The organism is Geobacter sp. AOG1 (assembly GCF_019972315.1).
GTDB lineage: Bacteria > Desulfobacterota > Desulfuromonadia > Geobacterales > Geobacteraceae > Geomobilimonas.
Genome location: NZ_BLIZ01000001.1, coordinates 2,300,558 through 2,415,900, shown reverse-complemented (window position 1 = coordinate 2,415,900; position 115,343 = coordinate 2,300,558). Strand labels below are relative to the sequence as shown.

108 protein-coding genes and 2 riboswitches (1 of these 110 cut by a window edge) are annotated in these 115,343 nt (G+C 55.9%); of the genes, 27 read left to right on the top strand and 81 right to left on the bottom strand.

Features of this window, described 5'->3' with window-relative positions; all coding sequences use genetic code 11:
* The 6 genes from LDN04_RS11050 to LDN04_RS11025 form a co-directional block, all read left to right on the top strand.
* Positions 1-568: the 3' portion of a branched-chain amino acid ABC transporter permease gene (locus LDN04_RS11050; RefSeq protein WP_223910187.1), read on the top strand. The gene continues 299 nt to the left of window position 1, outside the view; the window shows 568 of its 867 coding nt (coding positions 300-867); its start codon lies beyond the left edge, outside the window; its stop codon occupies positions 566-568.
* A 14-nt stretch (positions 569-582) separates the two neighbouring features.
* Complete coding sequence (locus LDN04_RS11045; protein WP_223910184.1) at positions 583-1,659, top strand: branched-chain amino acid ABC transporter permease; 1,077 nt, start codon at positions 583-585, stop codon at positions 1,657-1,659.
* A 6-nt stretch (positions 1,660-1,665) separates the two neighbouring features.
* Positions 1,666-2,391 carry an ABC transporter ATP-binding protein gene (locus tag LDN04_RS11040; RefSeq protein ID WP_223910182.1) on the top strand — a complete coding sequence of 242 codons (726 nt, stop codon included), beginning with the start codon at positions 1,666-1,668 and terminating at the stop codon, positions 2,389-2,391.
* Positions 2,384-2,533 (top strand): hypothetical protein, encoded by a 150-nt coding sequence (locus LDN04_RS11035; RefSeq protein ID WP_223910180.1) that lies wholly within the window; start codon positions 2,384-2,386, stop codon positions 2,531-2,533. The genes LDN04_RS11040 and LDN04_RS11035 overlap by 8 nt, the downstream gene beginning before the upstream one ends.
* 7 nt (positions 2,534-2,540) lie before the next feature.
* The gene (locus LDN04_RS11030; RefSeq protein ID WP_223910178.1) at positions 2,541-3,245 is read left to right on the top strand and encodes an ABC transporter ATP-binding protein; all 705 of its coding nucleotides are present in this window, start codon (positions 2,541-2,543) and stop codon (positions 3,243-3,245) included.
* 73 nt (positions 3,246-3,318) lie between these two features.
* Complete coding sequence (locus tag LDN04_RS11025; protein ID WP_223910176.1) at positions 3,319-3,753, top strand: CBS domain-containing protein; 435 nt, start codon at positions 3,319-3,321, stop codon at positions 3,751-3,753.
* Positions 3,754-3,825: 72 nt separating this feature from the next.
* Here the strand turns inward: LDN04_RS11025 and nifS are convergent, their stop codons facing one another.
* The 3 genes from nifS to LDN04_RS11010 all read right to left on the bottom strand — a co-directional run bounded on the left by nifS (position 3,826) and on the right by LDN04_RS11010 (position 7,447).
* Complete coding sequence (gene nifS, locus LDN04_RS11020; RefSeq protein WP_223910174.1) at positions 3,826-4,995, bottom strand: cysteine desulfurase NifS; 1,170 nt, start codon at positions 4,993-4,995, stop codon at positions 3,826-3,828.
* Entirely contained in the window at positions 4,992-5,849 is an 858-nt protein-coding gene (nifU, locus tag LDN04_RS11015; RefSeq protein WP_223910172.1) for a Fe-S cluster assembly protein NifU, read from the bottom strand. Before nifU ends, nifS begins: the two co-directional genes overlap by 4 nt.
* Positions 5,850-6,028: 179 nt before the next feature.
* Entirely contained in the window at positions 6,029-7,447 is a 1,419-nt protein-coding gene (locus LDN04_RS11010) for a phosphoglucomutase/phosphomannomutase family protein (RefSeq protein ID WP_223910169.1), read from the bottom strand.
* 330 nt (positions 7,448-7,777) lie between these two features.
* Between LDN04_RS11010 and LDN04_RS11005 the strand changes: the two genes are divergently transcribed.
* Positions 7,778-8,071 carry a PxxKW family cysteine-rich protein gene (locus LDN04_RS11005; RefSeq protein WP_223910166.1) on the top strand — a complete coding sequence of 98 codons (294 nt, stop codon included), beginning with the start codon at positions 7,778-7,780 and terminating at the stop codon, positions 8,069-8,071.
* 75 nt (positions 8,072-8,146) lie between these two features.
* Positions 8,147-8,599 (top strand): NUDIX hydrolase, encoded by a 453-nt coding sequence (locus LDN04_RS11000; RefSeq protein WP_223910163.1) that lies wholly within the window; start codon positions 8,147-8,149, stop codon positions 8,597-8,599.
* On the opposite strand, the gene LDN04_RS10995 is transcribed toward LDN04_RS11000, so the two are convergent.
* The 35 genes from LDN04_RS10995 to secA all read right to left on the bottom strand — a co-directional run bounded on the left by LDN04_RS10995 (position 8,591) and on the right by secA (position 50,942).
* On the bottom strand, positions 8,591-10,963 hold the full coding sequence (locus tag LDN04_RS10995; RefSeq protein WP_223910160.1) for a bifunctional diguanylate cyclase/phosphodiesterase: 2,373 nt from the start codon (positions 10,961-10,963) through the stop codon (positions 8,591-8,593). The two genes, LDN04_RS11000 and LDN04_RS10995, sit on opposite strands and share 9 nt — an antisense overlap.
* A gap of 68 nt (positions 10,964-11,031) precedes the next feature.
* Positions 11,032-11,859 (bottom strand): menaquinone biosynthetic enzyme MqnA/MqnD family protein, encoded by an 828-nt coding sequence (locus tag LDN04_RS10990; protein ID WP_223910157.1) that lies wholly within the window; start codon positions 11,857-11,859, stop codon positions 11,032-11,034.
* A 179-nt stretch (positions 11,860-12,038) separates the two neighbouring features.
* Positions 12,039-12,428, bottom strand: a complete 390-nt coding sequence (gene gcvH, locus LDN04_RS10985) for a glycine cleavage system protein GcvH (protein WP_223910154.1) — start codon at positions 12,426-12,428, stop codon at positions 12,039-12,041.
* A gap of 3 nt (positions 12,429-12,431) precedes the next feature.
* On the bottom strand, positions 12,432-13,772 hold the full coding sequence (gene accC / locus LDN04_RS10980; RefSeq protein WP_223910151.1) for an acetyl-CoA carboxylase biotin carboxylase subunit: 1,341 nt from the start codon (positions 13,770-13,772) through the stop codon (positions 12,432-12,434).
* Positions 13,773-13,826: 54 nt separating this feature from the next.
* Positions 13,827-14,315 (bottom strand): acetyl-CoA carboxylase biotin carboxyl carrier protein, encoded by a 489-nt coding sequence (gene accB, locus LDN04_RS10975; protein ID WP_223910148.1) that lies wholly within the window; start codon positions 14,313-14,315, stop codon positions 13,827-13,829.
* Between the two features lie 91 nt (positions 14,316-14,406).
* Positions 14,407-15,474, bottom strand: coding sequence for a Xaa-Pro peptidase family protein (locus tag LDN04_RS10970; protein ID WP_223910145.1), 1,068 nt, complete (start codon positions 15,472-15,474; stop codon positions 14,407-14,409).
* Between the two features lie 14 nt (positions 15,475-15,488).
* Complete coding sequence (gene aroQ / locus LDN04_RS10965) at positions 15,489-15,929, bottom strand: type II 3-dehydroquinate dehydratase (RefSeq protein ID WP_223910142.1); 441 nt, start codon at positions 15,927-15,929, stop codon at positions 15,489-15,491.
* Between the two features lie 16 nt (positions 15,930-15,945).
* On the bottom strand, positions 15,946-16,308 hold the full coding sequence (locus LDN04_RS10960; RefSeq protein ID WP_223910139.1) for a roadblock/LC7 domain-containing protein: 363 nt from the start codon (positions 16,306-16,308) through the stop codon (positions 15,946-15,948).
* Positions 16,308-16,808: a lipopolysaccharide assembly protein LapB gene (locus LDN04_RS10955; RefSeq protein WP_223910136.1), complete on the bottom strand. Its 501-nt coding sequence runs from the start codon at positions 16,806-16,808 to the stop codon at positions 16,308-16,310. Before LDN04_RS10955 ends, LDN04_RS10960 begins: the two co-directional genes overlap by 1 nt.
* Before the next feature lie 77 nt (positions 16,809-16,885).
* Positions 16,886-17,968 (bottom strand): 3-dehydroquinate synthase, encoded by a 1,083-nt coding sequence (aroB, locus tag LDN04_RS10950; protein ID WP_223910133.1) that lies wholly within the window; start codon positions 17,966-17,968, stop codon positions 16,886-16,888.
* Positions 17,955-18,479, bottom strand: coding sequence for a shikimate kinase (locus tag LDN04_RS10945; RefSeq protein WP_223910130.1), 525 nt, complete (start codon positions 18,477-18,479; stop codon positions 17,955-17,957). The genes aroB and LDN04_RS10945 overlap by 14 nt, the downstream gene beginning before the upstream one ends.
* A 1-nt stretch (position 18,480) precedes the next feature.
* A complete protein-coding gene (aroC, locus tag LDN04_RS10940; protein ID WP_223910127.1) occupies positions 18,481-19,662 on the bottom strand; it encodes a chorismate synthase in 1,182 nt (393 codons plus the stop codon).
* 85 nt (positions 19,663-19,747) lie between these two features.
* Positions 19,748-20,521 carry a hypothetical protein gene (locus LDN04_RS10935; RefSeq protein ID WP_223910124.1) on the bottom strand — a complete coding sequence of 258 codons (774 nt, stop codon included), beginning with the start codon at positions 20,519-20,521 and terminating at the stop codon, positions 19,748-19,750.
* Between the two features lie 24 nt (positions 20,522-20,545).
* Positions 20,546-23,182 (bottom strand): type IV pilus secretin family protein, encoded by a 2,637-nt coding sequence (pilQ, locus tag LDN04_RS10930; protein WP_223910121.1) that lies wholly within the window; start codon positions 23,180-23,182, stop codon positions 20,546-20,548.
* A gap of 12 nt (positions 23,183-23,194) precedes the next feature.
* The gene (locus LDN04_RS10925; RefSeq protein ID WP_223910117.1) at positions 23,195-23,740 is read right to left on the bottom strand and encodes a pilus assembly protein PilP; all 546 of its coding nucleotides are present in this window, start codon (positions 23,738-23,740) and stop codon (positions 23,195-23,197) included.
* Complete coding sequence (locus tag LDN04_RS10920) at positions 23,718-24,320, bottom strand: type 4a pilus biogenesis protein PilO (RefSeq protein WP_223910114.1); 603 nt, start codon at positions 24,318-24,320, stop codon at positions 23,718-23,720. Before LDN04_RS10920 ends, LDN04_RS10925 begins: the two co-directional genes overlap by 23 nt.
* Before the next feature lie 65 nt (positions 24,321-24,385).
* Positions 24,386-24,961: a PilN domain-containing protein gene (locus tag LDN04_RS10915; protein WP_223910111.1), complete on the bottom strand. Its 576-nt coding sequence runs from the start codon at positions 24,959-24,961 to the stop codon at positions 24,386-24,388.
* Positions 24,958-26,013 (bottom strand): type IV pilus biogenesis protein PilM, encoded by a 1,056-nt coding sequence (pilM, locus tag LDN04_RS10910; protein WP_223910108.1) that lies wholly within the window; start codon positions 26,011-26,013, stop codon positions 24,958-24,960. Before pilM ends, LDN04_RS10915 begins: the two co-directional genes overlap by 4 nt.
* A gap of 20 nt (positions 26,014-26,033) precedes the next feature.
* Positions 26,034-26,234, bottom strand: a complete 201-nt coding sequence (locus LDN04_RS10905; RefSeq protein ID WP_223910104.1) for a helix-turn-helix transcriptional regulator — start codon at positions 26,232-26,234, stop codon at positions 26,034-26,036.
* A 183-nt stretch (positions 26,235-26,417) separates the two neighbouring features.
* A riboswitch (cyclic di-GMP riboswitch) is annotated at positions 26,418-26,494 on the bottom strand.
* Between the two features lie 313 nt (positions 26,495-26,807).
* Entirely contained in the window at positions 26,808-27,368 is a 561-nt protein-coding gene (locus tag LDN04_RS10900; protein ID WP_223910101.1) for a pilus assembly protein PilX, read from the bottom strand.
* Between the two features lie 64 nt (positions 27,369-27,432).
* Positions 27,433-28,626: a prepilin-type N-terminal cleavage/methylation domain-containing protein gene (locus LDN04_RS10895; protein ID WP_223910099.1), complete on the bottom strand. Its 1,194-nt coding sequence runs from the start codon at positions 28,624-28,626 to the stop codon at positions 27,433-27,435.
* Between the two features lie 51 nt (positions 28,627-28,677).
* Entirely contained in the window at positions 28,678-29,064 is a 387-nt protein-coding gene (locus LDN04_RS10890; RefSeq protein WP_223910096.1) for a prepilin-type N-terminal cleavage/methylation domain-containing protein, read from the bottom strand.
* Complete coding sequence (locus LDN04_RS10885; protein WP_223910093.1) at positions 29,036-29,506, bottom strand: Tfp pilus assembly protein FimT/FimU; 471 nt, start codon at positions 29,504-29,506, stop codon at positions 29,036-29,038. Before LDN04_RS10885 ends, LDN04_RS10890 begins: the two co-directional genes overlap by 29 nt.
* A 1-nt stretch (position 29,507) precedes the next feature.
* A complete protein-coding gene (locus tag LDN04_RS10880; RefSeq protein WP_223910091.1) occupies positions 29,508-35,366 on the bottom strand; it encodes a pilus assembly protein in 5,859 nt (1,952 codons plus the stop codon).
* Entirely contained in the window at positions 35,363-36,157 is a 795-nt protein-coding gene (locus LDN04_RS10875) for a DsbC family protein (RefSeq protein WP_223910088.1), read from the bottom strand. The genes LDN04_RS10880 and LDN04_RS10875 overlap by 4 nt, the downstream gene beginning before the upstream one ends.
* Positions 36,158-36,361: 204 nt before the next feature.
* Positions 36,362-36,952 (bottom strand): prepilin-type N-terminal cleavage/methylation domain-containing protein, encoded by a 591-nt coding sequence (locus tag LDN04_RS10870; protein ID WP_223910086.1) that lies wholly within the window; start codon positions 36,950-36,952, stop codon positions 36,362-36,364.
* Between the two features lie 111 nt (positions 36,953-37,063).
* Entirely contained in the window at positions 37,064-38,371 is a 1,308-nt protein-coding gene (locus LDN04_RS10865) for a sigma-54 dependent transcriptional regulator (protein WP_238482241.1), read from the bottom strand.
* A gap of 59 nt (positions 38,372-38,430) precedes the next feature.
* Complete coding sequence (locus LDN04_RS10860) at positions 38,431-40,023, bottom strand: sensor histidine kinase (RefSeq protein ID WP_223910083.1); 1,593 nt, start codon at positions 40,021-40,023, stop codon at positions 38,431-38,433.
* A gap of 5 nt (positions 40,024-40,028) precedes the next feature.
* The gene (locus LDN04_RS10855; RefSeq protein ID WP_223910080.1) at positions 40,029-40,817 is read right to left on the bottom strand and encodes an A24 family peptidase; all 789 of its coding nucleotides are present in this window, start codon (positions 40,815-40,817) and stop codon (positions 40,029-40,031) included.
* A 61-nt stretch (positions 40,818-40,878) separates the two neighbouring features.
* A complete protein-coding gene (locus LDN04_RS10850) occupies positions 40,879-43,539 on the bottom strand; it encodes a valine--tRNA ligase (RefSeq protein WP_223910077.1) in 2,661 nt (886 codons plus the stop codon).
* Positions 43,540-43,706: 167 nt separating this feature from the next.
* Positions 43,707-45,116 (bottom strand): PleD family two-component system response regulator, encoded by a 1,410-nt coding sequence (locus LDN04_RS16890; RefSeq protein ID WP_276572185.1) that lies wholly within the window; start codon positions 45,114-45,116, stop codon positions 43,707-43,709.
* Positions 45,117-45,228: 112 nt separating this feature from the next.
* Positions 45,229-46,404, bottom strand: coding sequence for a serine hydrolase (locus tag LDN04_RS10840; protein ID WP_223910073.1), 1,176 nt, complete (start codon positions 46,402-46,404; stop codon positions 45,229-45,231).
* 45 nt (positions 46,405-46,449) lie between these two features.
* Entirely contained in the window at positions 46,450-46,851 is a 402-nt protein-coding gene (locus LDN04_RS10835) for a DUF2914 domain-containing protein (protein WP_223910070.1), read from the bottom strand.
* Between the two features lie 69 nt (positions 46,852-46,920).
* A complete protein-coding gene (gene argJ, locus LDN04_RS10830; protein ID WP_223910066.1) occupies positions 46,921-48,102 on the bottom strand; it encodes a bifunctional glutamate N-acetyltransferase/amino-acid acetyltransferase ArgJ in 1,182 nt (393 codons plus the stop codon).
* A 152-nt stretch (positions 48,103-48,254) separates the two neighbouring features.
* On the bottom strand, positions 48,255-50,942 hold the full coding sequence (gene secA / locus LDN04_RS10825; RefSeq protein ID WP_223910063.1) for a preprotein translocase subunit SecA: 2,688 nt from the start codon (positions 50,940-50,942) through the stop codon (positions 48,255-48,257).
* A 473-nt stretch (positions 50,943-51,415) separates the two neighbouring features.
* Here secA and LDN04_RS10820 point away from each other — a divergent pair, with 473 nt between their 5' ends.
* Positions 51,416-53,323 (top strand): hybrid sensor histidine kinase/response regulator, encoded by a 1,908-nt coding sequence (locus LDN04_RS10820; RefSeq protein WP_223910061.1) that lies wholly within the window; start codon positions 51,416-51,418, stop codon positions 53,321-53,323.
* Positions 53,324-53,353: 30 nt separating this feature from the next.
* Here the strand turns inward: LDN04_RS10820 and LDN04_RS10815 are convergent, their stop codons facing one another.
* The 4 genes from LDN04_RS10815 to LDN04_RS10800 form a co-directional block, all read right to left on the bottom strand.
* Positions 53,354-54,691, bottom strand: a complete 1,338-nt coding sequence (locus LDN04_RS10815; RefSeq protein ID WP_223910058.1) for a TldD/PmbA family protein — start codon at positions 54,689-54,691, stop codon at positions 53,354-53,356.
* Between the two features lie 165 nt (positions 54,692-54,856).
* Complete coding sequence (locus tag LDN04_RS10810) at positions 54,857-55,306, bottom strand: N-acetyltransferase (RefSeq protein WP_223910054.1); 450 nt, start codon at positions 55,304-55,306, stop codon at positions 54,857-54,859.
* A 76-nt stretch (positions 55,307-55,382) separates the two neighbouring features.
* Positions 55,383-57,044: a DNA repair protein RecN gene (gene recN / locus LDN04_RS10805; RefSeq protein WP_223910051.1), complete on the bottom strand. Its 1,662-nt coding sequence runs from the start codon at positions 57,042-57,044 to the stop codon at positions 55,383-55,385.
* Between the two features lie 150 nt (positions 57,045-57,194).
* Positions 57,195-58,049: an NAD(+)/NADH kinase gene (locus tag LDN04_RS10800; protein ID WP_223910048.1), complete on the bottom strand. Its 855-nt coding sequence runs from the start codon at positions 58,047-58,049 to the stop codon at positions 57,195-57,197.
* Between the two features lie 149 nt (positions 58,050-58,198).
* On the opposite strand from LDN04_RS10800, the gene LDN04_RS10795 reads away from it, so the two are divergent.
* Genes LDN04_RS10795 through LDN04_RS10785 form a run of 3 tightly spaced genes read left to right on the top strand, consistent with a single transcriptional unit; the run spans position 58,199 to position 63,036 of the window.
* A complete protein-coding gene (locus LDN04_RS10795; protein WP_223910045.1) occupies positions 58,199-60,760 on the top strand; it encodes a glycogen/starch/alpha-glucan phosphorylase in 2,562 nt (853 codons plus the stop codon).
* Positions 60,761-60,773: 13 nt separating this feature from the next.
* Positions 60,774-62,126: a replication-associated recombination protein A gene (locus LDN04_RS10790; protein ID WP_223910042.1), complete on the top strand. Its 1,353-nt coding sequence runs from the start codon at positions 60,774-60,776 to the stop codon at positions 62,124-62,126.
* Positions 62,127-62,145: 19 nt separating this feature from the next.
* Positions 62,146-63,036, top strand: coding sequence for a polyphosphate kinase 2 family protein (locus tag LDN04_RS10785; protein WP_223910039.1), 891 nt, complete (start codon positions 62,146-62,148; stop codon positions 63,034-63,036).
* A gap of 66 nt (positions 63,037-63,102) precedes the next feature.
* Here LDN04_RS10785 and LDN04_RS10780 read toward each other — a convergent pair whose 3' ends face one another.
* The 10 genes from LDN04_RS10780 to pyrR form a co-directional block, all read right to left on the bottom strand.
* On the bottom strand, positions 63,103-63,303 hold the full coding sequence (locus LDN04_RS10780) for a DUF1858 domain-containing protein (RefSeq protein WP_223910036.1): 201 nt from the start codon (positions 63,301-63,303) through the stop codon (positions 63,103-63,105).
* An 85-nt stretch (positions 63,304-63,388) separates the two neighbouring features.
* Positions 63,389-63,865 (bottom strand): transcription elongation factor GreA, encoded by a 477-nt coding sequence (greA, locus tag LDN04_RS10775; protein ID WP_223910034.1) that lies wholly within the window; start codon positions 63,863-63,865, stop codon positions 63,389-63,391.
* Positions 63,866-63,983: 118 nt separating this feature from the next.
* Positions 63,984-67,232: a carbamoyl-phosphate synthase large subunit gene (gene carB / locus LDN04_RS10770; protein WP_223910031.1), complete on the bottom strand. Its 3,249-nt coding sequence runs from the start codon at positions 67,230-67,232 to the stop codon at positions 63,984-63,986.
* 37 nt (positions 67,233-67,269) lie between these two features.
* Positions 67,270-67,599 carry a DMT family protein gene (locus LDN04_RS10765; RefSeq protein WP_223910027.1) on the bottom strand — a complete coding sequence of 110 codons (330 nt, stop codon included), beginning with the start codon at positions 67,597-67,599 and terminating at the stop codon, positions 67,270-67,272.
* Positions 67,600-67,628: 29 nt separating this feature from the next.
* Positions 67,629-68,123: a hypothetical protein gene (locus tag LDN04_RS10760; protein WP_223910024.1), complete on the bottom strand. Its 495-nt coding sequence runs from the start codon at positions 68,121-68,123 to the stop codon at positions 67,629-67,631.
* A gap of 29 nt (positions 68,124-68,152) precedes the next feature.
* Positions 68,153-69,058 carry a radical SAM protein gene (locus LDN04_RS10755; protein ID WP_223910021.1) on the bottom strand — a complete coding sequence of 302 codons (906 nt, stop codon included), beginning with the start codon at positions 69,056-69,058 and terminating at the stop codon, positions 68,153-68,155.
* A 79-nt stretch (positions 69,059-69,137) separates the two neighbouring features.
* Entirely contained in the window at positions 69,138-70,259 is a 1,122-nt protein-coding gene (gene carA / locus LDN04_RS10750) for a glutamine-hydrolyzing carbamoyl-phosphate synthase small subunit (protein WP_223910018.1), read from the bottom strand.
* Between the two features lie 103 nt (positions 70,260-70,362).
* Complete coding sequence (locus LDN04_RS10745) at positions 70,363-71,637, bottom strand: dihydroorotase (protein WP_223910015.1); 1,275 nt, start codon at positions 71,635-71,637, stop codon at positions 70,363-70,365.
* A gap of 179 nt (positions 71,638-71,816) precedes the next feature.
* Positions 71,817-72,749, bottom strand: a complete 933-nt coding sequence (locus LDN04_RS10740) for an aspartate carbamoyltransferase catalytic subunit (RefSeq protein WP_223910012.1) — start codon at positions 72,747-72,749, stop codon at positions 71,817-71,819.
* A gap of 13 nt (positions 72,750-72,762) precedes the next feature.
* Positions 72,763-73,299 (bottom strand): bifunctional pyr operon transcriptional regulator/uracil phosphoribosyltransferase PyrR, encoded by a 537-nt coding sequence (pyrR, locus tag LDN04_RS10735; RefSeq protein WP_223910000.1) that lies wholly within the window; start codon positions 73,297-73,299, stop codon positions 72,763-72,765.
* Positions 73,300-73,721: 422 nt separating this feature from the next.
* Here pyrR and LDN04_RS10730 point away from each other — a divergent pair, with 422 nt between their 5' ends.
* Both LDN04_RS10730 and LDN04_RS10725 read left to right on the top strand, forming a co-directional pair.
* A complete protein-coding gene (locus LDN04_RS10730; protein ID WP_223909998.1) occupies positions 73,722-74,168 on the top strand; it encodes a FecR domain-containing protein in 447 nt (148 codons plus the stop codon).
* Between the two features lie 23 nt (positions 74,169-74,191).
* Positions 74,192-74,785 carry an OmpA family protein gene (locus LDN04_RS10725; protein ID WP_223909996.1) on the top strand — a complete coding sequence of 198 codons (594 nt, stop codon included), beginning with the start codon at positions 74,192-74,194 and terminating at the stop codon, positions 74,783-74,785.
* A 131-nt stretch (positions 74,786-74,916) separates the two neighbouring features.
* Here the strand turns inward: LDN04_RS10725 and lepB are convergent, their stop codons facing one another.
* Entirely contained in the window at positions 74,917-75,582 is a 666-nt protein-coding gene (lepB, locus tag LDN04_RS10720; protein WP_223909993.1) for a signal peptidase I, read from the bottom strand.
* Between the two features lie 32 nt (positions 75,583-75,614).
* Entirely contained in the window at positions 75,615-77,417 is a 1,803-nt protein-coding gene (gene lepA, locus LDN04_RS10715; protein WP_223909990.1) for a translation elongation factor 4, read from the bottom strand.
* A gap of 255 nt (positions 77,418-77,672) precedes the next feature.
* On the opposite strand from lepA, the gene phnD reads away from it, so the two are divergent.
* The 3 genes from phnD to LDN04_RS10700 are packed head-to-tail and all read left to right on the top strand — an operon-like array spanning position 77,673 to position 81,752.
* Positions 77,673-78,608, top strand: coding sequence for a phosphate/phosphite/phosphonate ABC transporter substrate-binding protein (gene phnD / locus LDN04_RS10710; RefSeq protein ID WP_223909987.1), 936 nt, complete (start codon positions 77,673-77,675; stop codon positions 78,606-78,608).
* A gap of 7 nt (positions 78,609-78,615) precedes the next feature.
* Positions 78,616-81,438 (top strand): response regulator, encoded by a 2,823-nt coding sequence (locus LDN04_RS10705; protein ID WP_223909984.1) that lies wholly within the window; start codon positions 78,616-78,618, stop codon positions 81,436-81,438.
* Positions 81,435-81,752, top strand: coding sequence for an Hpt domain-containing protein (locus LDN04_RS10700; RefSeq protein ID WP_223909982.1), 318 nt, complete (start codon positions 81,435-81,437; stop codon positions 81,750-81,752). Before LDN04_RS10705 ends, LDN04_RS10700 begins: the two co-directional genes overlap by 4 nt.
* A 107-nt stretch (positions 81,753-81,859) precedes the next feature.
* Here LDN04_RS10700 and LDN04_RS10695 read toward each other — a convergent pair whose 3' ends face one another.
* The 10 genes from LDN04_RS10695 to LDN04_RS10650 all read right to left on the bottom strand — a co-directional run bounded on the left by LDN04_RS10695 (position 81,860) and on the right by LDN04_RS10650 (position 91,461).
* A complete protein-coding gene (locus LDN04_RS10695) occupies positions 81,860-82,606 on the bottom strand; it encodes a hypothetical protein (RefSeq protein ID WP_223909979.1) in 747 nt (248 codons plus the stop codon).
* Positions 82,607-82,697: 91 nt separating this feature from the next.
* Positions 82,698-83,819 (bottom strand): glutamine amidotransferase family protein, encoded by a 1,122-nt coding sequence (locus LDN04_RS10690; RefSeq protein WP_223909976.1) that lies wholly within the window; start codon positions 83,817-83,819, stop codon positions 82,698-82,700.
* A 69-nt stretch (positions 83,820-83,888) separates the two neighbouring features.
* Positions 83,889-85,166 (bottom strand): NAD(P)/FAD-dependent oxidoreductase, encoded by a 1,278-nt coding sequence (locus tag LDN04_RS10685; protein WP_223909973.1) that lies wholly within the window; start codon positions 85,164-85,166, stop codon positions 83,889-83,891.
* Positions 85,163-85,612, bottom strand: coding sequence for a 4Fe-4S dicluster domain-containing protein (locus LDN04_RS10680; protein WP_223909969.1), 450 nt, complete (start codon positions 85,610-85,612; stop codon positions 85,163-85,165). Before LDN04_RS10680 ends, LDN04_RS10685 begins: the two co-directional genes overlap by 4 nt.
* A gap of 59 nt (positions 85,613-85,671) precedes the next feature.
* Complete coding sequence (locus LDN04_RS10675; RefSeq protein WP_223909966.1) at positions 85,672-87,201, bottom strand: glutamate synthase-related protein; 1,530 nt, start codon at positions 87,199-87,201, stop codon at positions 85,672-85,674.
* Positions 87,202-87,668: 467 nt separating this feature from the next.
* The gene (locus tag LDN04_RS16910; RefSeq protein ID WP_308464660.1) at positions 87,669-87,974 is read right to left on the bottom strand and encodes a DUF1858 domain-containing protein; all 306 of its coding nucleotides are present in this window, start codon (positions 87,972-87,974) and stop codon (positions 87,669-87,671) included.
* Between the two features lie 5 nt (positions 87,975-87,979).
* A complete protein-coding gene (locus tag LDN04_RS10665) occupies positions 87,980-89,284 on the bottom strand; it encodes an aminotransferase class I/II-fold pyridoxal phosphate-dependent enzyme (protein ID WP_223909964.1) in 1,305 nt (434 codons plus the stop codon).
* A 23-nt stretch (positions 89,285-89,307) separates the two neighbouring features.
* Positions 89,308-89,793, bottom strand: a complete 486-nt coding sequence (coaD, locus tag LDN04_RS10660) for a pantetheine-phosphate adenylyltransferase (protein WP_223909961.1) — start codon at positions 89,791-89,793, stop codon at positions 89,308-89,310.
* A gap of 25 nt (positions 89,794-89,818) precedes the next feature.
* On the bottom strand, positions 89,819-90,379 hold the full coding sequence (rsmD, locus tag LDN04_RS10655; protein WP_223909958.1) for a 16S rRNA (guanine(966)-N(2))-methyltransferase RsmD: 561 nt from the start codon (positions 90,377-90,379) through the stop codon (positions 89,819-89,821).
* On the bottom strand, positions 90,367-91,461 hold the full coding sequence (locus tag LDN04_RS10650) for a class II fructose-bisphosphate aldolase (protein WP_223909954.1): 1,095 nt from the start codon (positions 91,459-91,461) through the stop codon (positions 90,367-90,369). The genes rsmD and LDN04_RS10650 overlap by 13 nt, the downstream gene beginning before the upstream one ends.
* A 196-nt stretch (positions 91,462-91,657) precedes the next feature.
* On the opposite strand from LDN04_RS10650, the gene LDN04_RS10645 reads away from it, so the two are divergent.
* Entirely contained in the window at positions 91,658-92,806 is a 1,149-nt protein-coding gene (locus LDN04_RS10645) for a deoxyguanosinetriphosphate triphosphohydrolase (protein ID WP_223909951.1), read from the top strand.
* A gap of 39 nt (positions 92,807-92,845) precedes the next feature.
* Here LDN04_RS10645 and LDN04_RS10640 read toward each other — a convergent pair whose 3' ends face one another.
* Entirely contained in the window at positions 92,846-93,034 is a 189-nt protein-coding gene (locus LDN04_RS10640) for a ferredoxin (RefSeq protein WP_223909946.1), read from the bottom strand.
* A gap of 162 nt (positions 93,035-93,196) precedes the next feature.
* Positions 93,197-93,273: riboswitch (cyclic di-GMP riboswitch) on the top strand.
* 104 nt (positions 93,274-93,377) lie between these two features.
* On the opposite strand from LDN04_RS10640, the gene LDN04_RS10635 reads away from it, so the two are divergent.
* Entirely contained in the window at positions 93,378-93,941 is a 564-nt protein-coding gene (locus LDN04_RS10635) for a hypothetical protein (protein WP_223909944.1), read from the top strand.
* Positions 93,942-93,988: 47 nt separating this feature from the next.
* Here the strand turns inward: LDN04_RS10635 and yhbY are convergent, their stop codons facing one another.
* Together yhbY and sppA are read right to left on the bottom strand one after the other, a co-directional pair.
* A complete protein-coding gene (gene yhbY, locus LDN04_RS10630) occupies positions 93,989-94,291 on the bottom strand; it encodes a ribosome assembly RNA-binding protein YhbY (RefSeq protein ID WP_223913379.1) in 303 nt (100 codons plus the stop codon).
* 63 nt (positions 94,292-94,354) lie between these two features.
* The gene (gene sppA / locus LDN04_RS10625) at positions 94,355-95,248 is read right to left on the bottom strand and encodes a signal peptide peptidase SppA (RefSeq protein ID WP_223909941.1); all 894 of its coding nucleotides are present in this window, start codon (positions 95,246-95,248) and stop codon (positions 94,355-94,357) included.
* A 125-nt stretch (positions 95,249-95,373) separates the two neighbouring features.
* On the opposite strand from sppA, the gene LDN04_RS10620 reads away from it, so the two are divergent.
* The gene (locus tag LDN04_RS10620; protein ID WP_223909939.1) at positions 95,374-95,844 is read left to right on the top strand and encodes a YfcE family phosphodiesterase; all 471 of its coding nucleotides are present in this window, start codon (positions 95,374-95,376) and stop codon (positions 95,842-95,844) included.
* An 11-nt stretch (positions 95,845-95,855) separates the two neighbouring features.
* Here the strand turns inward: LDN04_RS10620 and LDN04_RS10615 are convergent, their stop codons facing one another.
* The 10 genes from LDN04_RS10615 to LDN04_RS10570 form a co-directional block, all read right to left on the bottom strand.
* Positions 95,856-96,248, bottom strand: a complete 393-nt coding sequence (locus LDN04_RS10615) for a hypothetical protein (protein ID WP_223909938.1) — start codon at positions 96,246-96,248, stop codon at positions 95,856-95,858.
* Between the two features lie 27 nt (positions 96,249-96,275).
* Entirely contained in the window at positions 96,276-96,659 is a 384-nt protein-coding gene (locus LDN04_RS10610; RefSeq protein ID WP_223913378.1) for a response regulator, read from the bottom strand.
* A gap of 61 nt (positions 96,660-96,720) precedes the next feature.
* The gene (locus LDN04_RS10605; protein WP_223909936.1) at positions 96,721-97,680 is read right to left on the bottom strand and encodes an ABC transporter substrate-binding protein; all 960 of its coding nucleotides are present in this window, start codon (positions 97,678-97,680) and stop codon (positions 96,721-96,723) included.
* Positions 97,681-97,706: 26 nt separating this feature from the next.
* The gene (locus LDN04_RS10600) at positions 97,707-99,842 is read right to left on the bottom strand and encodes an MtrB/PioB family outer membrane beta-barrel protein (protein ID WP_223909935.1); all 2,136 of its coding nucleotides are present in this window, start codon (positions 99,840-99,842) and stop codon (positions 97,707-97,709) included.
* A 35-nt stretch (positions 99,843-99,877) separates the two neighbouring features.
* Positions 99,878-100,822 carry a DmsE family decaheme c-type cytochrome gene (locus LDN04_RS10595; RefSeq protein WP_223913377.1) on the bottom strand — a complete coding sequence of 315 codons (945 nt, stop codon included), beginning with the start codon at positions 100,820-100,822 and terminating at the stop codon, positions 99,878-99,880.
* Between the two features lie 144 nt (positions 100,823-100,966).
* The gene (locus LDN04_RS10590; protein WP_223909933.1) at positions 100,967-101,842 is read right to left on the bottom strand and encodes an ABC transporter ATP-binding protein; all 876 of its coding nucleotides are present in this window, start codon (positions 101,840-101,842) and stop codon (positions 100,967-100,969) included.
* Between the two features lie 85 nt (positions 101,843-101,927).
* On the bottom strand, positions 101,928-102,377 hold the full coding sequence (locus LDN04_RS10585; protein WP_223909931.1) for a hypothetical protein: 450 nt from the start codon (positions 102,375-102,377) through the stop codon (positions 101,928-101,930).
* A gap of 284 nt (positions 102,378-102,661) precedes the next feature.
* Entirely contained in the window at positions 102,662-103,618 is a 957-nt protein-coding gene (locus LDN04_RS10580) for a lipopolysaccharide assembly protein LapB (RefSeq protein WP_223909930.1), read from the bottom strand.
* 1 nt (position 103,619) lies between these two features.
* A complete protein-coding gene (locus LDN04_RS10575; protein ID WP_223909928.1) occupies positions 103,620-104,468 on the bottom strand; it encodes a hypothetical protein in 849 nt (282 codons plus the stop codon).
* Complete coding sequence (locus tag LDN04_RS10570; RefSeq protein WP_223909925.1) at positions 104,461-105,597, bottom strand: acetoin utilization protein AcuC; 1,137 nt, start codon at positions 105,595-105,597, stop codon at positions 104,461-104,463. Before LDN04_RS10570 ends, LDN04_RS10575 begins: the two co-directional genes overlap by 8 nt.
* Positions 105,598-105,866: 269 nt before the next feature.
* On the opposite strand from LDN04_RS10570, the gene LDN04_RS10565 reads away from it, so the two are divergent.
* Positions 105,867-107,084, top strand: coding sequence for an ammonium transporter (locus LDN04_RS10565; RefSeq protein ID WP_223909922.1), 1,218 nt, complete (start codon positions 105,867-105,869; stop codon positions 107,082-107,084).
* A 134-nt stretch (positions 107,085-107,218) separates the two neighbouring features.
* Positions 107,219-108,052: a response regulator gene (locus tag LDN04_RS10560; protein WP_223909920.1), complete on the top strand. Its 834-nt coding sequence runs from the start codon at positions 107,219-107,221 to the stop codon at positions 108,050-108,052.
* 61 nt (positions 108,053-108,113) lie between these two features.
* Here the strand turns inward: LDN04_RS10560 and gltX are convergent, their stop codons facing one another.
* The 4 genes from gltX to LDN04_RS10540 form a co-directional block, all read right to left on the bottom strand.
* The gene (gltX, locus tag LDN04_RS10555; RefSeq protein ID WP_223909917.1) at positions 108,114-109,514 is read right to left on the bottom strand and encodes a glutamate--tRNA ligase; all 1,401 of its coding nucleotides are present in this window, start codon (positions 109,512-109,514) and stop codon (positions 108,114-108,116) included.
* Positions 109,515-109,585: 71 nt separating this feature from the next.
* Complete coding sequence (locus LDN04_RS10550) at positions 109,586-109,771, bottom strand: DNA gyrase inhibitor YacG (RefSeq protein ID WP_223913376.1); 186 nt, start codon at positions 109,769-109,771, stop codon at positions 109,586-109,588.
* Positions 109,772-109,943: 172 nt separating this feature from the next.
* Positions 109,944-110,414, bottom strand: coding sequence for a DUF2889 domain-containing protein (locus tag LDN04_RS10545; protein WP_223909913.1), 471 nt, complete (start codon positions 110,412-110,414; stop codon positions 109,944-109,946).
* Positions 110,415-110,525: 111 nt separating this feature from the next.
* Complete coding sequence (locus tag LDN04_RS10540) at positions 110,526-111,056, bottom strand: YaeQ family protein (RefSeq protein ID WP_223909910.1); 531 nt, start codon at positions 111,054-111,056, stop codon at positions 110,526-110,528.
* Positions 111,057-111,546: 490 nt separating this feature from the next.
* On the opposite strand from LDN04_RS10540, the gene LDN04_RS10535 reads away from it, so the two are divergent.
* The 5 genes from LDN04_RS10535 (at position 111,547) to LDN04_RS10515 (ending at position 115,336) form a co-directional block, all read left to right on the top strand.
* Positions 111,547-112,044: a hypothetical protein gene (locus LDN04_RS10535; RefSeq protein WP_223909907.1), complete on the top strand. Its 498-nt coding sequence runs from the start codon at positions 111,547-111,549 to the stop codon at positions 112,042-112,044.
* Positions 112,045-112,111: 67 nt separating this feature from the next.
* Positions 112,112-112,651, top strand: coding sequence for a hypothetical protein (locus tag LDN04_RS10530; RefSeq protein ID WP_223909904.1), 540 nt, complete (start codon positions 112,112-112,114; stop codon positions 112,649-112,651).
* 77 nt (positions 112,652-112,728) lie between these two features.
* Positions 112,729-113,688 carry a hypothetical protein gene (locus LDN04_RS10525; protein WP_223909901.1) on the top strand — a complete coding sequence of 320 codons (960 nt, stop codon included), beginning with the start codon at positions 112,729-112,731 and terminating at the stop codon, positions 113,686-113,688.
* A 497-nt stretch (positions 113,689-114,185) separates the two neighbouring features.
* Positions 114,186-114,896, top strand: a complete 711-nt coding sequence (locus LDN04_RS10520; RefSeq protein WP_223909899.1) for a hypothetical protein — start codon at positions 114,186-114,188, stop codon at positions 114,894-114,896.
* Positions 114,897-115,063: 167 nt separating this feature from the next.
* Entirely contained in the window at positions 115,064-115,336 is a 273-nt protein-coding gene (locus LDN04_RS10515) for a helix-turn-helix domain-containing protein (protein WP_223909897.1), read from the top strand.
* Positions 115,337-115,343 lie beyond the last annotated feature (7 nt).

Below are 115,343 nucleotides of genomic sequence, written 5' to 3'. Positions count from 1 at the left end.
CGGCCTGGGGTTGATCATGAGCAATACCATGATGCTGATCTTTACTTCGGACTATAAAATTCTCTCCACCTCCTATTCGTCGGAGAGCTTCAACGTGGCCGGCATCTCGATCTCCTCGCCGCTCGCCATCTCCTTCCTCATCACAGCCGCCATCACCCTACTTCTCTACTGGTTCCTGCTGAAAACCGACACCGGCCAGGCGATTCGCGCCACGGCACAGGACCGCGAAGCTGCACAGCTCATGGGGATCAACGTCCGCTGGATGTCGATCCTCGCCTTCGGCATCGGATCAGCGCTGGCCGGCACCGCCGGCGCACTCATATCACCGACCTACTACATCTTTCCCCAGATCGGCGGGATCTTCACCTTGAAGGCCTTCGTCATCACCGTCCTCGGGGGAATGGGCAGCATCGTCGGCGCGACTCTCGGAGGGGTCATCATCGGCGTCGCCGAGTCCGTAAGCGCCGTCTACATCTCTTCCGGATGGAAAGACGTGGTAGTCTTCGTCCTCTTCCTCCTCGTCCTGCTCTTCAAGCCCGCCGGCTTGATGGGCAAGTCCAGAATGTAGGGGGACAGACAACCATGAAACCGACATTCGCACTCATCCGTACATCAGCCGGCACCTCTCCGGTGGCAATAGCTCTGGGAGTGGCAATCCTCGCTGGCCTCTTCCTCTTCCCCAACTTCGTCCAGAGTCCCTACGCACTGCACATCATGATCCTCTTCTTCCTCTCCACCATTCAGGGGGAAGCCTGGAACATCATCGGAGGCTATACCGGCCAGTACTCGGTCGGCCACGCAGCCTATTTTGGTGCCGGGGCCTACACCACTATGATACTCATGCAGTACAAGCAGATCCCCCCCTGGTATGGCATGTTGGCAGGTATCGGCGTCGCCCTTGTGGTATCGCTCATCATCGGCTCGATCTGTTTCCGGTTGCGAGGCCCCTACTTCGTTCTCGCCTCCATCGCCGTAGCGGAAATCATGCGGCTCTCCGCCATGAATCTGAAAGACATAACCAACGGCGCAGAAGGTATTCTCATCACGGAGATTCCGGTTTTCAAGATCGGTGAGACCATCGTGACCGACTTCCTCTCCAAGGTCCCCTTCTACTACATCGGCCTGGTGATCGCCCTTATTACCATCCTGGTCACCTGGATGGTCCAGAATTCGAAACTCGGGTACTACTTCCAGGCAATCCGCGAGGATCAGGACGCCGCCCATTCGCTGGGTATCAGTCTGCCGATCTATAAAAATATCGCCCTGGCCCTATCAGCAATCTTCACCTCGCTGTCCGGCAGCTTTTACGCCGTCTACATCGGATTCATTGACCCGCCGACAGTCCTCGCTCTGGACATCTCGGTCCAGATCGTGCTCATCTGCATTATCGGCGGCATCGGTACCATCTGGGGGCCAGTAATCGGCGCAATGGTGCTGGTTCCGCTCTCCGAGGCGCTCCGGAGCAACCTGATTGCCCAGATGATCTTCAAGACCGGCCTCACGTCCGAAGAATCGGGCATTGGGACATTCCTCAAGGAAAACCTGGCACATGCACATGCCCTGATCTACGGCATCCTTGTGGTAGTTGTCATCCTCTTCATGCCCGATGGCATCCTCGGATGGGTAAAGAAGCTGACGGCGAAGAAAGGACGGGGATAGACGACCATGGCAACCATTCTTGAAATAAAGCACGTAAGCAAGTTCTTCGGCGGCCTGGCAGCCAACTCGGATGTATCCTTCTCCCTGGATGAGGGGATGATCATGGGGTTGATCGGCCCCAACGGCGCCGGGAAAACCACCCTCTTCAACTGCATCACCGGCTACTATCCGCCATCTCGGGGAGAGGTAATCTTCAAGGAACAAAAAATAAGCGGCCTGGAGCCCGACCGGGTATGCCGTCTTGGCATGGTACGGACATGGCAGAAAGTCCGCCCCCTGGCAAAACTGTCGGTCATTGACAATGTGATGGTCGGCGCCCTTTGTCGGACCAATTCACTCAAGACCGCTCGTGAACTGGCCATGGAACAGTTGAAAGTGGTCCGCATGGATAACAAGCCCAACTTCCTGGCCGGCGGACTCCCCATCGGCGAACGAAAAAAACTGGAGGTGGCCCGCGCCCTTGCCACCCAACCCCAACTCCTTCTCCTCGATGAGGTGATGGGAGGGCTCAATCCAGCCGAAAGCGACGAAATCATCCAACTGATCCTGGAGATTAAGAAGAGTGGCGGCATCACCCAGATGGTCATCGAGCACGACATGAAGGCGATCATGCGGATATCGGACCGGATCGTGGTCATCAATTCGGGCGAAAAGCTTGCCGAAGGGACGCCACAGGAGATTGTCAATAATCCGGAAGTAATACGGGCCTACCTGGGGGATTTCCATGCTTGACGACACCGAAAAAAGTCCATCTCCGGCGTTGCTCTGGGTCTTCGTCACTGCGGCGTACACCACGGTACGCCTCATTCCTCAGCCCCATCGCGCCTTGGATCTGGAGCTTTTTTCAGCGCCTATACGTTACAATAAACATTGAGGTAATCATGCTCGCAATCGATAAACTGAATTTCAGCTACGGAGACATGCAGGTCCTCTGGGACGTGGATCTGACGGTGAACGAAGGGGAAATCGTGACAGTAGTCGGCGCCAACGGTGCGGGCAAGTCAACGACCCTGAAGAACGTGTCGCGTCTCGTGAAGTGGGAATCCGGCTCCATTACCTTCAACGGGACCGATCTCGCAAGACACGAACCCCACGAAGTGGTGGAGATGGGGATCGTTCAGGTGCCGGAAGGAAGGAAGATATTCCCCGAAATGACCGTCGTGGAAAACCTCCGGATGGGCTCGTTTATCAAGAGCGCCCGCCCCGATCGGGACGCCAATATCGACCGGGTATTCCAGCTTTTCCCCCGTCTCAAGGAGCGGGAGAAGCAACTGGGTGGCACAATGTCCGGCGGTGAGCAGCAGATGCTCGCCATAGCGCGCGGACTCATGGCAAACCCGAAACTGATTCTGCTGGACGAACCGTCACTCGGGCTTGCGCCCCTCCTGGTAAAGTTCATCTTCGATATCATTCTGGAGATCAACAAGCAGGGGGTCACGGTCCTGCTGGTCGAGCAGAACGTTTACCAGTCGCTGCGGATCGCCCACAGGGCCTACGTCCTGGAAACCGGTCGGGTTGTCCTGACCGGCAAAGGTGAAGAGCTTCTCAACGATGAACATGTGAAAAAGGCATTCTTGGGGATGTAGAGCGTTAAGGCGCCCCTCTGTGGGCGTCCATTTCCGGGCAGGCACGGGTTTTACCCCACAGGAGGAAACCATCATGACCAAAGTCGAAAAATGGATGACCAGGAACCCCATCACCATCGACGCCGACGCCAGCATCATAGAGACCATCCATCTCATGAAGGAAAAGAACGTACGCCGACTGCCGGTGATGAAAAAAGGGAAGTTCGTCGGGCTCATTACCGACCGGATGATCAAGGAATACACCCCAAGCAAGGCGACCGCCCTCGACACGTGGGAAGTCCACTATATTCTCTCCAAAACCTCGGTCAAAGATGCCATGAACGCTAAACCCTACACCGTCACTCCCGACACTGATCTCACTGACGCAGCGCAACTGATTCACGATAAAAAACTCTATGGCCTCTGTGTGGTGGATTATAAAGGGGACCTGGTCGGCATCATGACCACTACCAACATTCTCGAAGCGCTCATCGCCATCTGCAAGAACCCCCAGACCTGTCAACAGTAGCATCACCCCATATGAAAAAAGGGGTACGCGGAATCCGCGTACCCCTTTTTGTTGTGCCTGGGTCAGGCTCAATTATTTTGCCAGCAACTCACGCCCAAAAGGGGACATTTCCCGGCCCCGTCGAATAATGGCGGGGAGTTCCCTAATGACCGTATCGATCTCCTCGTCTGTCGTGAACCGGGACAGTGAAAAACGGATAGAGCCGTGGGCACAGGTGAAGGGCACCCCCATTGCACGCAGAACGTGGGAGGGTTCCAGAGATCCGGAAGTGCAGGCGCTCCCCGAGGAAGCACAGATCCCCAGCTCGGAAAGATACAGGAGAATCAACTCACCTTCGACGAATTCGAAGGCAATGGAAACGGTATTGGGAAGCCGGTCGGCACCGCCGCCGTTGATGCGGGCTGCCGGGATAAGGCGCAGCAGTTCATTCTCCAGGCGATCACGCATCGCCCTGACGCGGGTATTTTCATCGCCCATATGCTGCCCGGCGAGTTCGCATGCCTTCCCCAGGGCAATGATGGATGCAGTATTTTCCGTACCGGCACGGCGACTCTTCTCTTGATGCCCTCCGACAAGGAGTGGCCGGAAGGGTACCCCCTTACGAACATACAGAATACCGACCCCCTTCGGCGCATGGAGCTTGTGGCCAGAGAGCGAAAGCATATCAATGGTAGATTCAGCCATGTTGAGGGGAATTTTGCCAACAGCTTGCACCGCATCAGTATGGAACAGCGCTCCCTTTTCCTTGACGAGCCGGCCAACCTCCTCGATGGGAAAAATGACACCAGTTTCGTTGTTCGCATACATGATGGAAACAATGGCGGTGTTATCGTCAATGGCGCTGCGCAGTTCATCCATATCCAGCCGGCCGGCGCTGTCCACATTCAGCTCGGTAACACGGTAACCATGTTTCGAAAGACCGCGGCAGAGTGTTAGCACTGCCGGATGTTCCACTCGCGTCGTAATAACATGACGCTTATTCGGAAAAACCTCCAGGGCCGACCTGATTGCCGCATTGTCGCTCTCCGTCCCGCATGCCGTAAAGATTATCTCCTCCGGATGTGCACCGATGAGATCGGCAACCCGCTGCCGTGCCTCATCCACCTTTTTTTGTACCTGGCCACCGAAATAGTGCATGGAACTAGGATTGCCGTAAAGTTCGCAGAAATAGGGGCGCATCTCCTCGAAGACCACCTCGTCCACTTTGGTAGTGGCGTTATTGTCCAGGTAGATTTCCCTCATCCCTGCACCTCCTCGACAGTGATGTCATCGGCCACCAATTCCCGCAGCTTCTGCTCCACAAACCGTGAGGTATAACCGGAAGAGGCACAGCCGGCACATGCCTTGCGGAACGCTATCTGGACAGCATTCCCCGCAATGTCTATCAGTTCAAGATCGCCACCATCTGCCCAGAGAAGTGGCCTTACCTCGTTTTCCAGCACCTCCTGAATCAGCTGCATTTTCCGCAGATTGGTAAGCCGCTCCGGTTTCTTGGACTCCTGCTTCTGCTGTTCCCCAAGCACTTCGGCAATGAGTTCCTTGATTTTGGGTATACAACCGCCGCAGGCCCCCCCTGCTTTGGTAAAATGTGTGACCTGCTCGGCGGTATGCAGACGGTTCTGGCTGATGACCTTCTTGAGGAAGCCATCAGTAAGACCAAAGCACTTGCAAACGATCTCTCCCTCCTGCTCATGCTCATGGCCGTGATCATGGGTCGGTACCGGACCACCCCGATACTTGGCGATCGCCACCTCCAGAGCCTCCTGCCCCATGACGGAGCAGTGCATTTTTTCCTCCGGCAGTCCTCCGAGAAAGTCGGCGATCTCCTTGTTGGTCACGCCGAGGGCCTCGTCTAGGGTCTTCCCCTTGATCATTTCGGTCAGTGCCGACGATGAGGCGATGGCGCTGCCACAACCAAAGGTCTGGAACTTCGCATCCACGATCCGCTCTTTGGTATCGTCCAGCTTTATGAACAGCTTAAGGGCATCGCCACAGGCCAGGCTCCCCACTTCACCCACCGCGTCCGCATTCTCTATCTCACCCACATTTCTCGGATTCAGGAAATGTTCCTTTACCTTGTCAGTGTAATCCCACATCTACAGCCTCCCGGAAGTGTTTTTGGACATCTGGATACGCAATCAGTATCCCAGTTTCATGCGTCGTGATTACGATACATTGCCTGAGTAATTTAGTCAAGTATAGACCTGTAACAAAAGACGCGTGGGTATGGCTTATGTGCCCACGCGTCTTTGCCTATCTGTTGAAACACCTTTTTTCAGCTCAAGATGTACTGTTTTCCTGCAACCATGACCTCTTTGAGCCTCTCCGGTGACGCAGCCTCGCCATAGAGGCGCACCACCGGTTCGGTGCCAGATTTGCGGAAGAGAAGCCAGCTGCCATCATCGAGAAGGAACTTGTTGCCATCGATGGTGACCACATCCTTGACTCGGGTTCCGGCAATCTCGGAGGGGGAAGCCCCCATCTTGTCCGGGAACCGGTCTTCAAGCTCCGGCGAGAGGGTGATATTTTCCCGTTTTGTGACAACGCGCCCGACTTGGCTGTAGAGCCGCTCAAGAAGCGCGCGTACCGACATCCCCTCATGGGAGACCATCTCGGCAACCAGAAAGCAGGCAAGGATGCCGTCCTTCTCCGGCACATGCCCACGGATGGTGAGACCGGCACTCTCTTCGCCACCAATGATGATCTTGTCCTGGGTCACCAGTTCGCCGATATACTTGAAGCCTACCGGCGTTTCGTACACCTCTACTCCGTGCTTCCGCGCCACCGCGTCAATCAGGTGGGACGTTGCGACGCTCCGTGCCACGCCACCCTTCATGCCCCTTACGCGAACGAGGTAATCGAGGAGCAGCGCGATAACGTAATTCGGTTCGATGTAGGTTCCGTCCTCGTCCACTATGCCGAAGCGATCGGCGTCACCGTCGGTGGCAATGCCGAGTTTTATTGCCGGGTCCCCCTTGACCAGAGTAATGAAATCCTGGATGTTCTTCTCGGCGGGTTCGGGAGCAAAACCGCCGAAGTAGGGGTCACGATGGGCATTGATGAGCCGGATCGGAATATTCCGATCAGTGAGCGGCGTATCCAGATAGCCCCGGGCGGTGCCATAGAGCGGATTGACTGCCAGGACACCAAGCCGGGCGATGGCCGCAAAATCGACTTTCTGCTCCAGATCGGCCAGATAAGCAGGGCGGGGGTCTATCTCCTCCAGCAGCCCCCGCCGCTGGGCATCGTCAAGCTCAAGTTCCTTGTAGCAAAACTCGCCGAGCATCTCGTTTGCCCGCCGTTCAATATCCCGGGTAGCTTCCGGCAGTGCAGGCCCTCCCGATGCAGGTGAGAATTTCAGGCCATTGTACTCAGGAGGGTTGTGGCTGGCAGTAAAATTGATCGCCCCCGCCGTTTTGCGGCGCAGTATCTCGAAAGCCACCACCGGCGTCGGCGTGTCGCGATTGCAGAGAAACGTCTTGATCCCGGATCCGGTCAGCACCCTTGCAGCTTCCTTGGCAAACCGGTCCCCCATGAAACGGGAATCATAGGCAACGATAATCCCCTTGTCCCTGTCCCCCTGATCGGTTATGTGGTCGGCAATGGCCTGGGTTACAACTTTAACATTATCGAAGATGAAGTCCTCGCACAGAATACCGCGCCAGCCCGAAGTTCCAAAGGTTATACGTGACATTACGCCCTCCCGGGTATGAAATGGATACCTGCGACATATCAACGGAATAAACCGGCCAAAAGATGAGTAAAACAAGGATTCCAGGAGGAGAAATGAATCATCACATGCGTGCACAAAGGCCCGACACGACAGACATCGCATGGATACGCGCCTGCAATGCCGCCTTGGTGCTCAATTATTGAGTAAAAGGGTAATACATAGGGGACGGTGAGTCAATGGGAAAGGGCTTGTTTGAAAGGATTTTTCCTGTTGACATTTTTCCAGCAAAATTGCTACATTGGCTGATAGACAGTTACGCGGCAAGCGAATAGAAGACGAGGAGGAGAGTTTATGCAATGCCAGACCGTACTTCCTGGTACCGAGTGTACCTTCTGGGGTAAGCAGGGGTGTGTTTTTTCCGATGGCTCCTGTCAGGTGGTAGTGGAAAATTGTGAAGGGTGCGAGCGCATCGTCGATGGCTCCATCGGCCGGGTCTGCAGCGCCTATCCGGCGCCGGAAAAGAAATGGCTGGCCGGAATCTGCAACTTCGCCACTCACGTTAAGGTCGAGATCAAGAGCGAAGACACCAAGACCAACCCCCTCAAGGCTTCCAAAAAGGCCTCGGGCGGCAGCAAGAAGAAGTAAACCCGCACCACAAGGCACGAAAAAGGGAGGATTCTATCCTCCCTTTTTTTATTCCCGAAACATTCAGGAGGAGACATGCCCCGTGACTATCTGGCCTGCCCTGCCTGTGGCGCGCAGGTCAAAGCCTACCGCAACCCCTTTCCCACGGTCGATATCATTATAGAAATGGCAGAAGGAATCGTGCTGATCGAAAGGCGAAACGAGCCCTTCGGCTGGGCACTGCCGGGGGGATTCGTGGATTACGGTGAAACCCTCGAAGATGCAGCCATCAGGGAAGCCCGGGAAGAAACCTCCCTCGAAATCGGTTCGCTGCGGCTGGTAGGGTGCTATTCCGACCCAATCCGGGATGCGCGCATGCATACCATCTCCACGGTATACGCGGCCAAGGGGTCGGGCGTCCCCCATGCTGCAGACGATGCCGTCAGTCTTGACGTCTTTCCCCTTTCAGCTCTCCCCGCTAGGCTCTGTTTCGACCACGAAAAAATTCTTCAGGACTACGTCCGGCTCAAGAAGAAAGGGCTACTCTGAGAGAGTTCCTTTGTCAGCATCGGCAATCCGAGAAAGCTCCACTCCCCTGTCCCGCATGAAGGCGGCAACATCCTCCGCCGGCATCGGCCTGCTAAAGAAATAGCCTTGCATCTCGTCACACAGGTTTTCCTTCAGAAACGTAACCTGCCCTTCCGTCTCGACCCCTTCGGCAATTACCCGCAAATTGAGGCTGTTCCCCATGGCAATGATGGCGGTTGCAATGGCGGCATCCTTTGAATTGATCTCCACATCCCTGACAAACGATTTGTCGATCTTTAGCGTGTTAACCGAGAACCGTTTCAGATGGGCAAGAGACGAGTAGCCGGTACCGAAATCGTCTATGGAAATCTCCACCCCGAGTTCCTGTAATTCGCTGAGGATGGTAATGGCAAAATCCGGGTTCTGCATGATGACCGTTTCGGTAATCTCCAATTCCAGATAACAGGGCTCCATCCCGCTCTGGGCAAGGGCGCGCGTAACGACGTCCACAAGGTTTTTCTGTTGCAACTGGTAACCGGACAGATTAACTGCAACACGGACCGGGGGGAGTCCCTCCAGTTGCCAAGCCTTGTTTTGCTGGCACGCTCGAGTAAGTACCCATTCACCAATCGGAACAATGAGGCCGGTCTCTTCCGCAAGGGGAATGAACTCCGATGGCGGAAGCAGGCCCAGGTCGGGGTGTACCCAACGGAGCAAGGCTTCCATGGCAGTTATTGCGCCGCTCGTCGCATCGATCTTGGGCTGATAGTGAAGATGGAATTCTTCCCCGTCGAGCGCCTTGCGCAGACCGTTTTCAAGCACAAGCCGCTTATGGGCATTCTCATCCATTGCGCTTTCGTAGTATTGGTGGGTGTTTCTCCCCAGTCCCTTGGCGTTGTACATGGCAATGTCGGCCTTCTTGACCAGATTGTCGAGGTCCTCTCCATCCTCGGGGTAGAGGCTGATACCGATGCTGGTCGTGGCGAAGAGTTCATGACCCTCGATGTTAAAAGATGCCGATAGGGTCGTGGATATCTTCTGCGCAACCTTCTCCGCGTCAGCAGCCTCTTTCAGATTGACCAACACGATAATGAATTCATCTCCTCCTATGCGGGCCACCGTATCAACTTCCCGCACACAGCAGTTGAGCCGCTGGGCTACAGACTGGAGCAGCTTGTCGCCAATGGAGTGCCCCAACGTGTCGTTGATGATTTTAAAGCGATCGAGATCGAGAAAAAGTATCGCCATATGGAGTTTCTGCCGGTGGGCCAGTGCCCGTGCCTGTTTCAGGCGGTCGAGGAACAGGATACGGTTTGGCAGGCCGGTAAGGGTGTCATGGTGGGCAAGGCGGTACAATTGTTCCTGGGTCTGCTTGCGATCACTGATGTCGCGGCATATCCCCCAGATAGCTGCCGACTTGTCATCCTTAATGATACCGGTCAGATTGCCTTCAACCGTTATGAGTCGGCCGTCTCGTGCCCTGAAGACCGCCTCGAGGGGGTCAGTCTTCCCCCCGGCGAGGACATCGCGGAATTCCCGCAGACACTGAGTTCTACTTTCATCATGAAGAATATCGAGCATCTTGAGCGTCGACACCTCCTCCGGCCGATAACCGAGAATCCGTAGCCAGGCGTGGTTCACATACAGAAATCTTCCGTCGGGGGCTATGCTGAAAATTAGATCGTTCGCGGTATCGAGAAAATTGACAAGTCGCTCCTCACTTTTGCGAAGGGCCTCGTTATCGTTCCGGATCACCGTCATGAGAAAGGTGCCGATGAAGGCTACGGTAGCATTGAGAATCACAACCCAGAACCACATGAGGGCCAGATAGAGTGGGTCATGATGAAGGCCATGCTCAACAAACGGCATCGTAATATAGGGAATCAGTTCATAATAATGACCTGTAAGCAACGTCCCGTACAACAGGGATCCAACTGCACCGATCATCCAGACTTCCCTGCGTTTTTCCAGAAGATAGGAAGCCTCGATGGTAATAATCAGATAGACCGGCCAGAACCAGCTGGACGCACCTCCGCTGAACTGGATGAGTATGGTAACAAACAGCATATCCAGCAATATCTGCAGAATGCTGAGTACATGGGCCATATCTGCATGGCGGGAACTGCTCTCGAGAAACAGATTGTATGAAACAACTCCCACTAATGTGACAAAAAGAAACGTAAGCTGTGAAGGGGTCAGGAAAAATCCGTATTTGCTGAAATAGAAGAACCCACCCGCGTAACAGCAGTAGAGTCCAATGAGCAATAACAGTACCCATCTTGTTTTGGCCACAATAGCAATCCGCTCCACGATTTCTACGGATGGAGGTCGATCTGCTTCACGATTGAGGTTGTATCGCTTGGAGAGGGCATCAAGCCAGGTCATGTTTTGCATATAAGTCTTCCCTTTGCGCAAGTTCAGCAAAACTCCAAACTAAAAGGCCAAAAAAGGCTTCATATTTCAGGAAAGATTCGAATTACAGGTTCTCGCGGCAGGATTCCCATCTCCGTTGCATACCGAAAAAATTCCTTCACGCCTTGCAGGTGGAAGGGCGTCAAGTCATAGGAAATGCACCGCCAGTAATCAACAAGCCTTTCCCGTCCCATCCATTGTTCCTCCTCGCATGTGGCGGCAATAGCCTCATACGATTCATAGGCAATGCGCTTGGCTTCCCGCAACTGGGAAAGCAACGCAGCAACCTCACCATGGTTTCCCTCGACGGCCTCCCGGCGCACAATCCACAGGGCGAACACGAACGGAAGGCCGGTAAACCGGAACCACTCCTCGCCAAGATCATATACATGCTCCACGCGCCCGTCCATGCTCCCCCTCAGGGCCGCATCGCCTATCAGGAGGATTGCGGGAAAGGTTTCGAGAGCCTGTGCAAGGGGAAGAGACGTACGCTCGAAACTGTTCGACAGGCCGTGGCTCCGGGACAGCAGTATCCGGAGTAGGTTCACCGACGTGTCGGAATCGGTGGTCAGCCCTACCGTGGATCCCTCAAGCTCGTTGAGGGGAACCCGGGAAAAGAGGAGCACGCTCTTGACGGGTCCAATGGAACTTATGGAAAGGTCTGGCAAAAGGTAGTACAGTTCGGGTGATTTGGCGTAGGCGATGGAAGAAGAAGGGCACAGATCAATGCCACCATTGGCAAGAAGCGCATTCAGGTGTGATGGGACCCCCCGTACAAACTGGTAGGTGAACGTGGGAAAATTCCGTGTCAAGGCAGTGAATATGGGGGTAACGTTGGCGTAACCTATCTGACCGATACGCAGGGTCATAAGCGTAGCTCGCAACTATATTCCATGGAAACATTCCTTTAAGATGGTGATCAAATCTATATCATGATTCATCTCAATACCCAAGGCAAAACGGCTGCCCAGCGCGGGTCAGGAGCCAACAAAAAAAGAAGGCGAGATGTCTCTCGCCTTCTTTTCGCTTAGCAAATTTCGTGTCGCGGTTATTCTTCATGTTCTTCCACATAGTCCATGTAATCTTCCACCGACATGAGGGAATTCAACTCTTCGGGATCGTTGATGCCGACCGTCACGAGCCAGCCGCCATCGTAAGGATCGTCATTGACAAGTTCCGGTGTCACCTGCAACTCCTCGTTCACCTCGAGCACCGGCCCACTGAAGGGGGCATAAAGGTCTGCCACGGTCTTGCGCGCCTCAATGGAACCGAAGGAGTCGTCTTGCTCAAGATCATCGCCGGTCCCCGGCAATTCAACCGCCGTGATCATCCCCAGTTCCTGCTGGGCAAAATCGGTGATGCCGATTACCGCCCTGTTACCTTCCAGTCTGACCCAGATATGTTCTTTGCTGTACTTCAATTCTTCGGGAAAATCCATGGGCTACTCCAGCACAATCCTTTCGAGGAAACTGGTGTCGATGTTTCCTTCGATAAAATCCTTATTGGCCATGATCCGTTTGTGGAACGGGATCGTCGTCTTTATCCCCTCTATAATGTACTCATCCAGAGCCCTGGCCATCCGCCTGATAGCATCCTGCCTGTTGTCGGCATGGACAATCAGCTTGGCAATAAGCGAGTCATAGTGAGGAAGAACAGTATACTGGTCATACACGAAGGAGTCAACCCGCACCCCAAGCCCACCGGGGGGATGATATCCGACGATCTTGCCGGGAGACGGCGTAAACTTCACCGGATCCTCAGCGTTGATGCGGCATTCGATGGCATGGCCGTGGATCTTGATATCGGTCTGCTTGTAGCGTAGCTTGAGTCCAGCCGCAGAGCGAATCTGCTCCCTGACGACATCCACGCCGGTCACCATCTCTGTCACGGGATGCTCCACCTGAACACGGGTGTTCATCTCCATGAAGTAGAAGTTATTATTCTTATCAACCAGGAATTCCATGGTACCAACGCTGTTGTACCCTACAGCCTTGGCGGCCCGAACGGCAGCTTCACCCATCTGCTTGCGCAATTCCGGAGTGCTGACGGTTGAAGGAGCTTCTTCGATTATTTTCTGGTGCCGCCGCTGGATCGAACAGTCCCGCTCTCCAAGATGGATCACGTTACCATGCTTGTCGGCGAGAATCTGAATCTCAACGTGGCGGGGTTGTTCGCAGTATTTTTCGATGTAGACTTCCGGGTTGCCGAAACCGGCCTGCGCCTCGGCACGGGCAGTGGCAAAGGCATTGGGGAGAGTCGCAGGCGAATGGACTATCTTCATTCCCCTTCCCCCACCACCGGCGGTGGCCTTGATGATGACGGGGAACCCGATCTCCTTGGCGATTCGGATCGCCTCGGTGACGTCGTTAACCCCTTCCTTGGTGCCGGGGAGTATGGGAACCCCTTCCTTGATCACCGCTTGCCTGCCGCTGATCTTGTCCCCCATGATGCGCATGCTCTCTGCGGACGGCCCGATGAATACGATACCGCAGTTCTCGCAGATTTCGGCGAAGGCGGCATTCTCGGACAGAAACCCATACCCGGGATGGATCGCCTCCGCATCGGTAATCTCGGCCGCACTGATAATGGCATTGATGTTCAGGTAGCTCTGGAGGCTGGGGGCCGGCCCGATGCAGACGCTCTCATCGGCAAGCTTGACATGGAGCGACTCGCTATCGGCGGTGGAATACACCGCAACGGTCTTGATCCCCAACTCCTTGCAGGCACGGATAATACGCAGGGCAATCTCCCCACGGTTGGCAATTAGTACTTTATGGAACATCAAAGACTCTCCGATTGGTTGATTGGACAATGGTGAACTACAGCAGCACTTTGCCTAGAGCGGCTCGACCAGGAACAGGGTGTCGCCGAACTCAACCGGTTGGGCGTTCTCCTTGGTGATCTGGATAATTTTGCAGCGGAACTCCGCTTCAATCTCGTTCATCAGCTTCATTGCCTCAACTATACAGAGGACCTCCCCTTTTTCAACGATCTTCCCGACCTCAACATAGGGAGCCGCATCGGGCGCAGGGGCACGGTAGAAGGTACCCACGATCGGGGATGTGACTGCCTGTCCCTTGTCGGGCACAGTTGCTGTGCCAGCAGCAGAAGAAGCGCTTTCCATAGCCGGGAGGGGTTGAACCGATGGGAACTGTGCGGGAGCCATCTGGGGCATGGCAATCTGCTGAGGCGCCTGATAATGGACTATTTGGGGGGCACTCCCCCGCTTTATGGAAATTTTCTCTTCGCTGTTTTCCATCTCGAACTCGGTGATATCGGTGTCCGTTACCATTTTTATCAGTGTCTTGATATCCTTAATATCCATTCTTCAATCTCCTTTGATCCGTTATGATAACAACTCTGGCACTTGTATTGTGTCCTTCGAACCTTGCTGACGGGTGACAGACGTTTTTCCGTCAGAGTATCATCAACTCCTTGGGAACGCCAGTCAGGCAGCGGTAACCGTCGGGGGTTACTATCACCGTATCTTCAATTCTGACACCACCCCAGCCGGGAATGTATATGCCCGGTTCAATGGTAAACACCATTCCCGCTTTGACCTCACCCTCGCCGCGAAATGATACGACCGGTTTTTCATGGACTTCAAGCCCGACCCCATGCCCAAGTCCGTGGCCAAAAAACTCACCATACCCTCGAGCGGTAATGAAGTCTCGCGCAATCGTATCCAGTTCTCTGAACTGGATACCAGGCTGCACAGCCGCCAAGGCAAGGTCATGTGCCTCCTTGACGATGCCGTAAATCTCGCGCTGCCGTTCATTGGGCGTTCCGACAGCGACCGTAACCGTTTCGTCGGAGCAGTATCCCTGATATACTCCACCAAAGTCCAAGGTAACCAGTTCACCAGCAGCGATCAGCTTGTCACTGGCCTTACCATGGGGAAGTGCACCACGTGTGCCCGAGGCCACGATGAAATCGAAGGCCTTTTCCTCGCCCCCCCCCCGTTTAATGGCAAATTCAAGGGCAAGCGCCACATCCCGCTCTTTCGCTCCCGGCCGAATTTCGCCGCAAATTTCAAGAAGGGCCCGGGACGCCAGATCGGCGCTTCGGGCCAGCAACTCCAACTCCTGTACATCCTTTATCTGCCGGAGTGTTGTCAACTCCGTCCCGATGGGAACCAGTTCAATACCGGGCAAAATACCTGCAAGGGCGTGGAACTGAGCCACCGACATCTGTTCAGATTCAAAACCGACCCTGACCGCCCCATACTCTTGAATATACGAGGCGATCCCTTCCAGTTTCCCCCGGTATTCACGACTCGGAAACCGGGTCACCTCCTGGGCCGCCTGGGTAGTGTAACGGGAATCAGTGAGGAACATACCACCGTCACGGGTAACGAGCAGAGCGCCATCGCTGCCGGTAAAACCGCACAGATAGCGGATATTGTAAAGATTTACAAAGAGGATGGCATCGACGCCAAACCTCTCCAGATACTCCCTGGACGAAGAGATTCTGTCTTTTAACACACCTGCTACTCCTATTACAATCCTTTTTTAATATGGTTAAAAAGTGCTCTCAGGCCGAGAAGGTAGCTGTCAGGACCGAAGCCGGTTATCTGTCCCACGGCGACGGGTGCGATAAAACTCCGGGTACGGAATTCCTCGCGGCAATGGATATTTGAAAGGTGTACTTCCACTACGGGAAGAGCGACTGCGGAAAGAGCGTCGCGGATGGCAACGCTGGTGTGGGTGTAGGCTGCGGGATTGATAACGATACCGTCACAGTCATGGGCAGCGGCTTGAATCCTGTCGATCAACTCCCCTTCGGAGTTGGACTGGAAACATGTCAGCGAAATACTGAGATCGTCAGCTAGAAGCGTCAACGCCTCATTGATTCCAGCAAGAGTATCGAACCCGTATACATCGGGTTCACGGGTCCCAAGCAGGTTCAGATTCGGCCCGTGCAGTACGAGAATATGCATGATTCCTCCCCCACTCCTACTGCAAACCTGCCAGCAATGCAGGAACCTCGCGTTTTAGCAGGTAACGTCCCTTACCGTAGTTTCCATCGCTGGACATCATCAGAACGACAAAAAATTCATCATTGACGGCTCTGACAAGTATCCGGTAACGCCCGGTGGCAATGGTCACCTCTTCCAACTCACCGGATTTAAGGACATCGACCGTATTCTTCACTTCCTTGAGAACTGTCGCGTATTCGACCGCCAGGAGCTGCACATCGAAACCGCTATCCGCTCGAACATACGTATCGATTTCGATGCCGTCATACCCCATGATGATGGCGCCAAATCCTCCCTCGACTCCTTGCACTATGGTTTGCAACGTATCCCTAAATGGCATTAGCGTCTCCTCTCGATATTCTCCAGCCAGTGTTCCAGAGTCCGGAGTACCGATTCCGTAGCGCCAGCTTCAACTGACTCAACCGGTGAGTTCAAAGTTGTCGGAGCGCCGGCGTCCTCCAGAGAAAGATCATCCAGTGAGTGCTCCCGCGCAGAAACCTGGTCACGGTCAACGGCTTCCTTGAGTTCAACCATTCGCCGTTTCAAATCTTCGTTGTCGGGTTCAGTTTCGAGCAATTCTCGATATATGGTCACTGCTCGCTTGAGAAATCCCTGGGAGACGTAAAGTTCAGCCAAGGTGGCCGTCGACAGGGGATCTCGCGCCGTTTCGCTCCCGGTATTCCGGGATGTGTCGGTACCCTGAGACTCCTCGTCGACTGGGGCATCATCGTCCGAGGAAAACCCTTCATCGGGAGACTCATCTTCAGACACCTCCACCAGCAGGTCATCGTCTTCCAGGACGATTTCCTCTACGCTCTCCGTGTCCATAACACTCTCCATAGCAGAAACTCCATCCCCGCGAGTTTCCCCATGCTTTTCGAACTCAGTTCCTAACGCGATCGAATTCTGATCCATCGTCACGCCCTTATCCCACAGGCAGTCAGTAGCGTTGATATATCGGTCACCCTGCCAATATGGAAATTGCCAATCCCCCGGTTAAAGACAAAATTGAGCCCTCCCTCGCGGACCTTTTTATCATGCCAGAGCGCTTCGGTATACTCATCAGCACCGAACTTCGGCAAATCCACCGGCAAACCGAGTCGTGTCAGCAGCGCCACAATTCTCTCCGTCTCGTCGTGACGGGAAAATTCAGACTGTTCGGAAAATCTGGCGGCTTGAACCATGCCGATGGCGACCGCTTCACCATGCTTGTAGTGACCATAGCCCGTCAGCGTCTCGACTGCATGGCCAACGGTATGTCCGTAATTGAGGACAGCACGAAGTCCTGCTTCCCGTTCGTCCTTCTCCACCACCGAAGCCTTGATGGCACAGGATCGCCTGATAACGTGAAGCAGGGAGTCGCTGTTTCTTTCCAAGAGCTTGTCCCCATGGGCTTCAATATACTCGAAAAGTTCCCGATCCAGCACAATTCCGTACTTTACGATCTCCGCCAAGCCACACAGGAATTCGCGTTCCGGTAAAGAAGCAAGTACCGCAACGTCGATCAGAACCAGGCGCGGCTGGTAAAACGCACCAATGAGATTCTTTCCCTGGGGGTGATTGATACCGGTTTTACCACCGACACTGCTGTCCACCTGTGCAAGCAGCGTTGTCGGAACCTGGACGAACGGTACTCCTCGTAAATAGGTAGCAGCCGCAAAACCCGCTATATCGCCCACAACTCCCCCACCCAGGGCAAGAATGAACGCGCCACGGTCGAGACCGAGAGCAACACAGCGGTCATATATGGCGTTAAGTGTTACACTGTTTTTGTATTCTTCTCCGTCGGGCATCTCCACCAAGTTCACGGTGAAACCCGCCTTCTGCAAGGAATCGCATACTCCACCAGCATACAGGGAACCAACTGTCGGGTTGGTAATCACCGCAACATTATTCCCCAGATTATGATCCTTGCAACAGGCGCCGATAGTTCCGAGATTGCCGTTGCCAATATAAAGGGGATAACTTCTCTCTCCCAACCCTACGTCAAGCCTCGCCACGTGTCTCACACCTTTTTAGCAATAATAAAATTTCGTCAACTATTTGAGCGATGAATCTGCCACTGGTCTCAATTCGGAAATCTGCATCTGCATAGAATGGCTCCCTACGGGAGATTAACTCTCTGATGCGATCGAGCGACTTGTCGTCATTGAGGAGAGGTCGGTCATGCTCATGCTGAAGTCGATGAAGAATCTCCTCTGCCGAAGCCGAAAGATTGATGACCGCTCCGAGGGTGTGGAGAACGTGTCTGTTTTCATCGGCGATGACTGCGCCACCACCGGTTGAGAGAACTATCCCCTCCTCTCCTTTCAGTGACACCAGTATCTTGGACTCCAGGGAACGAAAAACGGCTTCCCCACTCCTTACGAAAATCTCGTTGATGGAGATGCCTGCTTCGGCAACTATCAGTGCGTCAAGGTCAATATACCGGTAGTTGAGCCTCAGTGCCAGTTCTTTTCCCACACTGCTCTTGCCGGTTCCCATGAACCCGGTCAGAATGATGTTTTTCATGTCAGAAGGAACGCAGGTACGCCAGGTAGCCATCGTAGTTGCGGTGTATTTCACCGAGCGAGTCGCCCCCGAACTTTTCCAGAAAAGCATTGAGAATTTCGAGAGCAACAACCGCCTCTGCCACCACCGCAGCAGCCGGCACTGCACAGGTATCGGAACGCTCGACCGTTGCCTCGAAAGGCTCCTTGGTCACAATGTCAACCGACCGGAGGGGTTTGTAGAGGGTCGGTATCGGCTTCATTGCGGCACGAACGACGATGGTTTCACCGTTAGTGATGCCCCCCTCAATCCCTCCCGCGTTGTTAGTCTTGCGGTAGAAACCCGATGACTTGCCTTCAGCCAGACGTACTGAATCATAGTATATCTCGTCGTGAACCTTGGATCCGGGATTGCGGGCCGCATCGAAGCCACTTCCAACCTCAACGCCCTTGATGGCCTGGATACTCATGAGCGCCATGGCAAGGCGGCCGTCAAGCTTCCGATCCCAGTGAACATGGCTCCCCAGTCCCACCGGTACCCCGCAGACGTTCACCTCGATAACACCACCCACCGTGTCGCCAGACTCTTTCGCGCGGTCGATGAGCGCCTTCATTTCCACCTCGGCATGCTCGTCGTAAGTGAACAGTGCGGATGCCATCACCTTCTCCATAATCGCATTATGGTTCAGATGGGGGCGCTCTGAGGTAATACCTCCCAGTTCCGTGACAAAACCGGAAACCGTGATGCCAAACTGCGCAAGAATCGACTTTGCCACGGAACCGACGGCAACCCGCACTGCGGTTTCTCGCGCACTGGACCGTTCAAGTATGTTGCGCACATCGTGGTGATCGTACTTCATGGCGCCGGGTAGATCAGCATGTCCCGGCCGTGAACGTGTGACCGCAAGTTTGTCGTCCCGGTGTCGGCCATGGGGGGACATCTTCTCCTGCCAGTTCACCCAGTCACGATTGACCACACAGAGCGTAATGGGCGATCCAATGGATTTCCCCCACCGGACACCTGACAATATCTCAACCCGATCCGTCTCAATCTGCATACGCCCACCCCGACCGTAACCACACTGACGGCGAGACAGGTCAATATTTATCTTTTCCGCCTCAAGGGGAAAACCTGCAGGTACCCCTTCGATAATGGCAGTAAGCTGGGGGCCATGGGACTCACCCGCTGTCAGGTAACGTAACATCGGTTCTCCGTGTTTCTAAACAAATGCCAGGGAAACCCTGGCATTTGTAAACAACCCAAACTTAACATCGTACAAATTTGAGGACTTATGGGACAGCAGTTCGAGTAACAGTAAGGTTAGTTGTCCCCGTAGCCTGAAAACCAACAAGCAAGTCAGTCGCCACCCACGTGATAGTGACCGTTCTTGATGAAACCGTATTGGGTACTGCTACCGTCATCGTTACACCAGCTAATGACGCAACTCCAGCCGCAGTTGTAGTAATCGTCGTCGTTGCTGGAGTAAGTGAATCCAAAGTATTATTAGTGTCAGGAGATGAAGTAAACGTAGCATTTACCAGGATAGGATGATTAGCTATATCGCCTAAAAACGGATCGACAATCTGTACAAAATTCGCTGCAGTCAATGCAAAGGAAGCCGTTGAGCCGAGCGGAACAGTGGCATCAGCCGTGATTGGCGCAGCAGCAGTAGGCGGGGTCATCGAAAAAGTTGCACCACTCATTGTAACAATTTTGAAATCAGTGAGGTTGCCGGTTTTAGCTTGAACGACGATATCTTTTGAACCAACGAAAGGTTTCGGCATAAATGTCAGCCCCACCGAACCACTATTATTGGTGCTGAAGGTTCCCAGGTCGACTGTGCCGTTACCGTCGTCATACGAAAAAGATATGGGCATACCGATGAGATCAGTCCTTGTTGGATTTGTATACGTTGCTGTTGCATTTATGAATTTACCGCTAACAGTCGTCGTAAGAGCAATGCTGCCATTAAGTCCGTTTGATCCGTTGCCGCCTCCACCACACCCTGTCAGCGCGAAGAAACTGGCAACAACAAAAAATTTAATCAACATCTTTATAGCCATCTTATCCTCCAGTAGTGGTCAGCCCTAAGACACAATCTTTGGCGTTATGAAAATCAGCAGTTCGGTCTTGGTTTTGGTCGTGGTGTTCGACTTGAACAGCCAGCCGATGAGCGGTATGTCACTCAGATACGGGACTCCCTGGTCGTTGGTGGTGTCACTGTCTACATAAATGCCACCTATGACCGTAGTTTCCCCATTTTTCACCTGCATTTCGGTCGTAGCTTCCTTTTTGTTTATGGGAGGCGGCGAGCCAACTCCAGCCGAGTTGTTGGAAGCCTTGATTTTCATGCTGACACTGCCATCCGCCGTAATGTGCGGGGTAACCTCAAGGGTCAGCGCCGCCTCGATGAATTCCGTTTTGGTCCCTTCTGCAGAAATAGTCTGGTAAGGGATCGACTGGCCTTGGGATATTTTGGCCGCCTTGTTGTTCAGAGTGACAACTTTCGGCGTCGAGACGATCTTGATAAGACCGGCTACCGCAGCAGCAGAAAGACGCATATCGATCTGGATGTTGCTCGTCAGCTTGCCGAAGGACATGCCAATGGCACCACCTGGGCTTTTGGAATCCTGAAACCCCGCGCTCGGCGGAGGAGTGACCACACCACCGAAACCGGTGTCAAGTTGATTGATGCCAAGGAGTGAAGCTGATCCGTCCTTGTAATGAATCCCCCACTGAACACCTAGGTCACGGGTAAAGGTACTGGTTGCTTCCACGATGCGTGCCTCGATCATGACCTGTTTTTCCGGTATGTCGAGATTTTTAAGAAGAAACCTCATCCTTTCAATGGCAGGGGCAATGTCTGTCACTATTACTCTGTTAGTGCGACTGTCGGGGGAGATGCTGACCCCGTCACGCTGGGTTGCCACCGTCTTCAACTGGGCTGCCACATCTGTTACAGACGAATAGTTGATATCAAACACCACTGTTTGAAGCTCCATACGCCGTTCGCGTTCCTTTTTGAGTTCAGCGTCTTCCTGTTCTTGCGTCTTGAACTTGCCCTTTGGCTTGATCTGGACGATGTTACCGTCACGCTTCATCTCCAAGCCCTTGGTTTCAAGAATTACGTCGAGGGCCTGATCCCATGGAACATTCACCAGCTTGATACTTATTGTCCCCGTGACATCGTCAGCAATGAGAAAGTTTAGATTGCTGACTTCTGCTATAAGTTGGAATATCTTTCTTACATCGGCATCGGAAAACTCCAGGGTAACCCTCCGGCCGGTATAAACCTTTTTATCACTGCCCGTTTTCTGTAATGACTTTTCGTTTATTGTTACCGGTTCCACTGCCGACGCAATCTGGCTAGGTGGTTGCGTCTTGGCAACCTCGGACATCAGTGTTGCTTCACTGATTCCCTCATTTTTGATATCCCAGGTAATAACGTTTCCTGTTTGTTTGACTTCGGAAGGCGCATCGGTGCGTAGCTTTACCATTAATCTTGTTTCATGGCCGCTCTTGACCTTTGCCTGATACGGTGTGATTTTCAGAACGGTGCTTACAAATGAGCTGGTATCAAGAGTTCTCTGTAGATTGCGGGGAATCTGGCACCCTGCAATGGATAGGCTCAATCCCTTTGCTGATTTCACCGGTTTGCCCGCAGTACAATTACCCGAAACCTTGATCGTGATCCTAGAAATTCCATCCTGGACATTGAAATCGATTGCTTCAATGGAAGACGGTCCATGCTCACGTGCAGCACCGGCAGGTTCCACCTTGCCCGATGGTACCGTAACGCCCGACGCTCCACTTACGGAGGCATTGGCTGACTCCCCGATAACCACCTTAAGGCCGCGGTCCGTCTTGGTAACTTCGTAAGGAGCAATCGTGCCGCTACTTGCATCCAAAACAATTCGTACTTTTTCAGGGGTCAGGCCAATACGCGCTTTTCCGACGCCGAAGGAGTTGATCGCTACAGCATTAGCGGCAATGCTGGTTTTTGCGCCGAAAACGTCCACGACGATCCGATCGGGTTTCGTCATCTTGAAAGCGTTAAAAGTGTCAACTCCTCCTGCGACATCGATCTCGATTCCGTTTTGAACAACGTTCAATGCATTCACTGTTCGCTGCTGGGAACCATTAACAGCCACCGGTGCAGGTGCGGTTGCTACCGGCGCCGGTTCAACGGGAACAACCGCTGTTGTTTCAGTATGTTGTGGGGCGGGTTCTGGAGTCGCGATGACCGGTTTTTCAACTTGTGCGACGACGGCGGGCTCGTGCTGCTGCGACGGAAATTTTACTACCAATTTGTTTTTGTCGGCAGGATCAACTCCAACAGTAAAATCCACATCTTTAGCAAGGCTGATTTCCACACGGGTCAAAGAACCACCGCTGAATACATGCTTCGTGGCGTCTATCTGCTTTATGACTCCTGAATTGACTTCCAGGGATTTAAAGTTGCCCGGTTCCGTGTCAGCCAGGTCAACGACAGCCTTCGCAGGGTCTGTAGTCTTGTAGAACGTAAACGTACCCGGCTGCGAAACGGAGATTTCCACTTGAGACGCATCTGGCGCCACGCTGACAGCCTGAATCACTGGCTGAGCAGTATCGGATGATTTCCCATCCGTCAGATTCACCCTCTGCTGTGCACAACCGGCGCCGAGCGCCAACACCATCACAATTACTATTTTATTGAGGCAAACCCGGGCTGAATTCATTCTCATCTGGAACTCTCCTTACCGTTTTGGGGACAGGGTAAGCTTTATAACCCTTTTTTTCGTATGGCCGCTTTCGTCGCGGTACTGCTCGGCAATTTCAATAGCATTGTTGCTGATTTTCGTTATCCGTCCGTTATTGTTACCAATAAGCATACCCTGCTTTACGACATACCCCTTGCCGGCAGGGTCGATAACAAGAGCCTTGTTTTCCTTGAGTCCGGCAACAATGCCAGAAACTTTGAATTTGCTTGAATCAAAAGACTGTATTGGCAGAAGATTAGCATTTTTGGAGATCACCGGTGCCGCCGTTTTACCAGCAGTAGGCGTCGCAGCCACGATCAACGGCTTGAACGGATCTTTTTTGAGGTTGAAATCCAGCACTGAGGTTTTTGGCCCCTCAACTCGCGCAGAAGATTGTTGCTTTTGCACCGGTTTTTGTACTTGCACCACGGGTGCAGGGGGCTGTTGTGCCTGAGGTGGTGGTGCTGTTTTCTGACAACCGGGCACCAGTAGCAAAGTCAAAGCGAGTAAAATAAATTGTTTATTTCTTGCCCTTTTTATCATCCTTAATCTCTTTCTTATCCAGAAAACGGAATGTTGTAGCAAGACAATTGATCGTATAGACTGTTTTTCCGCCTGTAATTTTTGGGTTTGTAAACGCAACGTTATTGATGTTGACTATCCTCGGAAGGTTGCCGACTGCAACGAAAAAATTACCAACGTTGGCGTATGTGCCTGAAACCGATATATCCACGGGAACAACTGAATAGAAATCTTTTGGCTCTTCCGGCTTTGGCCTGAAAACAAGAAATTCAAGGCCTGCTCCCTTACCCGCACTGGTAATACTGGTAAGAAGCGTCGGGATTTCTTTCTGGTTCGGCAGTTCGGTCAATGCATTCTCCAGCTCCTTGTTCAGCTGGGCATATTCGCTTTTGAACCGGGGAAGATTATCGGCGATTTTTTTGCTTTCAGTTACCTGGGTATGAAGTCCTTCCAACTGTCCTTGTAGGACTTTCAACTGATCAAGTTTCGGTTTTATCAACCCAAAAAACAAACCCGCGCCAATCAGTACAACAACAAACCCCAGAATAGCGGCTTTCTGTTTGTTCGGGAGCTTCAGCAATTTTTCTATACGTGGGTCCATGAAATGTCCTCGACCGTTTTAGGCATAAAGATTACAGTCCTGGCAACGGATTGCTATCGTCATTTCTATTTCTTCTGCGGCGCAGGTGTCTCTTCTTTTTTCAACCCTTTGATGTTGCACGTTACATCGAATTTTTTAACTTTGACACCGCTCTCTTCTTTCTGCTCGGAAACAACCAGTTCCACATCGGAGAAAAGCTCTGCTCCCTGCAGGTTCCGGAGAAATGTGGCGATGATATCTTCATTGTATGCAAGACCGGATATAGTGACCTTGGCGGCATTTTCCGTGTAGTTTGTCAGCCACATCTTATCCGGTGTTATATCGCTCAACTTGGCCAGTCTTGCCGCAGGACCACTTTTTTCCTTGCGCAGCATGTTGAGTACGTCAAGTTTCTTTTTAACCTCTGCCTGAAGCTTTTTTATATTATCAATTTCGCCAATCTTGGTCTTGAGTTGCTGTAACTCCGCCTCTGAGCGCGTGATTTCATCTTTAGTTCCGCTCACTTTCGCCAGCATCACCGTATAGAAGGCCAATCCAGCAATAATGACCGCAGCCACCGAAACAACCGCTATGATTATCTGCTGCTTTGCGGTTTCCTTCTTTTTTGCAGCCCTGACGGGCAATAAGTTGATTCTGGTCATTTGTCGCCTACCCTCCTTGTTGCCAGTCCCAGAGCAACGGTTACAAGGGGTCCGATCTCGTGCAGGTAGTCGGCATCAAATTCCTTGTCCGCATACTTTATTTTGGCAAAAGGATTCATGGTCTCTACCGGTAGCCCCAAACGCTGGCCCACAGCCTCGGAGAGCATGGCGGTTTTTGCACCGCCACCGCTGAGATATACTCTGGTGATTTTTCCCTCACCGGCAGTCGTATTATAAAAATCCAGAGAGCGGCGAATTTCCAGCCCGAGAGTCTCATTAACACGACTGATAATGTTCTGAAGCCGCTCTCTGTCTGGGCACTCGCCTGTCACCTTGAAGCGCTCGGCGTCTTCACCGCTCACACTGAACTGCTTCTGGATTTCTTCTGTATAGAGGTTCCCCCCCATCTGCACATCCCTTGTGAACAGCGAGATACCATCTTTGACGACGTTGAGATTCATGATGCTCGCCCCGATGTTTATCAGAGCGACAACATCCTCTCCCTCCATGTCATAGTTGACTTCAAATGCATTCTGAACGGCAAATGAATCTACATCGACCACTGCAAGCTTTACGCCTGTCTCGTTGAAAACTGTCAGGTAATCGTTGATGATATCCTTCTTGCTGGCCACCAGCAGAACGTTCATCCTTGTTGGATCGTGTTCATCGGGAGGAAGGAGTTGAAAATCGATATTTACGTCATTGATGTCAAAGGGGATGTACTGCTCGGCCTCCCAGTGAATCTGGTCTTCAAGTTCTTCAGGAGGCATGGCTGGCAGGGAAATTTTACGAATGATGACCGAATTGCCTGAGATGGAGCAGGCAGCTTCGACACCCTTGCCGATGCCCAGACCGGCAAGAAGATTTTTCACAGCCTCGACAATTGAAGAGCTGTCCATCAGAGTATTGTCGACAATGGCTTCGGGAGGAAGGGGGACGATTCCCGCATTCTGCAGCACGTAGCCACCCTTAAGCTCTTTCAGCTGCACGAGCTTGACGGAACTCGACCCGATGTCAATACCGACTATGTCTTTCTTTTTGGAGAATAGCATGATTAGCTTCCTGTAGAAAATTAGTCCTGAAACACCTTGTCTTTTTCGGCCAGCGAATATCCCAGGGCGAGAATTATCTTTCGCTTCGTTTCCATACGACAGGGCATGCCGCTCTCGATCCTGTCAATAGTAACCGGGGAAACGCCGGCAAGACGAGCCAACTCCGCCTTGCTTATCATTTTACGCTCACGCAGCTTCTTGACATTGTTTTTGTTTTTCATGCAAGCATACCCACTTTAACTAATTTTACATGGAATTTACAATAAACAATAGAAATGTCAAGCAATTTGTTTTAATTATATCAAATTATATTCTCTATATCTTAACACATTGATATTACAGCTTTTTTAGATTACAACAATAACTGACGACAAAAAAAAAGGTTGTCGAATATCGTATGATATTTCGGCAACCTGGCTGTCTTCTAGAGACCCGTTAGGCTTTCCGCCCCACCCTCGCGGATGGTTTAGTATTATCGTTACCATTATCTACGCTGTTCACCGAGGCTTACAGCATAACAATTATCAAATAGCGGTATTTGCCCGTATACGCACTCACTTTATGCAAGTTGAATTCCATTTATCTCCAGTTTATATTTTGCATTGTTTTTTAATATGTTAGCTTTTGCCCTAGTAGTACTTCATTTCAAAATACTTGGCTTTTCTATAAATTTTCTGTCATTTAACCATGTTAAATGACGTACTGACAACTCATTACGTCGTCCTTTTGCGACTGCCGGCCAGTTACAATCAAACAGAATAAATAGTGTATTCTCCCCCACCGAACGTTGTCGGTCAATACGCGTAAAGCACCGACAGCATCGCCTTTTCCTTGGGATTGGTTTCCCGTTCACCCTGTACCTCTATGGTGATGAGGTGGGGACTGTGTTTCGGCGCAATCCCCGACCCCGATCCCGCCACGCCGATACCCGGATCCAGGTCCCTGCCGCTGACGTCCGAGTTACCGGTTACGGTATCGACTACCTTGTTATACACCATGAAGTTACCGTTGGTTCCCGCAAGCTTGAAGGTCATGTCTGGCGAGATTTTAGCATCGGGAATCTTGTTTGCGGTTGACGGCCAGTTGTTCGTATCCTTCGCCAATTTGTCCTTCAAGGAGGCACTCAGCGAGAGGCTGATTTGGGATGAACTCCCGAATGTGGAGTTAAGCGCCCGACTGCCGTTGGAATAATTGCCGAAGAGTTGGGGGATGATCTCCTTGGCAACAAGTTCTACCCCGCCGTAGGACGCCTCAAGGGAGTTGCGGTAGGTTTTCTGGCTGGCTGACATCTTGGTCCCCATGAGAACCATCTGCAACAGCGCCATGATGATCCCCAAGGAGATAAGGGTGAACATAAGTGCCGTCAACAACGCTATCCCGTTTTCATTTCGAACGTATCGCATAATCTCCACCCACAGGTTATTGAATCAGATTTTTGGGTCGCACCACGATTGTGTAAACTTTCCAGCGGTAATGCGTGTAGTCGGCACCAATAAGTGCAGCTAGATCAAAATCTCGTCCCCGCAGGGTTCCCCCGAAACTTTCCCCAACCCGGATAGAGCTACTGGGGAAATTATATGTCCTATCCCTCTTCCCCTCCTGGGCCAGAATATAGACCCTTACTTCCTTCACGACGTTGCGGATGGTCTCCGCCTGGTCAGCATCCTGAGGACGCTTGGCGGGAGGACTGTCGCCATGGTCACCGATAAAACCATTGCCGGCGGCATCAAGCCCGTAGGCGACCTGTATATCGGCGACGCAGTCCAGCAAGGGCATTTCGGGAGAAAGGGAGCCGTCAGCGTGGTTGGCCACCGCCTTGTAAAGTATTCCTGTGTTGGGAGCACAAGTTGCCGATATGTTTGACGGTCTCTTGATGTAGTAGTCTGCACGGTTGAACGGCATCCGAAGCGCTGTTCCGGCGGGTTTATCCACACCGTAGATGTGAAAGATGTCCCCCGGAGTATGGGGAAAGGTCATAGCACTGTAATTATTGAAGGTCGTGGAAAACTGTCCACTTTTCACTATAAGTTGCTGCTTCGGAAGGTTGTTCGTAAAGGTGGTCTTTATGACGATGACACGGTCATTTCCCGCCAAGTCCCGGTCGGCCTGGCCCCATGTGGTAACAGACCGACCTGTCTCGGTATATACTGACGAAGTCCATTTCTTGGCGACTTGGTCCACTCCGCTTACCGTGGATTTAAGAACCAGGTATTGGGACCCTTTTCCCCCTGTATCAAGGTTGAAGTTGGTCGTGCCATTCACAATGGCACGGGGGGGAGATACCGGCGAATTATCGTTGAAAAAGTTGGCACTCGTAATGGATGTCGGAAACGTAACCGGCACATTGGCGCCCACGTTCACCTCAGTATAGGCGGTATTCGCTGGGGCCGACGAAAACATCCAAGGGAGACCGAAGCCTGCCTGCTCCAGGTCCGCCCGCAGCACCTCCAGACCGACGATCCCCTCGATCTGGGTCTGGGCAGATTTCCCCTGCTGCCCCGCCTGGGTCACGATGGTCTCGAAGGTGCTGGTCGTAACCATGATGACGACCATAAACATGGCCATGACGATTATCAGTTCGACGAGAGAAAAACCACGCTGTTCTCGTATCATAAAGTACACATCCTCGCGTGAAATACACCGTGCTGCATCAGTCACTGATGACTAACGTGATCGAACCGTCACCACCTGGTTCTGATAGTTCCTGTTCTTGTAGGTCCACTTCACCACCACCCCATACTGCTTCGTATCGGCTCCCAATGGGATAGTGGTTGTGTCTACCGTGAATTTCTTGCTCACACCTCTGAGGCTCATGGGGATAGTGGTGTGGTTAGTGAATGTGGAGTCGAACTGCTGCCCCCGCATGTCATTCAATATTTTCTCGCCCACATAGACCGACTGGTCACGCAGCTGGTTCCGGAGATTGTGCTCCATGGCCACATTTACCGCCTCCAGGAGTCCAAGCAGCCCGACCACCATGATCACTATGGCAACCAGGACCTCAACCAGGGTGAAGCCGTCGTTATTTTTGTACGATGGTACTTGTGCCACAACTGCCTCCCGATGCTCTCTTTCCCATGTTGATTTTTGCAGCAGAGATGACGATGCTGTCGATGAAGCCGGGATTGCCGGCAGGCTCGACGCAGACGGAACTGAAGGAGCCGAAGGTCAGGCCGCACCTGTCGAAATTCAACTGAGTGTCCGTGGTATTCTGCACAACGGGGTATTTCAGGGTCTTCTCCACGAGTATCGCACTCGATGCCGAGTCGATAACCTTAAACTGCGTTCCGCTCACGATCACGGAGCGGGGTTGTTTAGTATAAAACGACTGTAACCGTGCATTCATGATCTCCGTGTACATATCCCTTACCTCCGCCTCAATGACGGACTTCTGTCGCTCTCTGTTGAAATCATAGATCGCAATACTCGTCAATATCCCGATTATGGCTATGACGATAAGCATTTCCACCAGGGTAAAACCACGCTCGTTCATGTCAGCGCTCCTGTATGTGCAGAATGCGCTTGATCGGCTTGTTCCCGCTCGTACTGAGGATCGGCGGGGCGTCTCCCGGCGGTTTGCCGGTCATGGCCGAGCCCATCCGTCGGTTACCCCTGTCCGTAAAGGCAGTGGAAAGGTCAACCTCCTTGAACTCACCGGTGGAGAGCTGAATAAGTGCCTTGCCGGTGAGCGTGGTGTCGGGAGGCCGGAGCCCGGAGTTGTAATCGAGTGCCCAGAGATAGGAGTTGCCGCCGAATCCACAGACATCAGCGGTTGGCTTGAATGAGGTAAAAAATATCGCTCCGTTGGTCAATGCAACCGTATCGGTCACCACCCGCTCCGCACCGAAGGTAGTCGTCGAGGTATCGAGATCGATCTTCCACCCGAGGGGCTGGGGACCTGTGTGGAGCGTGGTAGACTGGTCCGTGAGGTCGCCAACCAACCTGGCTGTGGTACAGGTCTTATCAAGGAAATTCCCCGGATTTGCGTCCGAGTTGTAGCAAGGTTCCTTGATCCCGTAAATGGTCCGCGGGCTGTCATAGTCATCAATTATTTGTCCAGCCCGGAAGTAGTATCTTCCTGTACCGAAATAGAGCCAGAGAGCGCGGTTGTTCCGATCCTGCAACCGGGCGACCGCCGTCGTCACAGGTCCGATATTGTCGAGCACCGGGGTCACTTCCCAGTCAGCGGGGTTGGCACTCTCCTTGGTCATGATCCGGAGCACCCCGCCATTCGTCCAATCACCGCCACTTACCTTCTTCGTATATCCCACATAAATAGCGTCGTCCTGGTACCTCCCCGCCGCAAGGGCGTTCCACCGGTCGGTATCGATGGGACCACCGACGAGGGAACCGGAGAATGCATTGGCGATGCCAGTATCGATCGTTCTCACGAGCGTCCCTGTCTTCAGGTCGAGAATAAAGAATTTGAGAGTCTGGTTGGAGCGCCCGAGGAACTGGCGGTTGTCCGTGTCGATCGGCCCGGTCGGCCCGGAACCGAACACCGCAAACCATTTACCATTCTTGGTGGAATCACCTATTCTGACGATTGCCGGACCGGATGTGGCGTACCCAAGGTTGAGATTATTAGCAGGGTCGCCGCTGAACTCCCACAAAAGCTTGGGAGTTTCGGGATTGGTCACATCCAGGGCAAAGTACGACGAATAGCCAAGTCCCGGATTGTTGACCGTATCGCCCGGGTCGGTAATCGGTGTCTGGACGCAGTCGAGTCCGGTGCAACTGGCTTTGCTCGATGCCCCACCCAGCCCCATGCCGCCGATCAGGATGGAACGCCAGGTATTCTTGTTGGCATCCAGGTTATTGGTAGCGGTATCCACCACGATCGGATTCTTGATGCACTGGTCATAGGTTGCATTGGTACAGCTGCCGGTTCCGCTGGTATACACGCCGATACTGGCATCCAGGATGATGGTCGAGCCGTCGACAAAATAGAGATGGCTATAATCCTTGTCAGTCGTGTATTTCAGGTACGGCAGCGCGCTTTTCGGAATGAAGGCCCACTGCTCCTCGCCGAGGTCGGTACCGCTCAATGTTGCCTTGGTGAAGTCGGTGGCGGTCACATCCAGGATGCCGAGTTTGAAGGCGTGGAGCATGCCGTCGTTGACCCCCACATAGACCATCCCGCGGCTCAGATACTCATTGGATTTGATGAAGGAGGCGTAGGACGTATCGCCGTAACCGCCCGGCAATTGCACATCATAGGTGTTCTGCCTTCCCGTCGACTGGATGCGCGGCGTGGATGAGATGATGTCTCCCAGTTTCCAGACCCCGATCCCCTTGTCCCGCGGGTTGGTGACATAGGGGTCGGTCGGGTCGATCCCCACCGTAGGTGCTGGTATGTTGCCAATCTTAACCGTTCTGGGCCGCATGGTTGCGTCGCCGGGAAAATCGAAACCATGGATGTACTTCATCAGCTTAAGGGTGCTGGCGCTGTCGGTCATCTGCAGGTACGGCTGCAACACGGTAGAGTTATCGGGGAATGAGGTAGAACCGATGGTTCCGTAGGTGAATTTCATCAGGCCGGTGCTTCCCTCTTCGGTCCCCCCCGAAAGCAACGGGGTGTAGATGGTCCGGGGCGACAGGGTGAGATCCCTTGCCCACAACTGTTTTCCGGCGCGCCAGATGCTTTTTACCGCATCGGGATCGACCGTTGTAACGGCGCTATCCCCTATGCCGTCACCATTGGTATCCTGCTGCAACTGAACCATGGTCTGGTTGGTGCTCTGGTCGAAAATGAAGGTGGCCACCTTGTCGCTGATCAGATTCAAGGTATGGTCTCCGGAGCCGGGGTAATCCGTATCCTCCCTGATGGTGCTGTTATTGATCTTGGGATCGACGTAGTACCAGAGGTTCTGCATTTCACCGATCCACTTGGCGGATGTCTCGCTATTGAAGATCTTCTTCGGATAAAACACCGCCTGCAGGATGTTCGCGCCGCTCCCCTCGCTGTTGCTGAGGATCGATGCGGCCGTCCCCGACGCCGCCTTGGCGGCCAACTCTTCGAATATATTCCGCAATGCCGTGGAGAGCTGGGCAGGATTGCTTGCCACCTGCAGAGTCGATCCACCGTTCGTGGCGGTGTCAGAGAGAAGCTGCAGCGAACTGCATTCGTCGGTCAGACCGTTGGAACCGCCGTTGTATACCACATAGGTACTGATGTTGTCGCGGCCGTTCCGGGGGATATTGAGACATGTCTGTCCAAGCGCGCAATCGGTATCAGCAGAACAGATCTGATTGCTGTTGCCGGAACATACCGTGGCCGTTGGGGTGGTGGAAAGGCTGAAGCTTGAGATGTTCAGGTGCCTGGCGACCCAGGAAAGGATAGGAAGATTCTTGCTCCCTGCATAATTGGGACAGGTATTGACCCAGGTAGCCGGCTTGCCGGCGGAAACATGATAGAGGTCTGCCAGACTGCTGGAACTGGCATTCTGGTCGGCAGTCGAACTCCCGTCGCTGACGAGCAGGACATAGTTCTGCTGACACCGGTACTGGGAGGGATTGCGGCTGCCGCTGTAATCGTTCGAGTTAAGCCTAAGCGCCGTCCTGCTGCTGATGACCTTGTTACAGAGCCCACCACTGCTGCAATCGCTGTCTAAGAAACACGAGGTTGTCGAGTTGGAGCATTGTTTCACGGTGGCATAGTAGCCGATGGCGTTATAATAGGCTTCCGCGAAGGGGGTCCAGGAATCGGCTCTGATTAAATCGATGGAACTGACCAGTGATTTCGCCGTTACGTGATCACCCGCCCCGTCGCTGACGCAGACCTGGCTACTGAGACAGTTGTTGTCGGTGTTGCATTCGGTAGTTGAAGGAATCCAGCAGCGGTTGGCGTAGCAACGTTCTCCCGACGAGCAGTCAGCGGCAGTGTGGCAGACGGTCGTCGTCGATGCGGAGCAGAGTCCTCTCCCCACATCATAGATGATGCTCGCTCCATCCAGGTTGTTTGTATTGGCGGTGGTCGGATTACAGGTGTAGGTAGTGCCCGTGTTGCCGTTGCAATCCACATCCATGACACACAGCTTGGCGGGGTCGTTAGAGCAGACTTTCGGTGTGGATATTACTGCACCGAAGGTGGATGAAGATTCGGTGGCCGAACCGGCAAAGTTGAACTGCATGGCACCGACCCGTATCCGGTTGCCGAACTCCTGGAGAAGGCCGGCCGGCTGGGTGGCTTTCTTGAGCCTGACCAGCACCTTCCCCTTCGGAGGTCCCAGCTGTCCTTCCAGCCCGATCCCTCCGAGAAGTGCCGGAAGCTGCTCAGCGTTCGAGGTGTTCGCGGCTGAATCGGTGGGGTCTATGACCGACGGCTGGGTGGCGTTACAGTACCGCTTGAAGGCGTCGACCTGCCCCGTGTCGTTTGTCCAGGAGTTCGCGTCCCACGTCGGCGCACTCCCGGTGTAGAACCCCCCCAGGTAGTCCGAGCTGCAGACAAGGGCGGGATTCCCTGGAAGGATATACGCGGGTCCCTTGAGGCAGCTCCCACCCAGTGCGCCGCTGCAGTCGGTATCGGCGCCGCACCCCTTGGAGTGGTCCCCGGAACAGACGCCATAGGCCGCGTAGACATCGGTACACTTGCCGCCGGTGGTAAGCCGGGTGAAGTCCCCCGTGCCGAGGGTCCCTTTGCCGATGTACTGCCAGCAGGTATTGATGGTTTCGGTGAAGGCAACCTTGGTCTTGACTACCCCCGACTTGCTCGGATCGATACAGGGGCCGTCATTGAGCGTCCCCCCGGAAACCGGGGCCGGGCTGTTGCAGAGGCCGACGGTATTCGTCGTGGGAGCCGGTGCGGAACAGGTGCCGGGGTTTACCGTCGTCGGCGAAGGGTTGGTGCAGGTGCCGCTGCTCCCCGCCACCGGCAGCGGGTTTGAGCAGGTATTAGCCATACAGGTTCCCCACGTGCCCTGACAGGCTGTACCCGGCGTAGTGCACGTCTTGTCGGTCCTGACGCTGCAGTAATTCGCCGGCGCGCAGTTGCCATCCGAAGTGCACGCCCCCCCCCCCAACTTGCAGTTACCCGAAATCGGAAGGACGGTACAGTCATTCGGCCCCAGACAGGTTTTGCTCGCGTTATTGCTGCATCTCCCCGGCGTAGTGGTGCCGGCGCAGACAGCATCACTCGTACAGGAAGCGCCGGTGTTGCTGCATTTCCCCGGCGTCACGGTGGTGCCACAATCAAGATCGCTGGAACAGGACGCCCCGCCGTTGCTGCATTTCCCCGAAACCGCGGCAACCGGCTTGGTGCAGTCGGCATCGGAAATACACGTGGCGAACACGAGCCGGGCCGGATCCCCCTGGCAATAGTTGGTCGCCTTTGTATTGTAATTGATGCAGGCCGACACGGCGTTGCTGAGGGAGGTCTGGTTGACATTCGGGGTGTTCCAGAGCGTGATCGCATCATTGCACACCTTGGCATTGTAGTCGCCCTGGTAGATTTCAATGGAGGTCTGCCCCCCCTGGGACGGAGAGGCAGGGTTTACTTCTTCCGGCCCTTTCACGGCAAAGGCAATACCCAGTTTGTTGGCAAGGTTCGGATCGGTCTGGGTCGAAGAGAAATTAACAAAATCCGTGGTCAAGGCATCCTTGATGAACCCCTGTCCCAGGCAGCCGCGGGACTCCGCCTGGAGAAAGGGGGTAGTGACGGCGTTGCAGGTCTGCGACGAAGCACAGTCAGTCGTGCTGGAAAGGCAGGCCCGGTTGCTGTTGCCGGAGCAGAGGCCGGTGACGTATTTACCGCCGGTAAGAATCTTCTTCTCTACGTCGAACTTGGACGCGGCGAGCCAGTTGAGGTAGTTCCCCCGTGCCACGAACTTGTTCAACAGGCCGGTATTGGTATCGAAGCCGACGCAGAGGGTGTTGGCTACGTACTTGTCACACGAAGTGGGAAGGGTCGTGGGAACAAAGAAGTACTTATTGGTGAAGTCGTACTCGTAGCCGGTACTCGGTTCGAAATAGCCGGCATAGGCGTTCAGGCAGGTCTGGCCGACCACGCAGTCGGAATCCTGGCTGCAGCTGCGCGAAGTGTCGCCGGAACAGTAATTTGTCTTGTAGGACTCGTCGTAGCAGTACGTGGGCTGGCGGGTAATATTCCCGTTGGCGTCCTTTTGCCCTTCGTCCGCATAGGCCATGTCGTACATACTGGTCGAGTTGTCGATCATCAGGAGCAGGTTGGGGGGTATGCTGCTGGTGATGAACGCAGGAGTGATGCAGTAGTTGGTGCCAGGATCGGCCTGAGCGATGGTCGGAAGGATTGAGATAAATAGGGCAACGACGACCGGGAGCATTTTCGTAAACGTACCGACGGCCTTCATGGTGTACCTCGCTGTTGATTTCATCATGGCTTTGCACCTTTATCGCTGACGGTTGACATGAGAGCCTTGAGCTCTTCGGCTTTTTTGAACCCGACGATGATGCGCCCGTCGGGAAGAATCATTGTGGGTGTGGAACTTATCCCGATGGATTCGGCATACTTAATGGTGTCATCCACCGGCTTGGCTGTATCCTTCGGACCCGGCGCGGGGAGGGACTCACCGGCAAACGCCTTGTTGAGGAACTCCGGCGTGCCGGCGCCGAGGATGACCCGCGCCTTGTCATACGCAGCAGGGTGCATCTTGAGGGGGAACATCTTGACGTAGATGGTCACCTGGGGGTCCAGGGTGGTAAGCTTCCAGAGTTCCACGTGGAGCTTGGCACAGAAAGGGCAGTCGGGATCGGTGAAGACGAACAGCTTTCGAGCCCCTTCCGGGTTGCCGATGATGATGGAGTTGGCCATCGGCACCGTGGCGTTGTCAACCTTTGATAATGGGAGGGAAACAACAGGTAGTTCGGGAGCGATGGGCTTTTTTGTGGCAAGGCTGAATATGGGTGACGGAATGAGGTGCTTTCGGGCAAAGTCGACGTAAATCGTCGCCTGCCGGCCGTTATTGACGACGGACAGCTCGTACAGCCCCTGCACCGGCGAAAACCTGACCGACTTTACCTCGCCGATTCCACGCAGGAGATCGTTTGCCTCGCTGATCGTCATGATCTGCACGTCGGCACCAGTGTCGCGACACTCTTCGGCAGCAGCCCCAACGGCACTGCCGGTAACCGCAAGGAAAAGAAGGATGGGAGCAACGGATTTCAGCATGGATTCCCCTTGAAACAGCTTCACACCAGTAAAGATATGCTACCGTTCTTATCTCATAGCAATTTTCGTACCCTTGAAAAAATCTACACCAAAACAGTGATTTTTCACGTAGTACCGGAGAGTTCAGACGGCCGCAAAAAACAAAGGACTATGCAAAAGATGCACAGTCCTGTCACTCACCCTGCCATACCACCGGGTACGGGACTATAGCTTTACCCACGCACTGCCGTTCCAGCGGCGCTGCACACAGCTGAAGTCCCGGGAATTGACGGTTATGGCGAAGGCGGCACCGCTTGATGCGCTGAGATAGACGGTTCCCGCGTTTCCGGTCAATTCAGGATTGCAGACAATGGTGTTGTTCTCCTGAAACGTTATGCCGTCCGGTGTGGGTGCATACCCGGGTATCGGCCCGCAGCTGCCGTACCCGAACCGGACACCACCCCCCCTGTCGGCCAGCCGGAAAACGCGCACCACCTTGTCGTCACCGGTGTTCCACTCACCGTCGGGGCCACGATCCGCTATGAGAGAAACCGTGCCGCGGCCCGGGTCAAAACCGACCGCGTAGCACCTGTCGTCGACCAGGGAGCACTGCTTGGCCTCCTTGACCATCCCGACGATCTCCCAGGCCGCAGATTTCATGCAGCAATCGCCATAGTAAGAACTGAAGGCAGGGAAAGCCAGAGCGGTGATTATTCCCATCACTCCAATCACGACAAGCAGCTCCAGCAGGGAAAAGCCGTTTTCTGAACCCGCTCCATCCGCTGACAGATACACCGTCGCCGTACCACGTGTCATTCACCCACCTCCCGGGGATGGTATCTGGCCGGTATTACAACAAAAAACGGCCATGCAGTTATTGCACAGCCGTCGTATTATTACAAGTTTTTTATTATATTTTGTTAACTATTACTCCATGCCATACTCCTTTAACTTGTAAAGAAGAGCACGATGGCTTATTTCCAGAAGCTTTGCGGCGTGGGTCCGGTTGCCGGCTGTCTTTTCCAGGGCACGTCGAATGAAGTCCCGTTCCAGCATCTCGCCTGCCTGCTTGATGGATAGGGTATCCGTTGGGAGATAGCCGACAGGTCGCATATTTCGCATGCCGTCCGGCATACAATCCATGGTCAACAGGTCCCCTTCACAGAGGATGAGACCGCGCTCTATGGCGTTCTCCAACTCCCGCACATTGCCCGGCCACGCGTATTTCATGAATTCCTTCAGCACCTGGGGGGCACACGCGACCCCTGGTCTACCGAATTTTTCACCATACTTGCTCAGGAAATGGGCCACCAGAAGCGGGATATCCTCCAGGCGCTCCCGCAGTGGCGGAAGGTTGATGGTAAAGACATTGAGTCGGAAAAAGAGATCCTCCCGGAAGCCTCCTTCACGCACCTCCTGTTCCAGATTCTTGGAAGTGGCCGAGATTACCCGGACGTCGACTTTTTGGGGTGCGGTTGCACCAACCCGCCGTATCTCCCCCTCCTGCAATACGCGCAGGATCTTGGTTTGCAGGGAAAGCGGCATCTCACCTATCTCGTCGAGAAAGAGGGTGCCGCCGTCGGCCTGCTCGAACAGTCCCGCCTTGTCGGCCGAGGCATCGGTAAAGGCGCCACGCACATGGCCGAAGAGCTCGCTTTCCAGCAGGCTCTCGGGGATGGCACCACAGTTCACCGCCACGAACTCGGCATTGTTGCGGCCGCTATTGTAGTGGATGGCCCGTGCTATCAGTTCCTTCCCCGTACCCGATTCCCCCAGGACAAGCACGGTAGTTTTATAATCGCTCACCTTTTCCACCAGGGAGAAAATCTCTCCCATGCGCGGATTTCTGCTGACGATATTGGCAAAGGAAAATTCCCGGTGTATCGCCTCCTTCAATCGGCGATTCTCTACGGTAAGACGCTGCCGCTCTTCGGCCTTCTTGAGAACCAACAGGATTTCATCGTTTTTGAACGGCTTGGATATATAGTCGTAGGCCCCAAGCTTCATGCATTCTATGGCGGTATCCACCGTACCGTACGCCGACATCATGATAATGGTGGCGACAATGCCGGCGTCGGTCGCCTGGCGGAGAAACTCCGGCCCGTCCATGACCGGCATCCTGATATCACTGAGAATGAAATCATACCCCCCAGTCGAGGCCTTTTCCAAAGCCTCACTGCCGTTGGCGGCTTCCTCGACGGCGTATCCCTGCTTCTGAAGCATGACCTTCAGCATGTGTCTGAGGTTTTTTTCGTCCTCGACCACCAGGATGCGGATTTTCAGATTATTATTGTTCACGGCGCACTCTCCACAGGACAGGCGGGCAACCAGATGCTAAAACGGGATCCCTGGTCCGGCGCACTCTCCACGGTGATACGTCCGCCAAAGGAATCGATGATGCTGGCGGAGATGGAAAGGCCGAGACCGGTCCCCTTCCCCGGCTCCTTGGTAGTGAAAAACGGGTCGAATATTTTCTCCAGAGATTCGGGAGATATCCCTCCTCCGCTGTCGCTGACAGCTATCCGCACACAGGGAGCGGCAAATTCATCATCCGGGAACGGCGTTCGGAATACCCCCCCGAAATCTTCCCTGCGTCTTCCCATAGTAATAAAATGACTGGTGGACTCCGACCGATCATATGCCGTCTTCATGACGTCGGCAGCGACGCTGACCCCCAGCCTCCCTCCATCCGGCATGGCATCCCGTGCATTGAGCACGAGGTTGATCAGCACCTGCAACAGTTGGTGCCGGTCAAGACATACCATCGGCAGATCCTCAGCGATGGAAAGGCTCATGGTTATCTTCTTGAAGATTCCCTGGCGTTCGAGCATCTCCATGGCTTCCCGCAGGAACGGCGCAACGTCCACCCGCTCATTTTCGGCGGGGGTCGGACGGGCGTAATTCAGAAGGTCACGGACGATGCGGTCGATCCTCCCGGCCTCCTGCTCGATCCTTCGCAGGTAATCTGCCTTGTCCGGATCGGACGCCATTTCGTCCCGCAGGATACCTGCATAGCCAATTATGGCTGAGAGGGGTGAACCGATCTCGTGGGCCATTCCCGCTGCAAGAAGCCCCACCGACGCCATTTTTTCCGAACGTATCGTCTCCTCGCGGGCCGTCTGCAACTCAAGATTGGCCTTCTGAAGGGAATGCACGTGGGCCGCAACCTCTTCCTGCTTCTCCTTGAGCGCCAGCTGCATCAAGTTGAACGAATCGGAAAGCTCAACTATCTCTGAACAACCGGGGATATGGAGTATGTGACTGTAGTCTCCGGCGGTTATCCGCTCAGTTGCCACCAGAAGTTTTCGTATGGGAGAAACGACAACACGGGCCAGAAGAAACGACCCCAGTCCGAGCAGAAGGAGAAAATCGAGAATGAAATAGTAAAGAAAGAGGTGACGTGAACGGGTCAGGCGATCCCGCTCGGCGGTCAGAGAAAGGGTAAGCCGGGCAGCCCCCGCGATCCGTGTGCCATCCCACAGTGGCGCATAGTGGTACAGGAGCCTGCCGTCGCTGCTGAACGTAGATGAGGCGACTCCAGTCCGCAATGCCTTAGTCAAGCCGGCATCCAGCTCCCCCCTTTCGGCAACCCGGTACATCGCCCAACCATCCGGATTGACGACGGTCAGGCCGGCAATGGCGCGTTCGTTGGCAAGCCGCACCGCAAACGAGCCGGCCGGTGTCGCGTCGCTGAGACTTTTGAGGGGGAAGGAAACAAGATTGACGAACGACGCGAGGAGGATGCGCCCTTCCCCGTTTTTCTGGGTCAGAAGATCTTTTTCAGCGGTCTTGAACGAGATGAGGCTCAGCAGTATCCAGGTAAGACTCAGCAGACAGGCGAGGGAGGCCAGAATGGCAAAGGTGAGATTTACACGGACTGGCTTCATGAAGGCTACCCTCCCCCTCCCCTCCCAAGGCTCAGGTACCAGGTTATAATCTGCCGGCCGAAGAAGATGTAGAGGACCGCACCGAACGCCAGGAACGGGCCGAAGGGAATTGCCAGCTTGCTGTCCTTCCCCTTGGCCAGCATGACACTCACGCCGATGATCGACCCGGCGAGGGATGCGGCGAAGATGACGAACGGGACCGATCGCCAGCCGAGAAATGCCCCGAGCATGGCGAGGAGCTTTATGTCGCCCCCTCCCATCCCCTCCTTGCCGGTGAGGAACTGGTAGCCATAGGCCACGAGGAGGAGACTTCCCCCTCCCAGCAGAATACCGATGAGGGAATTGAACCATCCGAGCCAGGGGAGGAAGAAGGAGCAGACCAAGCCGACCACAATGCCGGGAAGGCTGATGACATCGGGAATGATCTGGTGCTCCAGGTCTATGAAGGTTATGACCACGAGGGCCGCACAGAGCAAAAACAGTACGGCGAAGGTGAGCGTCGGGCCGAACTTGACGAAGAGAAAGAGGGTCAGCAGGCCGTTGAGCAGTTCCACGACGGGATACTGAAAGGAGATCGGCTCTCGACAGGAGCGGCATTTCCCTCCCAGCAGAAGATAGCTGACAATGGGAATATTGTCGTAGAACCGTATCTTGTAATCGCAGCGGGTGCAATGGGAGGGGGGAAAGACGATGGATTCACCCTTGGGGAGTCGGCAGATGCAGACGTTCAGGAAGGAGCCGACCGCAGCACCGAATATGAAGGCAAATAGGTAAAAGATGATTGGCAGTGACAATGGAACCCCTGTAAGGGCGATTCACGTAATCGCCCTGTTGTGGACAAACGCGAGGTTGCCCCTACCGTAATCGGCGGATCTTCACCAGGCTTTCTTCCAAAAGCTGTTTCTTGTCGGCGAACTCCGTCAGCTTCTCCCGCTCTTTGACCACAACGTCGGCCGGGGCGCGCTCCACGAAACTCGGATTTGACAGTTTTTTGTCAAGGAATTCAATATCCTTGTCCACCTTGCCGATCTCCTTGAGAAGGCGTTTTTCCTCCTCCGCCACATCCACCAGCCCCTTGAGCGGCACGACGATCTTCACGTCCCCCGCCACCTGCACGGCAGCGTCCTCCGGGGCCTCAACCCCGCTACCGATTGCCAGGTCGGAAATCCGGGCCAGGGACATAACGTAGATCTCGTTCTGCTTCAGGAGATTGCGGCTCCCTTCTGAGCCACAGTCGAGAATGGCAGCGATCTCCCGTGCAGGGGCCACATCCATCTCTCCCCGAATGGCACGGATGCCGGTGATGACCGCCATGACCAGTTCCATCTCGGCGGCACCTTCGGCAAATTGCCACTCCGGGCGCGGCTGCGGGTAGTCCGCAAGCATGATGCTCAGCACCGGCCGTTCCCCGGGCAGGCTCTGCCAGATCTCCTCGGTGATGAACGGCATGAACGGATGGAGGAGGCGGAGCAGGTGCTCCAGAACGGTCCAGAGAACCTGGCGAGCCGTCTGCTGGCGTTCGGCCTCTCCCCGGTAGAGGTCGTCCTTCACCAGCTCGATGTACCAGTCGCAGAACTCGCTCCAGGTAAAACGGTAGAGGGTGCCGGCGGCATCGTTGAAGCGGAAGGCGTCCAGAGCATCCTTCGTTTCCTGTGCAGCCTCGTTCAGACGGTGGAGGATCCAGCGATCGGCATTGGTGAGCGGCAGGGTCGCCGGGTCCACGTCGGCCGGGGTGAACCCTTCCAGGTTCATGAGGGCAAAGCGGGAGGCGTTCCAGATCTTGTTGGCGAAATTGCGGTAGCCGGCGATCCGCTCTTCCGCCAGCTTGATGTCCCGCCCCTGGGCGGCAAAGGCAGCCAGGGTGAAGCGGAAGGCATCGGTGCCGTACTGGTCGATCACCGTCAGGGGGTCGATGACGTTCCCCTTGGACTTGCTCATCTTCTGACCCTGGGCGTCCCGCACCAGGGCGTGGATGTACACGTCCCGAAATGGCACCTCCCCCATGAAGTGGAGCCCCATCATCATCATGCGGGCCACCCAGAAGAAGAGGATATCGAAGCCGGTCACGAGACATGAGGTCGGGTAGAAGGTCGACAGTTCGGGGGTCCGGTCCGGCCACCCCAGGGTGGAAAAGGGCCAGAGAGCCGAGGAGAACCAGGTGTCGAGGACGTCGGTCTCCTGGCGGATCTCATCGCTGCCGCAGGCTGCGCATTTCGACGGGTCTTCCTTGGCGACCGTCACCTTGCCGCAATGGTCGCAGTACCAGGCGGGGATGCGGTGCCCCCACCAGATCTGCCGGGAAATACACCAGTCGCGGATATTTTCCATCCAGTCATAGTAGGTGTTTTCCCATTGCTGGGGAACGATCCTGGTTCGTCCATCCTTCACTGCAGCCAGCGCCTCTTCTGCCAGTGGTCCAACCTTCACGTACCACTGGAGGGACAGGTACGGCTCCACGACCGTCTTGCAGCGATAGCAGCCACCCACTGCCAGGGCATGGTCCTGAATCTTTTCCAGTAGCCCCGCATTCTCCAGGTCCTCGATGACCTTCTTCCGGGCGACGAAGCGGTCGAGCCCTTCGTACTGGTGGCCGGCAGCGTTGATGACACCCGACTCGTCGAAGACGTTGATGACGTCAAGGCCATGCCGCCGCCCCACCTCAAAGTCGTTGAAGTCATGGGCCGGAGTGATCTTCACCACGCCGGTGCCGAATTCCCTGTCCACGTAGTCGTCGGCAACGATGGGAATCTCCCGGTTTACCAGGGGGAGGAGCACCGTCTTGCCGATCAGCTCCCGGTAGCGCTCATCTTCGGGATGTACCGCAACGGCCGTGTCCCCCAGCATGGTTTCCGGGCGGGTTGTCGCCACCACGAGACAGCGGTCGCTCCCGACAACAGGATACCGGAGGTGCCAGAGATGGCCGGCCTTCTCCTCGTGCTCCACCTCGATGTCGGAGAGTGCCGTATGGCAGCGGGGGCACCAGTTGATGAGGCGGTTGTCGCGGTAGATGAGACCTTCATCGTAGAGCCTGACGAACACTTCACGGACCGCCCTGGAAAGCCCCTCGTCCATGGTGAAACGTTCACGCTCCCAATCGCAGGAGGCGCCGAGTCTCTTCAACTGGCCGATGATCTGCCCGCCCGATTCACCCTTCCACTGCCAGACCCGCTCGATGAAGGCTTCGCGACCCAGCTCGTGACGATCCTTTCCCTCCGCCGCCAACTGCCGCTCCACCACGTTCTGGGTGGCAATGCCGGCATGGTCGGTCCCCGGCATCCAGAGGACGTTGTAGCCACTCATCCGTTTCCAGCGACAGAGAATGTCCTGGAGGGTGTTGTTGAGGGCATGCCCCATGTGGAGAGCACCGGTGACGTTGGGGGGGGGGATGACAATGCTGTAGGAAGGCTTTGCAGAAACGGCCGCGGCGCGGAAGTAACCGCTCCTCTCCCACTCTCCATACCATTTTCCTTCTACACTCTGCGGTTCGTAGACCTTGGCCAGTTCACGTTCTGCCATGCTGCAACCTCTTCATATGTTGTGTATTGAGTCGGGCAAGCCGTGCTTTCGCACTATCCGTCCTGCCGTGGAATCTGAGGTAGACATAAATCAAACGGGGGATTCATCAAATCCCCCGTTCGTCTGCATTAAAAGTTCGATCCGCCGGGCACTGCCGGCTAGGCGCTTCAGGCGCCTTCCTTGAGACGACGAACCTCTTCCTTGATAATGTTTTCCGCCAGGTCGGGCACGACTTCCCAGGCGATCCGTTCGATAATGTCCTTCGATATCTTGGCCACCAGTGCCGTCAGCTGTTCTTCGCTCAACTCCGCTTGTGGAGCGAGAGTCGGCGTCGGTGTTGCAGAAGCCGGCTCTACAGTGCTGACAGCAGCGACAGCTGCAGCGGCCGAGGCTGCAACGACAGCCATCGAGGGGGTCTCAGCCTCTTCTGGCGGGACAAACGGTACGTACTCTTCCTCGGGAGCAAACTGCAGGTCCATCTCCTGTGCGGGAGCGACTACCGGCTCCGGCTCGGCAACAGGGGCAAGGACCGGCACGTACTCCTCTTCTGGCGCGAACGGCTGTTCGATGACCGACGAAACCGGTTCGGCGAGGAACTCCGCCATCTCGTCCTGTCCTGCTTCCGGTCCGGCTGCCAGCTCAGCAAAAGGATCCGCTTCCGGTATGCTCTCCTCGGGGAACGCGTCTTCCTCCCGGAAATCGAAGGTCTGTTCATCTACCGGCAACCACTTGTCGCCGAAATCTCCGGCAGGCTCAACCATGACCGTGGAAGGTTCTACGATGCCGACTTCCGCCTCTTCGGCAAAGACGAACTCGTCCGCCACCTCCACCTCTTCCACGGCAGAGGTCTCTTCTTCGGCAACGACCGTCCCGAATTCGACCTGATTCTCTTCCGGGAGTTCTTCCAGGTCAAATGCCCCCCACAAATCGTCGTCCGGAGAGACTTCAACCAATTCGGCCTCGACAGCTGCCGCTGCCGGTGGGGCTGCCGCGGCGACCGAAGCTGTTGCCGGCACGTCCAAATCGGCAAAGAGCATCTCTTCCATCTCGACCGTTGCAGTCGGTATCTGTTCAGGTTCGGCCGCAAAAACGGCGGTTGCCGCTGCCAACGGCTCCACGACTGCTTCGGGTGCAACCGCAGGCGGGACAGGGTGCGCGGAAATCGGCTCTGCCGCGGGGGGAATGGACTGCCCGGCTTGCCGTTCCTTGCCGAGTTCAATCAGCGTTTTAACTTTATCGATGAGATGTTGGGATTCGAAGGGCTTGGAAATGAAGTCATCGGCACCGCTCTCGCGGGCTTTACCTTCATCGAAGGGCTCAAAGGCGCCCGTCAGAAGGAGAAGGGGAACATGTTTGAGTGCCGGCTCACGGCGGACAGCCGCGCAGACTTCATAGCCCGTTTTCCCCGGCATGAGAGCATCCACGAGAATGATGTCGGGCAAAAGCTCCCTGGCCTTGTCCAGCGCAGCGTTCCCGTTGTCAACCACGGTGAGATCATAATCCTCATTGGCAAAGATTATCCCTACGACCTTCTGAATGGTGATGCTGTCATCGGCGAGGAGCAATTTATTGCCCATCGAACCCTCCTCCGCGGAAATAGTTGGTCGGGAAGTGTCCTAAACTCTGCACAGGTGCGCAGAAGCTAGCACAATGGCCACAACCTGTCAAGAAATTTACCATTTGCCATCCTTACTCGTCAGCGTCGCGGGTCATACCGGCCAATTCCGGCGGAACCGCAAAAAGACTCGCTGCCAAGGTTGACAACTCACTCCGCAACCTATTGAATTCCTTTGTTTTTGCATATTCAACCCGTGAGGTAAGCAGCACCACGAAGGTATCGGTCGCCGGATCGATCCAGATCGAGCTGCCGGAGTACCCCGTATGGCCGAAAGAATAACGGGAAAAACCGTTTCCCTTGGGGGATGAGAAGGGTGAGGCAATATCCCAGCCTAGTCCCCGCATCACGCCTCCCCCTCGGGAGAAATAGGGAACCGTCATTTGCCGGACAGCCCTCTCTGACAGTACCCGGACACTATCCAGTTCCCCATCGTTAAGAATCATGCGACAGAAGCGTGCCAGGTCGTGGATACTGGTAAACAGTCCGGCATGCCCCGCCACTCCTCCCAGCTGGCGTGCGGGGTAGTCCTGGACCTGCCCCTGTAACAGTTGATTATCCGACCCCCGCGTTGCCGCACAACGAATCGCCTTGGCCGGGTCGGGCTTGAAACCGGTATCCCGCATCCCTAGCGGGCCATAGAATCTGTCCGCAACATACTCATTGAGGCCGACCCCGCTCACCCGCCTGACCAGCTCACCAAGCAGGATAAAATTGATGTCGGCATACCTGAACCGGCTCCCGATTTCCCCCTTCAGGCGCTGCTGGGCAGCTCCCTCAATGGCACTCTGGCGAGGGTTGTCCGCTGACAGGGGAAAATCGTCAAGCCCGGAGGTATGGGTCAGCAGATTGAGGACAAGAAGGTCGTCCTTCCCCTTGCCGGAGAATTCCGGGAACCATTTAACCACCGGGTCCACAAGGGAAAGTTTCCGCTCTTCCGCCAATTTCATGATCGCCGGAGTGGTGGCAACCACTTTGGTAAGGGACGCGATATCGAACAGAGTATCGGTGGTGAGGCTGGCGGAGTCCAGGCCACCGAGTCCCCGGCCGTAAACCTTTTCGAACAGCACCCCTTCGTGGTTGCCGACAAGGACGACGCCACCGGTAACAAGTCCATGGGAAATAGCGCTTTCCAGTAGCTGGTCGACCTTCTCCACATGCTGCCCCCCATGCAGTGGCGTTTCAGCAGAGCCACTGACGGCCGTAACCATGACTACGAGGGATATGACGAACATCTTGAGAATCCGCACCGCACCACCCGGAAAAACTGAAGGGGGAATGCATCCCCCTTGCGATCAGTTAACTTTGAATTTTACGCTCTTGAGGAGGTTACCGCCTGCATCGAGGGCGTCCACCCGCCATTCGCCAGGCGATTCCCTGTCCACGGCCTTTTTGCTGTAGGTTCTCCAGCGCTCCCCCCGCACCGGCAGCTTGTACTCGGCCATCTTCACATCGTTGCGGTACCAGACATGGGTAATAAACTGTTCGCCGCCGTCACGGGAAACAAGACGGGTGAAACAGAAGAGGGCGGGAACGGAACGCCAGGAAATGCGCCGTACCGAATCGATCGGGTTCCCCCGGACTATCTTGGTGGTTACCGCCATCTCGGTAATCTTTATTCCAGCCTCTGCAGCCTTTGCCTGTCCACCGCAGACAATGACCAGCAGCAGACATGCAACCGACAGGAAATATTTCATAGCTCCTCCAGATGGTAAATCCGGCAGCTTAACTAACGTCCACCCCTCGACACAAATCCCCTGTCACCGTCAGGTCCGGTAATCGGCGTTTATCTTTACGTAATCGTAGGAGAGATCCGAGGTGTAGACCGTGGCACTTCCCTCTCCCAGACGCAGATCGACGGTTACCGTGAATTCCTTCTTGCGCAGCACTTCCGAACCGCGTGTCTCCGCGTCTCCACCCGCAAAAACACCGTTATTGGCCATCAGGACATCGTCAAAAAACAGTGCCACCCGGTCAGGGTCGATCGCAACGCCCGAATATCCAACCGCCGCCAGGATCCTTCCCCAGTTGGCATCCTGGCCGAAAAAGGCGGTCTTTACCAGGGATGAATTGGCCACCGCCATGGCCGCCTGCCGGGCTTCTCCGACCGAAGAAGCCCCCTTGACCGTTATGGCAACGAACTTGGTGGCCCCCTCCCCGTCGCGGACGATCTGCCGGGCAAGCGTCAGCACTACATCCTGCAATTCCTGCATAAAACGGGCCGCTTCCGGCGTCCCCTCTTTAATAGGAAGGTTCCCTGCCGCCCCGTTGGCAAGAAGCAATGCCGTATCATTGGTAGAGGTGTCGCCGTCAACGGTGATGACGTTGAAGGAGGCGTCGACCGCCTGACGAAATGCCGTCCGTAACCAACCGGCCTCGACCGCCGCGTCGGTGACGAGAAAAGCAAGCATGGTCGCCATGTTCGGCATGATCATCCCGGCGCCCTTGGCAATGCCGGCGATGGTATAACCGACCCCGCCTGCCTCACCCTGCCGCGCCTCCAGCTTGGGAAAGGTGTCGGTGGTCATGATGGCCTGTGCCACGTCATCCAGGGCGCCGGACTCAAGACCCTCAACCAGTTTCGGCACCCCACCCCGAAGCCTTTCCATGGGGAGTGGCACCCCTATCACGCCGGTGGATGACACCTGCACCGCTTCGTCGGGAATGCCGAGCCCTTCCGCCACCAACCGAGAGGTCTCCCGGGCATCCTCCATCCCCCTGGTGCCGGTACAGGCATTGGCGTTGCCACTGTTCACCACCACCGCCTGGCAGATGCCGTCCTTCGCTCGCTCCATCCCCAGCACGACCGGTGCCGCCTTCACCTTGTTGGTGGTGAACACCGCCGCCAGAGTCGCCGGCATCTCGGAAAAGATGAGCGCCAGGTCGAGCCGCCCCGGTTTCTTGATGGCCGCCTCCACGGCGGAAAATTTAAAGCCTTTTATTTCCATAGGTTACCTCTGTACAATGTCAGTCGCCGCGAGCGTCGAGAACTGCCCAGATGCCAGGCGCCAAGGAGCGAGGAGTGAGGCGTAGCAGCGCTACGTCGAGGAAGCGGGGGACGAAGACAACGCCGCAGATGGGCGTGTATCGACGGCCGTCCTCACTTGCCGCAGCATTGTTTATATTTCTTGCCACTCCCGCACGGACACGGCTCGTTCCTACCCACCTTCTGGCTCTTCACCGGTTGCTGCTGAACGTCGTCCCCGCCAAGATTGAAGACCAGCCGCTGTTTTTTCTGCTGCTGTTCCTCGATCCTTTCCACGTCTTCCTCGCGGGCAAGCTGTACCCAGAATATCTTCTCTACCACCTCTTCGCGAATCCGGCCGATCATGTCCATAAAGAGCTGGTAGGCCTCTTTCTTGTACTCCTGCTTGGGGTCTTTCTGACCATAGCCCCGCAGGCCGATCCCTTCCTTCAGGTGGTCGATGGAAAGGAGGTGGTCCTTCCACTGGGTATCGATTGCCTGGAGCATGATGACCTTGATCAGGTGGTCCATCATCTCGTCACCGAACTGGCCAACCTTGGCGGTGAATATCTCTCGCACCTTCTCCTGGAGGAGTTGTTTGAAATTGACGGGATTGAGCAGCACCATGGTTTCAAGGGGAATATCGAGGTGGAAGCCGAATATCTTGTACACCCACTCGCCGACCCCTTGCCAGTCCCACTCCGCAGCCGGCACCTTGTCGATGGCATAGAGCCCGACCAGGTCCTCCACACTCTCGTCCATCATCTCCAGGAAACTTTCACGGATGGTTTCTCCTGCCAGGATTTCCCGGCGTTGGGTGTAGATCACCTCCCGCTGCTTGTTCATAACATCGTCATACTCGATGAGATGCTTGCGTATCTCGAAGTTGTGGGCCTCCACCTTCTTCTGGGCATTCTCGATGGACTTGGTGATCATTCCGTGGGTGATCGCCTCTCCCTCCTCGATCTTGAGGAGATCCATGATCTTCGCCACCCGTTCGGAGCCAAAGATCCGCAGCAGATCGTCCTGGAGGGAGAGATAGAAGCGAGACGACCCCGTATCACCCTGGCGGCCGGAACGCCCCCGCAGCTGATTGTCGATCCGTCGCGATTCGTGGCGCTCGGTACCGAGGATATGGAGGCCACCGAGCTTTATCACCTCATCGTGCTCCTGGGCACAAAGATCCTTGAATTCAGCCAGCTTCTTTCCGTACTCCTCGTCGGTAGCCTCCGGCTCGCCCTTACGCCACTGTCGGGCCAGTCCCTCCGGGTTACCACCGAGAACGATGTCCGTACCGCGTCCCGCCATGTTGGTGGCGATGGTCACCATCCCCTTGCGGCCGGCCTGGGCGACGATCTCCGCCTCCCGCTCGTGCTGCTTGGCGTTGAGGACGTTGTGGGGGACCCCCTGCCGCTTCAGAAGCTCGGCCAGCACCTCCGACTTCTCGATGGAGATGGTACCGACCAGCACCGGCTGCCCCTTGGCATAAAGTTCCTTGATCTCCTCGATAACCGCCTTGAACTTCTCCATCTCGGTCTTGTAGATGACGTCGGGAAAGTCGGGGCGCAGCAGCGGCCGGTTGGTCGGGATGACCACAACGTCCAGCTTGTAAATCTTGTGGAACTCTTCCGCTTCCGTGTCAGCGGTACCGGTCATCCCGGAGAGCTTCTCGTACATCCGGAAGTAGTTCTGGAAGGTGATGGTGGCCAGGGTCTGGTTCTCGTTTTCGATCTCCACCCCTTCCTTGGCCTCCACCGCCTGATGCAGACCGTCGGACCAGCGGCGTCCCGGCATGAGACGGCCGGTGAACTCATCGACGATGAGCACCTCGCCGTCCTTCACCACGTAGTCCACGTCCCGCTTGTACAGGGCGTGGGCCCGCAGGGCCTGCTGCACATGGTGAAGGATTTCCATGTTGCGGGGGTCATAGAGGTTATCGATCTTGAGAAGCTTCTCCACCTTAAGGACACCCTCTTCGGTGAGGGTGGCGGACTTGGACTTCTCGTCCACCGTGAAGTCGCCGGTGTAACGTTTCCGCTTGCCGGAGAGGGTGTTGGCCTCCTCTTCAATAACCTCTCCCTTCTTGAGGGAGGGGATGATCCGGTCGATGACGTAGTACTTGTCGGTGGAATCCTCCGTGGGGCCGGATATGATGAGCGGTGTCCGCGCCTCGTCTATGAGGATGGAGTCCACCTCGTCGACGATGGCGTAGTTGAAACCCCGCTGCACGTAGTCTTCCAGGGCAAACTTCATGTTGTCCCGCAGGTAGTCGAACCCGAACTCGTTGTTGGTGCCGTAAGTTATGTCGGCATTATAGGCCTCGCGCCGCTCGTCGTCATCCAGGCCATGGACGATGACCCCCACCGACAGGCCGAGAAAGCGGTATATCTGCCCCATCCAGTCGGAGTCACGTTTGGCCAGGTAGTCGTTCACGGTCACCACGTGGACGCCACGACCGGTCAGGGCGTTGAGGTAGGCGGAAAGGGTCGCCACCAGGGTCTTCCCTTCACCGGTCTTCATCTCGGCGATCTTGCCGGAGTTTAGCACCATGCCGCCGATGAGCTGGACGTCGAAATGGCGCATGTTGTGAACCCGCTTCCCTGCCTCGCGACAGACGGCAAAGGCCTCGGGAAGAAGCGCGTCAAGAGACTCCCCCTTGGCGTAACGCTCCTTGAACTCGAAGGTCTTATTCCGCAACTGATCGTCGGAAAGCTTCACCATCTCCGGTTCCAAGGCGTTTATCCGCTCCACGATGGGCCAGAGCCGTTTCAGCTCCCGTTCATTCTTGCTGCCGACGATCTTCTTGATGATTGCTCCAAACATGCACAGGTCTCCTGGTAACGTTCTGAGGAAATAAAAACAGGTTAAAATACCACACCGGGGAAATTTGCTCAACTGAAAAGGGGCTGCGGAAGCTTCGACGCGGATTTGGGCAAGCATATGGTGAACGGACATGCCCGGAATAGCGTCAATCCTAACCGTCCTGGATCTGAGGTGCAGCTGTAACATACGATGTCATTGATGTTGAGGCTACGTCACCGTATCCTGGTGAGCATCAGTACCGTTTCAACCGCATCGCGCTCTGCTTGTTTGCATTAGCCGGAGAGGCAGTGCTCATCCGGTAAAATCTTGACACTCCCACCCCATGAAGTGTATGAAACTAGGTGATATTCCGTAGATGTCCGGAAGGATTATGAAACGCAGGTTCATAGGGCTGCGTAGGAGCAGGTGGAACGGCTTTTTGCGCGGTGCATTACATGTGGTGCCTTGTCCCCCCGCAGGCTGGTGCTCAATTCATGGCGAAAGAGATAGCTGATATCGTGTCATGCCCTGATACAGTATGGTCCGAGAGAGAAACCAACATCCTCGTGGTCGATGATTCGAAAACCACGGTGGAGTTGATCCGTGAGGCTGTCGCCGGAAAAAGACGGATACGGCTGACCGTTGCCTACTCCCTTGCTGAAGCGCGCATGGCTCTGTCCAGGTTTCAACCGGACCTGGCACTTGTCGACCTGGTTCTCCCCGACGGCAGCGGCATCGAATTGCTCCCGGTCAACAGGGAAGAGGCATCATTCCCCATCGTCATCATGACCGCCCAGGGGGACGAAACGGAAGCGGTCAAGGCGATGAAGGGGGGGGCTCTCGATTACCTGGTCAAGTCTCCCTCCATCCTCGCCGATATCCCTGCCATCATCGCTAGATCCCTTCGCACCTGGCAGTACATCGTCGAGCGGCGACAAGCCGTGAAGGCGGTGCGGGAGAGCGAGGCCCTTTTCCGATCGATCTTCAATTCAGCTCCCAGCGGGATGGTGCTGATATCGCCGGAGGGGGACTTCCTGCACGTAAATCCGGCAAACTGCCGGCTTCTCGGCTATTCAGACGATGAAATGCTGCGGATGAAGGTCAGCGACATCACCCATCCCGAAGACCGGGAGTTCGTGCAAAAACTGTATGATGAGCTACTGACCGGCCAACGGCCCCTCGTCGAGTTTGAAAAACGATATCTGCGCAAGGATGGCACCGTCCTGTGGGGGCATGTCACCGTCACCGGGGTCAGGGACGATGGCGAGAAACTGCTCTATTTCGTCGCCCAGATGCAGGATATCTCGGCGCGCAAACAGGCTGAAGAAGCGCTGCGGCAGAGCGAGGAGCGCTTCCGCGCGGTGTTCAACACGGCAGCGGCAGGGATGGTTGTCATTTCACCAACGGGAGAGATTCTCCAGGCCAATCCGGCGATCTGCGCAATCACCGGTTATAGTGAATCGGAACTGCTGCATCTTACCGTCGAAGACATCACCCATCCTGAAGATCGGGAAAAAACGACCAGCTATTACGGCAGACTATCCACTGGAGGGCAGGAAAACATTCACTACGAGAAACGGTACCTCCGCAAGGATGGGAAGATCCTTTGGGGGTATGCCTCGCTGGCCTGCGTCACTGATTCGAAACAACGACCACTCTATTGCGTGGGACTGGTGCAGGACATCACCGAGCGCAAGCAGATGGAAGAGGAACTGCGGAAGGCAAACCGGGAGCTGGATGCATTCGTCTACACCGTTTCCCACGATCTCCGTTCCCCCCTCACCCCCATCATCGGTTACACCGAGTTCCTCAGGGAGCAGTACAAGGGGCAACTGGATGAACAGGCCACAACCATCCTGGCAGAGATTCACCGACAGGGGCACAGGATGCTCAGACTGCTGGAAGACCTCCTCTCTCTGGCAAAGGCGGGCAATCTGGCACGCCCCGATGAGCCCGTGGACTGCTGCCACGTGGTCGAGGAGGTCATCGCAGGGCTGTCAAATCAGATCGCTGATGCCGGAATGACGGTGCAACAGGAGCCGGTACCGCCTCTCCGGGTACCCAGGACCCTCCTCGCCCAACTGTTCGACAATCTGATCGGCAATGCACTCCGTTACGGGAGGAAAGAAGGCAGCTCCGTCGAAGTCGGGGGAGAAAGGTGCGGCGCGTTGGCAAGGCTCTATGTCCGCGATCATGGGGCGGGCATCCCACCGGGGGAGCGGGACCGCGTCTTCGACCTCTTCTACCGGGGCTCGAACGGGGTGAACATCGACGGAACAGGTGTCGGACTCGCGACGGTACAAAAGATCGCCCACCTCTTCGGAGGGAGGGCGTGGGTTGAAGAGACCTCCGGCGGGGGGAGTACCTTCTGGGTGGAGATACTAGACGAAGAACGGCACTGAAAACCTCTGCCAATAGCCGCAAAGTGGCAATCAGTGCCCGCTCACATCCAGGGCGGCGATGCGCAGGGAGGGGGCTCCCACTCCGCCGTAGAAGCGGAGGTCGTCCCCCACCCCCTCGACGGAGCGAAACAGTTCCAGGATGTTACCGGCGATGGCGATTCCCTTGACAGGCGCGGTCACCTCACCCCGCTCGATGAGGAAACCGGCGGCACCGACGGAGAAATCGCCGGAGATGGGGTTGGCGGTATGCATCCCCATCACGTCGGTGACGAGGATGCCCCGTTCGATACCGGCAAACAGGTCGTTCCGGGAACGGGAACCATTCTCGATGAAGAAGTTGGTTACCCCCATGTGGGGAACCCCCTTTACGCCACTTCGTACCGAGTTCCCCGTGGAAGCTTCCCCATCCTTGCAGGCGCAGTAGGTATCGTAGAGAAAGCACCGCAGAACACCCTCTTCCACGAGCACCGTATTTCGATGCGCCACCCCTTCACCGTCGAAGGGTGTGGTGCCCATGCCGCCGGCGAGCGTACCGTCGTCACGGATGCGTAGCCCTGGGGCAAACAGCCGCTCACCCAACCGCCGCGCCAGAAGCGACTTCCCCTTCTGCACGCTTTCAGCCAGGAAGGCAGGGGCAAGTACCTCCAGTATCTCAGTGGCGACATAGTTGTCCAACACCGCCGGGCAGCGCATGGTGATGATTTTTTGCGCTCCCAGGAGCCCTGTCGCCTTGCCGGCGGCAATGCGGGCGATCGCAGCCACGTCGACACCTGCAAACCGGGTGCTGAAGCCGAAATCCCATCCCATCTGGGAATCGCCGTCCGCTTCCGCGATGGCGGAGACGCTGCTGGAGACCGAGGTGCCGCGGTAGTTCCCCTCCACCCCTAGCGAATTCCGAATGAAAACCCGGTAGTCCGCCTCGCCATACGTACTTTTGCGCACCTTGCGCATCCGCGGGTCTTCGGCCAGCACCAGCCGCTCCAGTTCCAGAGCGCGGCCGATCTTCGCCTCCTCGCTCACCCCCGCCAGGTCCTCATCCACGAGCCCCGTCAGCACCGGATATTCCTGAGGGAGAGGGAAGCCGTGACACGCATCGGGGGTCTGGGTCTCTGCCCCGATCAGGGCATTGTCGATCATCCGCGCCAGGTCCGCCTCCTCCAGGCTCGTGGAGTAGGAAAACCCCATCCCCGCACCCTTGCGCACCCGTATCCCCACACCAACCGGCTGGGAGAACTTGAAGGTATCCACCTTCTGCTCTTTCACCTCGATGGAGAGGTTGCGGGAGCTCCCGAGCATGATCTCGTAACCATCCAAAGCACGGGACGCGAAGAGTTTCTCGATGCGGCCAGCGGTTTCCTGGAAGTCCATAGGGATATCTCCTATTGCTGATTGCCGTGAGCAATTCAATCTATCTTCAGAAACGCGATTTTTTCGTCAGGTCAAGGCGGGCAAGGACTGACGCGGAGACGTAGCAGCGCTACGTCGCACAAGGAGGGACGCCGGCCAACGCAGAGATGGCGGAAAAGGTGCGTTTCACAGATCCAAAATCATGGCAATCTCGTCACAGTCCGGAAACTTCACGCACTTCAGACAGTCCCCCCAGACCTTGTGGGGAAGTTCGGACTTATCCACGATGCGAAATCCGAACTTGGCAAAAAAATCCGGTTTGTAGGTGAGACAGAAAACCCGCTTGAGGCCGAGAGTGTGTGCCTCATCGAGGCACGCCTGCACCACCTGGCTGCCGACCCCTTTCCGTCCAACATCCTCTGCAACCGCGACGGAACGGACCTCGGCAAGATCTTCCCAGACGATGTGGAGGGCAGCGGTTCCAAGGAGCTTGTCCCCCTCAACGACTACGTAGAAATCCCGCAGCACCTCGTACAGCTCGGCAAGGGAACGGGAAAGCATATCGCCGCGACTGGCATAAAAGGTCAGGAGCCTCTGAATGTCTTTAACATCCTTGATCTGTGCCTTGCGAAGCATCAACGGTGTCCTTTCAGTCTGCTTTTGTAGGGCACCGCGCGGATGCCTTTCACGGGGAAGAGCAGGTCTCCTCCCCCTACAGTTCTGCCTCGGCGATCATCTCCCGGGCATGCTCCAGAGTCGTATCCGTAATCCTCGCCCCACCGAGCATGCGGGCCATTTCAGCCACCCGCTCGTCGTTATCAAGAAGAGACACAGCAGTCGCAGTTCGACCGTCCACCACCCGTTTCTCCACCCGGTAGTGGTGGTCGGCAAAGGCCGCGACTTGGGGGAGATGAGTGATGCAGAGCACCTGCTGTTCCCGCGCCACGTTCTTCAGCTTCTTACCCACCAACGCCGATGTGGCGCCGCCGATTCCCGTATCCACTTCATCGAACACCAGGGTCGGTACATCACTTTCTGGGTGAACCTGCTTCAAGGCGAGCATGAGCCGGGAGAGCTCGCCGCCGGAAGCGATCCGGGCCAGAGGGCGCGGCACCTCCCCCGGATTGGGCGAAAAAAGAAACTCGGCCCGTTCGAACCCGGTCGGCCGCGGCTCGGCCAACTCCTCGAAAGCAACCTCGAACACGGCGTGGGGCATGGCAATTTCGCGCAGCTCTCGTTCCATTGCCGCCTTGAGGGCACTGGCCGCTTCCCTGCGCCGTTCGGAAAGCTCCCGGCCGAGTGCATGCAGCCGTTCCGTCAATCCTTCCAACCGCCCATCCAGCTCACCCCGTGCCTGTTCGCGATTCGTAAGGAGCGCTAGTTCCCGGTCGACCTGTTCCTTGAAGGCAATGATCTCTTCCACGCTTGGAGCGTATTTTTTTTTCAGCCGACCGATCAGGTCGAGACGGTCATCCACAGTCTGTAAACGCTCCGGATCAGCCTCCACCCGTGACGCATAGTCCCGCAGGGCAAGAGCGCCATCCTCCAGCTGGAGGGCAGCCCCCTGAAGGGTTTCATGGAGCTCGGCAAGGGACGGATCGATCTGCCGGATATCGCTGACGGCGGTCGTCACCTGGCGGAGCTGGCCAAGAATGCTGGCGTCGCTGCCGTAGAGGAGGTCGTAGGCCCCCTGGCTGTTGACCAGGAGCTTCTCCCCATGGGCCAGGAGCTGCCGTTCCTGTTCCAGCACCTCTTCTTCGCCGGCAACGAGGGCGGCAGCACCAATCTCATTACTCTGGTAGGAAAGAAGGTCAAGCTGCCGCGCCGCGTCTCGCTCCCCCTCCTCCAGACGTTGAATTTCGGCCTTGACCCCTCGGAACTCTCCGTGGATAGCAGCGAAGTCCCCCCGCAGGAAATCGAGCCCGGCGAAGCCGTCCAGGAGCACCAGGTGGTTTTCCGGCCGGAGAAGCGTCTGGGACTCATGCTGACCGTAGATGTTGATCAGCTCGCGCGTTACGTCCGCAAGGACCGCGATGGTGGAAAGACCACCGCCGATGAAGACCCGATTCTTTCCCGAACGGGCCACCACTCGCTTGATGAGGAGTTCCCCCTCCGTCTCGATGCCGAGTTCCGCCAGGAAGGAGAGGAGCGCTTCTTCACCCGTCAGGTCAAAGAGCGCCTCCACGGTCGCGTCCTCCGCGCCGGTCCGGATCAGATCGGCCGACCCCCGCCCGCCCAGGATCAGGTTTACGGCATCGATGATGATCGATTTCCCCGCCCCCGTTTCCCCCGTGAGAATGGTAAGCCCCGGCTGGAACGCCACGTGGAGGGAGTCGATGATGGCGAAGTTTTTTATGTTCAGGTCAGTTAACATAGCTATTTCAAATTCTCAGGATAAACCAGCGGAATGCGATTTTTTCGCAAGGTCAAGGCGGCCAAGGGATGACGCGGAGGCGTACTGGAAGTACGCCGCACAAGGAATCATGATGGGCAACGCCGAGATTGCGGAAAAGGCGCATTCCTCCTACCGTTCGCCCCACTTCAGCTTGGTCCTCAACACCTCAAAATAATCCTTGCTCCGGGACATGATAAGCCGGGTCCGGTGGGCTGCCCGCCGCACGGTTATGACGTCCCCCCCCTTGAGTTCCATCCCGACCTGGCCATCCAGGGTAAGAAACACATCTTCGTGGGCCGACTTGAGGGTGACCGTGACCGCGGCATCCGCATTAACGACAATGGGACGGTTGGTAAGGGTGTGGGGGCAGATAGGAGTGACGACGAGACACTCCAGGGCGGGGTGGACGATCGGTCCCGCGGCCGCGAGGGAATAACCGGTGGAGCCGGTGGGGCTACAGATGATCAGACCATCGGCCTTGAACGTGGTCAGGTAGTAGTCGTTCACCATGGTCTCCAGGTCGACGATCCGGGCCAGGGCACCCTTGTTGATCACCACGTCGTTCAGAACCCGGTGGTTCATCACCTCAACTCCGTCCCGCAGGACGGTCGCCTTGAGCATCATCCGTTCCGAAACCTGGTAGTTCCCCGCCAGACAGCTGTCAAGCACGGGATAGAGCTCATCCAGGGTGATCTCGGTGAGAAAGCCGAGGCTCCCCAGGTTGACCCCGAGGATGGGAATTTCCCGTTCGCCGATGAGCCGCGCCGCGGAGATGAGTGTGCCGTCTCCCCCCAGCACCACTACCATGTCGGCACTTGCGGGGATGTCCGTCGAGTCAATGCCGCTGTCGAGTCTGAGATGACGCGACAGATGGGACTCCACCAGCGGCACCAGGCCCCGCGCCTCAAGCCAGTGTACGAGTTCTTCCGCCACCCCCTGACAACGGGGGTCGTGAACCTTTGCGAAGATCGCGATTTTTTTCATCCTGCGCGCCCCTGACCTGTGGTATAAGTACGATTTTACTAGCATAGAACCGCTACCATGTCCATGGAAATTCCGTGGCAACCCGCTATACTCTTACAGGTGACGACGACCTTCAGGCAGTGGGCCACAGAACACCAGACGAGGACCTGATGCACGACGACAACCTGATCCCAACCAATGGCACCCCCGAACTCGACAGCCTCATGTTGACCATCAAATCCTTTCTGGAGCACCTGGAGTACACTCTGGGCAAGGACAAATACTCCGCTTCACGGTACGACATATTCAACGCCTTGGCCTACGCCGTCCGCGACAGGATGGTGGAGAAGTGGCTCGACACCCAGCAGCATTACTACAACTCCGACCACAAACGGGTCTACTATCTTTCCATGGAATTCCTCATGGGACGCACCTTGGAAAACAGTCTCATCAATCTGGGGCTTCTGGACGAATTCAAGGAGGCGGCCTCTTCCCTTGGCTACGACTTCAACGAACTGGTGGAAGACGAACAGGAGGCAGGCCTGGGCAATGGCGGGCTGGGGCGCCTTGCCGCCTGCTTCCTCGATTCCATGGCCACCATGGCCATCCCCGCCTACGGTTACGGTATCCGCTACGAATACGGCATATTCCGCCAGAAGATCACCGACGGCGCCCAGGTCGAAATCCCCGACAACTGGCTCCGCTATCGCAACCCCTGGGAACTGGACCGCCAGGAACATCTCCACCCCGTTAAGTTCAGCGGACGGGTAGTTACGGTCACCATCGACGGCAAGCCACGTCACGAATGGGTCGATACGGAAGATGTCATGGCCATGGCCTACGACACCCCCATCCCCGGCTACGGCAACAACACCGTCAACACCATGCGCCTCTGGTGCGCCAAGTCGAGCCGTGAATTCGACCTCAAGTTCTTCAACGAAGGGAACTATATCCGGGCCGTGGAAAAGAAAATGCTGACGGAGAACATCTCCAAGGTTCTGTATCCGGCAGACAACGTTCTTGAAGGAAAAGAGCTCCGCTTCAAACAAGAGTACTTCCTCGCCTCCGCAACGGTGCATGACGTCATCTACCGCTTTAAGAAGATGCATAAAGACCTGCGTCTCCTGCCGGACAAGGTGGCGATACAGCTGAACGACACCCATCCCGCCCTCGCCATCCCGGAACTGCTGAGGGTGCTCATCGACCTGGAAGGGCTGTCGTGGGACGATGCCTGGGGAGTGACAATCAGGGTTTTCGCCTACACGAACCACACCATTCTCCCCGAGGCGCTGGAACAGTGGCCGGTCTGGTTCTTCGAGCAGATACTCCCCCGTCATCTGTTGATCATCTATGAGATCAACGACCGCTTCCTGGACGAGGTGCGCAGCCGCTTTCCCGGCGACGATGGACGCCTCGCCCGGATGTCCATCATCGAGGAGCATTGGGAACGAAAGGTCAAGATGGCGCACCTGGCCATCGTCGGGAGCCATTCGGTGAACGGGGTTGCCGCTCTCCACAGCGAGATCCTCAAGAGCAACCTGTTCCGGGATTTCTTCGAGATGTACCCGGAACGGTTCAACAACAAGACCAACGGCATCACCCAGAGACGCTGGCTGAAAAAGGCCAACCCCCCCCTGGCCACCCTGATCGGCGACCGGATCGGCACGGGGTGGGTCACCGACCTCTACGAACTGGAAAAACTTCGTCCCCTGGCGGAAGAACCGGCATTCAGGGCCGACTGGCGGCGGGTGAAGCGGGAGAACAAGGAACTTCTGGCGGCGTACATTCTCAAACACAACTGCATCCAGGTGGATGTGGAATCCCTCTTCGACTGCCAGGTGAAACGGATCCACGAATACAAGAGACAGCTCCTGAACGTCCTTCACATCATTACCCTCTACAACCGGCTCAAGGCCGACCCGACTCAGGACATTGTTTCCCGGACCTTCATCTTCGGCGGCAAGGCGGCACCGTCCTACGTCATCGCCAAGCTGGTCATCCGTCTCATCAACGCCGTGGGAGACGTTATCAATCGCGATCAGGACGTGGCAGGGAGGCTCAAGGTCGTATTCCTCGCCAACTACAGCGTTTCCCTGGCGGAAATGATCTTCCCCGCCGCCGATCTGTCGGAACAGATTTCCACCGCCGGCACCGAGGCATCGGGGACCGGCAACATGAAGTTCGCCCTGAACGGCGCACTGACCATCGGCACCCTGGATGGCGCCAACATCGAGATCATGGAAGAGGTGGGAAGAGAGAACATCTTCATCTTCGGCCTTACCGCCGACGAGGTGGCCGAGCTGAAACGGAAAGGGTACACCCCGCGGGACTACTACAACCGGAACCTGGAGCTGCAGAAGGTGCTCGACATGATCAGCGGCGGCTTCTTCTCACCCTTCGACCCCAACCTGTTCAAGCCGATCGTCGATTCACTTCTCAACCAGGGAGATAACTACCTGCTGCTGGCCGACTACGCCTCCTACGTTGCCTGCCAGGACGAGGTGAGCCGGCTCTATCGCGATCAGGACGACTGGAGCAGGCGGGCCATCCTCAACTCGGCGGGAATGGGAAAATTTTCCAGCGACCGGACCATCGCCGAATACGCCCGGGAGATCTGGGGGGTCAGCACCGTCGAGGTCAGCGCCCAGGCCCAACATTGCCTCCATGACGGAGTCTGCCTGGTGGAGCATAGAAAGGATGAAGGCGGTTCGCAGGTCCCTGAGGACCTCTAAGCCTACAACAATCATGGATCTTTTTGACGCTAAAGCCACCGCCGATACCTTCAAGGAAGCCCCCCTCGCCGAACGGATGCGGCCGCAGAATCTGTCCGAGTATGTGGGCCAGGAGCATCTCCTTGGGCCGGGGAAGCTCCTGCGCCAATTGATCGAGACCGACCAGCTCACCTCCCTCATCTTCTGGGGCCCCCCCGGCTCGGGGAAAACCACCCTCGCCCGGATCATCGCCAACGCCACCAAGGCCCACTTCATATTCTTCTCCGCCATCCTCTCCGGCATCAAGGAGATCAGGGAGATCGTCAAGGAGGCGGAGGATATCCGCAAGTTCAAGGGGATCAGGACCATCCTCTTCGTGGACGAGATTCACCGTTTCAACAAGTCCCAGCAGGACGCCTTTCTCCCCTACGTTGAGCGTGGGGTTTTCACCATCATCGGTGCCACCACAGAAAATCCCTCCTTCGAAGTGATCGCCCCCCTCCTGTCGCGCTGCAAGGTGCTCGTCCTCAACCAGCTGACCGGAGACGAACTGAAGGGAATCCTTCGCCATGCCCTCGCCGATACCGAACGGGGGCTCGGAGCCCTCAACCTGTCCATCGACGACGACGCCCTCGATTTCATGGCCGAGCAGGCCCAGGGGGACGGCCGGGTGGCACTCAACACCCTGGAAACCGCGGCACGCCTGGCGAAGAGCGGTGTCATCTCCCTGGAAATCGCCCGCGAGGCGGTGCAGAAGAAGCCTCTCCTCTACGACAAGGGAGGAGAAGAGCACTACAACGTCATCTCCGCCTTCATCAAGTCCATGCGGGGGAGCGACCCGGACGGCGCCCTCTACTGGCTGGCGCGGATGATCGAAGCCGGTGAGGACCCGATCTTCATCCTGCGCCGCATGGTTATCCTGGCATCGGAAGATATCGGCAACGCCGACCCCCGGGCGCTCCAGGTGGCGGTGGCAGCATTGCAGGCATTCCAATTGGTGGGACTCCCCGAGGGACGGATCATTCTCGGCCAGGCGGTCACCTATCTCGCCACCGCCCCCAAGTCCAATGCCTCCTACATCGGCATCGACGCAGCCCTGGCCGAGGTCAGAAAGAGCGGCGCCCTCCCCGTCCCGCTCCACATCCGGAATGCGCCGACGAAGCTGATGAAGGAGCTCGGCTACCACGCGGGGTACCGGTACGCCCACGATTACGCCGAGGGGTACGTCTCCCAGAACTACTTGCCTGACCAGCTTGCCGGGCAAAAGTATTACGACCCCCCCGGGCACGGTTACGAGAAGACCATCAGGGAACGGATGGAGTGGCTGCGGCAGCAAGCGGAATCCGCACCCGACGCGGGGAAAAGGGAGAAGCCGAAGAAGGGATAACGCCAGGAGGAGCCTGACCATGGGGAAGCTGACGAAGCAAGCGCGAGAGTTTGCCGGGGCGTTTCGTATCGACAACGGCAAGGAGTTCCGGCTCAAGAGCGTCAATCCCAACGAAACCGTGGGCCTCACGAAAGAGGGGGCGGCAACGGAACTGGAACGGGGTATCGAGCGTCTGCGCAAAGAGCAGGAGAAACTGTACGCCCAGGACCGCTGGGCACTTCTTCTCATTTTCCAGGCGATGGATGCTGCCGGCAAGGACAGCGCCATCAAGCACGTGATGTCCGGCATAAATCCCCAGGGATGCCAGGTTTTCTCCTTCAAGAGCCCCTCTGCCGAGGAACTGGATCACGATTTTCTCTGGCGCACCAGCCGCTGTCTCCCCGAGCGGGGACGCATCGGCATTTTTAACCGTTCCTACTACGAGGAACTGCTCGTCGTGCGGGTACATCGGGAACTTCTCGAACGGCAGAAGCTCCCCCCCCGCCTCGTGACAGAGCATGTCTGGAAGGAGCGGTTCGAGGATGTCAACGCCTTTGAGCGTTACCTGACACGAAACGGCGTCGCGGTCCGGAAATTCTTTCTGCATGTCTCGAAAGACGAGCAGAAAAAGCGTTTTCTCGAGCGGATCGACAATCCGGACAAAAACTGGAAGTTCACCAAGGACGACGTCCACGAACGGGAATACTGGGACGATTACATGACAGCCTACGAGGATATGATCCGCCACACATCCACCGAACATGCGCCGTGGTACGTAGTGCCGGCCGACAACAAGTGGTTCACGCGGCTGGTGGTGTCCGCGGCCATTATTGACGCCCTGAATGAACTGGATCTTGCGTTTCCGAAGGTAGACAGGGAGAAGGAGAAGGAACTGGCAGAGGCCCGCTTTATGCTCGAAAGAGAACCATGAGACATGAAGAGGGGAAATAGAGAAAACAACAATAAAAAAAGGCGCCGTTCCCGGCGCCTTTACTGTTCAGACGAACAGTGCGTTTATGTCGTTGACGATGTCGTCAACATTTAGCCCGTGGGCGCCACACCCCTGCTCCAGGGTTTCAGCCTGGGCTCCCATGCAACCGATGCAGCCGAGGTTGTACTTGGCGAGCACCTTCACCACGTCCGGATGCATCCGCATCACCTGGGCAAACGTCATATCTTTGGTAACAGTCTGACTCATGTATTCTTTCCTCTCATGTAGTTGGTAATGTAAAAGAGCAGACCAGGATCGGTTTCATCGTTTGTCGTTCACTATCCTGTGACTGTCAGTTGTATCTGATATCGACGATCTCGTATTCCTTCAGGCCGGACGGCACCTTGACCTTCACTGAATCGTCCAGCTTGTGGCCGATGAGTGCCTTGCCGACCGGCGAGGTGCAGGAAATCTTTCCGAGCTTGATGTCCGCCTCGTCCTCGCCGACGATCTTATAGGTGCTCTCTTCGTCGGCAGCGGTGTCGTAGAGGGTAACAGTGGAACCGAACACCACCTTGTCCGGCTTCAGGTTGGACAGGTCCACCACATAGGCGCGGGCCAGCTTGTCCTGCAGCTCGGCAATGCGCCCCTCGATGAAACTCTGGCGGTGCTTGGCAGCATCGTATTCGGCATTCTCCGACAGATCGCCATGACTACGCGCCTCGGCAATATCCTGGATCACCCGGGGGCGCTCTTCACGGATCAGGCGCTTCAGGTCATCCTGAAGTGTTTCAAAACTTTCCTTCGTCATCGGTACGGAATGGGACATCTTCCTGGCAACTCCTCTGGTATGCACAACGTCTGAATCCAGCATTGTGCGAAAATGGCGGGACAGCCAGAACTGCCGCCCCGCATATAACCTCGTACTTATGCCATCTTGACTGACATTAGCCCAAGTATTCCTGGATCGGCTTCACGTCCAGCTCTTCCTTCTTTACCGCGATCATGCCGTCCACCGCGGCCCGGGCACCGGCAGCAGTGGTGTAGTAGGCGATGTTGTGCATCAGGGTGTTGCGGCGAATGGAAAAGGAATCGGCAACCGCCTGGGCCCCTTGGGTCGTGTTGATCACCATGGCGATCTCGCCGTTCTTGATGGCATCGACGATGTGAGGTCGCCCTTCGAGCACCTTGTTGATGACCCGTACGGTAAGCCCCTTCTCCTGCAGGAACGCAGCAGTGCCGCGGGTTGCGACCAGTTCGAATCCGTTATCATACAGTTTTTTGGCGGCGGTGACAATATGTTTTTTGTCGGCGTCACGCACACTTATGAAGACCCGGCCGCTTGTGGGGAGCTTCACTCCCGCTCCCAGCTGGGCCTTGGCAAAGGCAGTGGCGAAATCGGCATCGATCCCCATCACCTCACCGGTGGACTTCATCTCCGGACCGAGGATAGTATCGACGCCGGGAAATTTAACGAAGGGGAAGACCGACTCCTTCACCGACATGTGGGTCGGCACGATGTCACCACCGATCCCCAGCTCCTGCAGACTCTTGCCGGCCATGATGCGCGCGGCGATCTTCGCCAGGGGACGTCCGGTCGCCTTGGAGACGAAGGGGGCCGTGCGGGATGCACGCGGATTCACCTCCAGAATAAAGATCACCCCGTCCCTCACCGCGTACTGGACATTCATCAGTCCTTTCACGTTCAATTCCAGGGCCATGGCCACGGTCTGGCGACGGATTTCGGAAACGACATCCTGTGAAATGGAATAGGGGGGAAGAGAACAGGCCGAGTCGCCGGAATGGATTCCCGCCTCCTCGATATGCTCCATAATCCCGCCGATCACCACCTCGCGACCGTCGCAGAGTGCATCCACATCCACCTCGATCGCCTCGTCCAGAAACTTGTCGATAAGGATCGGGTGCTCGGGGGACGCCTGCACGGCGGTATGCATGTAGCGGCGCAGGTTGTCCACATCGTAGACGATCTCCATGGCGCGCCCGCCGAGGACGTAGGAGGGGCGGACTACCACGGGGTATCCGATCCGGTCGGCCACCTTTTCCGCCTCCTCGAAGGAGCGGGCGGTACCGTTCTCCGGTTGGCGCAGCCCCAGCTTGTGAAGCATCTCCTGGAACCGCTCCCGGTCCTCGGCCCGGTCGATGGCGTCGGGTGAGGTACCGATAATGGGGACCCCTGCCTTCTCCAGGGCCACGGCCAGCTTGAGCGGCGTCTGGCCCCCGAACTGGACGATCACCCCGTACGGCTTCTCCACATCCACGATGCTGAGGACGTCCTCGTAAGTGAGGGGCTCGAAGTAGAGGCGGTCGGAAGTATCGTAATCGGTGGAGACCGTCTCCGGGTTGCAGTTGACCATGATGGTCTCGTAGCCGTCCTCCGCCAGGGCGAAGACCCCGTGGACACAGCAGTAATCGAACTCGATCCCCTGCCCGATCCGGTTGGGGCCGCCCCCAAGGATCATGATTTTTTTCCGGTCGGTCACCGCCGCCTCGCACTCCTCCTCGTAGGTCGAGTAGAGATAGGGGGTGTAGGCGACGAATTCGGCGGCACAGGTATCGACCCGCTTGAATACCGGTGTTACACCGAGGGAAAGGCGGAGTTGGCGAATTTCTTCCTCATTTTTGCCCCACAGTTTACCGAGAAACTTGTCGCTGAAACCGAACTGCTTCGCTTCGCGGAGAATGTCTTTCAGCTTCTCCTTTTCCTCAACCTCTACCTTTACCTGCTTGAGCCGGTCCTCCATCTCGATGATCTGCCGGATGTTGTGGAGGAACCAGGGATCGATGCCGGTTATGCTATAGATCCGGTCCACCTCCATGCCACTCCGGATCGCATCCCCGACGAACCAGAGCCGTTCCCAGTTGGGGGTCCCCAGTTTATCCTGAAGGAGTTGCTGCTCGGCTGGAGTCAGCGCCCGACGGGTTTCCTTACCCAGGTCGAAGAGGCGGGATTCGAAGCCGCAGGAACCGATCTCCAGGGAGCGGAGTGCCTTCTGGAACGATTCCTTGAAAGTCCGGCCGATGGCCATCACCTCTCCCACCGACTTCATCTGGGTGGTGAGAGTGGCGTCGGCAGCGGGGAACTTCTCGAAGGTGAAGCGGGGAATCTTGGTCACCACGTAATCGATGGTCGGTTCGAAGCAGGCGGGGGTCTCCCGGGTGATGTCGTTGGTAATTTCGTCCAGGGTATAGCCGACCGCCAGTTTGGCGGCGATCTTGGCGATGGGGAAGCCGGTCGCCTTGGAGGCGAGGGCCGACGAGCGGGAAACCCGGGGGTTCATCTCGATCACCACGAGGCGGCCATCCCGGGGGTTGATGCCGAACTGGATATTGGAGCCGCCGGTGTCCACGCCGATCTCCCGGATGATCTTCAGGGATGCGTCCCGGAGGATCTGGTACTCCTTGTCGGTCAAGGTCTGGGCAGGCGCCACGGTGATGGAGTCGCCCGTATGGACCCCCATGGGATCGAAGTTCTCGATAGAGCAGATGATCACCACGTTGTCTGCGGTATCCCGCATCACCTCAAGCTCATACTCCTTCCAGCCGATGACCGATTCCTCGACGAGGATCTCGTCGGTGGGGGATGCATCGATCCCCGCCATGGCCATCCGCTCATATTCTTCCATGTTGTAGGCGATGCCGCCGCCGGTCCCCCCCAAGGTGAAGGAGGGGCGGATGATGGCCGGGAAACCGACCGTCTTGACAACTTCCATCGCCTCAGTGTAGTTGTGGGCCAGTCCCGAACCGGGAACCGACAACCCGATTCGATCCATCGCCTCCTTGAACAGGGTCCGGTCCTCCGCCATCTTGATGGCGGGGAGCTTTGCGCCGATGAGTTCCACGCCGTACTTTTCCAGGGTTCCGTTCTCCGCTACCGCCACCGCAGTATTGAGTGCCGTCTGCCCCCCCAGGGTAGGGAGTACCGCATCAGGGCGCTCCTTGGCAATGATCTTGGCAAGCATTTCCGGCGTCACCGGCTCGATGTAGGTCCGGTCCGCGAAGTCCGGGTCGGTCATGATGGTGGCCGGGTTGCTGTTCAGCAGCACCACCTCGAACCCTTCCTCTTTGAGCGCCTTGCACGCCTGGGTGCCGGAATAGTCGAACTCGCACGCCTGGCCGATGACGATGGGACCGGCGCCGATAATGAGGATTTTTTTGATATCAGTACGTTTAGGCATCTATGACTCCTGTTAGTAAATAAACGAATTTCTCTTTTCAACCCCGGAAGATAAAAAAGACCGCCCCTGCCAGACAACACCCCGCCCAGAGAAAATCGAGCTTCAGCGGCTGCCCCATATAGAAAACCGCGAACGGCACAAATACGGAGAGGGTGATCACTTCCTGCATAATTTTCAACTGCCCCAGATTGAAGGTGCCGTAACCGGCCCGGTTGGCCGGCACCTGGAGCATGTATTCGAAGAAGGCCAGCCCCCAGCTTACCAGCACCGCGATGAACCAGGGGGCGGTCCGGAGGTTCTTCAGGTGGGCGTACCAGGCAAAGGTCATGAAAATATTGGAAAGAACGAGTAGCGCAACCGTTCTCATCTTCAGAATGCTCCTTCCAGCATCGGCACTTACCCCTCCGTGGCAGCCGTTACGCTCAGATATCCTTGGTATGCGTCCTGGAGAGATTTGACGTGTTTGTCGTCGGCGTCCATCATCGCCTGGAACATCGCACCGAAGGAGCCGTCCTGGAAAACGGCCACGCATCCCATGTGGAATTCGGAGAGATGCAGTTCCAGCTTGATCGAAGAGCGAAGCGCGTCCTCAAGGGTGGGAGGATGCTGTCGCACCCCCGCAAAAATCGATTTGGCCACGGTGAGGGCGTTTTCTGCTTTCCAGGAATCAAGGGTGATCGACTCGACCATCCCCTTTTTCATTTTCATAGCCAGTTCGAACTGGGCGGCGTGGTTTTTTTCTTCCATGGCGGTCTTTTTCCACAACGCGGCATAGAGGGGAAGGTCGGCAAAGAGGCCGGCGAAATAGAGGTAGATGTCCGCGCCGACAAGCTCAATATCGCGGCAGGTGTCCAGTATCTTCATCTCTTCCACGCTCAAGCATTTTTCCATAACGACTCCCCGTGAAGATGCCCCACCTCTTAGTATTCCTGCACCCAACCGTTTTCCAGCCCCACCTCTTCCAACACATCCACCACCGCCTCGTACTCCGCGTCGGTGATCTTCCGGTGGATGCCGGGGACCTGCTCCGCCTCGTGGGCCGGAAAGAACTGCTTCATCAGGGAGATATGGGTCTCCCGTCCCAGATTTCCGGCAATCCAGCGGAGGGTCTCACGGCTGCCGGCGTGCCCCTCGGGGAGAACCAAATGGCGGATAATGAGGCCGCGTTGTGCGATACCTGCGTCGTCCAGCTGCAGGTGCCCCACCTGGCGGAGCATCTCCTGCACCGCGCTTCGGTTGATATCCCGGTAACCGGGAGCACCGGAAAAGTTTACCGCCGGCACCTCCGCCACGTACTTCATGTCCGGCAGGTAGATGTCCACGATCCCGTCAAGGAGTTCCAGGGCGTCCACCCGCTCGTAGCCGTTGGAGTTCCAGACGATGGGGAGCCGGAACCCCTCATTTATCGCCAGATGGAGCGCCGCCAGGAACTGGGGAAGGAAGTGGCTCGGCGTCACCAGGTTCAGGTTGTGAACTCGCTGCCGCTGGAGTTTCAGCATCCGCGCCGCCAACTCCCGGAGGGAGACATCCTCGCCGTTGCCAAACTGGCTGATGGGAAAGTTTTGGCAGAAGCGGCAGCGGAGGTTACAGTTGGAGAAGAAGATGGTCCCCGACCCCCGCGTGCCGGAAAGGGGAGGTTCCTCTCCCCGGTGGACATTGGCCGATGCCACCCGAGGCAGCGCCCCGCTCCGGCAGGCACCCGTTTCCCCCGCCAGCCGGTTAACCCGGCAGTCGTGGGGGCAGAGGTCGCAGCTCTTGAGCCGGGCATAGGCCGTCCGCACCCGCCGCAGCAACTCACCTGAATTGTAAAGTTCTACGTAACGCATAATACCGGGACTCGGGACTCGGGACGCGTAAAGCGAAAAGGCTTCTTCGGGTCCCGGATCACGGGTCCCTGGTCCCGGATTACCTGTTTTTCTCCATCAGCTCCACGAACCGCCCGAACAGATAGTGGGAATCATGTGGTCCCGGCGACGCCTCCGGGTGGTGCTGCACCGAGAAGATGGGGAGGTCCTTGTGCTTCATCCCCTCCACGGTCTGGTCGTTCAGGTTCTCGTGGGCCAGTTCGCAGGCGTGTCCCAGCGATACGATATCCACGGAGAAACCGTGGTTCTGGGCGGTGATCTCCACCTTTCGCGTCGCAAGGTCCATGACCGGCAGGTTGGAGCCGTGGTTGCCGAACTTGAGCTTCATGGTCCTCCCCCCCAGGGCCAGCCCCAGGAGCTGGTGCCCGAGGCAGATGCCGAAGACCGGTTTCTTTCCGACGAATTTCCGGATGTTCTCGATCACGGCGGTCATCGGTTCCGGATCGCCAGGGCCGTTGCTGAGGAATATCCCGTCCGGATTCATGGCCAGCGCTTCCTCGGCCGGGAAGGTGGCAGGGACTACTGTCACGTCGCAACCTGCCGAGACGAGGCAGCGGAGGATATTGTACTTGATGCCGAAATCGTAGGCGACCACCTTGTACTTCAGCTCAGCGGGCGTCGCCTGGAGGTACCCTTCCCCCAGTTCCCAGAGCTTCTCGGTCCAGTGGTACGGTTTGTCGCAGCTCACCCCCGACGCCAGGTCGAGGCCGGCCATGGAGGGGACGGCCCGAACCTTCCTGAGCAGGCTTGCCGGATCGAAGTCGACGGTGGAGATGATGCCGTTCTGAGCCCCCTTGTCCCGCAGATGACGGGTCAGTGCCCGGGTATCGAGCCCTTGGATGCCCACCACCCCGTTCTCCTTCAGGTAACTGTCCAGGCTCATGGTGGCCCGCCAACTGGAATGGCAGTCGTGGTACTCCTTGACGATGAAGCCGGAAAGGTAGAGCTGCTTGCTCTCGATATCCTCCGGGTTGATGCCGGTGTTGCCGATCTGGGTGTAGGTCATGGTGACCATCTGCCCGCGATAGGAGGGATCGGTCAGGACCTCCTGGTAGCCGGTCATGGCGGTATTGAACACCACCTCGCCGGTGGCTTCGCCGGTGGCACCGAAGGATTTCCCCGCAAAGATGCGCCCGTCGGCGAGCGCAAGGACTGCTTTCATAAACATAACCCCTTAAAATCATTTACCATGGAGAACGAATAAAATCCTGATTACCAATGAGAAACTAGTTGATCGTACCCGCTGTGGTTCACAACATTTATTATTATCGTTTGAACACTACCTTACCGCCAAGGATAGTGTAGGCTGCCCCACCCTTCATCTTCTCACCGAGCCACGGAGAGTTCTTGGACTTGCTGGCAAGCATCTCGGCATCAACTTTCCATTCGGCGGCTGGATCGATCACGGTGATATCGGCGACGGCACCCGCCTTGAGGGTACCACGGTCGATGCCAAGTATCTTTGCCGGATTGCCTGCCATCTTCTCCACGAGTTGGGAAAGGGTGAGTACCTTCTCTTCCACCAGCTTGAGGGAGAGCGGCAGGGACGTCTCCAGGCCAACGATGCCGTTCAGGGCCACGTTGAACTCCACATCCTTCTCGTCGATATGATGGGGGGCATGGTCGGTGGCGATGGCATCAATGGTACCATCCTTAAGCCCTTGCTTGATGGCTGCCACATCATCCGCCTCTCGCAGTGGAGGGTTCATCTTGGCGTTGGTGTTGTAGCCGCGCACCGCCTCATCCGTCAGACTGAAGTAGTGGGGAGCCGTTTCGCAGGTAACCTGCACGCCACGCGCCTTGGCTTCCCGGATGATGCGCACCGCGCCCCGGGTGGAGACATGGGCGACATGAAGCGGTGACTTGGTGTACTCGGCTAGCATGACGTCACGTGCCGTGGCGATATCTTCCCCGGCGGACGGAATACCCTTGAGCCCCAACTCCGTGGAGGTGAACCCCTCGTTCATGACCCCTTCCCCGACAAGGGAAAGGTCCTCGGCATGGGAGATGACCAGGATTCCCATCCCCCGGGCATATTCGAGCGCCCGGCGCATCAGCTCGGAGTTCACCACCGGCTTGCCGTCGTCGGATACGGCGACACACCCCGACTCTTTGAGTTCCCCCATTTCCGCCAACCGCTCGCCGTGGGAGCCGTAGGTGATGGAGCCGATGGGGAAGACGTTGGCAACCCCCTCCGCCCTTGCCTTGGCGATGATGTAGCTCGCCACCGCCTTGTTGTCGATGACCGGCTTGGTGTTGGGCATGCAGGCTACCGACGTGAAACCGCCGGCCGCCGCAGCCCGCGTGCCGGAAACGATATCCTCCTTGTACTCCAGCCCCGGGTCGCGCAGGTGCACGTGCATATCCACGAGCCCCGGCACCACGTACTTGCCTGCGGCATCGATAGTCTCGGCACCAGCGGGCGCCTTGAGCCCCTTGCCGACTTCTTTTACCAGCCCGTTCTCCACCAGCACATCCAGCGTATCGTCGATCCCCTGGGACGGGTCGATCACCCTGCCATTCTTGATCAACAGATTCATATGGTCACCTCGTAAAAAGTATCGAAATTAAGTCTGCCAAGAACGCTCAATTTTGTGCAAGGTCAAGGAAGATGAGCGTTTACGCGGAGGCGTAGCACCCAAACATCGGGCATAAACAGCGCTACGCCGCACAAGGAAACGAGAAATCTGACGCCGAGATTGCGCAAAAGCGTGCGTTCTCACTCTGCGAGTTCGCCGCCGCAGACGTGGTACAGCATGGCCATGCGTACCGCCACCCCGTTCTCCACCTGCTTCAGGATGTGGGATTGAGGACCGTCCACCACGTAGGAGGACATCTCCACGCCGCGGTTGATGGGACCGGGGTGCATGACCATGGCATCCGGCTTGGCGAGCTTGAGGTTCTCCGGGTTCAAGCCAAAGTAGCGGGAATACTCGCGGGCATTGGGCATGAGAGTTTTCCCCTGGCGCTCCTGCTGGATCCGGAGCATGATCACCACATCCGCATCCTGGATCGCCTCCCTCATGGTGGGGCAGACCGTGACGTTACCGAGCCGCTCGGCTCCCGGCGGCACCATGGTGGGGGGACCTGCCAGAAAGACGTGGGACCCCATTTTGGTCAGCCCCTGGATATCGGAGCGAGCCACTCGACTATGGGTAATGTCGCCAACGATGGCGACCTTCAGGCCGTCCAGCCGCCCGAATTTGTCCTTTATCGTCAGCATGTCCAGAAGTCCCTGGGAGGGGTGCTCGTGGGCGCCATCACCGGCATTGATAATGGAGCAGGGAACCTTCTGGGAAAGGAAGTAGTGAGAACCCGAGACGGCATGACGCATGACGATAATGTCCGGTTTCATGGCCAGCAGATTCAGGGCGGTGTCCGCTAGGGTCTCCCCCTTGGTGGCCGAACTGGTGGAGGGGGAGATATTGACCGTATCGGCCGAGAGCCGTTTGGCGGCGATCTCGAAGGATGTCCGGGTCCGGGTGGAGGCCTCGTAGAAGAGATTGATAATGGTCTTGCCCCGCAGCGTCGGGACCTTCTTGATGTCGCGGCTGTTGATCTCGCGCATGCTTTCCGCCGTGGAAATGAGGAGTTCGATATCCTCCTTCGTCAGGTCCCTGAGCGCGATGATGTCCTTATGTTTGAAACCCATGGCGTCCCCCCCCTTATTTCTGTAAGACCACATCGGTCGGCTTGTTGGCAGCATCGAACATCACCTGGATATTCTCCGTCCGGCTGGTCGGCACGTTGCGCCCGACGAAATCAGCCCGGATCGGAAGCTCCCTATGGCCCCGATCGACGAGCACCGCAAGCTGGATGGAGGTCGGCCGCCCGTGGTCCATCAAGGCATCCATGGCAGCCCGGATGGTGCGGCCGGTGTAAAGGACATCGTCCACCAGGACAACATTTTGTCCTTCGAGGGTGAAGGGGATTTCGGTCTTCCCCACCGGCAGGTGCTCTGCATGCCCCTTGATGTCGTCCCGGTAGAGGGTTATGTCCACCGCGCCGACCGGCACCTTTTCTCCCTCGATCTCCGACAGCCTGGCAGCCAATTCATGGGCCAGGTGCACCCCGCCGGTCCTGATGCCGACCAGCACCAGCCCCTTTACCCCCTTGTTCTTCTCCAGGATCTCGTGGGCAATACGGGTGAGCGCCCGTTTTACCCCGGTCCCGTCCAGGATCACCGTTCCTTCCGTCGTCACTGTGCCCCTCCTGTTTTCGTAGGGGCAGGCCTATGTGCCTGCCCGATTCACGGGCAACCACAGGGGTTGCCCCTACCACCGAAACTTACAAAAAAGAGCCTCTCCGCGGACAGGCGGAAAGGCTCTCAGAATACTCTTCTGGTAACTGTTTTCGACACCTTTGCTAACCTCACGGGGTTAAGTTAAAAGGCAGTTTGGGCAAGTTTCGGAGGACTTTACCACCCTCTGCGGGGAGGAGTCAAGGGATATTTGAAGGTATCAGCCGTCTCATTATTGTGAATACGACAAAACATGGTAGACTGAAAAAAGTTTAATCATTTCAGGGAATATTCTCTATTTTTGACAACCCGGCATCACTACATGACGGGCAGAGATCACTCTGACAAAGCCACGGGAAAATTCAAAGCAAGGGAGAATTTACGATGCGAATCAGGCTCATGGTGATCTGCAGCCTGCTTACTGCCACTGCCTCCGCGTATTCAGCGGAAGAACCCCGCCCGATAGGCCTGATAAAGGTGGCAACCGGCGATGCCGTCATACTACGAACCTCCCAGCGTATCATCGCGAAACCCGGCTATCAGATTTATCAGAAAGACACCCTCTCCACAGGCCCCACCGGTGCGATCTCGGTGATATTAAGAGATGACACGGTCCTTGCTCTCGGCTCCTCAAGTGAAATCCATATCGACAGGTTCGCCTTCGAGCCATCCAGTCAGGACCTGGGAATGGTTCTACGGGTAACGCGTGGGATTATCGGCTACAGATCGGGACGAATAGCCAAGCTGGCCCCCGATGCAGTGCGCATAGAGACGCCAAAGGCAACGATGGGAATAAGAGGAACCTATCTCATGATGAGGATCGTGCCATGATGACAGGATATAGCATACACCGGATGGCAGTATTCCTTTGGCTGACGCTCGCGGTTTTTTTACCTGGTTGTGCCGGGCAGAAGAACCTCGTGGTCCTCATGCCGGAGGAGGGCAAAACCTCGGGAGAAGTCACCGTTTCCAATTCCCAAGGCTCCCAGGTACTGAAACAACCGTGGGAGGCAACGAAATTCTCCGTGGCCGGCGGACGACCATCCGCGCCGGTGATCATGGATGAGACTGAAGTGCGTAGGATATTCGCTGGGCCACTTTCTGCGATGCCGTTGCCACCGGCAAAGTATCTGCTTTACTTCGAGCAGAACACCTCCAACCTCACTCCTGAATCAACTGCACTTCTCGCCGAGATTATCGAAGCCATTAACCGGCGGCAACCGGCAGAACTCTCCGTCATTGGGCACACTGACACCGTCGGCACGCCGGAAGACAACTATCAGCTCGGCCTGCAGCGTGCCGGTACCGTGACCGACCTGCTGAAATCGCTGGGGGCAACCCCTGCAATTATCGAAACCGGTTCCCACGGTGAGGGGAATCTTCTCATCATGACCGGCGACGAAACACCTGAACCCCGGAACAGGCGGGTAGAAGTCATCGTCCGCTGATCTTCCTCTTCTTCAACACTCACGTGGGAGCGAGGCGCTCCCAACCATTCTTCGGAGACATAATTAACGGAAAAGGGCCATCCGGTATTCTGCCCGGATGGCCCTTTTCATTCTCCCTGCGGCGCCCGTAATCAATCAATCAGTTTCCCGATGTTCCCCCACCGGACCCGGAACTTGTCCTTGTCCCACGACCAGTATTTTATGAAGGCGAGCCCCTTGATCTTGTCGTTTTTCACGAAGCCCCAAAAGCGGCTGTCGTAGGAACGGTCCCGATTGTCTCCCATGACGAAGTAGGAGTTTTCCGGCACCCTCACCGGTCCGAAGTTGTCCCGCGGGTTCTGTTCCTTCGGGATAATTTCCTTCTCCTTGTGCACCTCGTGGGGGTTCTCATAGGGCTTGCCGTTGACGAAGACCTTCTTGTCGATCACCTGCACCTCGTCCCCCGGTGTGCCGACCACCCGCTTGATGAAGTCCTTGCTCGGGTCCTCCGGGTATTCGAAGACGATAACGTCACCCCGGCGCGGATCGCGCAGTTTGAGCAATCTCGTGGAAGTGAAGGGGATCTTGGTGCCATAGATGAACTTGCTCACCAGGATATGATCGCCGATGGCCAGGGTGTCCTCCATGGAACCGGAGGGAATCTTGAACGCCTGCACCACGAAGGTGCGGATGATGAGGGCCAGAATGACCGCTATGATGATCGATTCGGCGTATTCCCGAGCGATGTGTTTTTTCGTAATCGACTGAGAAACCGCGCTGTCGGTCACTCCTGCCGGGTTATCCTTGTACTCGTCCATGGGGCATGAATCCTTTGCGGGTAATGGTAATGTTACTTGTCTTCAACCTTCAGGATGGCGAGGAATGCCTCCTGGGGGAGTTCCACGTTGCCAATGTTCTTCATCCGTTTTTTCCCTTCCTTCTGCTTCTCCAGGAGCTTCCGCTTGCGGGTGATGTCGCCGCCGTAACACTTGGCGAGCACGTCCTTGCGCATGGCCTTCACCGTCTCCCGGGCTATCACCTTGTTGCCGATGGCCGCCTGGATGGCGATCTCGAACATCTGACGGGGGATCAGCTCCTTCATCTTGGCCACCAGGTCACGGCCGCGGTAGTAGGCCTTGTCCCGGTGGATGATGAGGGAAAGGGCATCCACCACCTCGCCGTTGATCATGATGTTCATCCGCACCAGTTCACTTCGCCGGTAGTCCAGCTGTTCGTAATCGAGGGAGGCGTACCCCTTGGTGATGGATTTGAGGCGGTCATAGAAATCGAGCACAACTTCGTTGAGCGGCAGTTCGTAGATAACCATCACCCGGGTCGGGGTGAGGTATTTGATCTCCCGCTGCACCCCCCGCTTTTCCTCGCACAGCGCCAGAATCCCCCCGACGTACTCGTTGGGAACGTGGATGGAGGCAAGGATGAACGGCTCCTCGATGAAGTCGATGTGCTGTGGTTCGGGCATCTGGTTGGCACTCTCGATGGTGAACACCTCGCCGCCCACCTTGTGCACCCGATAGACGACGGTGGGGGCGGTGGTTATCAGATCGAGGTTGAATTCCCGCTCCAGCCGCTCCTGGATGATCTCCATGTGGAGAAGACCCAGGAAACCGCAGCGGAAGCCGAATCCGAGGGCTAGGGAAGTCTCCGGCTCGTAGGAAAAGGAGGAGTCGTTCAGCTTCAGCTTGGCCAGGGCGTCGCGCAACTGCTCGTACTGGGCGGTGTCGATAGGGTAGAGGCCGGAGAATACCATCGGCTTCACTTCCTTGTAACCGGGGAGCGGCGCGGCGCATGGGTTGTGCAGATGGGTCACGGTGTCACCCACCTTGGCGTCCTGCACATCCTTGATACCGGCGATGAGGAAACCGACCTCGCCGGCGGTGAGTGCCGACACCTCGCACATGGCCGGCGAGAATACCCCGACCTTCAGCACCTCGTAACTCTTCTTGTTGGACATGAGGAGGACCTTCTCCCCCTTTTTCACTGTCCCGTCAATGATCCGGACCAGCACGATGACTCCCTGGTACTGGTCGTACCAGGAATCGAAGAGGAGCGCCTGCAGAGGTTTCCCTGGATTTCCCACCGGTGGCGGAATCTTGGAAACGATCTCCTCCAGTATTTCCCTGGTGCCGATACCTTCCTTGGCGCTGGCCAGTACCGCGTCGTGGGCGTCTATGCCGATAATCTCCTCGATCTCGTGCTTGACCCGCTCCGGCTCGGCCGCCGGCAGGTCGATCTTGTTGAGAACCGGGAAAACCTCCAGGTTGGTGTCGATAGCGAGATAGACGTTGGCCAGGGTCTGGGCCTCGACCCCCTGTGAGGCGTCGACGACGAGGAGGGCACCCTCGCAGGCGGTAAGGGACCGGGAGACCTCGTAGGTGAAGTCCACATGGCCGGGGGTGTCGATCAGGTTGAGGATATAGTCCCGACCGTCGTCGGCCCGGTAAACGAGACGAACGGTCTGGGCCTTGATGGTGATTCCCCGCTCCCGCTCCAGGTCCATCTTGTCCAGAAACTGATCCTGTTTTTCCCGGTCGGACAAGGCGCCGGTGTACTCCAGCAAACGGTCAGCCAAGGTCGACTTGCCGTGGTCGATGTGGGCTATTATGGAAAAATTGCGTATATGGTCTATCTTCATAAATCCTTTGCCTGCGTGAGTGTAACCGATGAATGATATATTAACAGCCGTCGGCTTGTAAAGGGTTTTTCTCCCTGCCTCTGCACGGGTGCAATAGACCCGCAAGTTCCGTCACGATTGCACCACTATCAGGGGGAAACCTGCGGTGAACGGAGGTATATATATTGCAATATTTTGCAATTATTAATACAATCATCCTCAGCCATTACGTGCAAACCGTTGACACCTGCTGGATGGTGAAAGGAATTGGACATCATGCTCCAACTTGTTACCAGACTGTTGCCCTGCCATTTGGCCATACTGTCAATCGTAACGCTGATCGGCTGCTCAGACAAAAATGTACAAGAGGTTCGCCTGGAGCAGCAGCACATTCTCAAGCGCGCTTCCTCCGCCTCTGTACGTACACCTCTGCGCCTCGGCATGGGAGCCATGATTACCCCCAAGGAAGGGTACGTCTATTATAGGCAGCTCAAGGACTACCTGGAGGATAAGGTCGGCCAGCCGATCCAGCTGGTGGACCGGGAAAACTACGACCAGATCAACAAGCTCCTGGAGTCGGGTGGACTGGATGTGGCGTTTATCTGTGCCGGCCCTTATGTTGAAGGACATGAAAAGTTCGACCTGGAACTGCTGGCCGTTCCCCTGGTCCATGGCAAGCCGGCCTACCATTCCTACATCATTGTCCCCCAGGATAGTCCAGTCCACGATTTTGCGGGGCTTCGGGGAAAGTCCTTCGCCTTTGCCGACCCCAAATCCAACAGCGGCTGCCTGGTCCCCACCTACATGCTCTCACGGATGGGCGAAACCCCCCATTCCTTTTTCAGCAAACATATCTACACCTACGGCCATGACAAGTCCATCAACGCCGTGGCAAGAAAAATGGTTGACGGAGCCGCCGTGGACAGCCTCATCTGGGAGTATATCCAGTGGAAACACCCGGATCTGACCGCGAAGACCAGGATCGTGACCACGTCCCCCCCCTATGGCATACCTCCCCTCGTCGTACGGGCAGGTGTCGATCCGGCAACCAAGCACCAACTGCGGGAAATCCTGCTGCATATGCACGAGACCCAACGCGGACGGGAAATCCTCGCCGGTATGATGGTTGACCGGTTTGCCGACGGCAACGACCGTGACTACGATTCGATACGCGAAATGAATGCCTGGATTGCGCGGAGAACGGTGAAATAGCGTGCCCATGAAACCGGTAAGCATACGGAGCAAATTTCTCCTCGGCGTCATCAGCCTCCTGATGCTGCTGGGAATTCTGTTCATCGTGCTCATCCAGACGATCGTGCATGACCGCCTTGTAAAGGAATTGCAGCTGCGCGGCGTCTCCATCGCCCGGCATTTCGCCGAAGTCGCTACCAACCCCTTCCTGACCGAATCCACCATCCTTGTGGAAATGCTGGCGGATGACTATCTGGAAACCGAAGACGACCTGACCTACATCTTCGCGGTGAACCAGAAAAATGAGGTTGTCGCCCAGACCTTCGGTAAAACCTTTCCCACGGACCTCCTCACCGTCAACCGGATTTCCTCTGACAAGCCTTACGGTATAGTCCCCCTCAAAACAGAGAAGGGACTTGTCTACGACATTGCCGTTCCGGTCATGAAGGGAGAACTGGGAGTAGTGCATTGCGGAATGTCCGCGGACTCAATCAAAAAAAGTATCGACAATATCACCGGTTGGACTACCAGGATCATTGTCTGCGCGATTATCCTGGTGAGCCTGATTGCGGTTTTCTTCGCCAGGGCTCTTACCCGTTCACTCCAGACTCTTGCGGTAGGGGCCGAAACCGTCGGCAGGGGGAATTTGTCTCACCGTATCCAGATCAGCGGACGGGATGAGGTGGGGCAACTGGCAGAGTCGTTCAACCTGATGACCGAAAACCTCCAGCGGACCACGGTATCCAAGGAGTACATGGACCGCCTGCTCAACACCATGCACGATGCACTGGTTGTGCTTTCCCCCGACCATACCATTCAGACGGTCAACCGGGCATTCTGCGAACTGCTCGGTTACTCCGGTTCCGAGCTGATCGGCAAGCGTGCGGGAGCATTATTATTCGGACACAAGGAATTTTTGGATCAGGAACAGACAACACGACTGGCACAGGACGGTTTCATTGAAGGGATCGAGCAGACCTATTGCAGAAAGGATGGTCAGGAGATACCTGTCCTTGCCTCACTGGCGAAGATGCTCGACGAAACGGGCTCCCTGCAGGGGATCATCTGCGCCGCCCAGGATATCAGCAGCCTGAAGCAGACCGAACGCGAGCTGCAGCTCAAGAGTGAGGAACTTGAAGAATTAAACCAGAGCCTGGAAGAAACCGTCCAGATACGAACCCGGCAACTGGCCAGGTCAAACGAAGGGCTGAAGAAAGAGATTGTCGAGCGGAAGCGGGCCGAACAGGAACTGCTCCATGCCAAGGAACTGGCGGAGGTTGCCAACCGCGCCAAAAGCGTCTTCCTCGCCAACATGAGCCACGAAATCCGCACACCGCTCAACGCAGTCATCGGCATGGCAGATATGCTGCGGGAATCCGACATGACTCCCGAACAGCAGGAATACCTCGGTATCCTCCATCGCTCCGGTCTGACCCTCCTGGAACTCATCCGCGACCTTCTCGATCTCACCAAGATAGAGGCCGGTCGCATGGAGCTTGAAACTATCCCGTTCGACCTGGAAGAAGTGATCGACCGGACCTGCGAAATGCTGGCGGTCAGGGCCCATGAAAAGGGGTTGGAACTGACCTGCAGGATCGCCCCTGACACCCCCATGTTCCTGCAGGGTGACCCCAATCGTCTGCGTCAGGTTCTGACAAATCTCATCGGCAACGCCATAAAATTCACCGCTATGGGAGAAATTAGCCTTGAAGTGAAAGCCTGTGCCGTCGAACAGGGGAAAGTTGAAATCCAGTTTGCCGTAGCTGACACCGGAATCGGCATCCCTCCTGACAAAATCGACACCATCTTCGATAAGTTCAGCCAGGCAGACTCATCCATCACGCGCAAATACGGAGGAAGCGGGCTCGGCCTGGCCATTTCGAAACTGCTCCTGGAACAGATGGAGGGAAGGATCTGGGTAGAAAGTCAGATCGGCAGGGGAAGCACTTTTTACGGTGCCGTCCGGCTCGAACCACAGGTTGCACCACTCCCCGATAGCGAATTCACCGCCAGAAGTCTGACGGGCGTCAAGGCGCTCATTGTGGACGACAACGCCAACGCCCGTGCCATAACACGGGAATTGCTGTCCCGTTGGGGAGCAACAACAGACACGGCCGCAGATGGAGACAGTGCACTAGCGGCACTGCATACCGCACGCGAGGCAGGCGAACCCTACCGGCTGCTCCTGATGGAAAGCCGTCTTGCGCCGATGGATGGCATCAAGGTAATGGAACAGTTAAGGCTGCAGGACGCATCACTGCTGAATGGGACAATCATGATGCTTTGCGCCGATCACCCATCGAGTGACATCAAGCGACTCTACGAACTCGGCATTACCACTCATCTTATGAAGCCGCTCAAGCGCAGGGAGCTCAGTCAAACCATTGCAAAAATGCTCCAGGTGCCCCAGAACGCCCCCCCACCGGCAAAGCAGACGGCTACAACCATGACGCAGCCTCCCCTGCAGGATATGGTCCGGATACTCCTGGCCGAGGATGCGGAAGACAATCGACATATTTTCAGGCTGTTCCTGAAAAACACCCGATTCGAGATCGACGAAGCGGAAAACGGGGCAATTGCCGTGGAAAAATTCAAGTCCGGCTCGTACGCAATGGTTCTCATGGACATGCAGATGCCTATCATGGACGGCCTCAGTGCCACACGGGCAATCCGCCAACTGGAACGGGAACGTGCGCTCACCCCCATACCAATCATTGCACTGACAGCCTTTACCTCAACCGAAGACATTCAGAATTGTATGGCCGCGGGTTGTAATCTCCACATATCGAAACCGGTCAGAAAGGACAAACTCATCGAAACAATAGTCAACACGGCAGGCGGTGCGGCATGAATAACAGGGTCAAGTCCAACCGGATCGTGGTGCAGATCGACGCCGAGATTCAGGAGGCAATCCCTTTCTTCCTCGAACTGCGTAAAAAAAACATCGCCGACATCATGACAGCGCTGGAAGGTAAGGATTTCGAGCATATCAAGCGCCTCGGACACAACATCAAAGGTTCCGGCGGCAGTTACGGCTTTGATGAACTGTCCCGCATCGGCCGGGACCTGGAAAAGGCCGCTCTGGCGCAAAACGAGAATGCCACGCGCAACCTCACCGTCGAACTGGAAGATTACCTGGCCAACGTGGAAATAGTCTACGTATAGCCTACCGCCAGCCAAACCGATCAGCTAAAATTCACAAAAAAACACCGGCTGCGCTTTGTGCACAACCGGTGTTCGTTTCGGCTTCAGGAGGAGCAATCCTCCGTTTCCTACCGCGGCATGGGGCAGTAAAGATTGCCGTAGGGCCGTTTGCTCTTGGGGAGGACCTTGACGAACTTTTCCCCGAGGACCTCCTTCGGGTCAAGCTTGAGGTCCTTGCAGTACTCCTTCAGATACCCGTCTAGCTCCTGCCGGTCCTCGCCGGTCAGTTCGAACACCCCGACCTCCCGTGATAGCTTCGCTTCATCAACCCCGCCCCGCACGAAGATGGTGCCACCGTGCATTCCCGTACCGAAACAATACCCGTGCATCGGTTTTTCGGGGTCGTCACTGAACATCCCCAGCAGCACGAGTACGCCGCCCGCCATGTACTCGCCGAAGAAATCCCCCGCCTTGCCGCCGGCAATGAGCACCGGCTTGTTCTCCTGGTAGGATTTCATGTGGATGCCGACCCGGTACCCCACGTCCTTGAGGATATGGATCCTCCCCCCCCGCATGCCGTAACCGAGGACATCCCCCGCATGCCCGTGGACGACAACCTTTCCCGCATTCATGGTATTTCCGATGTTGTCCTGGGCATTGTCCCAGACAACGATGGTCGCACCATTCATGAAGGCCCCCAGGTCGTTCCCCGGCACCCCCTTGATGGATATTGTGACCGGTCGATTGATCCCGTCGCCAATGAAATACTGGCCGTTGACGTTGACCAACTCGATCTTCTCGGCACCGGAAGCAACCGCAGAACGGATCTGATTGTTCAGGTCCCTGTAATAAACGCCCTGAGCGTCGATTTTCATAATAAACACCTCGTGAAAGGTGAAAAGTTAAAGGTGAAGGGTAACATCGCGGTTTTTCCGTTTACCATTCACTTTTCACTTTTCACTGTTGTCAGATTACTCCCGGATTCAGCCGGGCGATGACCGGTTCTCCCCCCCGCGGCGACCAGACCCGGTCGGGTTGGGAACATATCTCGCGGATTGCCGCCTCTTCCGACGCCATGTAGACGAAATCGTCTTTGGTAGCGCAGACCAGCGGCCGAAGCTTGACCCGGTCGTTGAGACCGATGAGCCCCTCGTTGCTGGCAAAGAGGATGGCGAAGGGGCCGTTAAGGAGACCGCTGCCGTATACCTGGCGGATAGCAGTGAGAAGCTGGCGGTCATCCTCGGGAAGGGCATCGATCTTGTCCCAGAAAGGGGCAGCCAGAGCCATGCTGGCCAGTTCCGGCGACAGACCGTGCTTGCGGATGAGCAGGTCGAGCATGTAAGCCACCACTTCGGTATCGGTGAGCATGGTGCAGAGGTAGCCGTACATTTCCAGATAGCGCTTGTTGATGCCGTATGAGGAAATTTCGCCGTTGTGGACGATGGACCAGTCAAGAAGGGTAAAGGGGTGCGCGCCACCCCACCACCCCGGCGTGTTGGTCGGGAAGCGGTTGTGGGCGGTCCAGATATGGCCGCTGTACTCCTCAAGACGGAAGAAATCTGCGATCTCTTCCGGATACCCCACCCCTTTGAAGGCCCCCATGTTTTTGCCGGACGATACGACAAAGGCACCTTCAATCTCGTTGTTGATCCGCATGACGTGGGTGACAATGATGTCCTCGTCGGTCATGTTCTGGAACTCGCGCGCTTCCCTGTATTCCGCCGTTTCCAGCGGTTTGACGAAGTAGCGCCGAAATGCCGGGGGGTTGGTAATCGCCGCATTCCGCCTGGTCGGGATCTCCTCGTGATGGTCGATGAGGAAATGCTCGGCAAGGTACTCCTCCGTTAACTGGAGGGCCATGCCGCTTTCGTACATGAGGTGGAAGGCAAAGAATTCCTTGAATTCAGGATAGATGCCATAGGCGGCAAAGCCGCCTCCCAGGCCGTTCCCCCGATCATGCATAAGGGAAATCGACTTGATGATGACGCTCCCCTCAACCTGTTTGCCAGACTTGGAGATAAAGCCCGTCAGACCGCAGTTGGAGATGTCCTTTTCGAATCTATGGGTAGGCTTCAGGTTATTCTTCATGGGTTCCTCTATTGATTTACTGATAGTTATCTCGTTCAGTCACATCAGCAAGGCAGCCAAATGCCTCAATCAGGCTACTTTGCCGTAGGGGGCAAACAGGGTGCTCCGGATTTCCTTTGTCAGGTGAATAAAGCCGAAGTCGGGGTCAAGAAGTTGCTCCTTGAACGGCGTCACGTCGACTTTCTCCCGAATCAATCCGGAGAATATGCCGGCCCGGTCCACCTGCCCCACCAGGACGGCGCCGACCAGGCGGTTTTCCTGCAGCACGATCTTGCGGTACTGATAGTTCTCAGCATCCTGATAGGTGAGGATATCGAATTCCTTCGGTTCCACCGGATTGGTAATTCCCATGGAGATGGTCGGGACCTTGAACAGCTCGATGGAGTTCATTGCCAGACCGCCGCTGTAGGACTTCTTCCCGCCGGCCATGGCAGTACCTGCCACATCTCCCTGGATGTATGCATCGGGCCAGATCGGCATGGGGTTCTTCTGGCCGGAGAAGAAGTCGCTCGCCTCGGCCACGTCACCGGCGGCATAGATACCCTTCACTGAGGTTTCCATGGTGTCGTTCACCACGATCCCCCGGTTCACCTCCACCTTGCTCCCCTTGAGGAAACCGGCAGCCGGTCGGACACCGATGGCCACGACTACCGTATCACAGGGGATATAGTCTCCCGACTTGAGGGTAACACCGCTTATCCGCGCACCATCCCCCTCGATCCGCACTACCGTATCCTCGGTAATGACGTCGATGCCGTTGGCCTTCATCTTCTTCGCCACCACCCGCCCCGCCGGGCGATCGAAGGCAGCAGACAGAATCCGGTCGGCCAGTTCCACGATGGATATCTGCTTGCCGAGGAGGTGGATCCCTTCGGCAGCCTTGAGGCCGATGAGACCGCCGCCGATCACCACTACCCGCTCCATGTCGGCCGCAATCCCCTTCAACTTCTCCGCATCGTCCCAGGTGGTGAAGGTGAAGATCCGGTCTTTACCGGCAAGCCCCTCGATGGGAGGGACGAACGGGTCACCGCCGGTGGCGATGAGAAGTTTGTCGAACCCGATGGTATCGCCGGCTGCCAGTTTCACCTGTTTCCTGGCGCTATCAACGCCGACAACCTCGGCATCGAGGAGGAGGTTCACCCGGTTTTTCTCGTAAAAATCCTCCGGCAGGTAGGCCATCCGTTTCTCGGTGATGAGCCCGCCGAGCAGGTAGGAGATGAGGGGACGGCCGTAGGCGATGTGCCGCTCACGGGAGATGACGGTGATGTTCCCCTGCTCGTCCACCCCGCGGATACCGCGAATGGCGCCGACTGCGGCAACCGAATTACCGATGATCACGTAGTTCATTTCTGGCTCCCCTCCTTGTACACGAGCGCCCGGTTGGGACAGGCATCCACGCAGGCGGGGCTCTTCCGGTCCGGACAGAGATCGCACTTGTTGGCCTTTTTCTTTGCCAGATTCCTCTGCACGGCGCCGTAAGGGCAAGCCATGACACAGGACCAGCAGCCGACGCACTGCTCGGTGTCGATCCGCACCACCCCGGCATCGTTCTTCTGAATTGCCCCGGAAATGCAGGCCCGCAAACAATCCGGCTCATCGCAGTGGCGGCAGGTGGTAGAGAGGGAAATCACCCCTCCGTCCAACTCCTCCACAGTGCAGCGGGAGATGGAGCGGACTTGTTCATGGAGAAAGGCCCGGATCGGGTCCTTGGACTGTGAATGTTCGGTGATGCACCCTACCTCGCAGAGGTGGCAGCCGATACAGGCATCTTCTATGGTGTAGATACGTTTCATGCTCTTCCTCATAGTTCGTTTAACGAGTTCCATGGGACCCATAAGTCATATAGGTCCTATTATTCTCCGGCCGGCATGACCCCCAGCAGGTTCATGGTCTGATCCGACAGCCCCACGGCCCGCAACTTGTACCGGTTGCCACGCAGCGACTCCAGCGCGTTCAAACCCATGCCGCCGAGGATTTCCTTCATTTCATGCCCCCAGGCGTGGACCAGATTCACCAGTCGCTCCGCACCAATCTCCGGGTTGAGCCGCTTGGCCAGGTAGGGATTGTTGGTGGTGATTCCCCATGGACATTTACCGGTATAGCAGCGCTGGCAGAGGGTACATCCCAGGGCGAGCAGGGTGGAGGTTCCCAGGTTGATGGCATCGGCACCCAGTGCAATGGCCTTGATTGCATCGCTGGAGTTCCTGACACCGCCGCCGACCACGATGGAGACCTGATTGCGGATACCCTCGTCCCGCAGCCGTGCGTCCACCGCCGCCAAGGCCAGCTCCATGGGGATACCGACGTTGTCGCGGATCACTTGGGGGGCAGCGCCGGTCCCACCCCGGAAGCCGTCGATGGTGATGATGTCAGCACCCGCCCGGGCAATGCCGGAGGCAATGGCAGCCACGTGGTGGACGGCAGCGATCTTTACCGAAACCGGCTTCTCATAGTTGGTGGCTTCCTTGAGGGCATAGATCAGCTGGCGCAGGTCTTCGATCGAATAGATGTCATGGTGCGGCGCCGGCGAAATGGCATCGGAGCCGATGGGTATCATGCGGGTCTCGGAGATCTGGTCGTTGACCTTTTCCCCCGGCAGGTGGCCTCCGATCCCCGGTTTCGCACCTTGTCCCACCTTGATCTCGATCCCCACCCCGGCGTTCAGGTACTGCTCACTGACGCCGAAACGCCCCGAGGCAACCTGCACGATGACGTTCTTGCCATACTGGTAGAGGTCCTTGTGGAGGCCACCCTCGCCGGTGTTGTAGATGGTGCCGAGCTCCTGGGCAGCGGCAGCCATTGCCTTGTGGGCATTGAGGTTCAGGGCGCCGTAGCTCATGGCGGAAAAGATGAAGGGGTACTCCAGCTTGAGTTGGGGTGACAGTTTGGTTGCCAGCTTCGCCTTGCCGGTGTTCTTGTCCTTAATAACTTCGACGGCATGGGGCTTCTTCCCCAGGTACGTGCGGAGTTCCATCGGCTCGCGGAGCGGGTCGATGGATGGATTGGTCACCTGGGAGGCATCAAGGAGGAGGTGGTCCCAGTAGATGGGGTACTTGGCCGGATTACCCATGGCAGCCAGCAGAATCCCCCCCGTATCGGCCTGGGCGTAAAGGTTGCGGATATGGGCACCGGACCAGGATGCATTGGCCTTGAAGCTTTCCTCGTTGGACCTGATGGTGATGGCACCGGTCGGACAGAGGGCCGAACAGCGGCGACAGCCGATACAAAGGCTGTTGTCCTCGGTCAGGACATCCTCGCCGGCAAGATAGGCATGGACATCGTAGGCGCACTGCCGTACACAGACCTTGCAGCGGATGCATTTCGCATCGGCCCGGTCGATGAGGAACTCGTTGAATGACTCGTTAACACTTTTGTAGAGCACCTTGCAACCTCCGTATGCACCGCGGAAACTCTCCGCTCTGCTGACAAATCTACAGGACTCCACTACTGCGATTTGCGTGCCACACGGAAGCAACACAACAAGCCATGCCATAACAAATTGTAATTGTTAGTTATTTTATACTGTCTCCGAAATCTGCCCTCAGAGAAACATCATTTATCACCCCACTGATCCCTCTTTGCCGAAGCACTGAGTACACGCATAATGTAATTTTTACACACACAAACTACACACCATGATCAGCCTACGGGGGTAGTAATCCAACGGCAGGAAAAAAGGAGGCATCACTCAAGGGAATACATCTTATGGAAGGGGAGGTGGCAGATACAAGGAGAACGGCTCTAAAGGAAACTGCGACGTAATGAGGGCTCACGCTGAGCACTCCGGATCGTCATCGAACTATTGAATACCACGGGCAACCAACTTGCCACTTGAATGAAGCCCAAAAATTATTGTACCCCCGCGGCCCGGTTCAAATCAGCAATAAGTTTTTCGACTTCAACTTTGTGGACACCTGCTCCATGACCGATTTCCTCAAAGTCGGCGATCTGGCAATCGCTGCACTCCAGGCCGAAGCGGGCAAAAACCTCCACCGTTTGAGGATAGCGGCGCATTATTTCACCAATGGTCATCTCTTTTGTGATCATGTCAGCTCCCTGCTGCAAAGGCGGGGAGACCGGATCTCCCCGCCTTTGCTCGTCATGCTGCCCGCGGATTACTTCAGGTTCTTGATCGCCTCTTTCGATGCGATCCATGATGATCAGGTCAGATCCTGTACCCCTTGGTAGATAATGTCGAACAGTTCAGAGATATCCTTCTCCTCGATGCAGGAGAAGGCGATCCGCAGGTCGGTCTTGCCGATGGAAATACCACCGACGCCGTATTTTTCGAGGATGTGGACCCGCAATTTCTCGGCATCGACGGTCTTCAGCTTGAGGCACATGAAGTAGCCGGAGTTGAACGGGTAGTAGGTCCAGGCGGAATCGTACTTGCCGCTGTTGAGGACTTCCTTGACCTTGAGAGCGCGGCCTTTCAGCACCTGGAACTTCTCCTCCTTCTGTTCGAGGAATTTCGGGGAGCGGAGCGCCTCGATGGCAAAGGTCTGGGAGGGGTGGGGACAGTTGGAGATCCGTGCACGGATGATCCCCATGGCCTTCTTCTCCAGAACCGTCATGACCCGGGCGTTCTCGAAGCTGTTGCCGTCGGCGAAGGTGATGAAGCCGGTCCGGAAGCCCCAGACGAACTCCTCCTTGGTGGCGCCGTCGAGCTTGACCGCCAGGATGCGCGGGTGGAGGTTGGCGAGCTTGCCGAAGAGCGACTCCTTCAGGCTGTCCTCGTAGAAGAGGCCGAAATAGGCATCGTCGGTGACGGCGACGACGTTGCAGCCGCTCTCGGCTACTTCCTTGATGGCGGCAACAATGGCATCGCCTTCGGCGACAGTCGGGGTGTAGCCGCTCGGGTTGTTGGGAAAGTTCAGGAGAACGATGGCTTTCCCCTTTTCCTCGGCACTGTTTTTCAGCTCGGCCTTGAAGGCGTCGACGTCATAGCCGCCGGCCACGGTGAAGGTAGGGAATTTCCGCATGACGGCACCGGAGCAGGTGCCGAAGGTCAGGTTGTAGTTCCCCCAGAGCATGTCCGGCAGGATCACGTGGTCACCAGCGTCGACGAACATGTCGGCAACGATTGAGAGGCCGTGGGTGAGGGCGTTGGTGACGATCGGGTTGCTGAAATGTTTTCCCTGTTGGCTCGGGTTCTCCCGCAACTGCTTCTCCCGCCAGAGGGCGCGCAGTTCGGGCTTGCCGGCCGGCGGCGCATAGGGGTAGATGTCCTTCGGGTCGAAGGCGGAGAGCTTGTCCTGGATGCACTGGAGGTACATCGGGCCGCCTTTTTCGGTGGCGATGCCTATGGTGGCGTTGAATTTGTGGGCCTTTTCCTTGGCTTCTGCCGACTGGGTCAGAATTCCCTTGGGGAAAAAAAGGTTCTTGCCCAGGTCGGACAGCATATCCAAAACACAGGGATTGCTCTGGCTGAGCATCTCGTTAAGTTCTACGGCTAGCGGATTCATACGGGTCTCCTTGTTATGGGGGATTATGAAGAAAACTTGTTGATAAGCGCTTGTTTGACGAGCGGCGGCACAAGCCCGTCCACCGGACCGTGCAAGGAGCTGACCTCCTTGACGATGGATGACGAGAGGTAGCTGTAAGGTACTGACGTCATCATGAACAACGTTTCCACATCCTGGGTTATGCTCCGGTTCATCTGGGCGATCTGGAATTCGTACTCGAAGTCCGAAACCGCCCGCAACCCCCTGATGATGACCGTTGCCTGCTGGGAGCGGACGTAGTCTACCAGAAGGCCGTCGAAAGTGTCAACCTTGGCCCGGTCGTTACCTGCCAGCACCTCTCTGATTAGGGCGATTCGTTCTTCGATGGTGAAAAGGGCGTTTTTCGTTGAATTGCTTGCTACGGCAATCACTACCTTGTCAAAAATTCTCAGACCACGGTTGATGATATCCAGGTGGCCAAAGGTGATGGGATCGAAGGAACCGGGATAGACGGCAATTTTTCGCGGCATGCTCATCCTTTTCCGTACAATGTAATTATTCCCCAAGGGAAAAGAATACCAACGCGGTATCGCCGTAGATGCGCCGGTCGAACTGGACAAGAGGGCCAAAAGTGCCTGGCACCTCCTCCCGGCTGGAAATTTCGGCTACAACCACACTGCCGGCATGGAGCAGGGGCGAATCTGCCAGGTGCCGGAGAGTTTTTTCCGCAAGCCCTTGGGCGTAGGGGGGGTCGAGAAACACCAGGTCGAATCGCTCCCCCTCCTTTTCCAGCATTCCAAGGGCTGTCAGCACCTCCCGCTCAATAATCCGCCCCCGAGATTCAAGACCGACGAGACTAAGGTTTTTCCTGACGAGCGCAGCAGACTCCCGGTGGCTGTCCACGAAAACCACCACGCCGGCACCCCTGCTGAGTGACTCGATGCCGAGATTACCGGTCCCCGCAAAGATGTCGAGCGCCCGGCAGCCGGAAAAATCGACCAGACCGGCAAGGATATTGAAAAGCGCCTCCTTGACACGGTCTGCTGTCGGCCTTACCCGGTAACTTGCCGGGGAGAAAAGTCGGCGACCCCTGGCAGAGCCGCTTATGATGCGCACTGCTCGCGCCCCAGCAGTCGCACAAGCTTGCCGGCACTGCCGACGGAACGGAACGCAGTGATAAATTCCTTCGCTTCCCGATATGCCATCTCATGTATCTGGTGGGCATTATCTTCCGGAATGGAATCGATATCCGCCTTGAAGACACGGGTCGCATACTTGATGTCCTGTCGATTCTCCTTTGCCCAACGGCGCATGGCATCCATGAGATCGAGCGGCAGTCCCGCATGGGCCACATTCTGCCAGAGAGTACCGATATTACCCTTACGAACCCCGTATTCGGCAAACTTCCCCACTGTACGCAGGGGGGTGCCGGTAATGCCATGCTGCACCAGACCGGAAAGACCGGCGGCAACGGCAACGGCATAGATTTCCCGGGTTCTCTCCAGATCTATGTTCACCATCTGTCCGTCAAGGTAGTTGCCCGTTTTGGAACCATTGTCAATGGCCAGAAGTTGGGGGCACACACCCCGTGAAGCGAGGGTGACCAGGAACTCCCGTGCTTCCTCGACCGTTGTCAGGTTCGATGCGCTCCCCACCGGTCGCACTTCCCCCAGTTCCACTTCGAGACCGAAACCGGCCTCGCACACCGGCCTGGCAAGACGTGCCACGATATCGATATTGGCTGCCAAAGGATTGAATGAGGCATCGATGGCAAAGGAAGTGAACCCCGCCGCCATCTCAGCCGCCAGGAGCCGTTCTGCTTCCTCGTATTCGGCAACCTCAGTAGTCTTCACCGTAATATGATCGCCATGGATGATGAAAGGCTTGGTGAATCCACAACGTTCGGCGTATTCCACGACAGTGGAGACAAACACCTCGGGGGTCTGACCGGTGTAGCCGCCATCCATTCCCCCCTCGGTCCTTGTCAGCTCGAAGGCGACAATGGCATCGAGCTCTTCGGCAGCGCGTAAAATACCCGGAATGACATGCTTTATGCGGGCATTGCACGCCATGATGATCTGCTCTTCCCCCGCAAGTGCGGTAAACACATCCCGGCCGTTGAGCAGACATACTCCACTCTGAGCCCCAAGCTTTCGCCTGATTGTGTCGGGAACCCGCTCCAGCAATCGTTTTGTCATCGCAAATACACCATTTAAAATCCGTTAATCTTCCTTAAAAAGGCTTTAAATTTACCATGCTGTCCGAAATTGAGTCAAGCAATCTTTATTGTTGACACCCCTTCCAGGGCGGGTTTAAATACGACTCCGGACAATGTGTACTCGTCCTTAAACATAAGAAATCGTGACGTTATGTATAAGTTTTTGGGAGATGCCCATGATCTCGACTGCCGCTGTGGAACGACCTGACCTTGCCGCTTATGCCGCCCGGAGCTCCCAGTCCCTCGGAAGAAAATACCCTGAAGAATTGCGCGACGACCGGCCTGCTTTCGAGCGGGACCGGGATCGGATCATCCACTGCGCCGCCTTTCGGCGTCTGGAATACAAGACCCAAGTCTTCGTCAATCATGAGGGGGATTATTACCGCACCCGCCTGACCCATTCCCTGGAAGTGGCCCAGATCGGCAAAGCCATTGCGCGCAGGCTCAAACTCAACGAGGAACTGACGGAAGCTCTTGCCCTCGCCCATGACCTCGGCCACACCCCCTTCGGTCACACCGGCGAAGAGGTCCTCAACCGCCTCATGGAAAGCCATGGCGGATTCGAACACAACCTCCAGTCCTTGCGGGTCGTTGACGAACTGGAGGAAAAATATCCCGGGTTCAATGGTCTTAATCTTTCCTGGGAGGTACGGGAGGGGATCATCAAACACTCATCCCCGTATGACCGTCCCGTGGAGATCATTGCCGACTTCAAGCCCGGCGTGGTGCCGACAATAGAGGCGCAGCTCATCAATTTCGCCGACGAGATCGCCTACAACAATCACGACATCGACGACGGGCTAAAATCAGGTTACATCACCCTCGATCAATTGCAGCAGGTCGAGTTGTGGCGGGAGGTCTACAGCACCGTCTGCACCAGATACCCATCAATCGACGCCGAACGGAAGAAGTACCAGACCATCAGCGCCCTCATCGGCATCTTCATAAACGATCTCACCGCCACCACCCTGGCCGCCATCGCCGACGCACATATCGTAAGCCTTGACGACCTGCGTAGGATCAATCGGCCGGTGGTCAGCCTGAGCCCCGAACTGGCCCGGAAGAACAAGGCATTGAAACTATTCCTGCTGGAAAACCTCTATCGTCACTACAAGGTCGAACGGATGAGGGTCAAGGCCGAGCGTTATCTTGCCAATCTGTTCGAGGCATACGTCAAGCACCCCACTCTTCTCCCCCGCAAATACCTGCATAAAATGGAAGTGGCGGGTCGGGAGCGGGTAATCTGCGACTACATCGCCGGCATGACCGACCGCTATGCCCTGGACGAGTTCAAACGCCTGTTTGAACCCTACGAACGCGTGTAATCTGAGGGACTGACTCTAGCCAACCGCCCTGCTCCCGGTTCAATCCTTCCAGTGGATAGCCCCAACCGGGCAGCCGTCGACGCATTCCTGAATCTTCTCTTCCGGAGCACCGGTCGGGGCGTACGCGTCCGACTTTCCCCCCTCGAAGCGGAACACTTCCGGCAGTAGAGACACGCAGAGTCCACAGCTGATGCATTCCTCACGGTCCACCCAGACGCTCCTTGCCATATATCGATAACTCCTCTCACCCTCAAATTCAGCCAAACAGGTACCGTATATACTATGCCACGGATTTAACGAAAAGCACGACTTGACCCCTGCCACAAAAACCCTTGACTTTCGCCGTTATAATACGCTATTCAGTCCTGAGAACATTACAGGATTGTGGATATACGATAATACTAAACCACCCGCGAGGGTGGGACGGAAAGCCTACAGGGTCTCACGAAGACAGCCGGGTTGCCGAAATATCTAGTAACAGGTATACCGGCAATACGGCTTTTTTTGTCGAACTGCAATTCGCATGTTCCTGCAGAAATGGGAACAACCCTACCCAGGAGGTAATCCAGTCATGAAACGCACGTTGTTAACAGTTACCCTGGCAATCTCGCTTGTCGCACGTGCCTCCTTCGGGGCTGATGTCGGCATCGACATCAACATCCGCGGCGGCTCACCCGTACCACCACCACCGCCGATTTACGCCCCCCCACCGCCAGTCTACGCCCCTCCCGCGCCACCACAGATCATCATCCAGCAACCGCCGGTGTTTCTTGCCCCCCCCGAACTCGGCTTTCACGTAGCCATCGACATTCCCTATGACCTGGTGTATATCTCCGGCCGCTACTACCTTTTCAACAGTGGAGCATGGTACCGGGGCCGCAATTACAACGGTCCGTGGATCGTGGTGCCGGAGCGCAACCTTCCCCCGGGTCTGCGCAAATACCGCTATGAGCAGATCCGCCATTACCGGGACGAAGAGTACAACCACTACCGCGAGGACCGCGAACACTACCGGGGAAAATACTTCCGTCCCGACAAGGCGTGGAAGAAGCAGCGCAAGGAAGAGTGGAAGGAAGAAAAAAAGTGGGATAAAGAAGAGCGAAAAAGGGGCAAGCACGATAGAGGCGACGACTAGTCTGGCTGTATCCGCCTCATCCGATAGGGACGCCTTTCCGGGCGTCCCTATTTTTTACTCTTGGGAAGTTCCAGTTTCGGTTCCGTCGCCGGCCGATAGAGAAGGATGGTCCGCCCCAGCACCTGGGCCACCTGCGCACCGCAGGTGGCCGCCAGTTCATCCGCAACCCCGTGGCGGTCAAGAAGGCAGCTTTCGAGAATCTTGATCTTGACCAACTCGTGGGTCGATAGAGCCTCGTCGGTCTGCTGCACAAGCGCGGCATTCACCTCGTTTTTTCCAACCGTAATAATCGGCTTGAGCCCATGCCCAAGTCCCCTGAGAAATCGTTTCTGCTTACCGGTCAGTTCCATACGTCTCGCTTTCACATCGAATTGTGTTACTGTCTATCCTCTTGCCGCCTTTGGTAAAATTAGCTATTTGATAAAGCCGTCCAGCTCGTAATTAACGCTGAAACTGCTCTCCCTCGTCACCAGGTTGCCGATCCTGCCGGCGCTTTCCTCAACCAGCATATCGAGCAGAAGCTTTTTCTTCTTGCTCGGCTTGATGAGCTGCGGCTCCCCCTTGATGCCCGCCAACCGCCCTGCCTCGGCAACGGCATCCTCGAGATTGCCGAGCTTGTCCACGAGCTTCAGGACTTTCGCCTGTTCCCCCGTATAGATGCGGCCGTCCGCGAGGGTTTTGACCTCATCGACTGGGAGCTTCCTCCCCTCGGCAACCGCCTTGACGAACTGGCCGTAGGTACTGTCTATCACCCCCTGCAGCATCGCCCGCTCCTTGTCGGTCATGGGGCGAACCGGCGAACCGACATCCTTGAATTCGCCGCTTTTCAGGGTATTGGCCTTCACCCCGATCTTCCCCATCAGCCCTTCCATGGTGGCAAACTTCATGAGCACCCCGATACTGCCGGTGATGGTTCCCGGGTTGGCATATATCACCGAAGCCGGGGCGGCGATATAATATCCCCCCGATGCCGCCACGCTCCCCATGGACACTACCACCTTTTTCTGTCCCGCCAGCTTCTTTATCTCCTCGTAGATCTCCTGTGAAGGGCCAACCCCACCCCCTGGTGATTCGACCCGCAGAACCACCGCCTTCACGTTGGTGTCATCTTTCAGTTCCCGTATCTGCCGGATGGTTTCCTGGGATTCCAGGATGGGCCCCCTGACTTCCAGTAACCCCACTCCCCCACCCGTAACAAACCGCCCCTTTTCCCCCAGCAGCATCGATGCGACATACACCGAGACAACGAAGAGAAGGATCATGCAGAGCGGTACGGCAATCCATACCCATAGCCATTTATTTTTCATGTGAACCCCACGTTCTGTCAATCCGGTCTGGTAAATACCGCTTCTGGAATGCAACGTGCCGTCAACCTGTGCCAAGCCAGATAAATCGGCTTGACGGCAGGGAGCCATTTACCTATGCTTGCTCCATGCGAATTCTCGTTGTTTCCGACACCCACGGCAACTATCCGCTGGCAGTGCGTGCCATCGACCGGGCAGACCGGGTCGATCACATCATCCACCTGGGGGATGTTGCCGATGACGCTACTCTAATAGAACAAGCTCTGGACAGGCCCGTGGTCAAGGTTGCCGGCAACTGCGACCTGACTTCCACAGCCCCGAAAAAGCTCTGCATGTCGTTTGGCCGCAAAAACTTTCTTATCACCCACGGCCACCGCTATAATGTCAAATGCGGGCTATCCCAACTCCAGATGGAAGCCCGCAGCGCAAAGTCCCACGTAGTACTCTACGGCCACACCCACGTGGCCGCCATCGACGAACGTGAAGGAATTCTGTTCGTCAACCCCGGCTGTATCGCCGAAGCATGCAGCAGCAAAAGCTTCGCCCTCCTCACCATCACCGGCGACGGCATAGCCGCGGAAATCATCTCCCTAGAGTAGTAGCAGATTTTTCAGCAGCCGCACCCGCAATTGTGGCATACCCGACGGTTTTCCTCGTCGGGGGCAATGGTTTCGGGAGCAAAGGCAAGGCGGTTGACCGCCCGCTTGATGTCTTCAAAAATATCCAGGTTCGGACTCTTCCCTATGACATGCCCCACGCAGATACTGGCAAAGCCGTCGGCGGGAGAGGAGATGCGCACCGCATTCAGCAGGTCTGCATAGCTGTTGATGTCGATCGTTATGTCGTGATTGTGGGCCACGGAGAGTTCGATGCCGAACCGCGCCAGATCATCTGCCAACTCCACGGAAAAGAGGTCAAACCCGTGACCTGAAAAATCAACCTGCCAATCCGGCCGGACATGCTTCTGCCGGTAAAACGTCACCACCATTTTCTTCGCCGTCATCATTCTCCCTCGTCCTATCATTCTGCCTCAGCTTACCGCCTTGCGCTGCAAGGAATTAAAGATCATGTCGAGCACCGCCTTCTGTTTGGCCTCATACTTGTTGAGCACGGCAAGACAGGTCCCCATGGGGAAGTGCTCATGGAGATACTCCGCATCACGACCGGAAAGGATGACAATCCGGTTTTTGTCGATCCCCGCCTCGGTCGCAAACCTGAAAACCTTGTTGCCGTCCAGATAGGGCATTTCAAGATCCACCAGCAACAGGGCCAGATCCCCCCTCTTCATGGCCGGCAAGGCCAGAAGCGGATTGGTACAGGTTTCGACCTGCAAAAGCGGATAGTATTGATGGATGTAACCGCTCAGCACGTTGGTAAAGAGTTCATCATCGTCGATTATCAGGATCTTCCCCATCCACTCCTCGTCACACTTCTCCGCAGCTATCCCGGGCAGGCGCCCTCTCAACGGACAGTCATTATTTCAGAATCTTGGTCGCCAAGCTCAAAACCTGGAAATGGACGTGCAGGTCGAGCGCCCTGGCCGCTCGCAGGTTGATGATAAGATCGACCTTTTTAGGCGTGAGGATAGGCAGCTGGGACGCCTTCCTGCCGCCGAGTATTCTTGCCGCATAGTCGCCGGCAATCTGCCCCTGTTCCGCAGTATTGATCTCCAGCGCCACGAGCGCCCCCTTGTCGGAGGCTTCGGGCATCTGGGAAATAACCGGTATCTTGTGCTCGTTAGCACGATGGACGATCTTCTCGAAACTGCGGCAAGCGAGGGAACTCTCGGCCACGTAGATGCAGTCAACCTGGGAAAGTAACGAATTCAGAGCCGCATCGAGTCCGGCATGGGAAGAGACATTGGCCTCCACAACCGCAAACCCCTGCTGCGAGCCAACTCGCTTCATCTCCTTCAACTGCACGACCGACCCGGCTTCCCGCGAATTGTAGAGCACCCCTATGGTCTTGACCGGTTTGATATCCATAACCGCTTTGACGAGGGTTACCATCGGGACCTTGGAACTTACGCCGGTCATGTTCCGGCCGGTGGTGGTCAAGCTCCGGGTAACACCGGTTTCAATCGGTCCGTACACGTCCACGAAGAGAATTGGTGCCTCTTCCACCTCCCGCATGGCAGTTTGAGTGGCGGGTGCTCCATAGGTGACAATGAGGTCGGCACCGATCGCGTTGAATTTTCTGATCGTGTTGGCCCACGAGATGGGATCAGGGTTGGGACTCTGCAGGATGATATCCACATTGCTCTGGTCATACCCCTTCTGGGCAAGAGTCTTGATAAAGGCACGATGGGCCTCACGGTAACGGGGAAGGTCGCTGGTCAATACCGCGGCGACCAGCTTGCCTGCTGCATGGGCAGGCAGTGCCATCAAGCACAGTGCAACTGCAATAAGGAGTGTGCGAAAAAGTTTGCCAGACATCCCGAATACTCCAAAAAACGTGAGGATCACCATTTGGTGCTCACCTGGGCCGTAACGATCTGCACAGTTCCGTCATACAGAGAAGCATACCTGTTATCGTAATCCCGGTAGGAATAGTCAACAGAGCAGGTAACGTTTTTGGTGACATGATAGTCTGCCCGGGCGGAAACCGAACTTTCTATGGTTTTGACCTTGCTGCCATCCTGAATGCCAAGGGTGCTTTCCGTGGGGCTGAGCGCCAGAAAGAGGGGGTCAAAATCAGACCTGGAATGGATCTGTTGTAATGCCAATGATAGATCCAGTTTGTCGTTGTATCGATAGACCGAATTGAGCGAGAATATCTGGGACTGGTTGGTGTATGCAGTCCCCCCGTTGCTCCCCGGTTGCGTCGCGGAGAAAAGCACCGACTGGTCGGTTTTCCACCGCAACAGACTGTAACTAGCCGTCATGGTGAGTTTGTCGAGAGGGGAAACCCACACACTGAGGGTGGCATTGTTCGTTCGCTTTTGGCGAGGCAACTCGTACACGACTGACGGAGCGAACAGCGAGAGGGTCGCCATGGTTGTCTGGTCGTTGTTCTCCCTCGCGACACGGTAGTAGGCGGTCGCCCCCCACCTGGCCAGGTACGTATAGGTGGCAAGCAGTTGTCCTTCATGTTTCTGTCCGTAAGAGTTGCCGTAGGCAGGATGATTGACCGCGGTGTAGCCGTAGAGGGCCTTGAGCCGCAACCCCTTGACAGGACGGCTGAGGACAGTGAACGTCCCCCTGTTGACCGCGGTGTTTTCCGGCAGCCCCGGCGATGAGGCAATACCCGGTCGAACCCAGGAGGCAAGATTTTCGCGCTGGGTGAACTCCCCCTTGTACTCCCCCTTGAACGTCACCAGGGCGTTGGGCCTCACCGAGAACGTCGCCGTCACCACATCCCGGTCCGTATCAATTGCAGGTCTGACGGACAGTACATGGCCAGGTGTGTCTGCAAAAAGACTGGTTATGGTCGACAGGCTATTTCTGTCAACATCCTGGCGCCGGTATTTGAGAGCTGCGGAGAACCACATGCACGGGGTATAGACGAAATCCCCCGCCACATTCTGCAGGATGTCACTCGTTCTGTCCGCCCCCCCCACGTCGGTGAGCGAGGAGCGGTTTTCGCGCTTTCCGTACGTATAGGACGCGGCACCGACGATTCCGCCGGTCAGGGAGGAGTGGAGCTTGACGGTATGCGCGTAGTAGCGGCTATCCGGCTCTTCATTGTGCTGCTGGTACCCGCCGAGTCGGGGAATGAACTCATTGGCGGTGTCCGGTCGCGCAATAAAAAAGTCGCGCGGAGTATCGGCCCGATTGTCGAACTGTCGAATTTTAAATCCGTAAATAATATCCACCGGCCCCAGGTGGGCATCCACCCCCAGGTTCCCCTCATGGGTCTGCCGGTCGATCCTCCGCGACGCCGCATAAACGGTATTGTTGGCACCGAGTGGCTCGAATGCGTGGTCGGCAAAAATGAGCTGGGAATTTCCGCTCTTGGCGAGACGCCAGTAACCGAGGTTCAGGTGCACCGGATATTCGTTCAGCTTGTACCGGAACTCCGCCAGGTCCTGTTCGGAACGGAGTCCGTACCGTGCACCGGGAGCCAGGTCCCGTGCAAGATAGTTCGCTCCGAACAGATTGGGGATATCCGGTGCAAACAGGCGTTCCGCAAACAGGTTGTGAAAAAGCGACTCGGTGCGCAGGTGTAACCGGTAAGCCCCTTTGTAATCATAAGAAAGATCGCCGAAGTAGTCATCTTCATTCAGATACATGCCATCCAGAACAAACTTGTGGTCCATCCCCAGGGAATTGATGCCGGCACTGAAGACGGGACTCGAATGGAGATACTCGTACTGGGCCGCCCGGCCAGCGTCTTTGTCAAGGTTGAAAAAACGGTAGCCGGCAGAAGCCCCCACGAAGGTATGGGTTTCCACCTTGTTCTCCGGCAGCGGCACATCCACGGACAACGGTCCCTCCCCCTCACCGCCATCACTGCCATCTTCCGTCAGCAGACTATTTCCAACAGCGGAGTTCCCACCAGCAGCCGTTGCATCCTCCGCACGGAGGGGGAACGCTGTCACAATCACCAGAAGTGCCGCCAACAAAAGCCTTTGGACGAACTTGATATGGGCGATCACGCGTAAGCTCCTTTGCGAAAAGTTCGACAACGCCGTTACTGCCGCAGTGTCCCGTTGCCCGCGCCAGCAGGGAAGGAGATGTCCGATCCGTGGACCTGCGAGTGACAATCGGTACAGCGATTGACAAATAGCTGCTTGGCGCCGGCCGTATTGTCCAGGGTATGACCGCCATGGCACTGGAAACAGAGGAAGGGCATGGCCGCACTCAGCAGATTGTTGACGACCGAGCCATGGGGGGTATGACAGTTGGCACAATTTTCCATCACGTCCCCGTGCTCGTAGACGAAGGGCCCCTGCTTCTCCATGTGGCACCGGGTGCAGGTCTCCTTGGGGGTCATCCCCTTCAGCAGTTTCTCCTGCAGGGAGCCGTGGGGTTCATGGCAGTCCACGCAGGCCATTTTTTTCTCCCGCAACGGATGGTGGGAAAAGAGCTGGTTCTCCGCCTTTACGTCCGGATGACAACCATAGCAAAGCGCGGACATCTCGTCCCGGCTCACTTTCTGCTGAGGTCCCTGGTGGAGCTTGTGGCAATCAAAGCAGCCGACGTCATTCATGGCATGGGCACTGGCATTCCAGTGGGTCAGGCTCGGCGTCGATGCGGCAGAGTGGCATTTGAGGCAGATGAGCGACTGGGCCTGGGGGGGAAGATTCATGATGTCGAGAAACGTGGTCGTATCGCACTTCTTTTTCTGCGCGTCATTGAGTTCCGGGTCGTCTTCAAGGTTGGCAATGGCGAGACTCCCGGCGCCGTGACACGACTCGCAGTTGACCAGCGGCAAGCCGGTTTCCGGCTTGATCTGTTCGCCGTGGACGCTATGCTTGAAATCGTCGGCGATCTTGTCGTGGCGATGGCACTTGGCGACACAGTTGTCGGTTCCCACGTACTCCGCATCCACCCGGCCGACGAGCATCAATTCATACTGACGGATGGGCATGATCGGCTTGCTGTCCTTGATCGCAGCGCAGGCAACGGCCAGCATGGGCAGAGTGCCGAGCAGTATGAGGCGGCGAATATATCGATGCACGGTCAGATCCTCCTGTCCTGGGGGATTGAATTCGTTCGTCCCCCGGCAACAAACGGCAACGGGCATGGACAATCGTTTGTTCCACGCAAAGCTTCCGGGTCAATCACCCTTGATCCCCTTGGTGGTGGTATAGATAAAGGCTTTGACAATGGGGTTCTGGCTCGCCTTGATCTCGGCCGGGGTACCGACTTCGATAACGCGGCCGTCATGCATCATGCCAATCCGGTCCGATATGTAGAGGGCGAAATTCAGGTCATGGGTGACAATGACCGTCGTATTTTTTGTGGTCTCTTTCAGCTTGAGGATCGTGTTGGCCAGTTCGTCGGTGGTCACCGGATCGAGTTCCGCCGTCGGTTCGTCATAGAGGATCAGGTCCGGATTCATCGCCAGCGACCGGGCAATGGCCACCCGCTTCTTCATACCGCCGGAAAGCTCCGAGGTGCGCAACTCCTCCGTCCCCTCCAGTCCGACTTTGGCAAGCTTTTCCCGGATAATCTCCCGGATCTTCGTCTCCTTGCAGACCCGTTTTTCCCGAAGCCAGAGGCCGACGTTCTCACCTACCGTCAGCGAGTTGAAAAGGGCCGACGACTGGAAGACCATGCTGTAGCGGTAGTCCCGCGCCGACTCCTTCGAACTGGCGAAGACCGGCATGTCGTCTATGAATATCTCGCCGCTGTCGGGTGTTTCCAGCTTTACGACATGCTTCAGGAGCACGCTTTTGCCGGTTCCCGACGGACCTATGATGGAAAACGTCTCGCCGGAGAATATTTGCAGGTTCACATCCTTGAGCACATGATTTTTCCCGTAGTGCTTGTTCAGATGTTCTATTCTGATGCTTACGCCACGGGTATCATTCAGGTTCACCCGGCATTCGCAGCCGTCATCCTGGAAAATCGAACCGGTCAGGCCGTGCATCAGCTTGTGGAATACGCCACCACTGAGCAGATTGTCGTCTTTCAGCATCTTCGAAAACATGCGGTAATCCTTGGTTTACGTGACAGGGGCGCACAGTATAACAGAAACTCTACCCAAAGGGCAACCGGCCTGGCGACCGCAGCTATTAGAAAAGGTATTTCTGCCGGTTCGTGAACAAATCCCTGTGCCGGTATATGTACTGGGTAAGAAGCATAATGGCCAGTGCCGCAGCAATGTTATTGATGATCAGGGCTTCCTGGTTCACCTTCTCCCCCACAACCTTTTCCAGTTCGGAGGTCGATATGTATGAAAGATTTATGATGGTGTTGACAATCTGAAAGAGATTGTAGCCTATGAGGAAATACCAGGTGAGCAACTGACGCTTGAAAACTCCCATGAAGAGGTAGAGACAGACAAGGCTGTCCGACAGTACAAGGGCCTTGGCAGCGAAACCGGTGTAGATATGGCCGAGTAGCGGGAAGGGATGTCCGAACGTGGATGCGGAAAGGATAAAAAAGAACAGGTAGAGGCCGGCCAGGAGGGTAAGCCCCAGCGGCCGGCGCATCTCGTCATCATGTTCTTCCACTGTGATCATTCCCTGGCCCTGGATGATTATATGAAAATCATGAACATTCTATCAGCAGAGATGCGGTGAGACAAGCGATTTCAGCGCGGTAACATTCTGTCTGGCACCCCGAACGGCACGCCACGCCTGCCACTCTATCGCAACGTGTGTTCACGGCTTTTTCTTCCGCATGTCGCTGATGGCAACACAGACGAAAATGACCACCAGCACCCCGCCGATAAAAATCCAGTCCGCAATACTGAAACCAAACATGGCAATCCTCACTGTTCGGGAACGTAGTCAGCACATAAAAGTTACGGAGACGTTCCAAGTTCTTCAAGAACACGACGGGCATCGGCATGCTCCGGATCGAGCTTGAGTGCTTCCTGCAGGTACTCTTCGGCATAGGTGGGCATGGACATCTCCCGGTAGCAGAGTCCGAGGAAATAAGGAATTTCTGCCAGGGGAAACTCCTGGCAGAAGACGGCATCGTCCAGCACATCAAGCAGTATGGCGGCGGCTTCCTGCGCTTCCTGCCGCTCCAGGCACTCCAGGGCCACCCGTACCGCCTCCAGATAATCAACCACCGGAATCCGTGGCCTAACACCTGCAGTCACTCGCTCCAGACGGCTTCTGGACAACTTTGCGGAAGGATCATCCAGCTGCCCAAGGGCATCGGACCAGAAACGGACGGCATCCTCATAGCGACCCACGAGGTAGGAAAACTCCCCCAACTTGTGAAGAACGTTAACATCCGTCGGAGCAAGGTCCAGTGCGCGTTTCAGGAACCGTTCTGCGCGGTAGATCGTCACCGTAGCCAGGTGAAGAGCCGACAGCCGCAGCCCCTTTTCCAGATAGGTGGTCCCGATGGAGAACTGCAACTGACCATTGTCAGGCTCCAGCAAGGCAAATATCTTCAAATAATTGATCTTGCGGTCGAGGTAGGATATCTCCACATCCTTCCTGTCGAGCATGACGATATGGGTGGCAAGCTCGGACAGATAGTGGGGATAGGCATCCCGGAGGATTTCGGCATAACGGGCTCCATGGAGAGAGTCGGGGTCCGCCCGCAGGATATGGTAGACCCCTCGCCCGACCATGTCGTAGGTCGGCCCCTCTCCATCCATCGAAGCAAAATCCTCGTCAAGGAGCGGCAGGGGGAAATCGCCACAGTCTATTCGTACATTTCCGTCCAGTCCACTGACCACCGTTCCGGATGGCGGTGTAAAAAACGTAATTCCCTTGACGGGAGCAGGTTTCAAGCTGTTCATTTCACGACATCTCCTTCTCGTTCTCCCTTCCGGGAAAGGTATCAATGCCGGCGCTCTCGCCGACCATTTTATAGATGCGAACATCATCCCAGGGTTCGTCCATTATACCGTCGTGAATGGCCCAGCTTCGGCCGCGAACGGTTTTTTCCTGCCCTGGTTGGCGAAACGGCGTGGACCCGTCGAGCCGCCGGGTCAGTTCACCTCCCGGCTGAAACCACCTGTCGATCGCCTCCATGAGGCGCCGGCCCGTCAGGTAGTCGAACCCGTACTTCTCGTAACGAACGGCGTTGTCGTAGGTCAAAGGCTCCGCCACAATCATCTCCATCCCGAGGGAGTCCACGAACCGTTCGAACAAGGGAAAGAACTCCCCGAACAGCCGCAATCCCCGACGGGTCTGGTTGGGGAAGAGCCCCGCCGCCATGGCTCGCTCCTCCTCGGCAAGGTTACGGCCGTGGGTAGCAAAATAGTTGTTCCGCCCAGCATTGTCCACATCCACATCGAAACGGGGGGTACGGGGGTCGTTTATGATGCAGAAAGCAAGATCCATCTGCCGGTAATGGGTTTCCGCAATGTCGAGAAAAAACACCGTATCCCGGTCGTCGGGGTGGAGTCGCACCTCCATCCGCATGAAGGCAAAACCCGCCGGGGCAATAACCGAGACCTTTCTCCCTCCGTCGGGACCGCAGAAGGTTCGAGGAGAAATGGAAAACAGTTCGAGCAGACGGGGAGGGATGAGTCCACCGTAAATGCGATCCTTTTCCGCTGCAGGCAGGGCGTTGATATCGACCAGGCGGAACAGGGGGATTCCCTCGGCGCTTATCAGCTGTGAGTTGCCGGGGAGCTTAGCCATGGCTGCCAATAATGACGGGAAAAATCGTCGCGCGGATAGCGGCGATGCTCTTTTCCACCGCGTCGAGAGCTCGGTTACGATCATCCTCCGGCGCCCAGTGCATGGCATCGAGGAGCATGCGGTTCGTATACCCCAAGGGGGCGATGATCTCCACGAAGGCCGACGGCAGTCGTGGCGACAGTTCGATACCGTTCATGCACGCCCAGGCAATGGTCCAGGCCCGTGCCACGTTGACCATGTCGTATCCCCCGCCACCCACGGCCACCCAGGGAATTCGCAATGCCTTGAGCTTCCGCATGATGTAGGAATAGCTGTGGGTCGTTATTTCCAGGCGCGTCAGTGGATCGGTGCGAAACGTGTCGGCTCCGATCTGGGTAACGAGTACGTCCGGATCGTAGGCGGCTATGAGGGGAAAGGCCACCTCATCGAACGCCTTCATGAAAAGGGCGTCATCGGTGTGCTGGAGGAACGGCACGTTGACCGCATACCCCTTTCCCCGTCCCGTCCCCGTCTCATTCTCAAAACCGGTCCCCGGGAAGAAATAGATGCCGCTTTCATGGAGCGAAATGGTGAGAACCCGGTCGGTGTCGTAAAAGGCCTCCTGCACTCCGTCCCCGTGGTGGGCGTCGATATCCAGGTAGACAACCCGCTTCCCCTTGGCAACAAGCCTGTTGATAGCAACTACCGCATCGTTCACGTAAGAAAAACCGGACGCCCGGCTCCGGTGGGCATGGTGCCAACCGCCCGCGAGATTGAACGCGCAGTCGACCCCCTCCTCCGTGACCAATCGTACCGCCTCGACAGTTCCCGCCGTACCCAGGCAGGCCCAGTCGAAAAAACCGGGGAAGACGGGATTTTCAACGTCCCCCAGACCATACCGAAAATCGGCACGGGGCTCGGTGGCCGCATTGAATTCCTTGAGTCGCGCCAGATAATCCGGAGCATGGAAGGAGAGGAGATCGTCGTCGCCGACGACCGGGTATTCACCTACCACCTTCCGCGCACCATCTGTCAGCCCATAGGCACGCATCAGTTCGTACGCAAGCCGATACCGCTGGACTTTAAACGGGTGATCCTCACCGAAGCAGCAGTTGCTAAAATCTTTGGAATATATGAGAGCGGTTTTCATAGCGGATATCCATGACAGGTTGAAAACCCTTAATTTCAGTGAATTTACAACGTTGCCTGTTTACCGTCAACATCTAATTCCTCATCGCTCAGCTTCATAATTGGGCAGGCATGCCAAATAAACGGGCAATCCTGTGCATGCCAATGCCCCTACCATACTAGTTTTATGCATCATATCGGCACGTTACCTTTTTGGCAGAAAGGTTGCTATGTTCTGCGCGAGCATACCCAACGGCGGGTGCATGCTCTTATACCAATGGAGGTATGTCTATGGATGCAATGTCAACGGTGACAACGCTACAAAGCAGCACCGACGTGCTGTTTCTCATGCTGGGTGCGGTCATGGTGTTCGCCATGCACGCAGGTTTCGCTTTCCTCGAGGTAGGGACGGTCCGCAAAAAGAACCAGGTCAATGCCTTTGTCAAAATCATCACCGACTGGTCGGTTTCCACCATCCTCTATTTTCTCATCGGGTTCCCCATCGCCTACGGCATCTCGTTCCTCAAACCGGCCGGCGACATCATGGCCAATCAGGGGTACGACCTGGTCCACTACTTCTTCCTCCTCTGCTTCGCCGCATGTATCCCCGCCATCATCTCCGGCGGCATTGCAGAACGGGCCAAATTCTGGCCGCAGGTGGCCGCAGGTGCCATCTTTGCCGCCCTCACCTATCCACTCTTCGAATCCCTCATCTGGGGGAAAAACGCCTCCCTCCTCCAAAATTTCTTCAAGTCCTTCGGCGGTGCCGAATTCCATGACTATGCCGGTTCGGTGGTAGTCCACTCCATCGGCGGCTGGCTCGCCCTTCCTGCGGTGCTGATCCTTGGCCCGCGCATGGGTCGTTATATACGGAAGAAATCCCATCCGATCCCGGTCAGCAACATCCCCTTTCTTGCCCTTGGTTCCTGGATTCTGGCGGTGGGGTGGTTCGGTTTCAACGTCATGAGTGCCGGCCACCTGGACAAAATATCGGGACTGGTGGCAGTCAACTCGCTCATGGCCATGATCGGTGGCGTACTGGCCGCCCTCGTTGCAGGCAAGAACGACCCCGGCTTCGTTCACAACGGTGCCCTGGCCGGTCTCATCGCCGTCTGCGCCGGTAGCGACGTCATGCATCCCCTTGGCGCATTTGCTACGGGCTGCATCGCAGCGGTGATTTTCGTGTACGGTTTCCATATCGAACAGGAGAAACTGCACATCGACGACGTGCTTGGTGTCTGGCCACTCCACGGTGTCATCGGTTCCTGGGGAGGGATCGCGGCGGGAATTTTCGGTCTCAAGGAACTGGGAGGAATGGGAGGAATTTCGTTCGTTTCCCAGCTGCTGGGAACCCTCTGTGCAATCGTTTTTGCGTTGGCCAGCAGCTTTATCGTCTACGGGCTCCTCGCCAAAACCGTCGGTATCCGCCTGAACGAGGACGAGGAATTCGCCGGTGCCGACCTGTCGATTCACAGCATAGGCGCCTATCCCGAGGACCACATTCGTTAGTCTCTACGATTGCTATTTTTCAGCAAAAAGGTCCTTCCGGGCCTTTTTGTATTTTCTCCTTAACAAATGCAGCGAATTACCTTATATTGTGTAACAATGTTTGTAAAAGTACGTAATTAAATTAGGGGTTTCTTATGACTGTAAAGAAACAGCTTGGAGACCTGTTAGTAGAAGCGGGGATCATCACCGTCAAAACACTGGAACGTGCCCTGGACCGGCAGAAGGGGAGCGGCAAACGCCTTGGCCTCGTGCTGGAGGAGATGGGAGTCATCACCGACGAAGAACTGGTTGATGCCCTTGCCCAGCAGTTCGGCTTCAAGACTGTCAAGGGGTTCAGTAGCGCCACCTTCTCCCAGGATCTGCTCGATCTGGTGCCGGAAGACATGGCGGTGCAGAAGCAGCTCTTTCCCATCAAGGAAAAGGACGGCATGCTGGCCATCGCCGTCACGGACCCCTTCGACAACGACACCTTCGACTTCCTCGCCAAAAAATCGGGCAAGAAGATCTTTCCGGTCCTGGCAACCCGCAAGGAGGTGGGAACCGCCCTCAAGAAGCACTATCTGGGAGGAAAGGAAACCTCCGAGAGCAAGACCAGGATTCTCGTGATCGACGACTCACAGCCCATCGCCACCATCATCCAGGTGGCGTTGCAGAAAGAAGGGTATGAAGTTGAGGTCGCCCACGACGGCGTGGACGGGCTGAAAATGGCCCTGACCAACAGGCCGGACCTGATCATCTGCGATTCGGTCATGCCGCGCATGGATGGTTATGGCCTCATGCGGGCCATCAAGGGAAATCCCGCAGTCGAAGACATCCCCATGATTCTTCTCACATCAAAGGCTTCCGGCGAGGACGAACAGAAGGCCCTGGAAACAGGCTTCATCGACTTCATTCCCAAACCGGTCCAGCCGATCCGGGTAGTGTCCCGGGTCAAGCGTGCACTTGATCTCCTGAAAAAGTTCAAATAACAAAAAGGCCGCTGGATATAACCAGCGGCCTTTTTTCGTCTCTTCAGCTACTCCTGCCGACTCATCCGCGAAGTTTTGTCAGGGCACGTTCCAGACGCCGTTGCGTCTCCGCAGCCCCAAGCACCTCCATGACCTCATAAATACTCGGCGATGTCGTTCCTCCGCAGAGGGCTATCCGCACCGGTGGGCCGATCTGCCCCATCTTGATCACCTGCTCTTCGCAGAGCGCCTTGAAAGCCGCCTCGATCCCATCGTGGGAAAAGGAGGAAAGCGCCGCCAGCTTCGCCAGAAGCGCCTCGTAGAGAGGAGCCACCTCGGGTTTCAGGAACTTGGCCGCTGCCTGCTCGTCGTAATCAAACTCCCGCCGGTAGTAGAAAACCGCTCCGTCCGCCAGCTCCAGCATGGTCCTTGCACGCTCCTGGAGGGTCTTCACCACCGCCACCAGATCGGGACCGGTGGCCGGGTCGACTCCTCGCTCCGCGAGGAACGGAACGAGCAGTCCGGCTAGCCGTACGGGATCGCCGTTCTTGATGTAGTGCGCGTTGAGCCAGAGGAGTTTGTCCGGATTGAACACGCCAGCAGAACGGCCGACATTTTCAATTGAAAACTTTTCGACCAAGTCGTCCCGGCTGAAGATCTCTTCGTCCCCATAGCTCCACCCGAGCCGTACCAGGTAGTTGACCATCGCCTCGGGAAGGAACCCCATGTCGCGGTAGGCCATGACGCTGGTGGCGCCGTGGCGTTTGGAAAGGCGTGTCTTGTCGGCCCCCAGGATCATGGGAACATGGGCAAAGTGGGGCACCGGGTAACCGAGTGCCTCGTAGAGGAGTATCTGGCGCGGGGTATTGTTCACGTGATCGTCGCCGCGAATGACGGTGGTAATCCCCATGGTGGCATCATCAATCACCACTACGAAATTGTAGGTGGGGGTACCGTCGCTCCGCTGGATGATCAGATCGTCAAGCTCCTCGTTGTTGAACGCAATCCGCCCCTTGATCAGGTCGTCGAAACCGGTCACCCCGTCCTGGGGCGCCCGAAACCGAACCACATAGGGCTTGCCGGCCTGTTCGCCGGTCAGTTCACGGCAGGTACCGTCGTATTTTGGCTTGCGTCCCTCCTGGAGCGCCCGCTCACGTTTCGACTCAAGCTCCTCAGCGGTGCAGTAGCACTTGTAGGCCTTGCCTGCCGCCAGCAGCTTCTCGACGAACTCCTTGTACAGCGGGAAATTGTCCGACTGGTAGAAGGGCCCCTCGTCCCAGTCGAGCCCGAGCCAGCGCATCCCGTCCAGGATGGCGTCCACCGACTCCTGGGTCGAACGGGCCACATCCGTATCCTCGATGCGGAGAATGAACTTCCCGCCCTCCTTCCTGGCCAGAAGCCAGTTGAACAGGGCAGTGCGGGCGCCTCCCACATGGAGATAGCCGGTGGGGCTAGGGGCAAAACGGAGTCGGACTTCGGGCATGGGATTCTCCTTCTTTATTTACACAACGTGATACGTGGTGAAACAACCCAATCTAGAACCATTGCAGGACGTCACTCGTCATCATCTTCCTCGACGGGCCGTTTCTCCCCGGCAACACGGTAATCCCCGGAAACCCACGCCCCCAGGTCGATCAGCCGGCACCTCTCGGAGCAGAAGGGACGAAAGGGGTTATCCTTCCAGGGGGTTTCCCTGCGACAAGTAGGGCATGGTATTTTCGTGATGTTCGTATCGGTCATGGTAATGGAAAACCCCGGGCGCTGTCGCATACCCGGGGCTGGTTGTCGTCTCCGGCCAAGTTTATCTTGAGGGGATTTTACCGCTAATTTGCCGTGCAAGTCAACGGGTAAACGCACCTACTGCGCCGCCGGTAGTCACGGAGTTCGTTACACCGAGGTCATGCTCCGACAGTCAGGAATCGTCGCTCTTTCGGGTCGGCACCGGTCGGACGTACCCGACACAGGTCCCCTGGAGGCGCTCGTGCATGGCATCGAGCATCTCCTGCTCATCATGGATGCCGGCCGCAGCCGAGAGATTGAGCACCAGCGGCAGCAGCCCCTGGAGCAGATTGCGTAGATTGCCGCACCCCTCTCCACCACCAAAAGCCGCCATGAGCCGCCGGGTCATCCCTGGGCCGATGGTCATGCCGATCAGCTGGTCAAGGCGGGACGCCACGTTGCCACAGGTATCTGACGGGGATTTGCGGAAATCGACCCGCGCCTCCGCGATGGTCAAGGTAACGGCATCGACCACCACTTCAAGAACGACGTCATGGAACGAATCCCGCATGGTCGCTGTCAGCAGGACAGTCCCGTCCTCCCGCTTCAACAGGTGGTGGGAGATGTCGCGCCGGAAATCTTCCATGGCATTGAGCCTTTGCATATACTCACCTCAAGGGCCAATCATCGCGGTCGGCACAGGTATCAGGGTAACGAGAAGATTCAGCCTAGCGCATATAATCTACGTAATGGTGCAAAACACCCTCACCGTAACTTACCGCATATGCAGGGAAGTTTCCAACGTTTCATCTGCGACAGCAAGATACAGGGTACCTTCAGTGATTGTAATAGACCAGCTTATGGATCGTTCGAGTCGGGATACCAGACGAGTGATGAACGTCTGGTCGATACGGATGACCATCACGTTGGGAATTCCCTCCAGTTGGGAAAGGTGCTGCTGCTCCCAGGTCGGGAGCGATTTCCCGACCGCAACGAGAGCCGCCCTCTCGGAATGACGGCTTGCCTTGATAAGCCGCTGAGGCTCGGGAAGACCAACCTCGATCCACAGGCGCACCCGGCCGTCCGGCCCTTTCAGCCAGAGGTCCGGTTCGTCCCCGGCACTTATCCCCTTTGTAAACGTCAGATCAGGTTCGAAAAAAAGAGCATATGCCAGCAGGCGGGCCACAAGCCTCTCTTCCGTTTCGGAGGGGTGACGGGCGACAGTGAACGGCAATGACTCGTAGATACCCCGGTCGATGTCCGAAAGCTGTATGTTTGCCCGGTAGATAGTTGAAGGAAGTGCCATACTAAATATCCTGCATCGAGAACAGTAAAAAAGGGTCAGGCAAAATCGCCTAACCCTTTGCTTTTGTTTATGGAGCGGGAAACGGGATTCGAAGCCTGCCCGGCCAGAGCACGTAAAGGCAAAATTAATAAATAATTTCGGATAGCTACTCCATATAACCCACCTGCCATAGTCCAAGATAATCCAGTAAAATCTATCCAAAGTCAAGCCGTTTGGTGAAAGTTGAGTGAAAGTTCATTGATTCCAAATTAAGATAAATTGAAATATTTATTGCTTCATGTTATTTGTCTGGGAAATGCCCCACATAAAATTATCCGGAATTATTGAGATGCGGTATATCCCCCCTTAACAGGGTGATTATGTAGCGATTTCAGTGGCACTTGTAGTGATTGTGCAACAGTTTTATATGGTTCCACAGCAAACATTATAATAATCTAACAGCAATTATAGCTGCGGTATAAACCCTTAGTTAGTGCATAAGGAAATCAAAATGACAAGAAAGATGAAGATAGTGTTGTTTTTTACCCATGTTGCAGTTCTTGCGGTTGGACTCGTTGCGGGGTTTTATTCATCTTTCTATGCTCAAGAAGGCATGAAGATGTCATCTCAAATGGCAATGATAAGCCACTATGGTTTGAGGGTCGATGTTCAAAGGAATGAAGGAGATCGTGACGCCTATCGAAAGTCATTGATTACATATTTAGGAGTCTTGGATGACATTTTCAAACATCCCTCACAGATTTTTGATGCGAAAACTACTTCCGTGGACAAAATGCTCATATACGAGCGCCTTTCAAGACTAGAGAGAGAATCTGGTAACGTAAAAGCCGCCGATGACTATATGAATTCGGCGATTCAAACTTGCGGTAACACTGGATGGAAAGATTGTTCTTTTGAGAAGATCACCAATATTTCGAAGAAGCTGGAAGAAAAGGGCCTGATTCCACCGAGATCACCGAAAACGAATGATGTTAACGCAAAGCACTAACCACGGGGTGCTGCGGTGAAAGCCGCAGACCCCTTGAACCGTTGTGCATAAGAAAGCAGAGGCAAAGATGAAAAAACAACCTGACTTCACCGAGCTTTTTTATTCGTATTTTGGGCAAGTGCCTCGAAAAGTACAGTATGAAGTCCGACAGGGTGCATCCCGATATCATGATCTCGTGTTCCTCAACAGCCTGATCCACGATGCGAGATTTGTAAGAGAAAAAATCCGCTTACGAGGGCGTCGTGTCACAATCCCAATAAACCGCGATTGTTGGGAGCTGAAATCCACGATGCATGAGAGAGAGAAGGATGTCTATGCAGAGCTGCATATCGCAGACGCTGTACTCACCATTTCCCCAATAGAAGACATCCAGTGGACATTTCGGCACACTGCCGATTTTACAGGTGACAAGGAACTTTGGATACAAGACTTATGGATCGAACGGAACGACCATCAGGACGAAATCACGAAAATAATCATTAATGGCTTTGACTGGAAGTGCACCATCAGCGCGCAATGTGACGACTTGCAGATTAAGCTAAAAGATTCTGAGGTCCCGTACTTATACTCGGAGAGGCAAGAGGCCCAACTAGGAAGATGCACCTGACCGAAAAACCCGTCAGGTGATCTCCCGGCCCGTTATCTTTTAAGAGCAGAATCGTTTATTCATTCTAGGAGTAGTCCGTGCTGGCTGTAGAAGAGTGGGCTCAAAAGCATAATCCAGTAATCGCATTTTTTGCTATCAGTCACGCCTTATTCGCTAGAGAAAAATGCAAAGCATTACGAAATGTCAAAGAACGCAGTATCTATGCTCATAAATTCCCATTGCCCGAACTCACCCCCTGGTTTGCAATGTATCATTCACGCAAGCCAGTCCTAGCCTATAAACGCCTTATTTCTAACACCTCTGATTTCTCAAATGAATTGATGAGCCTTTTTGTAGAATTTCGGAAATTTGAGAAAGCCTTGAAACGAAATCCCGACAAATTTAACCTAAACGTTACTCCACAGGAGTTAAAGGAAGCTTTTGCATATTGGCAGGAGCTCTGCTCAAAGATTTTTGAAGAAATAAGGGAAGATATCTCAGGAACTCCACTCAATACTGAAATACAAGATAAATTTGATAATGCGCTCGTGAAAGATGAACTCTCTCTCAGTTTCTATTTCCTTGTTTATTCTCCGTGCCACTTATTCTATGGAATCTCTTCAACCGTTTTATATCGTAACGCACTGAACCGCGACATAGATGCTATTGAAAAACTGCTTAAACTCGATCCTCTTATTATACACGACCCTGAAATTGGATTTCAGATACAGTCTATCCGCTTATACGGCAAAACAAATGACTACGAACGAATTCTCGCCGCAATCACCAAACAACCAAAAATAAACTATAAAATGATCACAGATGAGCGAAGAAGCATCAAAAGCGACCATGGCGCACAAATTTATATATTAGCCAAGACATTAAGGTATCCGTTACAGGTGCCTCAAATCCGGGGCTTATTTGATGCGCTCGCTCGTGATTATGAGGGCACTCTCGATGATACAGACATCAAAAAACCAGAAGGATTTGATAAGACAATAAAAACCAAAGCTGCGACTTGGCAAAAAATACACCAAGCTTCGGAAAAACAAAAATAATTCCCCTCCCGCGTTCCTGTCACCCTGAGGAAAATTTATTCCTTAGGAGGAAAACATGGAAACGCAGGAATCAACTCTCCCCGAACCGTCACCCACCCCAAACAACACAGCCACAGACGCCGACCCTGGCTCGCCGGACGGAATGGCTGGGCTTGCCAGTGCATCTTGGCAACCCTGCCATTCCGCCGGAACCGGAAATCCCCCCACAACACCACCCCACCCTTCCCGGCCTGGCAGAGTACTTCCCGCCTCCGCCTCTTGAATTTAATAATAGTTCGATAAGTCTGACAGATGAGGCTAAAAACCTTCTCAAGAAATGGGAAGGAGAAAGTACTTCAAGTCGGGGTGCCTGCATCAACATCTTTCCCAGTGGTGAGATTACGGGCGGCTTTTACCGGACGGGTCGTAGATCACTCCCCCGAAAGAAAGAGCGGCTGATTTCCCAGGAATTCACCAGACAGGCACGAAAGACTGTCAGGCGAGCTGTGGAGAGTGGCTTGACGACCTTTCGCCTCTTCATCACCCTGACCTTTGATCCCAAACAGTCACAACTTGATGAATCTGGCCATGTGGATCAGTCGTGGGCCAAGGATAAGTTCAAGAGGTTCCTCAATACGGTCAAAAAGAAGTATGACCGGAAAGCGGAAAAGGCGGAAACGGCAAAGAGTGAACTCAGTTACATCTGGACAGCCGAAATCCAGGAGTTGAACACCAAGAACATTCACTTCCATATCCTGGTGGATCAGCCCTTCATTCCCGTTCAATGGCTTGTCACGATCTGGGGACAGGCTACAAATAGTGTCAACGTCAAGAGGATCACAAACCAGGAACACGCGGCAAAGTACATGCTCAAATACATGAGCAAGGGACATTGCCCCATCGAAGGGAAACGCTATGGGATGACGCAAAACCTTCTTGATCAGATACGACCCCAGAAGATTCGTTTTGCCGGTGAAGATAGAAGGGAAGCATTCCGCAAGGTCAAGCGTGAGTTCTATTGGGACATATCTAACAACGGCGGCAAGGTAACTGATTTCGGATGGATATGGCGGGACAAGCAAGGCACGATCCGCACCACTAAGGCGGTACCTAAAGAACTTTCCGAACGGTTCCTCCATGCCCTGGAGAAACCCATGAAGCGGATCGACTTCGAAGAGGAAGTGGATGCGGCACGTCCCGATAACTCTTCCGATGATCTGCCGTTCTGAGGGGGTCTTATGTGTGGATTTGACAAAGAGACATCCCTTAAATCGTTAACCCCTCAGGAGATGGAACAGTACCGGGAATATCTTGGGCGATTGATCCAAGATGGTCGTCTCATGGATGATGAAGCGGAAGAGGCGGCTTTCAATCGGGTAATCAATGAGAGGCTGTCATGAACGATCCCCTTTCTTCCTGCGAAATCCTGACCGTGGAGCAACTTTCCGAACGTCTCCAGGTATCCCGTGCCACCCTCTTCACCTGGATGCAGAAAGGAATTCTCGCGCAAGGAAAGCATTACTTCAAGCGGGGGCGAATTCTGCGTTTCATCTGGAGTGCGGAAATGATCAGCGAACTTCTGGAGGGATCGACAGAGGCTAAACCGGTCAAGCCTTCTCCCGTACCGATCCGGCAACAAAAATCCAACCCCATCAATTGGGAGTACTGAAATGCGT

Bases quoted from the DNA above. Each gene is read 5' to 3' on its own strand.
- sppA (WP_223909941.1), bottom strand. From the start codon at position 95,248: ATGAAAAATAAATGGCTATGGGTATGGATTGCCGTACCGCTCTGCATG.
- LDN04_RS10610 (WP_223913378.1), bottom strand. From the start codon at position 96,659: ATGGGGAAGATCCTGATAATCGACGATGATGAACTCTTTACCAACGTG.
- LDN04_RS10780 (WP_223910036.1), bottom strand. From the start codon at position 63,303: ATGAGTCAGACTGTTACCAAAGATATGACGTTTGCCCAGGTGATGCGG.
- LDN04_RS16910 (WP_308464660.1), bottom strand. From the start codon at position 87,974: ATGGATCGCATCGAAAGAGGCGATCAAGAACCTGAAGTAATCCGCGGG.
- LDN04_RS10725 (WP_223909996.1), top strand. From the start codon at position 74,192: ATGGCAGTATTCCTTTGGCTGACGCTCGCGGTTTTTTTACCTGGTTGT.
- LDN04_RS10605 (WP_223909936.1), bottom strand. From the start codon at position 97,680: ATGTCTGGCAAACTTTTTCGCACACTCCTTATTGCAGTTGCACTGTGC.
- gltX (WP_223909917.1), bottom strand. From the start codon at position 109,514: ATGCCCGAAGTCCGACTCCGTTTTGCCCCTAGCCCCACCGGCTATCTC.
- gcvH (WP_223910154.1), bottom strand. From the start codon at position 12,428: ATGGATTTTCCCGAAGAATTGAAGTACAGCAAAGAACATATCTGGGTC.
- argJ (WP_223910066.1), bottom strand. From the start codon at position 48,102: ATGGAAATAAAAGGCTTTAAATTTTCCGCCGTGGAGGCGGCCATCAAG.
- LDN04_RS10705 (WP_223909984.1), top strand. From the start codon at position 78,616: ATGAAACCGGTAAGCATACGGAGCAAATTTCTCCTCGGCGTCATCAGC.
- LDN04_RS10850 (WP_223910077.1), bottom strand. From the start codon at position 43,539: ATGGCAGAACGTGAACTGGCCAAGGTCTACGAACCGCAGAGTGTAGAA.
- carB (WP_223910031.1), bottom strand. From the start codon at position 67,232: ATGCCTAAACGTACTGATATCAAAAAAATCCTCATTATCGGCGCCGGT.
- aroQ (WP_223910142.1), bottom strand. From the start codon at position 15,929: ATGCATATTCTCGTACTGCACGGGCCGAATCTGAACCTGCTTGGGACC.
- LDN04_RS10665 (WP_223909964.1), bottom strand. From the start codon at position 89,284: ATGAATCCGCTAGCCGTAGAACTTAACGAGATGCTCAGCCAGAGCAAT.
- LDN04_RS11030 (WP_223910178.1), top strand. From the start codon at position 2,541: ATGCTCGCAATCGATAAACTGAATTTCAGCTACGGAGACATGCAGGTC.
- LDN04_RS10680 (WP_223909969.1), bottom strand. From the start codon at position 85,612: ATGAAACGTATCTACACCATAGAAGATGCCTGTATCGGCTGCCACCTC.
- LDN04_RS10865 (WP_238482241.1), bottom strand. From the start codon at position 38,371: ATGCTGAAGGTCATGCTTCAGAAGCAGGGATACGCCGTCGAGGAAGCC.
- LDN04_RS10920 (WP_223910114.1), bottom strand. From the start codon at position 24,320: ATGGACCCACGTATAGAAAAATTGCTGAAGCTCCCGAACAAACAGAAA.
- LDN04_RS11025 (WP_223910176.1), top strand. From the start codon at position 3,319: ATGACCAAAGTCGAAAAATGGATGACCAGGAACCCCATCACCATCGAC.
- LDN04_RS10860 (WP_223910083.1), bottom strand. From the start codon at position 40,023: ATGAAGCCAGTCCGTGTAAATCTCACCTTTGCCATTCTGGCCTCCCTC.
- LDN04_RS10615 (WP_223909938.1), bottom strand. From the start codon at position 96,248: ATGACGGCGAAGAAAATGGTGGTGACGTTTTACCGGCAGAAGCATGTC.
- LDN04_RS10905 (WP_223910104.1), bottom strand. From the start codon at position 26,234: ATGAAAAACAAAAACAATGTCAAGAAGCTGCGTGAGCGTAAAATGATA.
- LDN04_RS10925 (WP_223910117.1), bottom strand. From the start codon at position 23,740: ATGATAAAAAGGGCAAGAAATAAACAATTTATTTTACTCGCTTTGACT.
- LDN04_RS11005 (WP_223910166.1), top strand. From the start codon at position 7,778: ATGCAATGCCAGACCGTACTTCCTGGTACCGAGTGTACCTTCTGGGGT.
- LDN04_RS16890 (WP_276572185.1), bottom strand. From the start codon at position 45,116: ATGGGCAATAAATTGCTCCTCGCCGATGACAGCATCACCATTCAGAAG.
- LDN04_RS10550 (WP_223913376.1), bottom strand. From the start codon at position 109,771: ATGACCGATACGAACATCACGAAAATACCATGCCCTACTTGTCGCAGG.
- LDN04_RS10590 (WP_223909933.1), bottom strand. From the start codon at position 101,842: ATGTTTTCGAAGATGCTGAAAGACGACAATCTGCTCAGTGGTGGCGTA.
- LDN04_RS10795 (WP_223910045.1), top strand. From the start codon at position 58,199: ATGCACGACGACAACCTGATCCCAACCAATGGCACCCCCGAACTCGAC.
- LDN04_RS10815 (WP_223910058.1), bottom strand. From the start codon at position 54,691: ATGGACTTCCAGGAAACCGCTGGCCGCATCGAGAAACTCTTCGCGTCC.
- LDN04_RS10760 (WP_223910024.1), bottom strand. From the start codon at position 68,123: ATGGAAAAATGCTTGAGCGTGGAAGAGATGAAGATACTGGACACCTGC.
- LDN04_RS10935 (WP_223910124.1), bottom strand. From the start codon at position 20,521: ATGGCTATAAAGATGTTGATTAAATTTTTTGTTGTTGCCAGTTTCTTC.
- LDN04_RS10585 (WP_223909931.1), bottom strand. From the start codon at position 102,377: ATGATCACAGTGGAAGAACATGATGACGAGATGCGCCGGCCGCTGGGG.
- nifU (WP_223910172.1), bottom strand. From the start codon at position 5,849: ATGTGGGATTACACTGACAAGGTAAAGGAACATTTCCTGAATCCGAGA.
- lepA (WP_223909990.1), bottom strand. From the start codon at position 77,417: ATGAAGATAGACCATATACGCAATTTTTCCATAATAGCCCACATCGAC.
- phnD (WP_223909987.1), top strand. From the start codon at position 77,673: ATGCTCCAACTTGTTACCAGACTGTTGCCCTGCCATTTGGCCATACTG.
- LDN04_RS10785 (WP_223910039.1), top strand. From the start codon at position 62,146: ATGGGGAAGCTGACGAAGCAAGCGCGAGAGTTTGCCGGGGCGTTTCGT.
- accB (WP_223910148.1), bottom strand. From the start codon at position 14,315: ATGGATATTAAGGATATCAAGACACTGATAAAAATGGTAACGGACACC.
- LDN04_RS10995 (WP_223910160.1), bottom strand. From the start codon at position 10,963: ATGACCTGGCTTGATGCCCTCTCCAAGCGATACAACCTCAATCGTGAA.
- LDN04_RS10620 (WP_223909939.1), top strand. From the start codon at position 95,374: ATGCGAATTCTCGTTGTTTCCGACACCCACGGCAACTATCCGCTGGCA.
- LDN04_RS10800 (WP_223910048.1), bottom strand. From the start codon at position 58,049: ATGAAAAAAATCGCGATCTTCGCAAAGGTTCACGACCCCCGTTGTCAG.
- LDN04_RS10645 (WP_223909951.1), top strand. From the start codon at position 91,658: ATGATCTCGACTGCCGCTGTGGAACGACCTGACCTTGCCGCTTATGCC.
- LDN04_RS10740 (WP_223910012.1), bottom strand. From the start codon at position 72,749: ATGGGTTTCAAACATAAGGACATCATCGCGCTCAGGGACCTGACGAAG.
- LDN04_RS10535 (WP_223909907.1), top strand. From the start codon at position 111,547: ATGACAAGAAAGATGAAGATAGTGTTGTTTTTTACCCATGTTGCAGTT.
- LDN04_RS10545 (WP_223909913.1), bottom strand. From the start codon at position 110,414: ATGCAAAGGCTCAATGCCATGGAAGATTTCCGGCGCGACATCTCCCAC.
- LDN04_RS11010 (WP_223910169.1), bottom strand. From the start codon at position 7,447: ATGTCACGTATAACCTTTGGAACTTCGGGCTGGCGCGGTATTCTGTGC.
- LDN04_RS11045 (WP_223910184.1), top strand. From the start codon at position 583: ATGAAACCGACATTCGCACTCATCCGTACATCAGCCGGCACCTCTCCG.
- LDN04_RS10695 (WP_223909979.1), bottom strand. From the start codon at position 82,606: ATGAAAATCGACGCTCAGGGCGTTTATTACAGGGACCTGAACAATCAG.
- LDN04_RS10635 (WP_223909944.1), top strand. From the start codon at position 93,378: ATGAAACGCACGTTGTTAACAGTTACCCTGGCAATCTCGCTTGTCGCA.
- LDN04_RS10690 (WP_223909976.1), bottom strand. From the start codon at position 83,819: ATGAAGAATAACCTGAAGCCTACCCATAGATTCGAAAAGGACATCTCC.
- LDN04_RS10580 (WP_223909930.1), bottom strand. From the start codon at position 103,618: ATGAACAGCTTGAAACCTGCTCCCGTCAAGGGAATTACGTTTTTTACA.
- LDN04_RS10900 (WP_223910101.1), bottom strand. From the start codon at position 27,368: ATGTTCACCCTTATCTCCTTGGGGATCATCATGGCGCTGTTGCAGATG.
- LDN04_RS10745 (WP_223910015.1), bottom strand. From the start codon at position 71,637: ATGAATCTGTTGATCAAGAATGGCAGGGTGATCGACCCGTCCCAGGGG.
- LDN04_RS10515 (WP_223909897.1), top strand. From the start codon at position 115,064: ATGAACGATCCCCTTTCTTCCTGCGAAATCCTGACCGTGGAGCAACTT.
- LDN04_RS10955 (WP_223910136.1), bottom strand. From the start codon at position 16,808: ATGGAGAGTGTTATGGACACGGAGAGCGTAGAGGAAATCGTCCTGGAA.
- LDN04_RS10565 (WP_223909922.1), top strand. From the start codon at position 105,867: ATGGATGCAATGTCAACGGTGACAACGCTACAAAGCAGCACCGACGTG.
- LDN04_RS11040 (WP_223910182.1), top strand. From the start codon at position 1,666: ATGGCAACCATTCTTGAAATAAAGCACGTAAGCAAGTTCTTCGGCGGC.
- LDN04_RS11000 (WP_223910163.1), top strand. From the start codon at position 8,147: ATGCCCCGTGACTATCTGGCCTGCCCTGCCTGTGGCGCGCAGGTCAAA.
- LDN04_RS10560 (WP_223909920.1), top strand. From the start codon at position 107,219: ATGACTGTAAAGAAACAGCTTGGAGACCTGTTAGTAGAAGCGGGGATC.
- aroC (WP_223910127.1), bottom strand. From the start codon at position 19,662: ATGTTACGTTACCTGACAGCGGGTGAGTCCCATGGCCCCCAGCTTACT.
- LDN04_RS10960 (WP_223910139.1), bottom strand. From the start codon at position 16,308: ATGCCATTTAGGGATACGTTGCAAACCATAGTGCAAGGAGTCGAGGGA.
- LDN04_RS10990 (WP_223910157.1), bottom strand. From the start codon at position 11,859: ATGACCCTGCGTATCGGTCAGATAGGTTACGCCAACGTTACCCCCATA.
- greA (WP_223910034.1), bottom strand. From the start codon at position 63,865: ATGTCCCATTCCGTACCGATGACGAAGGAAAGTTTTGAAACACTTCAG.
- LDN04_RS10540 (WP_223909910.1), bottom strand. From the start codon at position 111,056: ATGGCACTTCCTTCAACTATCTACCGGGCAAACATACAGCTTTCGGAC.
- accC (WP_223910151.1), bottom strand. From the start codon at position 13,772: ATGTTCCATAAAGTACTAATTGCCAACCGTGGGGAGATTGCCCTGCGT.
- LDN04_RS10915 (WP_223910111.1), bottom strand. From the start codon at position 24,961: ATGACCAGAATCAACTTATTGCCCGTCAGGGCTGCAAAAAAGAAGGAA.
- LDN04_RS10530 (WP_223909904.1), top strand. From the start codon at position 112,112: ATGAAAAAACAACCTGACTTCACCGAGCTTTTTTATTCGTATTTTGGG.
- LDN04_RS10875 (WP_223910088.1), bottom strand. From the start codon at position 36,157: ATGCTGAAATCCGTTGCTCCCATCCTTCTTTTCCTTGCGGTTACCGGC.
- pilQ (WP_223910121.1), bottom strand. From the start codon at position 23,182: ATGAGAATGAATTCAGCCCGGGTTTGCCTCAATAAAATAGTAATTGTG.
- LDN04_RS10945 (WP_223910130.1), bottom strand. From the start codon at position 18,479: ATGAAAAACATCATTCTGACCGGGTTCATGGGAACCGGCAAGAGCAGT.
- LDN04_RS10895 (WP_223910099.1), bottom strand. From the start codon at position 28,626: ATGATACGAGAACAGCGTGGTTTTTCTCTCGTCGAACTGATAATCGTC.
- LDN04_RS10870 (WP_223910086.1), bottom strand. From the start codon at position 36,952: ATGACACGTGGTACGGCGACGGTGTATCTGTCAGCGGATGGAGCGGGT.
- LDN04_RS10640 (WP_223909946.1), bottom strand. From the start codon at position 93,034: ATGGCAAGGAGCGTCTGGGTGGACCGTGAGGAATGCATCAGCTGTGGA.
- LDN04_RS10885 (WP_223910093.1), bottom strand. From the start codon at position 29,506: ATGAACGAGCGTGGTTTTACCCTGGTGGAAATGCTTATCGTCATAGCC.
- LDN04_RS10730 (WP_223909998.1), top strand. From the start codon at position 73,722: ATGCGAATCAGGCTCATGGTGATCTGCAGCCTGCTTACTGCCACTGCC.
- LDN04_RS10810 (WP_223910054.1), bottom strand. From the start codon at position 55,306: ATGCTTCGCAAGGCACAGATCAAGGATGTTAAAGACATTCAGAGGCTC.
- recN (WP_223910051.1), bottom strand. From the start codon at position 57,044: ATGTTAACTGACCTGAACATAAAAAACTTCGCCATCATCGACTCCCTC.
- LDN04_RS10570 (WP_223909925.1), bottom strand. From the start codon at position 105,597: ATGAAAACCGCTCTCATATATTCCAAAGATTTTAGCAACTGCTGCTTC.
- carA (WP_223910018.1), bottom strand. From the start codon at position 70,259: ATGAAAGCAGTCCTTGCGCTCGCCGACGGGCGCATCTTTGCGGGGAAA.
- nifS (WP_223910174.1), bottom strand. From the start codon at position 4,995: ATGAGGGAAATCTACCTGGACAATAACGCCACTACCAAAGTGGACGAG.
- LDN04_RS10790 (WP_223910042.1), top strand. From the start codon at position 60,774: ATGGATCTTTTTGACGCTAAAGCCACCGCCGATACCTTCAAGGAAGCC.
- LDN04_RS10835 (WP_223910070.1), bottom strand. From the start codon at position 46,851: ATGAAATATTTCCTGTCGGTTGCATGTCTGCTGCTGGTCATTGTCTGC.
- LDN04_RS10820 (WP_223910061.1), top strand. From the start codon at position 51,416: ATGGCGAAAGAGATAGCTGATATCGTGTCATGCCCTGATACAGTATGG.
- pilM (WP_223910108.1), bottom strand. From the start codon at position 26,013: ATGCTATTCTCCAAAAAGAAAGACATAGTCGGTATTGACATCGGGTCG.
- LDN04_RS10595 (WP_223913377.1), bottom strand. From the start codon at position 100,822: ATGCTGGCCGTTGCCTGCGCTGCGATCAAGGACAGCAAGCCGATCATG.
- LDN04_RS10685 (WP_223909973.1), bottom strand. From the start codon at position 85,166: ATGAACTACGTGATCATCGGTAATTCGGTTGCCGCAGTCGGCGCCATT.
- coaD (WP_223909961.1), bottom strand. From the start codon at position 89,793: ATGCCGCGAAAAATTGCCGTCTATCCCGGTTCCTTCGATCCCATCACC.
- secA (WP_223910063.1), bottom strand. From the start codon at position 50,942: ATGTTTGGAGCAATCATCAAGAAGATCGTCGGCAGCAAGAATGAACGG.
- LDN04_RS10575 (WP_223909928.1), bottom strand. From the start codon at position 104,468: ATGGCTAAGCTCCCCGGCAACTCACAGCTGATAAGCGCCGAGGGAATC.
- LDN04_RS10650 (WP_223909954.1), bottom strand. From the start codon at position 91,461: ATGACAAAACGATTGCTGGAGCGGGTTCCCGACACAATCAGGCGAAAG.
- yhbY (WP_223913379.1), bottom strand. From the start codon at position 94,291: ATGGAACTGACCGGTAAGCAGAAACGATTTCTCAGGGGACTTGGGCAT.
- LDN04_RS11035 (WP_223910180.1), top strand. From the start codon at position 2,384: ATGCTTGACGACACCGAAAAAAGTCCATCTCCGGCGTTGCTCTGGGTC.
- LDN04_RS10765 (WP_223910027.1), bottom strand. From the start codon at position 67,599: ATGAGAACGGTTGCGCTACTCGTTCTTTCCAATATTTTCATGACCTTT.
- LDN04_RS10880 (WP_223910091.1), bottom strand. From the start codon at position 35,366: ATGATGAAATCAACAGCGAGGTACACCATGAAGGCCGTCGGTACGTTT.
- LDN04_RS10755 (WP_223910021.1), bottom strand. From the start codon at position 69,058: ATGCGTTACGTAGAACTTTACAATTCAGGTGAGTTGCTGCGGCGGGTG.
- LDN04_RS10700 (WP_223909982.1), top strand. From the start codon at position 81,435: ATGAATAACAGGGTCAAGTCCAACCGGATCGTGGTGCAGATCGACGCC.
- lepB (WP_223909993.1), bottom strand. From the start codon at position 75,582: ATGGACGAGTACAAGGATAACCCGGCAGGAGTGACCGACAGCGCGGTT.